Source organism: Pseudomonas sp. LJDD11 (genome assembly GCF_024584215.1).
Classification (GTDB): domain Bacteria; phylum Pseudomonadota; class Gammaproteobacteria; order Pseudomonadales; family Pseudomonadaceae; genus Aquipseudomonas.
Genome location: NZ_JANJFL010000001.1, coordinates 256766 through 370080, shown reverse-complemented (window position 1 = coordinate 370080; position 113315 = coordinate 256766). Strand labels below are relative to the sequence as shown.

General features: G+C 61.4%; 106 protein-coding genes, 2 pseudogenes and 1 riboswitch (2 of these 109 running past the window's edge). Of the genes and pseudogenes, 54 read left to right on the top strand and 54 right to left on the bottom strand.

Annotated features, from left to right (window positions below):
* Positions 1 to 750, top strand: the 3' portion of a protein-coding gene (locus NRB16_RS01710; protein WP_257105306.1) for an OprD family porin. It extends 576 nt beyond the left edge of the window; 750 of the gene's 1326 nt are visible here — the last part of the coding sequence; its start codon lies off the left edge, out of view; it ends in the stop codon at positions 748 to 750.
* 5 nt (positions 751 to 755) lie between these two features.
* Here the strand turns inward: NRB16_RS01710 and NRB16_RS29525 are convergent, their stop codons facing one another.
* Both NRB16_RS29525 and NRB16_RS01700 read right to left on the bottom strand, forming a co-directional pair.
* Positions 756 to 2096 carry a HAMP domain-containing sensor histidine kinase gene (locus NRB16_RS29525; RefSeq protein WP_052483537.1) on the bottom strand — a complete coding sequence of 447 codons (1341 nt, stop codon included), beginning with the start codon at positions 2094 to 2096 and terminating at the stop codon, positions 756 to 758.
* A gap of 1 nt (position 2097) precedes the next feature.
* Positions 2098 to 2787: a response regulator transcription factor gene (locus NRB16_RS01700; protein ID WP_045492457.1), complete on the bottom strand. Its 690-nt coding sequence runs from the start codon at positions 2785 to 2787 to the stop codon at positions 2098 to 2100.
* 402 nt (positions 2788 to 3189) lie between these two features.
* Here NRB16_RS01700 and NRB16_RS01695 point away from each other — a divergent pair, with 402 nt between their 5' ends.
* Positions 3190 to 4515: an OprD family porin gene (locus NRB16_RS01695; RefSeq protein WP_045492459.1), complete on the top strand. Its 1326-nt coding sequence runs from the start codon at positions 3190 to 3192 to the stop codon at positions 4513 to 4515.
* A gap of 190 nt (positions 4516 to 4705) precedes the next feature.
* The gene (locus NRB16_RS01690; protein ID WP_257105305.1) at positions 4706 to 6709 is read left to right on the top strand and encodes a DNA topoisomerase III; all 2004 of its coding nucleotides are present in this window, start codon (positions 4706 to 4708) and stop codon (positions 6707 to 6709) included.
* 26 nt (positions 6710 to 6735) lie between these two features.
* Here NRB16_RS01690 and NRB16_RS01685 read toward each other — a convergent pair whose 3' ends face one another.
* Entirely contained in the window at positions 6736 to 8760 is a 2025-nt protein-coding gene (locus NRB16_RS01685) for a sigma-54-dependent Fis family transcriptional regulator (protein ID WP_045492465.1), read from the bottom strand.
* 194 nt (positions 8761 to 8954) lie between these two features.
* Here NRB16_RS01685 and NRB16_RS01680 point away from each other — a divergent pair, with 194 nt between their 5' ends.
* The 5 genes from NRB16_RS01680 to NRB16_RS01660 all read left to right on the top strand — a co-directional run bounded on the left by NRB16_RS01680 (position 8955) and on the right by NRB16_RS01660 (position 12358).
* Positions 8955 to 9977 carry a Gfo/Idh/MocA family oxidoreductase gene (locus tag NRB16_RS01680; protein WP_045492467.1) on the top strand — a complete coding sequence of 341 codons (1023 nt, stop codon included), beginning with the start codon at positions 8955 to 8957 and terminating at the stop codon, positions 9975 to 9977.
* Entirely contained in the window at positions 9974 to 10759 is a 786-nt protein-coding gene (locus NRB16_RS01675) for a TIM barrel protein (protein ID WP_045492470.1), read from the top strand. Before NRB16_RS01680 ends, NRB16_RS01675 begins: the two co-directional genes overlap by 4 nt.
* 44 nt (positions 10760 to 10803) lie before the next feature.
* Positions 10804 to 11730, top strand: coding sequence for a sugar ABC transporter substrate-binding protein (locus NRB16_RS01670; RefSeq protein ID WP_045492473.1), 927 nt, complete (start codon positions 10804 to 10806; stop codon positions 11728 to 11730).
* Positions 11731 to 11802: 72 nt separating this feature from the next.
* Positions 11803 to 12171, top strand: coding sequence for a hypothetical protein (locus NRB16_RS01665; RefSeq protein WP_045492476.1), 369 nt, complete (start codon positions 11803 to 11805; stop codon positions 12169 to 12171).
* A 1-nt stretch (position 12172) separates the two neighbouring features.
* Positions 12173 to 12358, top strand: coding sequence for a DUF1289 domain-containing protein (locus NRB16_RS01660; RefSeq protein WP_045492479.1), 186 nt, complete (start codon positions 12173 to 12175; stop codon positions 12356 to 12358).
* Between the two features lie 211 nt (positions 12359 to 12569).
* On the opposite strand, the gene yghX is transcribed toward NRB16_RS01660, so the two are convergent.
* From yghX to NRB16_RS01640, 4 genes are all read right to left on the bottom strand, one after another.
* Positions 12570 to 13457, bottom strand: coding sequence for a YghX family hydrolase (gene yghX, locus NRB16_RS01655; RefSeq protein WP_257105304.1), 888 nt, complete (start codon positions 13455 to 13457; stop codon positions 12570 to 12572).
* Between the two features lie 55 nt (positions 13458 to 13512).
* The gene (locus tag NRB16_RS01650; RefSeq protein WP_257105303.1) at positions 13513 to 15897 is read right to left on the bottom strand and encodes a TonB-dependent receptor; all 2385 of its coding nucleotides are present in this window, start codon (positions 15895 to 15897) and stop codon (positions 13513 to 13515) included.
* Positions 15898 to 16006: 109 nt separating this feature from the next.
* The gene (locus tag NRB16_RS01645) at positions 16007 to 16963 is read right to left on the bottom strand and encodes a FecR family protein (RefSeq protein ID WP_257105302.1); all 957 of its coding nucleotides are present in this window, start codon (positions 16961 to 16963) and stop codon (positions 16007 to 16009) included.
* The gene (locus tag NRB16_RS01640; protein WP_045492486.1) at positions 16953 to 17489 is read right to left on the bottom strand and encodes a sigma-70 family RNA polymerase sigma factor; all 537 of its coding nucleotides are present in this window, start codon (positions 17487 to 17489) and stop codon (positions 16953 to 16955) included. Before NRB16_RS01640 ends, NRB16_RS01645 begins: the two co-directional genes overlap by 11 nt.
* 197 nt (positions 17490 to 17686) lie before the next feature.
* Between NRB16_RS01640 and NRB16_RS01635 the strand changes: the two genes are divergently transcribed.
* The 3 genes from NRB16_RS01635 to NRB16_RS01625 all read left to right on the top strand — a co-directional run bounded on the left by NRB16_RS01635 (position 17687) and on the right by NRB16_RS01625 (position 21513).
* Positions 17687 to 19789 carry a TonB-dependent siderophore receptor gene (locus tag NRB16_RS01635; protein WP_257105301.1) on the top strand — a complete coding sequence of 701 codons (2103 nt, stop codon included), beginning with the start codon at positions 17687 to 17689 and terminating at the stop codon, positions 19787 to 19789.
* Positions 19790 to 19813: 24 nt separating this feature from the next.
* A complete protein-coding gene (locus tag NRB16_RS01630) occupies positions 19814 to 20545 on the top strand; it encodes a DUF4198 domain-containing protein (protein ID WP_045492492.1) in 732 nt (243 codons plus the stop codon).
* Between the two features lie 239 nt (positions 20546 to 20784).
* On the top strand, positions 20785 to 21513 hold the full coding sequence (locus tag NRB16_RS01625; protein ID WP_045492495.1) for a DUF4198 domain-containing protein: 729 nt from the start codon (positions 20785 to 20787) through the stop codon (positions 21511 to 21513).
* A 244-nt stretch (positions 21514 to 21757) separates the two neighbouring features.
* Here the strand turns inward: NRB16_RS01625 and NRB16_RS01620 are convergent, their stop codons facing one another.
* Complete coding sequence (locus tag NRB16_RS01620) at positions 21758 to 22198, bottom strand: thiol-disulfide oxidoreductase DCC family protein (protein WP_045492498.1); 441 nt, start codon at positions 22196 to 22198, stop codon at positions 21758 to 21760.
* Between the two features lie 139 nt (positions 22199 to 22337).
* Between NRB16_RS01620 and NRB16_RS01615 the strand changes: the two genes are divergently transcribed.
* From NRB16_RS01615 to NRB16_RS01605, 3 genes are read left to right on the top strand one after another with little or no spacing between them, the layout of a single operon-like run.
* A complete protein-coding gene (locus tag NRB16_RS01615) occupies positions 22338 to 22832 on the top strand; it encodes a MarR family winged helix-turn-helix transcriptional regulator (RefSeq protein WP_257105300.1) in 495 nt (164 codons plus the stop codon).
* Complete coding sequence (locus tag NRB16_RS01610; RefSeq protein ID WP_257105299.1) at positions 22822 to 23568, top strand: class I SAM-dependent methyltransferase; 747 nt, start codon at positions 22822 to 22824, stop codon at positions 23566 to 23568. Before NRB16_RS01615 ends, NRB16_RS01610 begins: the two co-directional genes overlap by 11 nt.
* 51 nt (positions 23569 to 23619) lie before the next feature.
* Positions 23620 to 24426 carry an AraC family transcriptional regulator gene (locus tag NRB16_RS01605; protein ID WP_257105298.1) on the top strand — a complete coding sequence of 269 codons (807 nt, stop codon included), beginning with the start codon at positions 23620 to 23622 and terminating at the stop codon, positions 24424 to 24426.
* On the opposite strand, the gene NRB16_RS01600 is transcribed toward NRB16_RS01605, so the two are convergent.
* The 3 genes from NRB16_RS01600 to NRB16_RS01590 form a co-directional block, all read right to left on the bottom strand.
* Positions 24378 to 25037: a LysE family translocator gene (locus NRB16_RS01600; RefSeq protein WP_144403339.1), complete on the bottom strand. Its 660-nt coding sequence runs from the start codon at positions 25035 to 25037 to the stop codon at positions 24378 to 24380. The genes NRB16_RS01605 and NRB16_RS01600 overlap by 49 nt on opposite strands.
* Before the next feature lie 131 nt (positions 25038 to 25168).
* Complete coding sequence (locus NRB16_RS01595) at positions 25169 to 26026, bottom strand: transporter (protein WP_257105297.1); 858 nt, start codon at positions 26024 to 26026, stop codon at positions 25169 to 25171.
* Positions 26027 to 26307: 281 nt separating this feature from the next.
* Positions 26308 to 27267, bottom strand: coding sequence for an AraC family transcriptional regulator (locus NRB16_RS01590; protein WP_257105296.1), 960 nt, complete (start codon positions 27265 to 27267; stop codon positions 26308 to 26310).
* Between the two features lie 310 nt (positions 27268 to 27577).
* Here NRB16_RS01590 and NRB16_RS01585 point away from each other — a divergent pair, with 310 nt between their 5' ends.
* The 4 genes from NRB16_RS01585 to NRB16_RS01570 all read left to right on the top strand — a co-directional run bounded on the left by NRB16_RS01585 (position 27578) and on the right by NRB16_RS01570 (position 32875).
* Complete coding sequence (locus NRB16_RS01585; protein ID WP_257105295.1) at positions 27578 to 28837, top strand: MFS transporter; 1260 nt, start codon at positions 27578 to 27580, stop codon at positions 28835 to 28837.
* 82 nt (positions 28838 to 28919) lie between these two features.
* Entirely contained in the window at positions 28920 to 30545 is a 1626-nt protein-coding gene (locus tag NRB16_RS01580) for a GMC family oxidoreductase (RefSeq protein WP_257105294.1), read from the top strand.
* 162 nt (positions 30546 to 30707) lie between these two features.
* Complete coding sequence (locus NRB16_RS01575; protein WP_257105293.1) at positions 30708 to 31523, top strand: hypothetical protein; 816 nt, start codon at positions 30708 to 30710, stop codon at positions 31521 to 31523.
* Positions 31524 to 31861: 338 nt separating this feature from the next.
* Positions 31862 to 32875: an alpha/beta hydrolase gene (locus NRB16_RS01570; RefSeq protein ID WP_257105401.1), complete on the top strand. Its 1014-nt coding sequence runs from the start codon at positions 31862 to 31864 to the stop codon at positions 32873 to 32875.
* Positions 32876 to 32927: 52 nt separating this feature from the next.
* Here the strand turns inward: NRB16_RS01570 and NRB16_RS01565 are convergent, their stop codons facing one another.
* Entirely contained in the window at positions 32928 to 33821 is an 894-nt protein-coding gene (locus tag NRB16_RS01565) for a LysR family transcriptional regulator (protein WP_253111665.1), read from the bottom strand.
* Positions 33822 to 33977: 156 nt separating this feature from the next.
* Between NRB16_RS01565 and NRB16_RS01560 the strand changes: the two genes are divergently transcribed.
* Positions 33978 to 35216 (top strand): MFS transporter, encoded by a 1239-nt coding sequence (locus NRB16_RS01560; RefSeq protein ID WP_257105292.1) that lies wholly within the window; start codon positions 33978 to 33980, stop codon positions 35214 to 35216.
* Here NRB16_RS01560 and NRB16_RS01555 read toward each other — a convergent pair.
* Both NRB16_RS01555 and NRB16_RS01550 read right to left on the bottom strand, forming a co-directional pair.
* The gene (locus NRB16_RS01555; RefSeq protein ID WP_257105291.1) at positions 35187 to 35513 is read right to left on the bottom strand and encodes an AzlD domain-containing protein; all 327 of its coding nucleotides are present in this window, start codon (positions 35511 to 35513) and stop codon (positions 35187 to 35189) included. The genes NRB16_RS01560 and NRB16_RS01555 overlap by 30 nt on opposite strands.
* Complete coding sequence (locus NRB16_RS01550) at positions 35510 to 36244, bottom strand: AzlC family ABC transporter permease (RefSeq protein ID WP_257105290.1); 735 nt, start codon at positions 36242 to 36244, stop codon at positions 35510 to 35512. The genes NRB16_RS01555 and NRB16_RS01550 overlap by 4 nt, the downstream gene beginning before the upstream one ends.
* Before the next feature lie 178 nt (positions 36245 to 36422).
* Here NRB16_RS01550 and NRB16_RS01545 point away from each other — a divergent pair, with 178 nt between their 5' ends.
* Positions 36423 to 37376 (top strand): LysR substrate-binding domain-containing protein, encoded by a 954-nt coding sequence (locus tag NRB16_RS01545; RefSeq protein WP_045492539.1) that lies wholly within the window; start codon positions 36423 to 36425, stop codon positions 37374 to 37376.
* A gap of 21 nt (positions 37377 to 37397) precedes the next feature.
* On the opposite strand, the gene NRB16_RS01540 is transcribed toward NRB16_RS01545, so the two are convergent.
* Together NRB16_RS01540 and NRB16_RS01535 are read right to left on the bottom strand one after the other, a co-directional pair.
* Positions 37398 to 38213 (bottom strand): protein phosphatase 2C domain-containing protein, encoded by an 816-nt coding sequence (locus tag NRB16_RS01540; RefSeq protein ID WP_045492542.1) that lies wholly within the window; start codon positions 38211 to 38213, stop codon positions 37398 to 37400.
* 66 nt (positions 38214 to 38279) lie between these two features.
* Positions 38280 to 39104, bottom strand: coding sequence for an oxaloacetate decarboxylase (locus tag NRB16_RS01535; protein WP_045492545.1), 825 nt, complete (start codon positions 39102 to 39104; stop codon positions 38280 to 38282).
* 297 nt (positions 39105 to 39401) lie between these two features.
* On the opposite strand from NRB16_RS01535, the gene NRB16_RS01530 reads away from it, so the two are divergent.
* The 3 genes from NRB16_RS01530 (at position 39402) to NRB16_RS01520 (ending at position 42013) form a co-directional block, all read left to right on the top strand.
* Positions 39402 to 40097, top strand: coding sequence for a hypothetical protein (locus tag NRB16_RS01530; RefSeq protein WP_257105289.1), 696 nt, complete (start codon positions 39402 to 39404; stop codon positions 40095 to 40097).
* Positions 40098 to 40295: 198 nt separating this feature from the next.
* The gene (locus NRB16_RS01525; RefSeq protein WP_045492549.1) at positions 40296 to 40724 is read left to right on the top strand and encodes a DUF2231 domain-containing protein; all 429 of its coding nucleotides are present in this window, start codon (positions 40296 to 40298) and stop codon (positions 40722 to 40724) included.
* On the top strand, positions 40721 to 42013 hold the full coding sequence (locus NRB16_RS01520; protein ID WP_253111651.1) for a sorbosone dehydrogenase family protein: 1293 nt from the start codon (positions 40721 to 40723) through the stop codon (positions 42011 to 42013). Before NRB16_RS01525 ends, NRB16_RS01520 begins: the two co-directional genes overlap by 4 nt.
* Positions 42014 to 42381: 368 nt before the next feature.
* Here NRB16_RS01520 and NRB16_RS01515 read toward each other — a convergent pair whose 3' ends face one another.
* The 6 genes from NRB16_RS01515 to NRB16_RS01490 all read right to left on the bottom strand — a co-directional run bounded on the left by NRB16_RS01515 (position 42382) and on the right by NRB16_RS01490 (position 48688).
* The gene (locus NRB16_RS01515) at positions 42382 to 43131 is read right to left on the bottom strand and encodes a CerR family C-terminal domain-containing protein (RefSeq protein ID WP_253111649.1); all 750 of its coding nucleotides are present in this window, start codon (positions 43129 to 43131) and stop codon (positions 42382 to 42384) included.
* 287 nt (positions 43132 to 43418) lie between these two features.
* Positions 43419 to 45257 (bottom strand): hypothetical protein, encoded by a 1839-nt coding sequence (locus NRB16_RS01510; protein ID WP_257105288.1) that lies wholly within the window; start codon positions 45255 to 45257, stop codon positions 43419 to 43421.
* Between the two features lie 118 nt (positions 45258 to 45375).
* Positions 45376 to 46326 carry a bifunctional Delta(1)-pyrroline-2-carboxylate/Delta(1)-piperideine-2-carboxylate reductase gene (gene lhpI / locus NRB16_RS01505; protein ID WP_257105287.1) on the bottom strand — a complete coding sequence of 317 codons (951 nt, stop codon included), beginning with the start codon at positions 46324 to 46326 and terminating at the stop codon, positions 45376 to 45378.
* 51 nt (positions 46327 to 46377) lie between these two features.
* Positions 46378 to 46938: a pyridoxamine 5'-phosphate oxidase family protein gene (locus tag NRB16_RS01500; RefSeq protein ID WP_052483541.1), complete on the bottom strand. Its 561-nt coding sequence runs from the start codon at positions 46936 to 46938 to the stop codon at positions 46378 to 46380.
* A 46-nt stretch (positions 46939 to 46984) separates the two neighbouring features.
* Positions 46985 to 47689: an SDR family oxidoreductase gene (locus NRB16_RS01495; RefSeq protein WP_045492563.1), complete on the bottom strand. Its 705-nt coding sequence runs from the start codon at positions 47687 to 47689 to the stop codon at positions 46985 to 46987.
* Between the two features lie 99 nt (positions 47690 to 47788).
* Positions 47789 to 48688 (bottom strand): LysR substrate-binding domain-containing protein, encoded by a 900-nt coding sequence (locus tag NRB16_RS01490; protein ID WP_257105286.1) that lies wholly within the window; start codon positions 48686 to 48688, stop codon positions 47789 to 47791.
* Here NRB16_RS01490 and NRB16_RS01485 point away from each other — a divergent pair.
* The 6 genes from NRB16_RS01485 to NRB16_RS01460 all read left to right on the top strand — a co-directional run bounded on the left by NRB16_RS01485 (position 48687) and on the right by NRB16_RS01460 (position 55161).
* The gene (locus NRB16_RS01485; protein WP_257105285.1) at positions 48687 to 49064 is read left to right on the top strand and encodes a hypothetical protein; all 378 of its coding nucleotides are present in this window, start codon (positions 48687 to 48689) and stop codon (positions 49062 to 49064) included. The two genes, NRB16_RS01490 and NRB16_RS01485, sit on opposite strands and share 2 nt — an antisense overlap.
* 70 nt (positions 49065 to 49134) lie before the next feature.
* Complete coding sequence (locus tag NRB16_RS01480; RefSeq protein WP_045492569.1) at positions 49135 to 49752, top strand: glutathione S-transferase family protein; 618 nt, start codon at positions 49135 to 49137, stop codon at positions 49750 to 49752.
* A gap of 32 nt (positions 49753 to 49784) precedes the next feature.
* Entirely contained in the window at positions 49785 to 51836 is a 2052-nt protein-coding gene (locus NRB16_RS01475) for a pyridoxamine 5'-phosphate oxidase family protein (protein ID WP_257105284.1), read from the top strand.
* Positions 51837 to 51864: 28 nt separating this feature from the next.
* The gene (locus NRB16_RS01470; RefSeq protein WP_045492576.1) at positions 51865 to 52329 is read left to right on the top strand and encodes a DUF1348 family protein; all 465 of its coding nucleotides are present in this window, start codon (positions 51865 to 51867) and stop codon (positions 52327 to 52329) included.
* Between the two features lie 37 nt (positions 52330 to 52366).
* Entirely contained in the window at positions 52367 to 53257 is an 891-nt protein-coding gene (locus tag NRB16_RS01465) for a LysR family transcriptional regulator (protein WP_257105283.1), read from the top strand.
* A 602-nt stretch (positions 53258 to 53859) separates the two neighbouring features.
* Positions 53860 to 55161 (top strand): hypothetical protein, encoded by a 1302-nt coding sequence (locus NRB16_RS01460; RefSeq protein ID WP_257105282.1) that lies wholly within the window; start codon positions 53860 to 53862, stop codon positions 55159 to 55161.
* 114 nt (positions 55162 to 55275) lie between these two features.
* Here NRB16_RS01460 and NRB16_RS01455 read toward each other — a convergent pair whose 3' ends face one another.
* The 4 genes from NRB16_RS01455 to folE2 form a co-directional block, all read right to left on the bottom strand.
* The gene (locus NRB16_RS01455; protein WP_253111620.1) at positions 55276 to 56436 is read right to left on the bottom strand and encodes a DUF1624 domain-containing protein; all 1161 of its coding nucleotides are present in this window, start codon (positions 56434 to 56436) and stop codon (positions 55276 to 55278) included.
* A 97-nt stretch (positions 56437 to 56533) separates the two neighbouring features.
* Complete coding sequence (gene dksA, locus NRB16_RS01450) at positions 56534 to 56941, bottom strand: RNA polymerase-binding protein DksA (RefSeq protein WP_045492589.1); 408 nt, start codon at positions 56939 to 56941, stop codon at positions 56534 to 56536.
* 18 nt (positions 56942 to 56959) lie between these two features.
* Complete coding sequence (locus NRB16_RS01445; RefSeq protein ID WP_257105281.1) at positions 56960 to 57520, bottom strand: carbonate dehydratase; 561 nt, start codon at positions 57518 to 57520, stop codon at positions 56960 to 56962.
* 10 nt (positions 57521 to 57530) lie between these two features.
* The gene (gene folE2, locus NRB16_RS01440; RefSeq protein WP_257105280.1) at positions 57531 to 58436 is read right to left on the bottom strand and encodes a GTP cyclohydrolase FolE2; all 906 of its coding nucleotides are present in this window, start codon (positions 58434 to 58436) and stop codon (positions 57531 to 57533) included.
* 224 nt (positions 58437 to 58660) lie between these two features.
* Between folE2 and NRB16_RS01435 the strand changes: the two genes are divergently transcribed.
* Positions 58661 to 59560 carry an AEC family transporter gene (locus tag NRB16_RS01435; protein ID WP_045492595.1) on the top strand — a complete coding sequence of 300 codons (900 nt, stop codon included), beginning with the start codon at positions 58661 to 58663 and terminating at the stop codon, positions 59558 to 59560.
* 213 nt (positions 59561 to 59773) lie between these two features.
* The gene (locus tag NRB16_RS01430) at positions 59774 to 60436 is read left to right on the top strand and encodes a hypothetical protein (protein ID WP_257105279.1); all 663 of its coding nucleotides are present in this window, start codon (positions 59774 to 59776) and stop codon (positions 60434 to 60436) included.
* Here the strand turns inward: NRB16_RS01430 and phnN are convergent.
* The 4 genes and pseudogenes from phnN to NRB16_RS29515 all read right to left on the bottom strand — a co-directional run.
* Positions 60430 to 60993, bottom strand: a complete 564-nt coding sequence (phnN, locus tag NRB16_RS01425) for a phosphonate metabolism protein/1,5-bisphosphokinase (PRPP-forming) PhnN (protein ID WP_253111609.1) — start codon at positions 60991 to 60993, stop codon at positions 60430 to 60432. The genes NRB16_RS01430 and phnN overlap by 7 nt on opposite strands.
* Before the next feature lie 83 nt (positions 60994 to 61076).
* Positions 61077 to 62069 (bottom strand): phosphonate ABC transporter substrate-binding protein, encoded by a 993-nt coding sequence (gene phnD, locus NRB16_RS01420; protein WP_253111607.1) that lies wholly within the window; start codon positions 62067 to 62069, stop codon positions 61077 to 61079.
* 165 nt (positions 62070 to 62234) lie between these two features.
* Positions 62235 to 62960: a methyl-accepting chemotaxis protein gene (locus NRB16_RS29520; RefSeq protein ID WP_373568423.1), complete on the bottom strand. Its 726-nt coding sequence runs from the start codon at positions 62958 to 62960 to the stop codon at positions 62235 to 62237.
* Positions 62961 to 63092: 132 nt separating this feature from the next.
* Positions 63093 to 64124: pseudogene (locus NRB16_RS29515) on the bottom strand (cache domain-containing protein); the annotation flags it as partial.
* A 346-nt stretch (positions 64125 to 64470) separates the two neighbouring features.
* Here NRB16_RS29515 and NRB16_RS01410 point away from each other — a divergent pair.
* The 3 genes from NRB16_RS01410 to NRB16_RS01400 all read left to right on the top strand — a co-directional run bounded on the left by NRB16_RS01410 (position 64471) and on the right by NRB16_RS01400 (position 67733).
* Positions 64471 to 65295, top strand: a complete 825-nt coding sequence (locus tag NRB16_RS01410) for an HDOD domain-containing protein (RefSeq protein WP_253111603.1) — start codon at positions 64471 to 64473, stop codon at positions 65293 to 65295.
* A 173-nt stretch (positions 65296 to 65468) separates the two neighbouring features.
* Entirely contained in the window at positions 65469 to 66401 is a 933-nt protein-coding gene (locus NRB16_RS01405) for an aldo/keto reductase (RefSeq protein ID WP_045492610.1), read from the top strand.
* 3 nt (positions 66402 to 66404) lie between these two features.
* Positions 66405 to 67733: an NTP/NDP exchange transporter gene (locus NRB16_RS01400; protein WP_257105277.1), complete on the top strand. Its 1329-nt coding sequence runs from the start codon at positions 66405 to 66407 to the stop codon at positions 67731 to 67733.
* Here the strand turns inward: NRB16_RS01400 and NRB16_RS01395 are convergent.
* Positions 67684 to 68841, bottom strand: a complete 1158-nt coding sequence (locus tag NRB16_RS01395) for an HPP family protein (RefSeq protein ID WP_084710143.1) — start codon at positions 68839 to 68841, stop codon at positions 67684 to 67686. The genes NRB16_RS01400 and NRB16_RS01395 overlap by 50 nt on opposite strands.
* Before the next feature lie 187 nt (positions 68842 to 69028).
* A complete protein-coding gene (locus tag NRB16_RS01390; protein ID WP_045492617.1) occupies positions 69029 to 70033 on the bottom strand; it encodes an alpha/beta hydrolase in 1005 nt (334 codons plus the stop codon).
* 242 nt (positions 70034 to 70275) lie between these two features.
* On the opposite strand from NRB16_RS01390, the gene NRB16_RS01385 reads away from it, so the two are divergent.
* Positions 70276 to 71184: a LysR substrate-binding domain-containing protein gene (locus tag NRB16_RS01385; RefSeq protein ID WP_045492620.1), complete on the top strand. Its 909-nt coding sequence runs from the start codon at positions 70276 to 70278 to the stop codon at positions 71182 to 71184.
* Positions 71185 to 71289: 105 nt separating this feature from the next.
* Here NRB16_RS01385 and pstB read toward each other — a convergent pair whose 3' ends face one another.
* The 4 genes from pstB to pstS form a co-directional block, all read right to left on the bottom strand.
* Positions 71290 to 72069 (bottom strand): phosphate ABC transporter ATP-binding protein PstB, encoded by a 780-nt coding sequence (pstB, locus tag NRB16_RS01380; protein ID WP_045492623.1) that lies wholly within the window; start codon positions 72067 to 72069, stop codon positions 71290 to 71292.
* Positions 72069 to 72950 carry a phosphate ABC transporter permease PstA gene (gene pstA, locus NRB16_RS01375; protein WP_045492626.1) on the bottom strand — a complete coding sequence of 294 codons (882 nt, stop codon included), beginning with the start codon at positions 72948 to 72950 and terminating at the stop codon, positions 72069 to 72071. Before pstA ends, pstB begins: the two co-directional genes overlap by 1 nt.
* Positions 72947 to 73942 carry a phosphate ABC transporter permease subunit PstC gene (gene pstC / locus NRB16_RS01370; RefSeq protein WP_045492629.1) on the bottom strand — a complete coding sequence of 332 codons (996 nt, stop codon included), beginning with the start codon at positions 73940 to 73942 and terminating at the stop codon, positions 72947 to 72949. The genes pstA and pstC overlap by 4 nt, the downstream gene beginning before the upstream one ends.
* Positions 73943 to 74023: 81 nt before the next feature.
* Complete coding sequence (pstS, locus tag NRB16_RS01365) at positions 74024 to 75040, bottom strand: phosphate ABC transporter substrate-binding protein PstS (RefSeq protein ID WP_045492632.1); 1017 nt, start codon at positions 75038 to 75040, stop codon at positions 74024 to 74026.
* A gap of 453 nt (positions 75041 to 75493) precedes the next feature.
* Between pstS and NRB16_RS01360 the strand changes: the two genes are divergently transcribed.
* Positions 75494 to 75808 carry a hypothetical protein gene (locus tag NRB16_RS01360; protein ID WP_052483543.1) on the top strand — a complete coding sequence of 105 codons (315 nt, stop codon included), beginning with the start codon at positions 75494 to 75496 and terminating at the stop codon, positions 75806 to 75808.
* 102 nt (positions 75809 to 75910) lie between these two features.
* Here the strand turns inward: NRB16_RS01360 and NRB16_RS01355 are convergent, their stop codons facing one another.
* A complete protein-coding gene (locus tag NRB16_RS01355; protein ID WP_257105276.1) occupies positions 75911 to 77629 on the bottom strand; it encodes a VRR-NUC domain-containing protein in 1719 nt (572 codons plus the stop codon).
* A 146-nt stretch (positions 77630 to 77775) separates the two neighbouring features.
* On the opposite strand from NRB16_RS01355, the gene NRB16_RS01350 reads away from it, so the two are divergent.
* A complete protein-coding gene (locus tag NRB16_RS01350; protein WP_257105275.1) occupies positions 77776 to 78285 on the top strand; it encodes a nucleoside 2-deoxyribosyltransferase in 510 nt (169 codons plus the stop codon).
* Here NRB16_RS01350 and NRB16_RS01345 read toward each other — a convergent pair.
* Entirely contained in the window at positions 78278 to 78508 is a 231-nt protein-coding gene (locus NRB16_RS01345) for a hypothetical protein (protein WP_257105274.1), read from the bottom strand. The genes NRB16_RS01350 and NRB16_RS01345 overlap by 8 nt on opposite strands.
* 115 nt (positions 78509 to 78623) lie before the next feature.
* The gene (locus NRB16_RS01340) at positions 78624 to 79526 is read right to left on the bottom strand and encodes a LysR substrate-binding domain-containing protein (RefSeq protein ID WP_045492644.1); all 903 of its coding nucleotides are present in this window, start codon (positions 79524 to 79526) and stop codon (positions 78624 to 78626) included.
* A gap of 120 nt (positions 79527 to 79646) precedes the next feature.
* Here NRB16_RS01340 and NRB16_RS01335 point away from each other — a divergent pair, with 120 nt between their 5' ends.
* Positions 79647 to 80723, top strand: coding sequence for an AbrB family transcriptional regulator (locus NRB16_RS01335; protein WP_257105273.1), 1077 nt, complete (start codon positions 79647 to 79649; stop codon positions 80721 to 80723).
* A gap of 104 nt (positions 80724 to 80827) precedes the next feature.
* Here the strand turns inward: NRB16_RS01335 and NRB16_RS01330 are convergent, their stop codons facing one another.
* The 5 genes and pseudogenes from NRB16_RS01330 to NRB16_RS01315 all read right to left on the bottom strand — a co-directional run bounded on the left by NRB16_RS01330 (position 80828) and on the right by NRB16_RS01315 (position 86579).
* Complete coding sequence (locus NRB16_RS01330) at positions 80828 to 82084, bottom strand: AGE family epimerase/isomerase (RefSeq protein ID WP_257105272.1); 1257 nt, start codon at positions 82082 to 82084, stop codon at positions 80828 to 80830.
* 282 nt (positions 82085 to 82366) lie between these two features.
* Positions 82367 to 83206 (bottom strand): methyl-accepting chemotaxis protein, encoded by an 840-nt coding sequence (locus NRB16_RS29510; protein WP_373568422.1) that lies wholly within the window; start codon positions 83204 to 83206, stop codon positions 82367 to 82369.
* Positions 83207 to 83224: 18 nt separating this feature from the next.
* A pseudogene (locus tag NRB16_RS29505) lies at positions 83225 to 83992 on the bottom strand (MCP four helix bundle domain-containing protein); the annotation flags it as partial.
* Positions 83993 to 84272: 280 nt separating this feature from the next.
* Entirely contained in the window at positions 84273 to 85409 is a 1137-nt protein-coding gene (locus tag NRB16_RS01320) for a glycerate kinase (protein WP_257105270.1), read from the bottom strand.
* A 90-nt stretch (positions 85410 to 85499) separates the two neighbouring features.
* Positions 85500 to 86579 (bottom strand): sugar diacid recognition domain-containing protein, encoded by a 1080-nt coding sequence (locus NRB16_RS01315; RefSeq protein WP_045492659.1) that lies wholly within the window; start codon positions 86577 to 86579, stop codon positions 85500 to 85502.
* A gap of 158 nt (positions 86580 to 86737) precedes the next feature.
* Between NRB16_RS01315 and NRB16_RS01310 the strand changes: the two genes are divergently transcribed.
* Positions 86738 to 87880: a carboxylesterase gene (locus tag NRB16_RS01310; protein ID WP_257105269.1), complete on the top strand. Its 1143-nt coding sequence runs from the start codon at positions 86738 to 86740 to the stop codon at positions 87878 to 87880.
* A 5-nt stretch (positions 87881 to 87885) separates the two neighbouring features.
* On the opposite strand, the gene NRB16_RS01305 is transcribed toward NRB16_RS01310, so the two are convergent.
* Positions 87886 to 88599 carry a FadR/GntR family transcriptional regulator gene (locus NRB16_RS01305; protein ID WP_045492662.1) on the bottom strand — a complete coding sequence of 238 codons (714 nt, stop codon included), beginning with the start codon at positions 88597 to 88599 and terminating at the stop codon, positions 87886 to 87888.
* Positions 88600 to 89034: 435 nt separating this feature from the next.
* On the opposite strand from NRB16_RS01305, the gene NRB16_RS01300 reads away from it, so the two are divergent.
* The 6 genes from NRB16_RS01300 to NRB16_RS01275 all read left to right on the top strand — a co-directional run bounded on the left by NRB16_RS01300 (position 89035) and on the right by NRB16_RS01275 (position 95799).
* On the top strand, positions 89035 to 90381 hold the full coding sequence (locus tag NRB16_RS01300) for an MFS transporter (RefSeq protein WP_045492664.1): 1347 nt from the start codon (positions 89035 to 89037) through the stop codon (positions 90379 to 90381).
* A 47-nt stretch (positions 90382 to 90428) separates the two neighbouring features.
* Complete coding sequence (gudD, locus tag NRB16_RS01295; protein WP_045492666.1) at positions 90429 to 91772, top strand: glucarate dehydratase; 1344 nt, start codon at positions 90429 to 90431, stop codon at positions 91770 to 91772.
* Positions 91773 to 92253: 481 nt separating this feature from the next.
* Positions 92254 to 93234: a DUF1852 domain-containing protein gene (locus NRB16_RS01290; protein WP_257105268.1), complete on the top strand. Its 981-nt coding sequence runs from the start codon at positions 92254 to 92256 to the stop codon at positions 93232 to 93234.
* A gap of 43 nt (positions 93235 to 93277) precedes the next feature.
* Positions 93278 to 94312, top strand: a complete 1035-nt coding sequence (locus NRB16_RS01285; protein ID WP_257105267.1) for a methionine synthase — start codon at positions 93278 to 93280, stop codon at positions 94310 to 94312.
* A 92-nt stretch (positions 94313 to 94404) separates the two neighbouring features.
* Positions 94405 to 95340: a LysR family transcriptional regulator gene (locus NRB16_RS01280; protein WP_257105266.1), complete on the top strand. Its 936-nt coding sequence runs from the start codon at positions 94405 to 94407 to the stop codon at positions 95338 to 95340.
* Positions 95341 to 95469: 129 nt separating this feature from the next.
* Entirely contained in the window at positions 95470 to 95799 is a 330-nt protein-coding gene (locus tag NRB16_RS01275; RefSeq protein ID WP_045492678.1) for a DHCW motif cupin fold protein, read from the top strand.
* A 180-nt stretch (positions 95800 to 95979) separates the two neighbouring features.
* Here NRB16_RS01275 and NRB16_RS01270 read toward each other — a convergent pair whose 3' ends face one another.
* The 3 genes from NRB16_RS01270 to NRB16_RS01260 all read right to left on the bottom strand — a co-directional run bounded on the left by NRB16_RS01270 (position 95980) and on the right by NRB16_RS01260 (position 97728).
* Positions 95980 to 96261 carry a hypothetical protein gene (locus NRB16_RS01270; RefSeq protein WP_257105265.1) on the bottom strand — a complete coding sequence of 94 codons (282 nt, stop codon included), beginning with the start codon at positions 96259 to 96261 and terminating at the stop codon, positions 95980 to 95982.
* 150 nt (positions 96262 to 96411) lie between these two features.
* A complete protein-coding gene (gene tenA, locus NRB16_RS01265; protein WP_045492690.1) occupies positions 96412 to 97077 on the bottom strand; it encodes a thiaminase II in 666 nt (221 codons plus the stop codon).
* 3 nt (positions 97078 to 97080) lie between these two features.
* On the bottom strand, positions 97081 to 97728 hold the full coding sequence (locus tag NRB16_RS01260) for a TenA family protein (protein ID WP_045492693.1): 648 nt from the start codon (positions 97726 to 97728) through the stop codon (positions 97081 to 97083).
* A gap of 91 nt (positions 97729 to 97819) precedes the next feature.
* Positions 97820 to 97930, bottom strand: a riboswitch (TPP riboswitch).
* 228 nt (positions 97931 to 98158) lie between these two features.
* Here NRB16_RS01260 and NRB16_RS01255 point away from each other — a divergent pair.
* Together NRB16_RS01255 and NRB16_RS01250 are read left to right on the top strand one after the other, a co-directional pair.
* Positions 98159 to 99010 carry a DUF1989 domain-containing protein gene (locus tag NRB16_RS01255; RefSeq protein ID WP_045492695.1) on the top strand — a complete coding sequence of 284 codons (852 nt, stop codon included), beginning with the start codon at positions 98159 to 98161 and terminating at the stop codon, positions 99008 to 99010.
* A gap of 263 nt (positions 99011 to 99273) precedes the next feature.
* Positions 99274 to 100020 (top strand): 5-oxoprolinase subunit PxpA, encoded by a 747-nt coding sequence (locus tag NRB16_RS01250; protein ID WP_257105264.1) that lies wholly within the window; start codon positions 99274 to 99276, stop codon positions 100018 to 100020.
* 9 nt (positions 100021 to 100029) lie between these two features.
* Here NRB16_RS01250 and NRB16_RS01245 read toward each other — a convergent pair whose 3' ends face one another.
* The 4 genes from NRB16_RS01245 to NRB16_RS01230 all read right to left on the bottom strand — a co-directional run bounded on the left by NRB16_RS01245 (position 100030) and on the right by NRB16_RS01230 (position 105244).
* The gene (locus NRB16_RS01245) at positions 100030 to 101283 is read right to left on the bottom strand and encodes an OprD family porin (RefSeq protein ID WP_045492701.1); all 1254 of its coding nucleotides are present in this window, start codon (positions 101281 to 101283) and stop codon (positions 100030 to 100032) included.
* Between the two features lie 92 nt (positions 101284 to 101375).
* Positions 101376 to 102680 carry a CitMHS family transporter gene (locus NRB16_RS01240; protein WP_045492706.1) on the bottom strand — a complete coding sequence of 435 codons (1305 nt, stop codon included), beginning with the start codon at positions 102678 to 102680 and terminating at the stop codon, positions 101376 to 101378.
* A gap of 120 nt (positions 102681 to 102800) precedes the next feature.
* Complete coding sequence (locus tag NRB16_RS01235; RefSeq protein WP_253111531.1) at positions 102801 to 104108, bottom strand: dicarboxylate/amino acid:cation symporter; 1308 nt, start codon at positions 104106 to 104108, stop codon at positions 102801 to 102803.
* Positions 104109 to 104167: 59 nt separating this feature from the next.
* Complete coding sequence (locus NRB16_RS01230) at positions 104168 to 105244, bottom strand: 4-oxalomesaconate tautomerase (RefSeq protein ID WP_045492711.1); 1077 nt, start codon at positions 105242 to 105244, stop codon at positions 104168 to 104170.
* Here NRB16_RS01230 and NRB16_RS01225 point away from each other — a divergent pair.
* Positions 105243 to 105428, top strand: coding sequence for a hypothetical protein (locus NRB16_RS01225; protein WP_253111873.1), 186 nt, complete (start codon positions 105243 to 105245; stop codon positions 105426 to 105428). The two genes, NRB16_RS01230 and NRB16_RS01225, sit on opposite strands and share 2 nt — an antisense overlap.
* Positions 105392 to 106282: a LysR family transcriptional regulator gene (locus NRB16_RS01220; RefSeq protein WP_045492714.1), complete on the top strand. Its 891-nt coding sequence runs from the start codon at positions 105392 to 105394 to the stop codon at positions 106280 to 106282. The genes NRB16_RS01225 and NRB16_RS01220 overlap by 37 nt, the downstream gene beginning before the upstream one ends.
* Before the next feature lie 4 nt (positions 106283 to 106286).
* On the opposite strand, the gene NRB16_RS01215 is transcribed toward NRB16_RS01220, so the two are convergent.
* Complete coding sequence (locus NRB16_RS01215; RefSeq protein WP_253141104.1) at positions 106287 to 107198, bottom strand: LysR family transcriptional regulator; 912 nt, start codon at positions 107196 to 107198, stop codon at positions 106287 to 106289.
* Between the two features lie 115 nt (positions 107199 to 107313).
* On the opposite strand from NRB16_RS01215, the gene NRB16_RS01210 reads away from it, so the two are divergent.
* The 5 genes from NRB16_RS01210 (at position 107314) to NRB16_RS01190 (ending at position 111334) form a co-directional block, all read left to right on the top strand.
* Positions 107314 to 108234, top strand: a complete 921-nt coding sequence (locus NRB16_RS01210) for a carbon-nitrogen hydrolase family protein (protein ID WP_257105263.1) — start codon at positions 107314 to 107316, stop codon at positions 108232 to 108234.
* Positions 108235 to 108349: 115 nt separating this feature from the next.
* The gene (locus tag NRB16_RS01205) at positions 108350 to 108931 is read left to right on the top strand and encodes a hypothetical protein (RefSeq protein ID WP_257105262.1); all 582 of its coding nucleotides are present in this window, start codon (positions 108350 to 108352) and stop codon (positions 108929 to 108931) included.
* Positions 108932 to 109214: 283 nt separating this feature from the next.
* Positions 109215 to 109868 carry a DUF1345 domain-containing protein gene (locus tag NRB16_RS01200; protein WP_257105261.1) on the top strand — a complete coding sequence of 218 codons (654 nt, stop codon included), beginning with the start codon at positions 109215 to 109217 and terminating at the stop codon, positions 109866 to 109868.
* Between the two features lie 67 nt (positions 109869 to 109935).
* Positions 109936 to 110301 carry a hypothetical protein gene (locus NRB16_RS01195; protein WP_253111514.1) on the top strand — a complete coding sequence of 122 codons (366 nt, stop codon included), beginning with the start codon at positions 109936 to 109938 and terminating at the stop codon, positions 110299 to 110301.
* A gap of 76 nt (positions 110302 to 110377) precedes the next feature.
* A complete protein-coding gene (locus NRB16_RS01190; protein WP_253111512.1) occupies positions 110378 to 111334 on the top strand; it encodes a D-2-hydroxyacid dehydrogenase family protein in 957 nt (318 codons plus the stop codon).
* 86 nt (positions 111335 to 111420) lie between these two features.
* On the opposite strand, the gene NRB16_RS01185 is transcribed toward NRB16_RS01190, so the two are convergent.
* Positions 111421 to 113315, bottom strand: partial view of a TonB-dependent siderophore receptor gene (locus NRB16_RS01185; protein ID WP_045492732.1) — the 3' portion only. 238 nt of this gene lie beyond the right edge of the window; only the last 1895 of its 2133 coding nucleotides appear in the window; the start codon falls outside the window, past its right edge; its stop codon occupies positions 111421 to 111423.

Sequence of the window (113315 nt, the reverse complement as noted above, 5' to 3'; positions counted from 1 at the left end):
ACCATCCACGCCAATAACGCAGGGGTCAGATCGGGCAGTGCCACATTTGCCGGTGCCACCTGGCAACTCAGCCCGGAGTGGAGCAGCACCTTGTATGGTGCCCGTCTGGATGATGTCTGGAACCAGTACTACTTCAATAACAACTATGTGCTCGGGCTCAGTGGCTCAGATAAGCTGGGGTTCGATGCCAACCTGTATCGCACGCTGGATCAGGGCCACGCCAAGGCTGGAGCCATCAATAACACCGCCTGGTCGATGGCCGGCACTTATTCATTCAATAGTGCCCATGCGCTGACATTGTCTTATCAGAAAATTCACGGCAACACGCCGTTTGATCTGATCGGCACGGGCAATAACCGCTCGGGTGAAGGCGGCAGCTCGATCAACCTGGCCAACGCCGCACAGTTCTCGGACTTCAACGGCCCGAACGAACGCTCGTGGGGGCTCACGTATAAACTGGACATGGCACCGTTGGGTGTACCGGGCCTGAGCTTCACGACCCGGCACATGCGCGGAACTGGCATTGATGGCAGCAAGACCCCGTATAACAGCGCCTACGCTGGCCTGTACGGAGAAAACGGTCGCCATCACGAAACCAACTTCGAAACCCGCTATATCGTCCAGAGTGGCGCAGCAAAAGACCTGTCAGTACGCCTGCGCCAGGCCTTCCATCGCGCCAACCTCGATCAGGGAGAGAAGAACGTCAATGAAGTACGGCTGATTCTCGACTACCCGCTGAACCTGATCTGACCGCCTCAGCGACTCTGCAACACCACGCGCAGCCCCGGCTGCGCGTCTTCCAGCAGCAACTGATAGCCATGGGTTCTGGCCACGGCAGCAACGATGGCCAGCCCCAGCCCGCTGCCACTGGCTCTGGGCTCCTGCCGGCCACGGGCAAAGCGTTGCAAAACAGCCTGATGCTGGTCCGGGGTGATACCCGGACCATTGTCTTCAACCTCTATTCGTGTGCCCTGCTCACTGCGCAGCAGATTCAGACGAATCTGCCCGCCCGCAGGGGTGAACTTCAACGCGTTGTCCAGCACGTTCATCAGGGCTTCGGCCAGCAGCTCGCGATCCGCCAGCAACGGCGGAACCTGCTCGACATTCAACTGCAGCTCAATGCCCGCCTCTTCAGCCACTGGCTGATAGTCTTCAAACAATTGCGCCAGTAACGGTCCCACCATCAGGGTGGTCATGCCTGCGCGGCGCGAACGTGCGTCGATTTCCGCGATACGTTGCAATGCCCGAAACCGGCCAAGCAACACATCGGCGGCGTCCAGGGATTTCTCCAGACGCACTTTAAGCACCTCTGCGGGCGCCTGGTCGTATTCGATCAAGGCGCGATGCAACTGCGCCCGAAGCTTGTTCAGCGGTGTGCGCAAGTCATGTGCCGCGTTGTCTTCGAGGCTCTTGACCTCATCGAGCAAGCGCCCGACCTCACCCACCATCCGGTTGACCAGTGACGAGAGCATGTCCAGCTCATCGCCGCGCCGGCTGATGGGCAGCCGTTGGGTAAAATCGCCCTCGGCGATTCTGCGGCTGGCAGCCTGGACCTTGCGCATCCTGCGCAGTGGGCCCAAGCCCAGCAGTACGGCAAACAGCAGCCCGGCGATCAGGATCAGGCAGGCGCTCCAGCCCAGATAGCGCAACAGGATGTTACGCAGGCTTGCCAGGGTCTTGGCCTCGAAACCGACCACCAGAATCTGGCCATTTGGCAATTGCCGGGCCACGAACTTGGCTCCGTCAGCAAACCCCGAATCGTCCCAGTCATGCGGTTTGCCGTCCAGTACAAGCTCTTGTGGCGGCGTCTGCATCGTGCCATGCACATGTTGCCTCTGTGGGCTGAACAAGCCATAGGTCACGACCCCGCGCAGGTCGCCCTCTTGCAAGCGGGTGATTTCGTCAGGCAGGGACTCGACCGGGAGGTACGACAGTTGGCGCATTTCACCAAGGATGGTCTGGTCGCCCTGGCGCGACATGTAGCTGGCCACCTGCCAATAGATCAGACCATTGAGCAACAAGGCTCCCAGCGACAAGGCGATCGCATAGGTGACGGTCAGCCGGAATGCCGTGGTACGCAACAAGCGGATCCGCACGTCAATTGACTCCGGTGTCGACCAGCACAAACCCCGAGCCGCGCAAGGCGTTTACCACCACCTGACAGCCCACGGCATCCAGCTTGCGGCGTAGCCGGGTGAGGTGCACGTCGATCAGTTTGGTGCCCGGATCGAAGTGGTAGCCCCATACCGTTTCGAAAATCAACGCACGGGTGACCACGGAGCCGGCGTTGCGCATCAGAAACTCCAGCAGCTTGAACTCGATGGGCGACAGGTTAATGCGCTGCTCGCCACATATCAGTTCACGGCTCAGCAGATCGAGACTGAGGTCAGCAACCTGCAACAGGGTTTCGCGCTCCAGTGGATCGATGTGCCGGCGCAGCAGCACATGGATACGGGTCGCCATTTCTTCGGAAACGAACGGTTTGACCAGATAGTCATCACCCCCGGCCCGCAGGCCGCGAATCCGGTCGTCGACATCGGTCAGGGCGCTGATCATCAAGACCGGAGTCTGCACGCCGGCGGCCCGTAACCGGGTAATCACCTGCAGGCCATCGAGCCCCGGCAGCATACGGTCAAGAGTGATCGCGTCAAACCCGCCAGCAAGCGCCAGTTCCAGGCCCCGCAGGCCGTCATCGGCGCACTCGACGACAAAGCCGACACGGCGTAATTCCGAGGCGATTTCCTGAGCGGTGTCGTGGTCGTCTTCAATGCACAAGACCTTTCGCATGAGGCTCCCCTAATCCTATGTGCCGCCATGGTAGCAAGCGGTGACAAACCCGCGCACGACACGCTGGCAATGATTCTGCCCATGGCTTGGCGGCTGCCCAAGGATGAGCAATAGCAGCAAAACGCCATTTGTGCGGCACGCTACAAGCCGGCAAGACCCCGACAAAGTTAAAAAATTGTAACCCGGCCTGTCACTGCTTCGTCTTAAGCCATTGAAATAGCGTGATATAAAAGCTTGGCGCGAGATAATGCATCGCCCACGTAGCGCATGCACCCTCATCTACTATCGCGCCCGCGATCCTTAGCTGGGCAATGCCCACCTGCCGTAAATGCCCGCCACCGATGACTGATCAACATGCCATCAATGGACACGCCGGGCCCTACCAATCAGGGGAATGATTCGATGAATGCAAAACAATGGAGCGCCATCGCACTGGCTGTTTCGGCCGCCGCGAGCCAGCTGGCTCACGCAGAAACAATCGAAGACCAGGCCGAGGCCAAAGGATTCGTCGAAGGCAGCAGCCTCTCGGTACTGGCTCGTAACCAGTACTTCAACCGTGACCGTCAGGATGGCGCCACCGACAACCGCGACTGGACCCAGGGGTTCATCGGCAACTACAGCTCCGGTTTCACCGAGGGCACCATTGGCGTGGGTATCGATGCCTTCGGCCACTTCGCCCTCAAGCTCGATGCCCAGGAAGGAGACAGCGGCACCGGCAACCTGCCACTGGACCGCAACGGCAAGGCTGAAGACAGTTTTGGTAGCGCCGGTGCCGCCGTAAAACTGCGCCTGTCCAAGACCCAGTTGCGCTACGGCAATATGCAACCCACCGCGCCGGTGTTCGCTGTGGGCGGCACCCGCCTGCTGCCACAGACCGCCACCGGGTTCGAACTCAAAAGCAGCGAAATCGAAGGGCTGGATCTGGAAGCCGGCCGTTACACCAGCACCAACAGTAACGTGACCACCAACCAAGACCACGACATCTACGCGTTGTACGCCAATGTCACTGCGCGCAAAGCCACCTTCGCCGGCGCGGTCTACCAGCTCACGCCGAACTGGACCGCCAGCCTGTACGGTGCGCAGTTCGAAGATGTATGGAACCAGTACTACGCCAACACCAACTATGTGCTGGCGTTGTCCGGTGACCAGTCGCTGACCTTCGACGCCAACCTGTACCGCACCCTGGATGAGGGCCAGGCCAAAGCCGGCTCGATCAACAACACCACCGCATCGCTGTCGGCGACCTATGCGTTCCTGAGCGCCCATTCGATCACCCTGAGCGCCCAGAAAGTCCATGGCGACACGCCGTTCGACTATCTGGCCGTCGGCAATAACGGTAACGGCGAAGGTGGCGACTCGATCTTCCTCGCCAACTCGATCCAGTGGTCGGACTTCAACGGCCCGAACGAGAAATCCTTTGGCATTCGCTACAACCTCGACATGGCGACTTACGGCGTGCCCGGCCTGAGCTTCATGGCGCGGCATGTGCGCGGCTATGACGTCGATGGCAGCAAGGTCTCGGCCGACAGCGCTTACGCGGGTTTGTACGGTGACGACGGCAAGCACAACGAAACCGATATCGAAGCCAAGTACGTGGTCCAGACCGGCCCGGCCAAGGATCTGTCGTTTCGTATCCGCCAGGCCTTCCACCGCGCCAACAGCGACCAGGGTGAAGGTGACCTGTCCGAGTTCCGCCTGATCGTTGACTACCCTATCAGCGTTCTCTAAGCGGCAAGTCATAAGCTGCAAGCGGCAAGCTGATTTGAGCCTGACTCACTTGCGGCTTATAGCTTGAAGCTTGCAGCTCCAGTAAGGCCGCTCAGCGGCCTCTACTGTACGTTCATACAGATAAAACTTGATCTGCCCTCGCGCCTGACGCATTCTGTCGAGCTCGACCGATCACAAGACTGCCCCGGCCATGCGCCTGTTTCTCTGCGAAAAGCCCTCTCAAGCCAAGGATATCGCCGCCGTGCTCGGCGCCACCCGACGTGGCGAAGGCTGTCTGGTCGGTCCCAATGCCACAGTCACCTGGTGTATCGGCCATCTGCTGGAAACCGCCCCGCCCGACGCCTACGACGCCCGCTACAAACGCTGGGCTCTGCAAGACCTGCCGATTGTCCCCGGCACCTGGAAAATGCAGGTTAAACCCAAGACAGCCAGCCAGTACAAGGCCGTCAAGCGCTTGCTGGGCGAAGCCCGTGAGCTGGTGATCGCCACCGACGCCGACCGTGAAGGCGAGATGATCGCCCGTGAGCTGGTCGAACACTGTCGTTATCGCGGGCCGATTCAGCGCTTATGGCTGTCGGCACTCGATGATGCCTCAATCCGCAAGGCGCTTGCAGCGCTCAAGCCCGGTGCTGCCACGTTCAGTCTTTACCACTCGGCACTGGGCCGCTCGCGCGCCGACTGGTTGATCGGCATGAACATGAGCCGGCTGTTTACTTTGCTCGGTCGGCAATCGGGCTACCAGGGCGTATTGCCCGTCGGTCGGGTCCAGACCCCTACCCTGCGCCTTGTCGTCGACCGTGACCGCAGCATCGCCAACTTCGTGCCGGTGCCTTATTGGGCGATTGAGGTCGGTCTGCGCCACGCCGGCCAGGATTTTACCGCCCAGTGGCGCGCCCCGGCCGATGCCTGCGACGAGCAGGACCGCTGCCTGAACCAGCCGTTGGCGCAACAGGCCGCGCGAGACATGCAGCAGGCTGGCCAGGCGACCGCCATCAGTGTGCGCACCGAGCGTATCCGCGAGGCGGCCCCGCTGCCGTTCGACCTCGGCACCTTGCAGGAGATCTGCTCAAAAAAACTCGGTCTCGGCGCCCAGGAAACCCTGGACATCGCCCAGTCGCTGTATGAAACCCACAAGCTGATCACCTACCCGCGCAGCGACTGCGGCTACCTGCCCAACAGTCAACATGGCGAGGCCGCCGGGATCATTGCCGCCCTCACGGCTGCCGACCCGTCGCTGCAGGCCTTGCGCGGCCATCTGGACCCGGCACGCCGCTCACGGGCCTGGAATGATGCAAAAGTCAGTGCTCACCACGGCATCATTCCCACCGCTGCCACCCGCGCCTTTGAGCGCCTCAGTGGCAAGCCACGGGCGGTGTACACGCTGATCCGCGCCCGCTACCTGGCGCAGTTCCTGCCCAACCACGAATACGACCGCACCCAGGCCGACTTCGATTGTGCCGGCCATGCGCTGCGCGCGGTCGGCAAGTGCATCATCGAGGCCGGCTGGAAACGCGCCCTGCCCGAAGCCCTGACCCCGGCCAAAGGTCGCGAGGCCGCGCCGCCCCAGGCCTTGCCGGCGCTGCACAAAGGCTGTGTCTGCCCGGTCACCGCCGTGCAGCTCAAGGACCTGTGGACCCAGCCGCCCAAGCCCTACACCGAGGGCGATCTGATCAAGGCGATGAAAAACGTCGCCCGCCTGGTGGAAGACCCGCGGCTCAAACAAAAGCTCAAGGAAACCACCGGCATTGGCACCGAAGCAACCCGCGCCGGAATCATTCAGGGCCTGCTCGACCGCGGTTACCTGAGCAAGAACGGCAAGGCGCTGTCGGCCACGCCACCGGCTTTCAGCCTGATCGACAATGTGCCAAGGGCCATCGCCGACCCCGGCACCACGGCAATCTGGGAGCAGGCTCTCGACATGGTGCAGAACGGCGAAATGAGCCTGGAAGAATTCGTCGCCAAGCAGGCCGCCTGGATGAGCAAGCAGGTCGAGCGTTGCCAGGGCCTGCACCTGAACCTGCAAGGCATGCCCGCGCCGGCTGGCGCCGCGCCGTGGAAGAAATCGCGCAAAGGCAGCGGCAAAGGCACCACCAAACGCAAGAGCAGCAACGTGTCGCGCCCCGCCCAGGCTGAAGGTACAACAGCGGTGCGGCGCAAACCTGCCACCTCGCGCAAACCGCGTAGCCCCCGTTGAACACCCGGGCCTGGCCGGTCGCGAGTTCAGACTCTAAAGCTGTCCACTTCAAGCCCCAGCCGATGCATTTTGTTATACAACCCGCCCCGTGATACCCCCAGTTGCTGCGCTGCCAATCGCATGTTACCGCCCGTAGCCTGTAGCACCTCGATGATCGCTGCGGCCTGCCGGCTCTGTAGGTCCAGCGACCCGGCGCTTCTGGCAGCAGGACGGGCTTCGACGCGACCACCCCCAATGGCAGGGCCTTGCTGCAGTTCGATCGGCAAATCTTCGACCTCGATCTGCGTCGTGGTCGCCAGGTTGGTGGCCCGCTCCAGGGTATTTTCCAGTTCGCGCACATTCCCCGGCCAGCCATAAGCTTCCAGCAGACGCAAGGTATCTGCCGAGAGGTCGCGGACATCCTTGCGCAGTGACCGCGCCACCCTGACCAGAAAATGCCGGGCCAGCAGAGCAATATCATCACGGCGCAGTCGTAACGGCGGCACGCTCAGATTTAGCACGTCGAGCCGGTAGTAAAGGTCTTCCCGGAACGCTCCCTGCGCCACCGCCTGGCTAAGGTTTCGATGCGTGGCAGCGATAATACGCACATCCACACGTTGGGATTTCTTGGCCCCGACCCGCGTCACCTCGCCTTCTTGCAACACCCGCAGCAAGCTGACCTGAGCATCAAAGGCCATGTCGCCGATTTCATCGAGAAAGATCGTGCCGCCGTCGGCCAGCTCGAATTTGCCCGCAGAACCGCCCCGTGTGGCGCCGGTAAAGGCACCTTCGACATGCCCGAACAACTCACTCTGCACCAGTTCACGGGGAATTGCGCCGCAGTTCACTGCCACGAAAGGACCGCCGCTACGGGCACTGGCATTGTGGATAGCCTGGGCGAACAGCTCTTTGCCTGTACCGCTTTCGCCGATAATCAAGGTGGTGGAGTCGCTGCGACTGGCAATCCGTGCAAGGCGCAGGGCGTCCTGTAGCGCCCGCGACCGGCCCTGTATGTTGTCGAAGGTATACTTGGCACGGGCACCAATCACGCGGCGGGTGATCTCACGAATGCGCAGGTTCTCGCGCAACGATAGAATCCAGCCGCCTTGGGCCAACGGGCAGACCGACACCAGGCAGGCCAGGGCGCTGCCATCGGCCAACTGGAAACTGCAATCGAGGTCGCGCAAGCCGTCACCGTCACGCAGCAGCACCTCCTGAGCGGGTTCACTGTGGGCCAACTGGCGCAGCGGCGCGCCGAGCGAGGTTTCATCTGCGTTGAACAATTGCCGCGCATAGCGGTTCAACGTCTTGATCCGGCCTTGTGAATCAAGCACCACCAGCCCCTCGTTGAGCACTTCCAGCACGGCGCGCTGTTCACTGAGCAGTGCTTGCAAGGCCATCTGCCGTGAAACAGCTTCGGCGGCCGCCTGCACCGTGCCCAGGGTGTGTAAATGAAACCAGCCCGGCTCGGCAGTAAGGGTCAAAATAGCCCGGGTGCGGCCTTCACTGTCGCGAATCGGCGCTGCCGCGCAATGCATGCGCCGCGCACGTAGACCACTGGCGAAGTTTTCTTCGGCCAGCACGTATACCAGACGATCTTCACGCAAAGCCAGGCCCGTGCAATTGGTGCCCTGCACCGACTCCAGCAAACGGCTCCCGATCGGTGTGATGTCCAGGCCACAGAAATGCAGGGTGGTGCCATGGGAATCGGTAAGGTTGATATGCCCCCGCGGGTTGTACGCCAACAACCCCTGCATTACCTGAGCCGCGGTGTGAATCAATTCGCGGTGCTCGTGCAAAGTGGCCGCCAACATCTGTGAACTGACAAACCGATAGGCACTGTCATGCGGGTCGATACCGCTTGCCAGACTGCGTTGCCAAGAGGCCCAGATCAGCGCCCTCACCTGCTCAGGAGGCGACGAAATGCCCGCCTGACAGGCTTGCCAGGCCGCTTGCAACGCCGGTATGGGCCCGTCACTCAGATCGCCTGGATTCAAGGCGGTCAGATAATCCAGATCCTGAGGGGCAAGCAGTTGCGCCAAAGGCTCAACCCGGTCAGCAAAATCACGCATCGGCCACCTCTACGAATGTCTATTTTTATGACATGCCATTATAGACATGTCATTAAATTAGACATATTTGCCTTCATAATTCGAAATAAAGCCTTTATTTTCAATAAGTTAAAAATTGGCACAGGCGTTGCTCTCTTGCTGTCACGGACTGTCGTTCGACAACCGGCCCAGAAAAACAACAAGGAGTTTTATCGATGACCTCAAGCAAGACTCTTCGCCTCGGCCTGATTGGTGCTGGCCGCATGGGCAGCTTCCATGGCCTGACAGCAGCCCGGCATATTCCCGGTGCCACCTTGGCAGCCATCGCCGACCCAACCCCCGGCCAGGCAGCCCGGCTGGCCGTTGAATTGGGAGTAGACAGGGTCTATACCGACCCACAGCAACTGATTCTCGACCCGGACATTGATGGTGTACTGATCGCCTCGCCGGCGCGCAGCCACGCCGAACTGGTCGTCAGCGCCGCTCGCGCCGGCAAGGGCATCTTCTGCGAGAAACCGATGGCCATCACTCTCGACGAAGCCGACCGCGCCATCGAGGCAGCCAGGCAAGCCGGCGTGGTCTTGCAGGTGGGCTTCAACCGGCGGTTTTCCAAGAGCTTTCGTCAGGCCCATAAAGAAGTTCTGGCAGGCCACATCGGCACCCCGCAACTGCTGCGCTCACTGACCCGGGATCCGGCGCTGAGCAACCCTGCCGCGTCGCCGCAGTGGGTGATCTTTCTGGAAACCCTGATCCACGATTTCGACACCCTCAACTATCTCAACCCGGGCGCCTGTGCCGTGGAAGTCAATGTCATGGCCGATGCGCTGATCGCCCCGCAGTACAAAGCCAGCGGTCTGCTGGACACCGCGCTGGTGAGCATCCGTTACGACAACGGCGCCCTGGCCAGTGCCGAGGCCAGCTTCCAGGCGGTCTACGGTTACGACGTGCGCGGTGAGGTATTCGGCAGTGCCGGTATGCTGACCATGGGCGACATCAACTGCTCGGACCTGCGCCGTTACACAGCCGAAGGCATCAGTGCCGACAGCATGCGCATGGACACCGACCTGCTGCGCGATGCCTACATTGCCGAACTCAATCACTTTGCCGATTGCCTGCGCAATCGCAGCCAGCCGCTGGCCAGTGGCGAGGATGCCCGCGCCGCACTGGTGATCGCTCGCGCCTGTATCGACTCGGTACTGCAAAGCCGACCGATCCGCATCGAGGAGACCCGCTCATGAGCCGCTGCCCATTCAAACTCGCAGCCAGCGCTGAAATGCTGTTTGTCGACCAACCCTTCATCGAACGCGTGCGACGTATCCATGAGCTGGGCCTGAGTGTAGAGATCTGGAACTGGACGAACAAAGACATTGATGCGCTGATCGCCACCGGTGCCGACTTCACTTCCATGACCGGTTACATCGACGGCAACCTGACCGAAACCGATGGCATTGCCCGTCTGCTTGCCACTGCCCAACAGTCGCTGGCAGTAGCCGAACGTCTGGGCTGTCCGAGTCTCAACCTGCACGGTACCGGCCTGGACGACAAGGGCCTGCCGGTACGCCCGGTGCAGAAGGTCAGCGGGCGCATGTGGCTGAGCGCCTGCAAAACCCTGGAGAAAATCGCCCGCCTGGGTGAGGACGCAGGCAAGGTATTCCTGCTGGAAAACCTCAACACAGCGGTCGATCATCCTGGCACGCCCTTCGCCCGCGCCGAAGATACCCTGGCGCTGATCGAGGCGGTTGACAGTCCGTACCTGAAACTCAACCTCGACCTGTACCACGCCCAGATTGGCGAAGGTAACCTGATTGAACTGGTACAGCGCGCCGGCAGCGCGATTGGCGAGATCCAGGTGGCCGATGTGCCGGGGCGCCAGGAACCGGGCACCGGTGAAATCAACTACCCGGCCATTGCCCGCTCGCTTGATGCCATGGGCTATCGCGGCGTGATCGGCCTGGAAGGCTGGGCCTCGGGCGATCCGCTACTGGCCATCGAGCGCTTGCGCGAAGCGTTCAGCCTGTAAAACCCTGCGCACGTTTTCCGATAACAACAAAAAGGATACTCACCATGCGCTTTACCAAGCTTTTCGCAGTCACTGCCGGCTTGCTGTTCAGCTCCATGGCACTGGCCGAATACCGTATCGGGGTCAGCATCGCCAGGGTGGACGACAACTTCATGACTTACATCCGCAACGGCCTGAATGACGCCGCCCTCAAGGCCGGTGTGCAGATCCAGATCGAAGATGCTCAGGGCGACGTGGTACGCCAGCTTAACCAGGTGCAGAACTTTCTTACCCAGAAGGTCGATGCCGTCATTGTACTGCCGGCCGACACCGCCGGGGTCGCCCGGGTCACCGCGGCGGCGGTGCAGGCCAAGACCCCACTGGTATACGTCAATCGCCGCCCGGACCAGCCGGAGTTACCCAAGGGGGTGGTGGCCGTAGGGTCGCGTGAAGAAGAAGCCGGGCAACTACAAATGGGCTTTCTGGCCGAGAAAATGGGTGGCAAGGGCAATCTGGCGATCATCATGGGTGACCTGGCACAGAATGCCACGCTGGGTCGTACCAACGGCGTGAAACAGGTGCTCAAGGATTACCCGGACATCAAGATCATCGAGCAACAGAGCGCTGAGTGGCAGCGCAGCCGCAGTATGGACCTGACCAGCAACTGGCTGTTGGCCGGAACCAAAATCGACGCCATCGTTGCCAACAACGATGAGATGGCCATCGGCGCAGCAATGGCACTGCAACAGGCGGGCAAGACCAAGGGATCGATACCGGTGGTGGGTATCGACGGGTTGCCCGATGGCCTGATCGCTATCAAGCGTGGCCAACTGGCAGCCTCGGTGTATCAGGATCCGAAAGCCCAGGCGGAAGGGGCAATGCAGGCCGCAGTGAAGCTGATCAAAGGCGAGCCGGTCGAAAGTGAAGTCTGGGTGCCCTTCCAGTTGATCAAGCCGGAACAGGTGGATCACTTCGCCCAACAAGCCAAATAAGGCGCGTCCACCTCTGCAAAAAGGCCGGTCCCGTGACACACTGGTCGGCCTTTTTCCACACTGCCACCTCGTATGTCCATATCCAAGCGCGAACAAGCGCACCTTGAACGCCTGCTGAGCCAGACCCTGACCGAAGCCTGCGAAACCGCCAAGGCCGAACTGCTCGGTTTCCAGTGGCTGACCCATGTGGTCGACTACGCCAACTTTCCGGACAGCCTGCAAGTCATCTGGGTGTTCGACAGCGAAGCCAACCGCCAGGCCGCATTGGCCGCCGGGCAGATGCAACGCATGAATGACTTTACCGCCATGGCCCTGAGTGAAGCCGGTGTGAGGCTGCAACAGATTGAACGGCATGTGTCCTGTGACAGCGAACAAGCCTGCCAGCACAGCCACGCCGGTGACTGGCAAAAACGCCTGGCGCGTCGTTCGAGACGCGCCTGAAATGGCCAAGGAAATCGACAACCCTTGCACGTCCCAATGCCAGCTCAGTGGCGAGCTGTGCGTCAGTTGCGGCCGGACCCGGCAAGACATCCGTAACTGGAAACGCATGAAACGCCCGGAAAAAATGGCCGCCGTACTGCGTGCCAGCCAGCAACTCAAAAACCTGCAAAAACGCAGCCGTAACTGATCCCCGGATAAGAGTGGTACCGATCAGTTAAGCGATTTCGGATCTGGCTCGGTCCCGATGGGAGGGAGTTCTACTCGCGACGAGGCCCGTGAAATCGGCACATTGGCTTAGAATGTACCGCCGTCTTCGCCTGCAGAGCTGCCTCCCACCGGGCCGAGTGGGCCTTAACCCGTATTGGCCCGCGATAGCACGGCGGTCCCGCCGCGCGCCTTCAAGCAAGATAACGCTTGAACCACTCCAGCGTCCGTTCCCAGGCCAGCCTGGCCGCTGCTTCGTCGTAGCGCGGCGTGGAGTCGTTGTGGAAACCGTGGTTGGCACCTTTGTAGATGTAAGTCTGGTAGGTGGTGCCGGCCGCTTGCAACGCTTGCTCATAGGCCGGCCAGCCCTCGTTGATGCGGGTGTCCAGTTCGCCGTAATGAATCATCACTGGTGCCTTGATCCGCGGCACATCTTCGGCCTTGGGCTGGCGACCGTAGAACGACACTGCCGCGCCCAGCTCCGGATAAGCCACGGCTGCCGCATTGGCGACCCCACCGCCATAACAGAACCCCGTGATGCCGACCTTGCCGGTCGTGGCGTCATGGGCCATCAACCATTCCAGGGCGGCAAAGAAATCGTTGAGCAGTTTTTCCGGGTTGACCTGCTGTTGCAGCTCGCGGCCCTTGTCGTCGTTGCCCGGATAACCGCCCACAGAGCTCAGGCCATCAGGGGCCAGGGAGATGAAGCCGGCCTTGGCGACGCGCCGCGCCACGTCTTCGATATACGGGTTCAGGCCGCGGTTTTCATGGACCACCACCACGCCCGGCAGTTTGCCGCTGGCCTTGGCCGGACGTACCAGATAACCACGTACCTGACCGTGGCCATTGGGCGACGGGTAGCTCACGTATTCGGCCACGATGTCCGGGTCAGTGAACGGCACCTGCTCGGCCAGCGCATAGTCAGGACTGAGCGCTGCCAGTACGCCGACGGCGGTCAGGCCGCCGGCAGTGAACTTCGCCGCCCGGTCGAGAAACTCGCGGCGGTTGATCTGGCCGTGGGCGTAGTAGTCGTAGAGCTCCAGCAGTTGCGGGGCGAAGTCTTTGGCGGTCAGTCTTTGCATCGGTGTACATCCTGTAGGTCGGTGAGCGCCATTCAAGCATAGTCCGGCCAGCCTCTCAGTAACTCAAGCTCAGGCTGGCCAGCACATGGGCCGGCTCGCCATAGTAATTGCCATCGGTTCCGGCCACCGTTTCGATGTATTTGCGATCGGTCAGGTTACGACCGTTGAGCGACAGCCGTACGTGCTCATTGAGGTCATAGAACAGGCCGGCGTCGAAACGCGCATAGCCGCCCACATCATAGCTATTGTCCAGATCACCCTCGCGCTGGCCGGCGAAGATCACTCCGCCAGCAAAACCCAGGCCGCGCAGACGGCCCTCTTGCAACTGGTAACTGGACCACAGCGAACCGCTGAGCGTCGGCACCCCGGTCAGGCGGTTGCCCTCATTGATCAGCGTGTCCTGGGTGACTTCGGCGTTCAGGGCGCTGAGGTTGCCAATAATCTGCCAGCCCGGCAGCGGGTTGCCGGTGACGTCCAGCTCGACACCGCGCACGCGCTGCTCGCCGGTCTGCACGGCGTATTCGCTGTCACTCGGGTCGCTGGCGGCAACGTTCTCGCGGACGATTTCAAAAGCGGCCAGGGTCGCGCTGAGCTGCTCGGGAATGATGTCGAATTTGGCGCCGACCTCATATTGCACGCCTTGTTCGGGGTCGAGCACCCGCCCGGTGCGGGTCTTGGCGGTCTGTGGAGAGAATGAAGTGCTGTAGCTGGCATACAGGGCCAACCAGTGCTCAGGTTGCCAGACCACCCCGACACGCGGTGACAGTTGCTCCGGCTCAACGTCGGTGCGGGTAATGAGGTCGTCGGCATCCAGCGCCTTACTGGTCTGCCGGGTGTCATCGTAGCGGGCACCGAGCAGCAGCTTCCATTGCTCGTTGAACTCGATCTGGTCTTGCAGGTAGAGGCTGTAGGACTGCAGGTCGTAGCGCACTCGCTCCTGGAAGGCAAAGCGCCCCGGCGTAGCGCCGTAGACCGGGCTGAACACATCCAGTGATGCCAGCGAAGCCCGATAACTGGACGTGTCGCGCTGACCATCGATGTACTCGAACCCGGCCAGCGCCGTGTGTTGCACGGCGCCGGTGGCGAAACGCGCAATGGCCTCGAACTGCATGTCCAGGGTGCGAATGCGTTCTTCACCATCCGTGGCGCGCCGGTTGAGCGTCCGGCCGTCACTGGCCAGGCCGCGCAGGTCGACCACATAGCGATCCTTGTGCGAGTCATCCCAGCGGGTCATCTGGCGCAAGCTCAGCCAGTCATTGAGGTCATGCTCGGCGCGGTACCAGAGCGAGAATTTGTCGGCCTTGTCCCGTGCCCACGGCTCGTGCAGATAGCGGTCGGCCGGCAGATTGATTTTGCCATTGATGGGAATCGCGCCGCGGTCAAACGGTGAGCTCTGGTCGATGTATTCCAGCCCCGTGTCGACCCGAGTGCTGTCGCTGGGCTGCCAACGCAGCGCCGGGGCGATGTAACTGTGTTTGCTGTCGCGCAAGGTATCGCGAAAGCCGCGGTCGGTCTGGGTCGCGACAGTCAACCGGCCGGCCAGGGTCTCGGCCGGGTCCAGTGCGCCGCTGGCGCTGGCTTGCAGACGATAGAAATCACCACTGCCGGCCTGGAGCTTGGCGCTGGCCTGCGCAGTGAAGGACGGCTTGCGGGTCACCAGATTGATCAGCCCGCCGGGGTTGCCGCGCCCGTACAGCACCGAGGCCGGCCCCTTGAGAACTTCGACCCGCTCGACATTGGCCAGGTCGCTGAGCGCTTCCGGGCGCGAGGCCAACGGATTGAGCGGCATGCCGTCAACCGCATAACCGGTGGCATGAAAACCGCGAATCACGAAGCTCTCCGACGAGCCGCCATGGCTGTTGCCGCGCTGCACACTGCTGACGTTGGCCAGCACATCGCCCAGGCGGTCAAGCTGTTGATCCTCGATGACCTGGCGTGGCACCACCTGCACTGACTGAGGAATATCGCGCAGCGCGGTATCGGTCTTGCTCGCCGTGGCGGTGCGCGTGGCGCGGTAGCCCTGCACCGGTCCTGCGGCGGTCTCGACCTGCGCGCTGCCATGAATGGTCGAAGGGGCCAGGTTCAGCGCCCCCTGCTCAGCCGGCTGGCGGAACAACAGCAGCGTACGCTCCGGGGTCAGGCTCCAGCCCAGCCCGCTATCTTGCAGCAGCTGGCGCAGCGCATCCTGTTCACTCATCACGCCCTTGAGCGCCGGGGCCCGCAGATCACGCGCCAACTCGGCATCGAAGCTGACCTGAATGCCACTTTGTGCCCCGAAGGCGCCCAACGCGCCAGCCAGTGACTGGGCCGGCTGGTCATAACGCTGGCGCTGCTCGGCAACCACCTGGGCGGCCGTGCCCAGTAGCGCACAGCCCAACAACCAGCCCAGCGGCCAGCGGGATGAGGCGGGGCGAAACAGATGAACACGAGGCACGGGCATGGCAAAAATCCTTGATTACGTCTGGTTAGCATCCGAGATAAATTCTCAAATTCACCAGAAAGACGCCGTGCCCGGTATTTTTTTCCAGATTTCTGTTTTTGCGCTCAGATCACAACACCCGCAGCCACGGCGTAACGGTCTGCAGCGGCACGTTCAGCGAACGCGCCAGGGCCTGCAACGCCCGGTCCGGGTCGCGCAGATCGAACACCCCGCTGATGCGTCGACTGGCCAGTGCGGAATCGGCGACCACGATCCAGCCGGGCACATAGCGCTGCATGCGACCAACGACCTCTGCAACGCTCAGGTCTTCGACATACAGCATGTGTTGGCGCCAGGCCGCGACCCGGGCCGGGTCGAGTGTCGAGCGCTGCACCTTGCCGCTCGCCCAATCGACTTGTAGCCGCTCACCCGGCAGCAAGCGCTCACTGAGTTGCAGCGCAGACTGTTTACGGGCGTTTTCGACCTGCACCTGACCATGCTGCAAAGCGACCTCGCCGCGCTGGCCCTGCAGGTTCAGGTCAAACGCCGTGCCGAGCACCCGCACCGACATCTCTCCTGCGCTGGCAACAAAGGGCCGGGCAGGATCAGGCGCCACCTCGAAGTACGCCTGGCCCTTGAGCAGGGTGACCTGACGAGGCGACTCGGCCGACAGGCTGATGGCGCTGTCGGGAGCCAGCAGCACGCGGCTGCCGTCGCTCAAACGCACCTCACGGGTGACCGCAGTGGCGGTGCGGTAGTCAGCGCGCCAGGACAGGCTGGCCTGCGGCGCCACCGCAATGATCAAGGCCAGCACGGCACCGGCCAGCGCCGCCTGGGGCCAGCGCCGTCGGCGCCGGGACCCAGTGACAGGCCGTCTGGCAGTACGCAACGAGGGGTGAGCGACCGCCCGGGCCGGCACATCGCCCAACGCGCCCAGCATCGCCTGCATCTGTTGCCAGGCCTGCCGATGGCGTTCGTCAGCGGCCAGCCAGGCCTCGAACTCGGCATGCGCCTGCGGCTCTTCAGCCAGGCGGATCTGCCAGTCGGCAGACTGCTCCAGCGGATCGGTTTGCTGCTCAACGCTCATGTTTGCCTCCGTGCAGCGCCTGATCGTCACACTCCTGTACAAACGCGCGGGTCAGGCGCACCAGCGCATCGCGCAGCAGACGATGGGCACTGGTCACCGACACCCCAAGCTGCTCGGCAATCTGCGCCAGGGTGTAGCCGCCAAAGCGGTGCATCTCCAGGGCGCGCCGATTGGCGACCGGCATGCTGTCGAGCACGCTGGCAAGGCGTTCGAGGGCCATGCCGTGCTGCCAGGTGTCGGCCGGGTCGCTCAACACCGCCGGCAGCAGCCAGTCAGGCGGCGAAGCGTGCCGCGCCTGCTCGCGGGCGCGGCTGCGGATCAGGTCCAGAGCCAGATTACGTACCACCCGGTAAGCATAGGCTGCGGGTTGTTCGATGGGTTCGCCCTGCCCGGCAATCAGCCGCACATAAGCTTCCTGCACGATGTCTTCGGCCTGCATGCGGTCACCGGTAATGCCATTGGCATAGTTGACCAGCTCACGACGCAAGGCGAGCAGTGCATCGAGATCCTTTGCCGAATCTGCCATTGATCCGCTCCATTTACCCAGCCACCACGGCGCCATAGGAACGCTGTCGAAAAGTGCGCCAGCTTAATGGCAAACGATAAGCATTGCCAATTGCAATAATGGGCAGGTTCGAAATAGGCGGATCACTGCAAAAACAAATAGCAATAATTCCTGACGGAGATGTTATATTGTATCCATAACGATCAGGAACCCTCGCAATGTCCTCCCGCACACTCGCCTCTTTTGCCGGCTTCGCCTTTGGCGTGCTCGGCGCGCCGCTGTACGCCGCAGACCCCATTGAACTCGATAGCGTGACGGTCACCGCCGATCACGAATACGAAACCGCGACCAGTGCGGTGAAAGGCTATCGCGCCACGCGCTCAGCCACGGCGACCAAGACTGACACGGCGATCAAGGACATCCCGCAGTCGATCAGCGTGGTGCCGGCCAGCGTGCTCAAGGATTTGGGCACCACCCAGGTGGAGCGTGCGCTGGATTACGCCGGCGGTGTGTCGAAGCAGAACAACTTCGGCGGCCTGACCCTCTACGAGTACAGCATCCGCGGCTTTACCACCTCGGAGTTCTACAAGGATGGCTTCAGCGCCAACCGCGGCTACCCCGCCACCCCGGACGCCGCCAACATCGAGCGGATCGAAGTGCTCAAGGGGCCTGCGGCCAGCCTGTATGGCCGTGGCGATCCGGGCGGCACCGTGAACATGGTCACCAAGCAGCCGCAACAGCAAGCCTTCACCACCCTGCAGGCCAGCGCCGGCAGTTGGGATCGCTACCGCACCGCGCTGGACGTCAACACCCCGCTTGATGCCGACGGCAAACTGCTGAGCCGGGTCAACCTGGCGGTGGAAGACAATCACAGCTTCCGCGACCACGTCGAGAGCCATCGGGTGTTCGTCGCCCCGTCGCTGCGCTGGGAGCTTGACCCTGACACCACGCTGCTGGTGCAGACCGAGTTCGTGCGCCACGACTCGATCTTCGACCGTGGCATTGTTGCGCCCAACAACCGCTGGAGCGGTGTATCGCGTTCGACCTTTCTGGGTGAACCGAACGACAAGATCGATAACGACAACAACATGATCCAGGCCGCGCTGGACCATAAGCTCAACGACAGTTGGTCGGTGCGCCTGGCCAGCCATTACAAGCAGGGTGAACTGTCGGGTTTCGCCAGTGAATCGCGGGCGCTGAACGCCGATGGCCGGACGGTCAACCGCCGTTACCGCGAGCGCGACATGAACTGGCACGACAGCATTACCCAACTGGAACTGCGCGGTTTCTTCGACACCGGTTCCCTGCAGCATGAAGTGCTGATCGGCACCGAATACGAGAATTACCGCAAGAACGAACGGGTCACCGCCATCGCCGGCAGCGCTTACGCGATCGACATCTACAACCCGGTCTACGGCCAGGCCAAACCGACGGGCGCGCGTTCCGGCACCGACTTTTTCGAGCACGTAGAAAGCCGCGCGCTGAACCTGCAAGACCAGATCATCTTCACCGACAAATTGCGCGGCATGATCGGCGCGCGCTACGAGCACTTCGACCAGCAGATCGACAACTACGCCGGCAACGCCACCCAGCAGCAACGCCATGACGCCTTCACTCAGCGCGCCGGCCTGCTCTACCAGCTGACCCCGCAAGTCGGTCTGTTCGCCAACGCATCGACCTCGTTCAAGCCCAACAACGGGCTGGATGCGGCGGGCAAGAGCTTCGATCCGGAAGAAGGGGTCGGTTATGAGGCCGGGATCAAGGCTGAACTGTTCGACCAACGCCTGAGCACCACCCTGGCAGCGTTCCATATCGAGAAGGAAAACGTTCTGGCGCTGGACCCTGGCAGCGACACCAGCCGCGCCATTGGCAAGGCGCGCAGCCAGGGCCTGGACCTGCAATTGAGCGGCCAGCTCACCGACGCGATCCGGGTCATCGGCGCCTTCGCGTACGTGGATGCCGAGGTCACCAAAGGCGACCGCAGCATCCCGGCCGGCAGCCGCATTCTCGGGGTGGCCAAGCGCAGTGGCAGCCTGTTGGGGGTGTATGAGTTCCAGGAAGGCCTGCTGCGCGGTTCAGATGTCGGCGCGGCCTTCAGCTACGTGGGCGACCGCTCCGGTGAAGCGGGCACTTCGTTCGAGCTGCCGGCTTACCACACCGTTGACCTGCTGGCCCACTACAAGGCCACCGACAACGTCACTGTGGGCCTGAACCTGAACAACATCTTTGACGAAAAATATTACGAGCGCTCCTACAGCAACTACTGGATTGCCCCCGGCGAACCTCGTAATTTCACCGTCAGCCTCACCCTTAACCTCTGATCAACAACAAAAAAAGGATTCATCATGCGCGTGACTCACTCTCTGCTGGCCTTGAGCGTCATCAGTGCGGCGCTGTTTGCCGGGCAGGCTGGTGCCCATGGTCTGTGGACCGAACAACGCCGCGGCAATATCGAAGTGGTCTACGGCCATGGCGCTGAAGACAACGCCTTCAAGGCGCAAAAAGTCGCCGGGGCCTGGGCGTACGACCTGGCCGGCAAGCAGATTCCGGTGACCGTCGAACGGCTGGACGACCACGCCCGCCTCAAGCCGCTCAAGCCTGCGGCGGTGATGACCGTGGCGCTGGACAACGGCATGTGGACGCGCAACAAGGACAAGAAATGGATCAACGAAGGCCGTAGCAAAGTGCCCGGCGGCACCGACTCGATTCACACCTTCAAGTACAGCCTGGCGATCTATGAGCATGACGCCAAACTGCCGAATCTGGACAAGCTGAAGATGGTCATCGTGCCGCAGGCCGACCCGCTGGAAGTTGGTCCGGGCAAGCCACTGCCGGTGCAGGTGCTGATCGACGGCAAGCCGGCCGCCGGTATCAAGCTGTTTGGTGACTACCGCAGCGAACCGGACACAGTCAGCGCTGAAACCGATGCTGAAGGCCGCGCCAACGTGATCATCCGCAATGAAGGCCTGAACATCATCGCCGCTGAAGCGACCTTGCCGGTCAAGGGCGACGCGGATATCGAAGCACGCGGGCTGTTCACCTCCCTGACCTTCGTGGGTAAAGAGCACCACGACTGATTGACCCGCGTTATCTGCCCGGCGAACCTGCCGGGCAGCTTCTGCCTGTTGCTATCCCCTCCCCTGTGACAAGCGCTGCGCAGAGCCCTGACAGCCTTGAATCACCCTGTTACAAACAAGTAACAAGATGTTGTTGTGCCTTGCTGCGATCACTGAGATAACGGGAATCATTTTCAGTTACACCATTCCACGAATGGCTCCACTGCCCGCTTTCTCAACCTGATCGACAAGGATCGACCATGCGCCTCAAACCCTCCCTGCTCGCCCTGAGCCTGATCGGCAGCACTCTGTTCACAGCCCAGGCCAGCGCCCACGGTCTGTGGACCGAGCAACGCCGTGGCAATATCGAAGTGGTCTTTGGCGAAGGCGCTGAAGACACCGCTTACAAGCCGGCACAAGTGACCGCTGGCTGGGCCTGGGACAAGACCGGCAAACCGGTTGCCGTGACCATCGAGCCGCAGGCTGACCACGCCCGCCTCAAGCCGGCTGGCGAAGCAGCCGCAGTGGCAGCTGAACTGGACCTGGGGGTGTACACCAAGGGCAAGGATGGCAAGTGGGTCAACCAGCCACTGTCCAAAGTCCCCGGCGGCAGCGACGCCGTGCAGGCCCGCAAGTACAGCCTGGCGATCAACGACCACGTGAAACTGCCGGCGCTGGACGCCCTGAAACTGGTCATCGTGCCCCAGGCCGACCCACTGGAAATCGGCGTTGGCAAACCACTGCCGGTCAAAGTGCTGCTTGACGGTAAACCCGCCGCCGGCATCAAACTGATCCCGGACTACCGCAGCGCGCCGGATGAAACCAGCGGCGAAACCGACGCCCAGGGCAACGCTCAGGTGGTGGTGCGCAACGCCGGCCTCAACGTGATAGCGGCCCAGACCAGCGTTGAAGTCAAAGGCAACGCCGACTACAGCAAACGCGCGCTGTTCACCTCGCTGACTTTTGTGGGTGAAGAGCACCACGATTGATGCCCAGGGCGCATTGATTGCGCCTGCGCGGGATCCTTGCAGGAGCGACCTTGGTCTGGGCGGCACTCCGACGAAGGTGGCGTGAAACCGACCGCTAATGTGCTGATTTCACCGGCCCTTTCGCGAGCAAGCTCGCTCCCACAGGGCAGCAACAAGGCAGTGAAGCATACCGCCTTAACTGATCGGCATCCGTCCTGCGGGGCCACTGTCTTCGCGAGCAACCGGAGCACCGGGGGCTGACGTGCTACAAAAACCGCTTTTGATGATCAGCCGTCGGCAACAGGCACTGGTCGTACTTGCCAAACCAGCGATAACGGTTGCGCGCTATCCAGGCGTAACCGGTGTCACGCAGCCGCACCGGCAGCCACCTGAACACCCCAAGCAGCGGCCAGCCACCCGGCAACTGCCGTAGAACCTCGAAAAACGCATCAGAGCGCAGCCAACAGTGCCGGTCGCGAATCACCGCCATGGTTTCAAAACGATCCAGCGGTAAACCGGCCCAGGCCAACAGCGCCTGCCCTTCGGGCGATTGTACGGTGGCCAGCCGCACACGCTGGTGCTGATCGTGGCGGATCAGAAACCTCGCCCAACCGTTGCACAGCTTGCACACCCCATCGAACAGCACGACGGTTTCTCCTGGCGCCAAGAGTGGCGCCGGTTCAGGACGCAGCAGAGCGTTGGGCATCGACAGATCCTTCACAAGATGATGCAGCGCCTCACCTTACTCCACGCGCCGCTTGCCAGGCCAGCACAGGTTCTGAAACAGCGCTTGCCAATTACATTAGCGCTAATGTAGTTTTCACGCATTGCCCAAGGAGGCCCGCATGTCCGAGAAAAAACAACCCGGCCTGGGTGAACTGCTGCGCTATGTCAACGAATTGGTAGAGCACGGCGCGCAACACCACTACCAGCAGATGGGCCTGGACTACCGGGCGCGCTTCACGCCGGTGCTGCGTGCCATTCAGGCCGGCGCCAGCACCGTGACGCAGATCACCGCCCACAGTCACCTGACCCAGGGCGCGATCAGCCAGACGGTGGGTCAGATGGAGAGCGAGGGCCTGATTGCTCGCCAGCGTCAGGCAGATGCACGTATGAGCCGCATCGAGCTGACCGCCCACGGCCAGCAGTTGATCGCCCGCCTTGAGCAGCACTGGGCAACCACTTTTCAGGTGATCGAAAACCTCGAACAGGAGATCGGCTATCCGCTGTGTCAGGCACTGCAACACGCCGCTCGGGCGCTGGAGCAGAAAGGCTTTGCCCAGCGGCTGACAGAGCTGAAACTCAACCACTGCGCAGGAAAAACACTCAATGAGCAATAACTGGTTCGATCAGGGCGCGGCTGATTACTCGCGTTATCGGCCTCACTACCCTGCTGCACTGAGCGAATACCTGGCCAGCCTCGCGCCGAACCGGACCCTGGCGGTGGACGTCGGTTGCGGCAATGGCCAGCTCACTCAGCAACTGGCCGGGCATTTTTCGCAGGTCGCAGGGTTCGACCCCAGCGCCGAGCAGATCGCCCACACCGTGGCGCACAGCAATATCACTTACCAATGCGCCCCGGCCGAAAGCATTCCGCTGCCCGACCACAGTGCCAGCCTGATCACTGCCGCCCAGGCCGCGCACTGGTTCGACCTGCCGGTGTTCTACAACGAGGTACGGCGGATTGCCGAGCGGGATGCGGTGCTGGCACTGATCAGCTATGGCGTGCTGGGTCTTGAAGGCGAATTGGGCAAGCGCTTTGCGCAGTTCTACTGGCAAGAGATCGGCCCGTACTGGCCGGCCGAGCGCAAGCTGGTCGACGAGGGTTACCAGACCCTGGCGTTTCCCTTCGAGCCGGTCACTGCACCTGCCTTGAGCATCAAACTGGACTGGGACTTGCCCGCGTTTCTGGGCTATGTCTCGACCTGGTCGGCGGTGCGCAAGGCGCAACAGGACGCTCAACAGGACCTACTGCTGCGCTTTGCCCAAGACCTGGCGGCCATGTGGGGCGATGCAACCGACACCAGAACCATCAGTTGGCCGATCAATATGCGGGTGGGCAAGGTGTTGTCATAGAATCCGCACCTGCCAGATACTGGCTGCACGCACGTTTGAGACAGCCTGCCCATGCCTGTGACACTGGAACATCTGACCCGCATCGCGCACATCGAGTGCTCGAAGGTAACAGCGCAGAACACCGGCTACCCGAAACATACCCATGAAGAGTATGTCATCAGCGCCAACCTGCGCGGTCACGAACGGATCTGGTTCAACGGTCGCCAGCAGCAGGTCAGTCCGGGTCAGGTCACGTTGTACAACCCCATGACCATTCAGGCGTCGGAGTTTACCGCCGAGGGGGTGCAGTTCATCAGCCTGCACCTTGACGCACAGACGCTGCACTCGGCACTCAGCGAAACCGCCAGCACGCATGCCCTGCCGATTCTGCACGAAGGCGCGCTGAGCGATACCGCACTGTTCGGTGCCATCACCGGGCTTTATCAGTGCCTCGACACGCTTGATGTTGAAGAAGCGTTGCTGAGCCTGGTCAGCGAGCTGGCGCGGCTCACGACGTCGGCCGCCAGGCCTGCGGAGCCGGCGCGCGTCGGGCAGTTGATCCGCTTCATGCAGGCCAACCTCAATGAACCGCTCGAACTCGAAGACCTCTGCGCCGAAGCCAACGTGTCAAAGTTTCATCTGGTGCGCAGCTTCAAGGCCGCCGCGCAGTTGCCGCCCATGCAGTATTTCCAGCAGTTGCGCCTGATCGAAGCCCGCAAGCGTCTACGCCATGGCGAGCCGCCGGCACGGGTTGCCGCAGAGCTGGGCTTTTTCGATCAGGCCCATCTAAGCAACGCCTTCCGTAAAGTGATGGGCGCATCGCCGCTGGGCTACAGCTCGATGCTTGCTGGCGGTGAAGCCGGGAAAAACTCCAGGTAGCCGGTGAGCACGACGTAAACGGCAAAGTAAGCAAAGATCAGCGCCGAGCCGATGTAGGTGTACTTCATCAGCCGCGGCCCCAGCAGCCGCCCACCCTGTGCCGCCAGCAGGCACAACGCGCAGGCCCAGAACACCCCGGCAGTGAAGAACCCGCCGAGGAACAGGCCGGCGCCGGTCATGTCGGCGCCTTGCCGGGCGATGATTGCGCCGCCCACTGCAGCGAACCACAGGATTGCGCTGGGCGACGACATCGCCAGGATGATGCCGCGAGAAAACAGCGCCAGGTTGCTCCGGCCCCACTGATCACCCGCCGCCTGCAGGTTGTCTGCACGCACGTTCAGGGCGCTGCGCAGCATCTTCACACACAGGTAACCGAGCACCAGCGAACCACCGAGCCACAGCACCCAGCGCACCCACTCGATCTGCAACAGGACAGCCATCCCGGCCATGGCCAACACCGCGTAGAGCAGATCACCGACACAGGTGCCGATGCCCAGCCATACGCCCTGGGAAAAACCGCGCTGCATCGCCAGATTGATCATCGCCATATTGGCCAGGCCAATCTCCAGGCACAGCGAAAGGCTGAGCAAAAAACCGTTACCAAATTCCATCATCGTTTCCTTGAACAACTGCCAGACAGGCGCCCGCCGTGAACGTGCAGGATCAGCGCAGCGCCATCAAAACAGCCTGCCCAGGACAATTCTTGGAAAAAATTGCTCAGTGAAGCACCCAGGCGCTTATATCAGTAGAAATAGGCCAGGCGAAACTGCAACGAATGGTCGATCTTTACCCCTTCACGAATCGAAGTATCCCGCTGCACTTGCCCCAACACCTGTAACTGATTACTGAGCATGGTCGCCACGGTAAAACCTACAGTGCCGTTATCGTGACGGCTTGCCAGTGTGCGCCCGTCCAGTGTTTCCCTGGCGCCCCAGTTATGCCGGTAAGACAGCGCCGCGTAGGTTTGCGGGGTGAAGTTGTAGCGCAAGTGGTTGTGCAGTTGCAGCAACGGGTCTTTCTTTGCGTCAGTGGAACGCTGATTGTCATAGAACTCGGTCTCGGCGATCACGTCCCAGGTGATGCGGTCGGTCAGGCCCTTGATATAGCCGACCTGCAAATCCAGTGCCCAGCGGTTATTGCTCAAGGCAAAGCCTTGGTCTTTGTCTGCACCGGTGGGGGCCGTGACAAACACCGACCAGCCCAGATGTTCATTACGCGCCTGATCAGCGATGGTCCATACCGTACCGCCGAAAGTGATGTCACCGATGCCGGTGTTCTTGCTGTCGATCAGACCTACCTCCTGACGCCCGAACGGGATCACGATCTGCGGATCCCAAGTGTAGCCAGTGCCAAAAAAATCCGTGAAGTGGATCAGGCGCAACACACCCACGGTCATTTTCAGCCCCAGGTCATCGGCAACTTTTTCGCCACCGGAATACTGCGCCTCCCCCCGCGGATTCTGTTGATAGAGCACGACGGCGTTAGTGCCCTTCGATAACGCGGTGTAATCACCGGGGTCGGGACGCACATCCGCCTGGGCGAACTGAGCCGCCATCAGCAAGCCAAAACTTGCACACGAGCAAGAGCCAATGTTTCTCATGACCAACCTCATTTATTGTTATGGTTAGTTGTCATCGCGCACACATACCCCGGCACGTTTACATGTACCTAGAGGCCATGAAGTTGCTTGATCAGTTATTTAAAATTTGACCGCCGTGACAGTGCGCTCAGGGAAACTGGCCATCACCCTGATAACAAGATGACGGTTATCCCCTGCTACACACCGGCTTACCGTGATATTAAACAACCCATCAGAAGTGCCTGTTTGATCCGCGCGGCCACGATTGTTGGCATTTTCTGCCAATCCGGTGGCCAGCTACATCAACCCCGGCGTACCTCACTGGGCGTCACGCCATAACGCGCCTTGAAAGAGCGGGCAAAGTGCGCCTGGCTGGAGAACCCGTTGCAATAGGCAATTTCAGCCACACCCAAACGCGCGCCCATAGGCGAAGCGAGCATTTGCCGGGCACGCGCCAGGCGCTTTTCCAGCAAGTAACGGCCCGGCGCCCCGCCTTCCTGGGCGAACAACCGCGCCAGGTGGCGACTGGAGACCCCGGTGGCCGCCGCGACCTGCTCGCAACTGAGCGCCGGGTCATCAAGGTGCTGCTGAATATACTGTTTGGCAGCCAGCAGGTAGGCCGCGCTCAGCGCGCTGGCCCGGTGCTCGCCGGCGTGGTCGCTGATGATGCTGGCCAGCAGGTCGTAAGTCTCAGTCTGGAAGCGAGCGGCCTGTTCATGACGGGGGGCATCGAAAAAGCCATCGACACGCTCACCCAATGAGCGAACCAGCAAGCGTTGCACCGGACTTTCGGCGCCCACTCTGACCGCGCCCTGCAAATCACGCAGGCAGTGTTCGGCAAAGTCACTGGCCGGCATATCGAAGATAAACAAACGCATCGGCCCGGAAAAACCAAACAGGTAAGGTTTGTCATTTCGATAAAGCAACAGGTCACCGGGCTGTAACAGCAGACAATTGTCGCCCTGGTAAAAGAACGACTGACTGTGCTGCACCAACGCGACAAAGATGGACTCGCTGGGCGTCGACCGAATCATCGGCAGGCTGCGTTCGACCACATGTTCATTGCCGTCGATGCGCGCCAGCCGTAATCGATCAAGACACAGGTTGTCTTGGGTGGCCGTCAATCCTTTCTGGGCAAAGGACGAACACTTCAGGCCAACCAGAATCGACGCATTGTAGTCATCCCAAAAAGCCAGGCGTTGCTCGACCGGTATATCGAGGGTGCTGGCTCGCCGTGTTTCAAGCACTGTCGTGGCAGGCATTTTATTGTTCTCTGTATGGCAGGGCATCGAAGCCGCAAACACATGATTAACATGTGAACATTCAAGCGTCAACGGTCGCACTTTTACCCTTTCCAGCCTTTGGGAAATCGATGTCAGGAAACCACAAACATCCTGACCGTTCAGATCAAACCCCGATTTCGGGCCGCAGATAGAGTTTGTCTGGCCCTGACAAGACCGGGAAAAACCATGCTCACCACCTTGCGACAGCGCGCTGCCCGGCCACCCTGAGCACGCCCTTGAGCTAGACGATTTTCTGCCTCTGTGACTGGCCCCTGGCCTGGAGAACGACATGGCGTATAAAAATAATACCGCCCGCTATGAAAACACTTTGCTGTGCATCCTGTTCCTGACTTTCGGCTTCGTCTTTTTCGATCGTCTGGCGCTGTCTTTTCTGTTTCCGTTCATGCAGCAGGAGCTGCAACTGAACAACAGCCACTTGGGCATGCTGTCTTCGGTACTGGCGCTGGCCTGGGCGATTTCCGGGCTGGTGGTCGGTGCCTGGTCCGACCGCCACGGCAAGCGCAAGCCGGTGCTGATCGTGGCGGTTATTCTGTTTTCACTGTGTTCGGCAGTGTCCGGGCTGGTCGGAGGTTTCCTCAGCCTGCTGCTGTTTCGCGCCATCATGGGGCTGGCCGAAGGGCCGATCCTGCCGTTGTCGCAATCGCTGATGGTCGAGGCGTCATCGCCGCATCGGCGCGGCCTGAACATGGGCCTGCTGCAAGGCTCGGCCGCCGGCCTGCTGGGCGCAGTGGCCGGCCCGCCAGTGCTGGTGGCCCTGGCCGAGGCATTCGGCTGGCGTCACGCGTTCATCGTTTCGCTGCTGCCTGGGCTGCTGATCGCCTGGCTGATCTGGCGCTACGTAAAACCTGACGAACCACGCCCGGCGGCGCAGCCCACCAACAGCGAAACCGGCAAAGTCAGCATTTTTGCCCTGTTGAAGATCCGCAACATCATGCTCTGCACGTTGATCAGTTGCACCTTCGTCACTTGGTTTGTAGTGCTGATCTCTTTCACGCCGACCTTTCTGGTCAGCATCCGTGGCTTCAGTGCCAGCACCATGGGCACCCTGATGAGTTGCCTGGGCGTCGCCTGGGTGATCTGGGGCTTCGGCGTGGCGGCGATCTCCGACCGGCTCGGCCGTCGTCCGACCCTGGTGATTTTTTCGCTGCTGGCGGCAGCCTGCCCGATTGCGCTGCTGTATGCGCCCGATGCCATCAGCCTCGGTGCATTGCTGGTGCTGACCTACACAGGACTTGGCTGCTTCACCCTGTTCATGGCCACCATTCCGGCAGAGACCGTGGCCCGCGGCAACATCGCCACCGCGCTGGGCCTGATCATGGGCCTTGGCGAACTGATTGGCGGCTTCGTGGCACCGACCATCGCCGGCTTTGCCGCTGACCGCTTCGGCCTGTCAATCATCATGTGGATCTCCTGCGGCGGCGCGCTGCTGGCCGGTTTGCTGTCGCTGTTTCTGCAAGAAACCGCACCGGCCGTGCTGGCCCGCAAAAACCTTGCGGGCGCTCTGCCCGCCAAGACAGGCCAGGCCTGATACCCGACCCAGACCAGAAAAAACGTGGAGCCCGCGCGCGTGCGCGGGCTCCACCAGCACTTGGCATTATGAGGTACACCCTATGACCACCCTCACTCAACGCAGCTTCGACTACATCGTGATCGGCGCAGGTTCCGCCGGCTGCGTGCTGGCCAACCGACTGTCAGCCGACCCATCGGTTTCAGTCTGCCTGGTGGAAGCCGGCCCCAGCGACCGCACCCCGCTGCCGGCCGGCTACATCCGCACACCCGCCGGGATCATCCGCCTGATCGCCAACCCGAAGTGGAACTGGATGCACCGCTTCGCGCCGCAGAACGGCGTCACCAACCCCGAAATCCCCTGCCCGCGCGGCAAGGTCTGGGGTGGCTCCAGCGCAATCAACGGGATGATCTACATCCGTGGTGACCGCAATGACTATGACCGCTGGGCCGCTGCGGGCAACCGTGGCTGGAGCTACGATGAGTTGCTGGCGTACTTTCGCCGCAGCGAACACTTCGAGCCGGGCGAGTCGCAATGGCATGGCCGTGGTGGCGAACTCAACGTCGCCGAGCAGCGCAGCCCAAGCCCGGTCAATCAGGTGTTCTATGAGGCCGCCGCCGAGCTGGGCTGGCCTTACAACGCCGACTTCAACGGCGAGCAACAGGAAGGCATCGGCCCGTTCCATGTCACCCAGATCAACGGCGAACGCTGCAGCGCCTCCAGAGCGTTTCTGCATCCGATCCTGCAACGCCGCAACCTGACCATTCTCAGCAGCACCCTGACCCATCGGGTACTGCTGGAGGGCAAACGGGCGACCGGCGTCGAAGTCAGCCACGACGGTGAGGTGATAAAACTGCTGGCCAACCGTGAAGTGATTCTCAGCGCCGGCGCGATCAACTCACCCCAGTTGTTGCTGCTGTCCGGTATCGGCCCGGCTGCCGAACTGGCCCGTCACGGCATTGCGCAACAGCACGAACTGCCCGGTGTCGGGGAAAACCTGCAGGACCATCAGGACGTGGTGCTGATGTACCGCTCAGATGCCGAGCTAGGCTACGGGCTCAGCAGCAAAGGCATCGGCAGGCTCGCGCTGTCGCCATTGCAGTACCTGTTTGGCCGCCGTGGGCCGATGACTTCGAACACCGTAGAGTCCGGTGGTTTTCTGCGCCTGGACCCACAAGCCGCCACACCGGAAATCGGCGTGATCGTCGCCCCGGCGCTGAAAAACCAGCCGCAGCGCGTCATCCCGGTCGGTCACGGTATCAGCCTGCATGTGGCAGTGATGCACCCGCGCAGCCGCGGGCGGATCGGCCTGAACTCACCAGACCCGCATGACAAACCGCTGATCGAAGCCAACTTCCTCAGCGACCCGGCAGACCTCGACACGCTGGTTCAGGGCGTGCAGTTGATCCGCAAACTGGTCGCCACCGAGAGTTTTGCCCGACACCTCAAGGGCGAACTGGTGCCCGGCCCGCAGGTCACCAGCCGCAGCCAGATCGAAACCTGGATTCGCGCCAACCTGGGCACGGTGTTCCACCCGGTCGGCACCTGCAAGATGGGCCACGACGACCTGGCGGTGGTCGACGATCAACTGCGCGTACACGGGCTTGAGGGCCTGCGGGTGGCCGATGCCTCGATCATGCCGACGCTGATCACCGGCAACACCAATGCCCCGGCGATCATGATCGGCGAGAAAGCGGCCGATCTGTTGTTGGGCAAGTCGATTGCTTGAGGCGATTTGGGCGGCGGGCACGTGTGTTCTGTTCAGCGCCGGCTTGCCTGCTGCCTGCACCTGGGGCGCTGGCGAGGCATATGCCGGACGCTATTGCAGGATAACGCTCAAGCCAGCCAACTCGTCGCCGATACTGTGCGCAACCTTGCAACTGTGACCAATATGCCCAAACGAACACGCCTGCTGCTGGTATTGCTCGGCCTCAGCGCAATGCTGTACATCGCCGTGCAAGTCGACTGGTCTGTGCCAGGCCGCTACTACCGCAATTACCAGCATGTCCAGGCGATGCTGGCCCGCAAAGATCAGCTCGACAGTGCAGTGGCCAGGTTGCGTGCGCGCTACGGCGAAAGCGCAAACATGAGTTTCGCTGTCAGCTTCGACTTGCAGGGCACCTTCACCCAGGTTGTCCAGGTCACTCGTGAATGCGGAGAACTGGACGACCACAGCTTCCTCGACGACGCCAGGCAGTTGTTCAAGGAAGCTGGACTCGGCAGGATCGACCGCCTCGAATACCGCTATGGCTGTGATCAGCCACTGAGCTTTGGCATGACCGTCCAAGCCTTCAATCAGAGCTTCATCAGCGCACTCAAAGAGCACAGTTGGTGCCGCGAGATCACGCCGTCGCAGGCCTTGAGCCAGGCCAGGCTGGACCAGCCGTCTCAGCTGTGGACAGACAAGAATGCAGCGATACAGGCGCAACTGGACTCAGACGGCGACGGTTCGATAACCCGTGGGCGCTGGTACAGTGCCTTGGCACCGCTCAACGATGGCCAAGCGCAATATCGGATGATGCTGTGCGCCACCCGGGCTGTGATTCGGGTCCTGGAACCTGGGCTGGATGAAGCGCAGGTCTTTAAACTGAACAGCGAAGTGCATAGCGAAGGCCCAGACAGTCAGGCAGTCGAGGTGGGCCGCTATAGATTCTCCGGCGCTACCCGACCAATGGGGTTCAACGTCAGCCGGGTGCGCAAGGATTAGCCGCCGCGTGAGCGGCATTGGCGACACCAGCGATCGCCATGCAAGACGCTAGCGCTGCGCCACGAACTACTGAGTTTTTTTCACAAAGACATGAAAACGCCCCCTACTAATCAGCAGACTCGCGGACAGTCAACATAGCGGTCACCGGGAACAGCAGCCACCACCGGTAGCGGTTCTGGCTGGCCTGACCTTTGACTCCTGCTTGATAAGGTGCACTGACTGTGAGTAGTTCTTTAACGATTACCCAAGCCAACTCCAATCCCCTGCCTGTTGCCGGCAAACCCCGCGCGCGGCTGGCGGCCATCGGTATTTTTCTCGCCTCACTCGGCCTGCTTTCCCTGCCAGCCGGTTCCGCTCTTGCCGCGCAGGCACTGAAGGCCCCGGCGATCCCCGCAGGCGCTGATAACTTTTATAACAGCGCCAGCGTCACCGTGCAGAAAGTGACGTTCAAGAACCAGTACAACATGCAGGTCACCGGCAATCTGGTGACACCGAAAAACCTTGATCGCAAGCCCAAGGCACCCGCCATCATCGTCGGCCATCCCATGGGCGCGGTGAAAGAGCAAAGCGCCATGCTCTACGCGCAGAAACTGGCTGAGCAAGGCTTCGTAACCCTGGCCATTGATCTGCCGTTCTGGGGCGAAAGCGAGGGCCAGCCGCGCAATCTGGTGGCTCCCGAGCTGTACACCGAAGCGTTCAGCGCAGCGGTCGATTACCTGGGCACAAGTGACCTCGTTGACCGTGACCGTATCGGTGTATTAGGCATTTGTGGCAGTGGCAGTTTCTCGATCAGCGCGGCCAAACTCGACCCGCGCCTGAAAGCCGTTGCCACCGTCAGCATGTACGACATGGGTGCCGTTACCCGCCATGGCCTGCAGCACTCCGTGACCCTGGACCAGCGCAAGGCGTTGCTCGCCAAAGCGGCCGAACAGCGCTACACCGAGTACACCACCGGCAAGGGCATTTTCCTTGATTACCTGCCCGCGCAGGCGGATGCCGAGACCGACCCGATAACCCGCGAGTTCTGGGAGTTCTACCGCACGCCACGCGGGGCGGCCACCCCGCAAGGCATGACGCTGGAGCAAACCCAGAACCGCATGCTGAGCAGCGAAATCCGTTTCATGAATTTCTACCCGTTTAACGATATAGAAACGATTTCACCACGCCCGATGCTGTTCATCACAGGTGATCAGGCACACTCCAGGGAGTTCAGCGAAGACGCCTTCCAGCGCGCTGCCGAACCCAAGGAGCTTTACTACGTCAAGGGTGCCGGGCACGTCGATTTGTATGACCGTGCCGACCTGATTCCCTGGGAAAAACTGACCGGCTTTTATCAGCGCAATCTCAAGTGACCGCCTCGGTGCTCCGCTCGGGGCACCGTTGTACAGGGCTCGCCAGTGACGATCAGGGTGTGTAGCGCAACGCTTGCACCAGAGCCGCGAACGCTGGCGAGGCCTGCCTTCGATTCGGGTAATACAGGTGGAACCCCTGAAATGTCGGGCACCACTGCGGCAGCACTTCGATGAGTCGGCCATCGGCAAGGTAAGGCGCGACCAGCTCTTGCGGGACATAGCCGATGCCGATTCCATCCAGAGCTGCATTGAGTACGTGAACAATGCTGTTGAACACCAGCGGTCCTTCGCCCTTGACTGTGAAGGGCTTGCCGTCTCGCTCGAACTCCCAGGCGTAGATCGATCCGGACGGCCGGTGACGAATATTGATGCAGGTGTGCTTCATCAAGTCGTAGGGCGTGGCCGGCGCGGGGTTACGTTCGAAGTAAGCCGGCGTGGCGACCAGCGACAGTCGCCAGTCTGGCCCGATGCGCACCGCAATCATGTCCTTGCTGATGGACTCCCCGAGGCGAATGCCAGCATCAAAACGTTCTTCCACCACATTGGTGAAGCCATAGTCGACGAACAATTCCAGTACGATGTCCGGGTATTGCTCAGTGAACCGCTTGAGCTTCGACCTCACGCACAACTCAATCGAATCGTCCGTACAGGTGATACGGATGGTCCCGCGCGGCGTCTCGCGCAAATCGTTCAACGCCTCAACCTCGGCAGCGATCTGCTCGAACAACGGTGCGACGGAACGCATCAACCTGTCACCGGCTTCGGTCGTCGAGACATTGCGCGTCGTACGCGACAACAGCCGCACGCCCAGCCGCTCTTCAAGCCCCCGCAACGTGTGGCTGAGCGCCGAAGGCGTGACACCCAGTTTGACCGCTGCTTTGGTAAAGCTCTGATCGCGGGCAACGGCCACGAAGGCTTGTAGATCGTTGATTTTGTGCCGGCTCATTCTTGAATTTTTCTCAGTAACTCATAAAAACCATACCTACTAATCATGCCAATGCCGATACGTCAACATGGCCTTGAACGATCAGCCGTGGCCTCAGCCGGCGGCTGAATACTTTTCGGCAAGCCATTTCGTGAATAACGGTTACGAGTGACGTCAATGAAAAACCCAAGCATCGAGCCGGTCCACGAGGACCTGTCCGCCCCACAGGCACCGGCACACTGGAGCGGCGTATGGGCCATGACCCTGTGCGTCTTTGCGCTGATCGCCTCAGAGTTCATGCCCGTGAGCCTGCTGACGCCCATCGCGACCGAACTGGGCGTCAGCGAGGGCCTGGCCGGTTATGGCATCGCCATTTCCGGCACCTTTGCGGTGCTGACCAGCCTGTCCATCTCATGGATCGCTGGCGCCATGAACCGCAAGACGCTGTTGCTGCTGCTGACCGCACTGATGTGTGTGTCAGGACTGGTGGTGGCGCTGGCCAGCAACTACATCATGTACATGGTCGGGCGCGCCCTGATCGGCGTGGTGATTGGCGGCTTCTGGTCGATGTCGGCAGCTGTCGCCATGCGTCTGGTGCCTGCCGAAAACGTGCCCCGTGCCTTGGCGATCTTCAACAGCGGCAATGCCCTGGCGACCATCGTCGCCGCCCCTCTGGGCAGCTATCTGGGCGGTATCATCGGTTGGCGCGGTGCGTTTTTCTGCCTTGTTCCGGTCGGGCTGATCGCCCTGATCTGGCAATGGATCAGCCTGCCAGCGATGCAGGCTGCGCCTCGGGCGAGAGGATCGGCCAATGTATTCACGCTGCTGGGCAATCCACTGGTGGCGCTGGGCATGCTCGCGGTGGGCCTGTTCTTTATGGGCCAGTTCGAACTGTTCACCTACATTCGTCCGTTCCTGGAAACCGTGCCCCGCGTTGATGTACCCACCTTGTCGACGATGTTGCTGGCACTGGGTATCGCCGGCTTCATAGGCACCCTGCTCATCGGTTCATTCATCAAACAAGGCCTGTATCGAACCCTGATCGTCATCCCTTTGCTGATGGCTGGACTGGGCATTGGCCTGGTGGCATTCGGGAATTCGGTTGCGATGGTCTTCGTGCTGCTCGCCTTATGGGGCCTGGTCGCCACCGCCGCGCCGGTGGGCTGGTGGTCATGGCTGGCTCAATCGGTACCGTTTGATGCCGAAGCAGGCGGCGGGCTGATGGTGGCGGTGATCCAGCTCTCTATTGCTCTGGGTTCCACGCTGGGGGGTGTGCTGTTCGATACCCAAGGCTATCAAACCACCTTCGTTGCCGCAGCCATTGTGCTGATTGCTTCGGCTGCCCTGACGTTGGCCACCGCCCGCATCAACGCCTCCCGAAATCCGCTACGCGACCAGATACCTGATTGCCCATAACACCGCCATCCCGACCGCCAGGGTCAGCACCGTACTGCGGGTCTTCCAGGCCACCAGCGCAGCGATGACGGCGGCCGGGATTTGCGGGTTGCTGATATCGATGCTGCTCTGGCCTGGCGGGTAGACCACCGCTGGCAACGCCAGCGCGGCCATGACACTGGCGGGCACGTACAGCAGTGCCCGCGTGAACAGCGCCGGAACCTGCCAGCGGCCTTGCAGCTCGATGAAACACAGGCGGATGGCAAAGGTGCCGATACCGACGCCAGCAAACATCAACCACATGGTCAGCTCGCTCATTGAGCCTCCTCGGTCGCAGGCGCTGCGCTCTTGCCCGACGCATTGGTCAACCGCTCGATCCACAGCCCGGCCACGATGCCGCCCAACGAGGCGACGATCAGCCCCAGGTTATACGGCAACCTCACCAGCCACACCGCCAGCAGGCCACCAACCACCGCCGCGCCCAGGCTCGGTTTGCTGCGAATGCCGGGCACCAGCAGGGCCAGGAATGACAACGGGATGGCAAAACCCAGCGACCAGTTTTCCGGAATGCTCGCGCCGACATACACCCCTGCTACCACCGAGAGCATCCAGGCCAGCCACATGGCGACTGCGGTGCCAGCGTAGAACGGAAACAGATAGGGCCCCAGTTCACCGGAAAAAGCCTTCAGGCTGCACAGCGCAAAAGACTGGTCAGACAGCAGGTAAGCCGACGGCCAGGACCAGCGCCGCGGCAAATGCTGCAGGTGCGGTGCAAAGGTGGCGCCATACATGATGAAGCGCAGGTTAATGATCCACGCGGTGACCACGATGGCGATCGGCACCACCCCGGTGTGCATCAGTTGCAGCACTGCCATCTGTGCGGAACCGGAATAGAACATCGCGGCCATGCCCAGAGTGGTCGCCGGTGACAATCCCATATTGATCGCGGTCACGCCCGTCACCAGGCCAAAGGGAATCACCCCCGGCGTCAGTGGTAGCAGTACGCGCACCCCGTGCATGAAGGCATGTCTGGCCGAGGGGTAAGGCATCGGGTTTTCCTTTTTATGTGGGCACAGTCACCCGCACCGGGTTATCGCGGCAGTTATAAGGCTGAACGTGAAATAGGCTGCAGGGCACCCTGTGCTGGGCGTGGTGCGTTAGAGTGTAGGGCCCGGCGGCTGGCCGGCGGAATCGACTTTTTATGCAGATAAACAGGTAGTTTTTGTTATGCGCGAAGGCTCTCAGACTGATCTGGCATTGCTGAAAATGCCCTCGTTCAAGGCCATGCGTTCGTTTGTCGCCGCCGCCCGGTATCGCAGTTTTACCCGCGCCGCCGATGCCCTGTGTGTGACCCAGGCGGCGATCAGTCGGCAGATTCGTGACCTGGAACTGCACCTGGGCACTGACTTGTTCGTACGCAGCGGCCGGGATCTGCGCCTGACCCCTGCCGGCACGTTGCTGTTTGATTCGGCGCAGCTCTCGCTGCTCAATATCTTCCACACCACCGAGCGGATTCGTCGCCAGACCAGTGATAAAGACACCCTGACGCTGTGTTGCACCCATGCATTTTCATCGATGTTTCTGGCACACCGGCTCACGGATTTCCTCGCCAGCAATAACGACGTCGGCCTGAACGTCATCACCACCGAACGCTTCCAGGATATCGAGCCTGGGATCGAACCCGATGTTTTCGTCACCCAGGCGCTGGATGAGCGGCCGGGCTATCTGCGCGTGCCGCTGTTTCATGTCGTCGTTTACCCGGTCTGCAGCCCGGCCTACCTTGAAGCTCAACCGCAATTACCGACCTTGCAAGGCATGCGTGACAGTGCGTTGCTGGACCTTGACCCTTATGGCCGTTCACAGCTGACCGAGCAGTTCGACTGGAACGCCTGGTTTGCCTGGTTCGCGCAGGACCTGGCGGGTGCTGCGACGCCTCGGCCAGCGGCGTTCAGCAGCAATGACTACAACCTGCTGATCCAGATGGCTCTGAACGGCCAGGGGATTGCGCTGGGCTGGGATCACCTGGTCAAACCGCTGATTGCACAGGGCCGCCTGGTCCGTCCGGTGAGCGAGCAAGTGGTGTTGCGCGATGAAGTCCACTATCTGGTGATCAACGAAAACAAAGCCCAGGTGCCGGCCTGTCAGCGGCTGACTGAGTGGTTGCTCGAACAATTCAAATGAGCGCGGTCATCCTCACCGGTTTCAGCCCACTCGTAACCATAGCCCGGTAGCGTCATCGCTGGCCTTGAAACGCGGATAGCGCAGGCAAGCCGCGTCTTGGCGTTCAATGTCGCGCAGTTGCCGGGCCAGAGGCGCCAGCCCGTGCTGCAGAACCTGAGCGACGAAGCCGGCAGGGTCATAAGCCTGGTAGGTATCGAACAATGCCGCGAAGCCGTCGCTGAGCAGCAGCAGGTCGTCGCCCTGCGCCACCGGCACCCGTACATATTCAGTGTTGATCCGGGCATGCCCGGCATCGATACCCAGCACCGCCTTGGGCCGTTCGCGGGCCGCACGGCGGTCGGCCAGGACTTCGGGACTGCGCACCGCTGCGGCTCCGGTGCCCGGCCCCAGTGCTGCGGCCTCGGCGCGCTCGCGCTCGCGGTCGGGTTGCGGGGTCAGAAAGGCGATACCCGCGGCGCTGCGGTGCAGCACGATGCAGTCGGCCATGAAGCCACACACCAGCGAGTCGCCCTCGATGGCCACGGCGGCAAACGCTGCACGCGGCAGTTCCCAGCCGGCCAGCGGCTCGCGCCGCCGCTCACCTTCATAGGCGCCCGCCACGGTGTCGAACACCTGGGCGCAGATGTCGGTTAACGAGCCATTCGCCGCTGCGAACGCCCGATGCGCAGTACCCGCCAGCCAGGCGGCCCCGCCGCGCGCGCCCAGCAACCCGGCAGGACCAAGGTCGGTGGCACCGTCGATGACCCAGGCATGGCGCTCGGCGCTGCCGGCGCGGTCATCATTGGCGACGTTCAGCCTGCCAGCCAGGCTGATGGATTCGATCAGGTCCAGATGCATCGGGATGGGTCTCCGGAAAAACAAGGCGCGAGTCTAGACCACGCGATGGCCGGGATGTTCGAGGCGCTAGCCCTTCATCAAGTCATTCATGGCCTTGAACGCGATCGCGTCGCGGGCGAAGTTGAAGGTGCCTTGCTCTCTGACTTCTTGGGCCGCACGCAGCAGGCCGCCCAGCGCGGCTCTGGCAAAGGAGCTGCCCAGACTGATGCGGCGTACCCCCACCTCGGCCAACTGCGCCACGCTGTAGGCGGCGCCAGACAGGCCCATCACGACATTGACCGGTTTATTGACTGACTCGCAGAGGGTTTTGATCGATTGCAGATCAGGCAGGCACGGTGCATACAGCACATCGGCGCCGGCCTTTTCGAAGGCCTGTAGCCGGCGAATGGTGTCGTCCAGGTTCTGGATGCCGAAGCTGTAGTTCTCGGCGCGGGCCACCAGGGTGAACGGGAATGCCAATGCCCTGGCGGCTTCGGCGGCGGCGCTGATGCGCTCTACCGCGTGGTTGAAGTCGTACACGGTTTGGCCCTTGCGCCCTGCGCCGTCTTCGATCGAGCCGCCCACCAGTCCGGCCTCGGCCGCCAGGCCGATGGTGCGCGCGACCGCGTCGGGCGAGTCAGCGAAGCCGTTTTCAAGGTCGGCGCTGACCGGCAGTTCAGTGGCCTGCACAATGGCCTTGGCGTTTTCCAGAATCTGCTCGCGCGACAACAAGCCCTCGGTATCGCGCACGCCCAGGCTGAAGGCAAGACCGGCGCTGCTGGTCGCCAGCGCCTCAAAGCCCAGCGAGGCCAGCAACCGTGCGCTGCCGGCGTCCCAGGGGTTGGCCAGAATCAGCGGCTCATTACGCTCGTGCAACCCCTTGAACACCTGGGCTTTGGTTGATTGACACATGTTTGCCTCCTCCATTGATGAGCCGTCCCAGGGCGCAGGATAGCGCAGTGCCCAGCCGCGCTGGCTGACACTACGGCACTGATCGCCTTGGCGGTGGTCGAAACCGGGTTATTTGTTCCTGATCTGCCAACAGATCGGCCAGGCACCCCGGAGAATTTCGTGTCCAAACAGTCCAAAACACTCCTGTCCTTGTTGCTCGCCGTCAGCGTTCTGAGTGGCTGCGCACACTCTTCTAACGCGCCAAACGCCAGCGCGTTGCCAAGCAGCGATAAACATGCGCTTGTCGGAATCTGGGCCATGCAGCCGTTGAACAACGGCATCGCCAACGTCACCGAATTCCGGGCTGACGGCAAAGCGCTGCTGTATCCGTTCAACTGCAGTGACAGGCAGGCGCAGCAGCCCGAGGTGTCCACTTACACGGTGGCGGACAACGGCCAGTCGATTCATATCGCATCTGCGCAAGAAAGCTTTGACCTTAAAGTTCTGGCCTTCGCCCCCAAGGCCATGCAGCTCGCCATGCAGGTTGCCGATCAGCAGTTGACGTTCGATTACGTCAAGGTCGACAAGGTCGCGCCACTGTGCGCGCTGCCGTCCGGGGCCGCCGCCGAACAGGCGCGTCAGTCGCCCTACCAGGCCAGCGACTTTGTCGCCGCGCCGCAGTTGCCGGCGCACCCACGCATGGAGCGCTACCTGGGCACGTGGGCAATCGGCGATGTCGTGGAGCTGGAGATCCGCCGTGACCCGCAAGGCAAGGCTTATCTGTATCACGCCAGCAACACCAACTGGCACTACCTGTACAACGATGTGCGCTGGATCGGCGATGCCCTGCATTTTCAGAGCTACAGCTACTCGGACAAACCCGAGCTGTTCAGCCACCCCAGCCACAAGTCACCGACCCAGGTGATTCTGCAGCCAACGCCTGACGGCAAGCTGCGTTACCTGTTGACGATCGAAGGGCGGGTGTTCGAAGAGACGCTGACCCGGACCAAGTGAGCAACCGATGAGCCGGCCGGCCATGCTGGCGGGCATGGCCGGCCACACGATCCACAGCCGGCAGCTGGCTAAACTGGCTGTTACCGAATGTGTAATAGCGCCCATTGGGCTGAACTAAAGCAGCGCCCCGACGATCCATTCCCATGCCCGACGCTATCGAGCCCCGCCCTGGAATGTGAACGATAAGGAGCGCCACCCGTGACCGTACCCGACCATCCCCCGTACCACGCAACCCCCGGCCCGCTTCACGGCATCCTGCTGGGCGGCAGCGTTGCGCTGTTTCTCGGCGCCTTGCTCAACGATATCGCCTATTACAACACCACGCAGATCCAGTGGAGCAATTTCGCCGCCTGGCTGATTGCCGGTGGCTTGCTGTTCGCAGGTCTTGCCGGCCTGTTTGCCATTACCAACCTGCTACGCGCCCCGCACAAGGGCGGCCGACCGCTGGCTTACCTGCTGGTGCTGCTGGCCACCTGGCTGCTGGGCCTGCTCAATGCCTTCGAACACGCCAAGGATGCCTGGGCGGTCATGCCGACCGGGCTGGTACTGTCCGTGATTGTCACCCTGCTGGCCGTGGTATCGGCCTGGATTGCCTTCAGTAACCTGCGCACGGAGGTAGCACGATGAAACCGATGCCTGTCCTGACTATTCTCGGCATGACCGTGCTGCTCAGTGCCTGTGGCGGCGAAGCTGACAGCACCCAGGCCCGCGGCCCGGACCCGAAGCTGCCGGAGCCGCAGCGCGGCCTGCTGCCGAGCATGAAAATCGCCGAGCCAGCCGAATGGGGCAGCGAGAAGCCCACGGTGCCGGAAGGCTTCAGCATCACCGCGATTGCCACGGACCTGAAGATTCCGCGCCAGACGCTGGTACTGCCCAACGGCGATATCCTGATCGCCGAGGGCCGTGGCGGCAACGCCGCCAAACTCAAGCCCAAAGACGTGATCGCCGGCTACATCAAGGCCCAGGGCAATACCAAGGTCAAAGGCGGCAACCGGTTGACCCTGCTGCGCGATGCCGACGGTGACGGCCAGTTTGAGGTGCAGACGGTGTTTGCCGACAACCTCAACGCGCCCTACGGCCTGGCCTTTGCCGATGGCAAGCTGTACGTCGCCAACCAGGACGCGCTGGTGCGTTTCGACTATCAGGATGGCCAGACCAAAGCCAGCGGGGCGCCGGTCAAGCTCACTGACCTGCCCTCGGCGATCAACCATCACTGGACCAAAGCGATGACCATCAGCCCTGACGGGCGCTATCTGTACGTGGGCATCGGCTCGAACAGCAACGTGACCGAGCGCGGCATGGAAGTGGAGATCGACCGCGCCATGGTCTGGCAGATCGATGCTGAAACCGGCGCGCACAAACCCTACGCCACCGGCCTGCGCAACCCCACAGCCCTGGCCGTCCAGCCAGGCACCGGTAAACTCTGGACGGTGGTCAATGAGCGCGACGAACTTGGCCCGGACCTGGTTCCCGACTACCTGACCTCGGTACAGCAAGGCGGTTTCTACGGCTGGCCATGGAGCTACTGGGGCCAGAACGTCGACACCCGCGCCCAGCCACAGAACCCGGAAAAAGTCGCTGCGGCGATCAAACCCGACTACAGCCTGGGCTCACACGTCGCCGCGCTGGGCCTGGATTTTTCCATTGCAGCGATGGGCGAACGCTTTGCCAACGGCGTGTTCGTGGGCGAGCACGGCAGTTGGAACCGCGACAACCCGGTGGGCTACAAAGTGATCTTCGTGCCATTCAAGGACGGTCGTCCGGCCGGTGAACCGATAGACTTTGCCACCGGTTTCCGGGGTAACGACGGCAAAACCCGCGGCCGCCCGGTAGGTGTAACGGTAGACCCGCGCGGCGCACTGATCATTGCCGATGACCTGGCCAATACCGTGTGGCGGGTGACGCGTAATCAGTAGGGCCGACCGGGCTGCGATCCACTTTAGCCGCAATACTGTCCACTTAGACCGGTGGGAGCAGCCGGCCGGCGCTCCGGTTGCTGTGGTCCGGCATCCCGGCGAAGGCAGCGGTACATTCGCAGCAGATGCTGTGACTTTACTGGCCTCTTCGCGAGCAGAGCTCGCTCCCACCGGGGGCATACAGTACCTAAGTGACCAGTATTGGCTTTAGCCGCAATACTGTTCAGATAAGCACTGCATGCCTTTGTGGGAGCGACCTTGGTCTGAGCGGCACTCCGACGAAGAGGCTGGTAAAGCCACAGCAACTGCTGCGAACGCGCTGCCGTCTTCGCGAGCAAGCTCGCTCCTACAACTGACACGCCTCGGGCCTACGGACACAATGGCACCTCTTGCATGGATCGGCTGGCACCCAGCCTGCCCGCTTCGCGCTCCGAAACCCAGGATCGCAAGGTCAGGCGCATCTGCCCGAGCAATATTTCCCGCACCCGCTGCATGCGCTCAGAATCGACGCTGTCCCACTCCATGATGCCCAGCATCTGGCGACGCAGGGTACGCATGGCCATGCTCTGACTGTTGAGCGCAAACGCGCGCATCCGGGTGCGCTCGTCGTCAACCGGCAAGCCGGTCAGACGCCCCACCAAACCAGTGGTGACGGCGTTCAGAGGCGCGTACAGCTTTTTGTGCATGATTGCATCGGTGTCGAACATGCCCAAGCCGACCACCTCTCTGGCCATGAACAGATACCAGGCTTCAGCTTGCGGGCTGTCCTGGACAAAGCCGATAAAGCCGCCCAACAGTTGCAGATAAGCCTCGATCAACTGCCCGTCACTGCTGGCACGATTGTGCAGTACAGCTTCGGCATGCTGCACCGCCCCTGCAAGCTGCTCGCGAATCTTCGTGATGATGTCCTCGATACAGGCGTGATACAGCCCTTCCTTGTTGTCGAAGTAATACTTCAGGGCCGGCGCATTGAGCCCGGCCTCACTGGCGATATCGCGGGTGGAGGCGCCTTCGAAGCCACGTTCGCCAAACAGCCGCAAGCCGGTTTCGATCAATCGGGCGCGAGTGTCCGTACCGCGTTGATAGCCGCCTCCAGCAGTGCTTTTGTGTCGGGGCATGAGCAATCCTTGTCTGAAAACCTCTTGGAAACATATCGACTGATATGAATGTGCTTGCCGATCATCCTGTCGACCGACCCAGCGCTTGGACTGCCTCGATTGCGCAAAGGTCCATCTGCGGCAAGCCCGGTCGACCGATCCGGCCGCAGAGCCCGATACTATGCGCGAATCATTACACCTCAGGCATGCTACAGGTCACTTCGACCTGCAGCAGTCGGCAAGTCTGACCGGCCTTCAACGGCTGCTGGCATTGCAGCGCGGGTTCCTTTTAGCAAGCCGGGCATGAATCAGTGCAGCTGCGCTTCAACCGCACTGACGTTCTTTCTCTGCAGCAAAATCCTCATCATGCGCCGCGCCCAGTGGGTTCCGGCGGCACGCCAGCGCAGCAACGAAAGCCCCAGCGCCAGCAGGTAGATCTGCGGCAACAGGTACAGGGCGTTGGTCACGGCGTGCAGAGTACCCTGGCGGTTGAACGCGAACTTCAGCCAGCGCCAGTCCGGCCACATTTCGGCCGTCGGATACAAGGCCATGAATACTGCCAGCCACAGCATGCCAGGCACGCCCAGCGTCAGAATGCGCGCCCAGCGCCCCGCCGCCCAGGCCCATAACCGCGGGAACAACAGCGGCAGGCTAAAGCGGTTGAACACGATTGCAGCGCCGAACCACAGCAGCATCCCCACGCCCAATCCCTGATTGGCGGCCTGCAACAGTTGCATGTAGACCCGCTTGCCGACTGTTTGCGGCTCACCGAGCAGCGCCAGGATCCCCAGCTTGCCGGTGCCGGGCTCCGGCAGGCCAGTGAGATAGAAGCTCATCACCAGATACACAACAAACAGCACCGCCGTCAGCGGCAGCGACAGGCCCAGCACGGCAGCAGGCCGCAAGCGGTGGCGGGTGGCGACGATGTGCCGGAAGGTCTCGGCACGCTTGTGCAGAAACTCCAGCCCATCCTCCGGATCAATGATGCCTTGCAGCACCGGGGTGGTCTGGTCGATAGGCCGCTGTTGCTCGTTCTCGGCAATCAACTGGCGGGCGATCTTCGAACTGGAGGCCCGGTGGATGGCCTGGATGTCCGTCGTGTCCTGCATCGAGGCCAGCAGTTTCTTGAAATTGCCATTGAGCACGCCGTCGAGGTACAGCGGGATCGGCGGCAGCCCCACAAAGCGGCAGGTCCCGGTGCTGCCCTCATGGGACACCTCGGCCTCGGCGGCCGGTACGTGACCGGTCGCGGTGTATAGCCGTGGGTCCGGGTGATCCGCCTGGGCCTGGTCGACGACAAACACTGCCGCGTTGTTGGGGCCATTGACCGACTCGCCAATCACCGGCTCCAGCCAGTCGGCGCTGAGGTTGCGCCAAGCGTAATGGACCTGCAGATCGACATGCACCTCCAGGCGGTACTCGTGAATCAGTTCACCGGCCCCCTCGCACGGCGCGCAGCGCACCTGGCCCTGGTCGCACGCCGTGCAGCGCACCACGCCACGGGCATTGCAGTCCGGGCATGGCGTGGTGCGCTGGCCGTGGCATTTGTGGCAGCGATCGGCAGGCAGCAGCCCGCCCTGACAACTGCAACGGTGATTGCCGTACTGGCCGGTCCCGCCACAGTAACCACAGCGACGCCGCTCGGGCTCATGGCCGGTGCCGGAGCAATAGTGGCAATGCAGATGACAGCCGCCCCGGCAACGAGCGCAACGCACTTCGGCATGCCCGGCGCAGGCGCTGCAGTGCACCACGCCGTGGCCGTTGCAGTCAGTGCACTGCTCACGGGTGCAGAAACGCTCGGCATCGACCGTCAACAGGACTTGGCCTGGCCTGCGGTAGTGGTCGACGTCGTTGCTCAGATGCTGGTAGATCAGCGGCCGGAAATGGCCCGGGTTAGCCAGCAACCGTTCACGCCGGGCCTGCAGCACCTGGTCCAGATAATCACGGTTGCAGTGTTCGCCCGTCAGTTGCCGAACCCGCCGCGAGGCCACTTGGCAACTGAGGGTCGAGGTGACGGTGTAGGTGACATCGGCCCTGTGTGGCCGGACCGCTGCGACCGTGAAAGGGGCCGCTGGCGCGACCCCGAAAGCATCCTGCGCCCTGGCGCGCAGCGCTGCGGCAATGGCATTGTCCGTGATGACCTGCATATTCATCCTTGATCCCGGTTGACGGCCGCACACCTTCGGTACGCAATCCGGACGCTTTGTCACTTGGGCGTAGAAAAAATTCCCCGCAAGAGTGCCGACTGCTTCACATAACTGCCGGTCAGCCAGGCTTGCGCTCGCTCTGTTCAGCGTTCAGTGCCGCCAGCGCGACCCGGCCTGCGGCCAGATCCCAGGCACCGGTTCCGACACTCTTGAACACCGCCGGGCGGGTAACGGCTTGCGGGCTGCGCAACGCCGCAGCCAATGAAATGACGGCTGACCAGTCGACCCCCGCGCGCAGCAAATCACCTGCCTCGACATGCGCCCCTGCCGGCTCATCAACATAGATCGCACTGCCATCGAGCGTGAGCTTGCCGATTTCGGCCATTTCCGGCTTGAACGCCCCTACGCCAATGACCAACCGGCCAGCGCGGGCCACCTGGTTGTAGATCGGCTCCAGGCTGGTGGTCAGCGTAATCACGACCTGCACCTGGTCCGGTACATCGGCCGGGCAAGGCTCAAGGTTGGCGCCCTCACTGCAGAAGGCCAGGACCTGTCGGGCGTCACGCCCTTTAACCCGGATTCGCGCATCGGGATATACGGCATTGAGGGCTTGAACGTGATAGCGCGCCTGCACACCGGTGCCGTACAGCAGAATATCGGTGGGCGGATCAGGCAACAGGGTACGGATCGCCAACAGGCTGACTGCCGCCGTGCGCCGCCCGGTGACCTCCGGGCCGTCGAGCAGGCAGCGGATACGCCCGGTCGCGGCGTCACACACACTCACCGTGCCATGAATCGACGGCAGTTGCTGCTGCGCGTTATTGGGGTGCACATTAACCAGTTTGTGAATACCGATATCGGCCGCCGTGGCCGGCATGCTCAGCATCACCCCGCTGCCCATCGGCACCACCAGACGTTCGGGGCTGAGAATCTGACCGGCCTCCAGCTGCTGCGCAGCCTGCGCGATGGCCTGGACCAATGCCGGGAAGGCCAGCAGTTGCGCCGTGCGCTCGCGGTCACAAACGATGACCGCGTTGCCATCGTCAGTTGCAGTTGCCGGGTTGCTCATCGAAATCCTCGTCGTCTGTGCCAATGGGGTGCCGATTACCGAAACCGGCCTTCAGGGTGCCAGCCACTCCTTGCGCCAGCCCCGCGCCAGCCGGCTGAACCGGGCGCGCTGATGGTAGCTGCCGGAAAGATCCAGCCACTCTACCCGGTCCACACTCACCGTCACGATACAGAAATGCTCGTCGCTGTCAGACTCTGGCTCTTCGCTCCAGGCTTCGGCGGGATCGTCCAGCACCGTGCCCGGCGGGCAAAAACGATTGAACAACTGTTTGCTCTGCGGCTTGAGGGTGTTCCAGATTTCGCGTTTGCGTTGCGGGTCAAACTGCACGCTGGCCCGGCCTTCCAGACGCAATTGCACATTGCGCTGGCCGTCGAAGGCCGATAACGCCACGAACGGATTGCGTAACAGCTCCTGGAATTTGTTCGAGCGGCGATCAATCCAGAACACCAGGGTTGCATTTTGACCGTCGGCTTCACGCAAGATGATGCTGCGCGAGCGGGGGCAGCCATCCACCCCCAGGGTCGCCAGTTGCAACAGCCGAAACGGCTGAGCACCCGCCTCCATGGGGGTGCTCAGTTCGCCCCAGATGCGATGTAGCAGGTCATAGAGCATCCATGGCCTCCACTGCGGGGGGTGGGCAGCCGCCACCCCGAGAAATTCAAATGCTGCGCATCAGCCCGCCATCCACCCGCAGGCTTTGTGCGGTGATATAGGCTGCACCCTCACTGGCCAGAAATGCAACGGTTGCGGCCACTTCTTCGCTTTTGCCGTAGCGTTGAAGGGGGACAGCGTCACGGCGTTCGTCGGTTTGCGGCAGGCTGTCGATCCAGCCCGGCAACACGTTGTTGATGCGAATATTGTCTTTGGCGTAAGTGTCGGCAAACAGCTTGGTGAACGCCGCAAGCCCTGCGCGCGCCACCGCCGATGTCGGGAACATCAACGCCGGCTCATCGACCCAGGCCGTGGAGATATTGATGATCGCGCCGTTGTGCTGTTGCTGCATGATCGGCGTCACCAGGCGAATGGCCCGCACGGCGTTGAGCAGATACACATCGACCCCCTTGTGCCAGTCCTCGTCGCTGATTTCCAGCAGCGGCGCGCGTGGGCCGTGGCCAGCGCTGTTAACCAGCACATCGATACGCCCCCACTGCTGCATCACCCGATCCACCAGGCGCTGCATGTCGGCGCTGGACTGGTTGCTGCCGGTCACGCCAACCCCGCCCAGCTCTTGCGCCAGCGCCTCGCCCTTGCCGGACGACGAGAGAATGCCGACCTTGAAACCATCGGCCGCCAGACGTCTGGCCGATGCCGCTCCCATACCGCTGCCGCCGGCCATTATGATTGCCACTTTCTGTTCAGTCATGCTGTCGCTCTCCGGATACTCATCAAACTCTGAGCGTCAGCCTAGCACCGCGCCTTGCCGGCAGAGAGTCAGCAGAACACGCACAAGCCGATAGTTTATCTACTGCCTTATCGCCCTGGCCTGCTCGCGCAACCAGGCCAGTACGGTCAGCAAGGTAGCGGGCTCACGCGCATGGCGCGGCCAGACCAGATAGAAACCGGTGTCCATCGGCAGGCTCTGTTCGAGCACCTGCACCAGCCGCCCGGCCTCCAGATCATCCTGAATGAACGCCCGGGTCACCAATGCCAGGCCCTGCCCGGCCAGCGCAGCATCCACTGCCAGCGAAGTGCTATTGAAGCGCAGGTTCTTCGCCGCGCCTTGCAGCGGCTGGGCAAACACATGGGCAATAAACTGCGGCCACAGGTTATGGCCGTCGTGCAGCCACAGGTAACGCTGCAACTGCGCCAGGTCTGCCGGCTGGCCCAGTTTGTCGAGCAACGCCGGGCTGCCGACCACGATAATGCTCTGTGCCACCAGCAATTCGGTATTGAGCCCTGGCCCGAACGGTGGGCGTCCGTAACGCACCGCCACATCGACGCCATCAGTGTGAAAGCGCGACAACCGCTCGGTGGCCAGCACCCGCAGGTCGATATCCGGATACGCTTCGGTAAACAACGCAATGCGCGGGATCAGCCAGCGCGAAGCAAAGCTCGGTGGCACGCTGACGGTGAGGTGGGCGGTGTCCGGGCGCAGCGCGTGCGTGGCTTCGACAATCAGTTCCAGGGCGCGGCGAATACTGGCGCCATAGCGCAGTCCGCCATCGGTCAACGCCAGGCCACGCGGCAACCGGTCGAACAGTTTCACACCCAGGCTGGTTTCCAGACCACGAATCTGCTGCGCCACCGCCGCCTGGGTTACCCCCAGCTCATCGGCAGCCAGACGAAAATTCAAGTGCCGCGCCGCCACTTCGAAGGCACGCAGGGCATTGAGCGACGGTAGCGAGGGCAAAGCATCCGACATGGTAGAAAAACGTTCTGCAGGGCGACTGCTGACACGCTACCACAACAGCCCGCCAGCGGAGTCTCTGGCCTTTGATTACATCGGCATAGCCAAAGGCTTACACGCGCTGGCGAATAATTGCTATTTGCCTGCCAGCGTGATGAGCCTATATTTGGATCCAACCACTGGCGAACAGGATGCTCGCCAGGATCAGGGAGGATCGACCGTGAAAGGATACTGCCGACAAGGAGTTGGAATGGTCTGGGACAAAAAACCCGCTTCGGCGGGTTTTTTATTGCCCGCAGAAAAGTGCCTGAAACAATCTGGCACTCCACCGCCATCGTTAATTATTCCACCTGACGCAATAAAGAACTGCCCACAACGCCTATTCCGCTAAAAACCCCGGTATTCCACACTGACCACACGGCTCGGGACTCTCCCCGCCCCGCTCACTCAGGAACCGGACCATGAAAATCTATCACCACCCGCTGTCAGGCCATGCGCACCGCGCCGTATTGTTCGCCGCGCTGCTGGGCGTGCCCCACGAACTGGTCGAGGTCGATATCAAGGCTGGCGGCCTGCAGCATCCCGACTTCCTCGCCTTGAACCCGTTCGGCCAGATCCCGGTGCTGGTGGATGGCGAACGGGTGATTGCCGACTCCAATGCCATTCTGGTTTATCTCGCCAAGAAGGCCGGGCGCAGCGACTGGCTGCCGGAAGATGCGCTGGGCGCGGCGCGGGTGCAGCGCTGGCTGTCGGTGGCCGCCGGCGAGCTGGCCTACGGACCCTGTGCAGCGCGGCTGATCACGGTGTTTGGCGCCGCCTTCAATACCGAAGAGGTCATCAACCGCGCCCATGTGTTGCTCAAGCGCCTGGAACAGCATCTGGCGACCCGCGACTGGCTGGCCGCCGAGCATCCGACCATTGCTGACGTTGCGATCTACAGTTATCTGGCCGGCGCACCGGAAGGCAACGTCGACCTGTCGGGCTACCCCGCCGTTGGTCGTCTGTTGCAGCGTATCGAAGCGTTGCCGGGCTTCGTGCCATTCACGCAAAGCCCGATCGGGCTGCGCGCCAACGTTTGACCCTGCCTGCTGCGCCTATCGGAGACGCGATCATGACCACCACACCCACCTTGCCGACCTGGCACGCGGGCGAAAAACTCATCCAGCAGCAGCTGGGTGTCGCTGAACGCATGGAAGAAGTGGGACGTCGTGTGGTGCGCGACTTCATGCCGGACCAGCATCGCGCCTTCTATGCGCAGTTGCCCTTCGTGGTGCTGGGCAGCGTGGATGCTCAGGGCAATGCCTGGGCCACGATGCTGGAAGGTCAGCCGGGCTTCATGGGCTCGCCGTCCGCCAGCACACTGAACATCGCCGCACAACCCGCCGCCGCCGACCCGGCCGGCCAGGGCATGACCGACGGCGCAGCGGTGGGCCTGCTGGGCATTGAGCTGCACACGCGGCGGCGCAACCGGCTCAATGGCGTGCTCGGCACCACTGCTGCGGGCTTTCAGCTGACGGTCGGCCAGAGCTTTGGTAACTGCCCGCGCTACATCCAGCTGCGCGATTTCAGCTTTGACCGTGATCCGGCAGCCGCCGATAGCGCTCAGGCCCAGCGGCTGACCGAACTGAACGTGGCGGCGCGCGCATTGATCGAGAATGCCGATACTTTTTTTGTCGCCTCCTACGCCGACCAGGACGGTCAACGCCAGGTCGATGTCTCGCACCGGGGTGGCAAGCCAGGCTTCGTGCACCTGGACGCTGACGGCACACTGACCATCCCGGACTTCAACGGCAACCTGTTTTTCTCCACCCTCGGCAACCTGTTGCTCAACCGCCAGGCCGGGCTGTTGTTCGTCGACTTTGCCAGCGGTGATGTGTTGCAAATGACCGGCGAGGCCGAGGTGATCTTCGACTCACCCCGGATTGCGGCGTTTCAGGGCGCCGAGCGGTTATGGACCTTTCGCCCCCGGCAGATCGTGCGCAGGGCCGCGGGCCTGGCGCTGCGCTGGAGGTTGCAGGATGACGCCTGGGCTGAGAGTTCGTTGCTGACCGGCGATTGGCAACAGACCGAACAACGCCTGCGCGCCGCCGAATACGCGACCCGCTGGCGAGCGCTGCGGGTGACGCGGGTGACTGACGAGAGCGCGTCGATCCGCTCGTTCGAGTTGCAACCGCTGGACGGTGGCGGGCTGTTGCCGCACCTGGCCGGCCAGTACCTGCCGATCCGGGTGCAGATACCGGGCACTGACGCACCGTTGATCCGCACCTATACCCTGTCGGTCGCGCCGTCGGACGGCCATTATCGGATCAGCGTCAAGCGCGATGGCCGGGTGTCGGGCTACCTGCATGATCATCTGCGCGAGGGCGACACCCTTGAAGCCCGCGCACCGGCTGGCGACTTCACGCTTGATCCAGCCAGCGAACAACCGCTGGTGCTGCTGGCCGCCGGGGTCGGTATCACGCCGATGCTGGCCATGCTCCGCCACCTGGTCTATGACGGGCTGCGTCGCCAGCGATTGCGCCCGGTCACGCTGCTCTATGCGGCGCGCAGCAAACACGATCGCGCCTTTGACCGCGAGCTGGCCGAATTGACCCACGCCGCGAAAGGCTCGGTAAAGCTGATCCGGGTGCTGAGCGATACCGGTGCTGCCCAAGCCGGCATCGACTATGAAGCCCATGGACGCATCGACATGGCGCTGCTCAGCCAGGTGTTGCCGTTCGGCGATTACCAGTTCTACCTGTGCGGCCCTGCCGGCTTTAGCCAGGCGCTGTATGACGGGCTGCGCGGCTATGGCATCGAGGATGAGCGCATCCATGCCGAAGCGTTCGGCCCCGGCTCGCTGCAGCGCAGCACACAGCAGTCTGCCAACGTCCCTGCCCGGCTGCCGCCTGCAACCACGCCGGTCAAGGTGATGTTCATGAACTCACAAAAAGAAGCGCGCTGGCAGCCCGACTCCGGGACCTTGCTGGAGTTGGCCGAGGCACGTGGCCTGGCACCCGAGTTCAGTTGCCGTGAGGGGCATTGCGGGACCTGCCGCACCCGTGTGCTCAAGGGCGATGTCACGTACCTCAAGGAGCCTCAAGCAACACTCAAGGACGATGAAGTACTGATCTGCTGTGCGGTTCCGGCAGATCAACACACCCCCATCCAGCTTGCGCTATGACCTGTTCCATCCCATCAGGAGTTCAACCATGTCCCGTCCACCGCTGCCACCGTTCAACGAACAGACCGCCATCGAGAAAGTCCGCCTGGCCGAAGATGGCTGGAACAGCCGCGACGCCGCCAAGGTCGCGCAGGCCTATACCCTCGACACCCGCTGGCGCAACCGCGTCGAGTTCGTCAGCAACCGCAGCGACGCCGAAGCCTTTCTGACCCGCAAGTGGAATCGCGAGCTGGAGTACCGGCTGATCAAGGAACTCTGGGCCTTCAGCGGCAACCGCATCGCGGTGCGCTATGCCTATGAGTACCGCGACGACAGCGGCCAATGGTTCCGCGCCTACGGCAACGAAAACTGGGAATTTGCCGAAGACGGTCTGATGCGCGAGCGCCATGCGAGCATCAACGAACAACCGATCAGCGAAGCCGAACGCAAATTCCGCTGGCCACTGGGACGCCGCCCGGACGATCATCAAGGTTTGAGCAGCTTTGGTTTCTGAGCCTGCTCGCCCCCCTGAGCTGCGATAAGGAAGACCGATGGACCGTTGGCAAGCGATGCGCGTTTTTGTCAAAGTGGCGGAAACTCAAAGCTTCGCCGAGGCCGCCCGCCTGGTGCACATGAGTGCACCGGCGGTGACCCGCAGTGTTGCGGCGCTGGAAGAACTGATTGGCGCCCGGTTGTTCGTGCGCACCACCCGCTCGGTGAAAACCACCGAAGCGGGCCAGCGCTACCTGGACGATTGCCGCAGGATTCTCAGCGAGATTGCCGAAGCCGAGGCATCGGCCGCCGGGCACTACGCCGAACCTTCCGGCACCCTGGCGATCACTGCACCGGTGATGTTCGGCCAGATGCACGTGTTGCCCATCGTGACCGCCTACCTCGATACCTATCCCGGTATGCGCGCCAGAACCTTCTTCATCGACCGCCCGGTCAACATCGTCGATGAGGGCATGGACGTGGCGATCCGCATCGGCCACTTGCCCGATTCAGGCTTCACCGCGATCCAGGTCGGCACCATGCGCCGGGTCATCTGCGCATCGCCCGCTTATCTGCAGCGCCACGGCACCCCGCTGACGCCTGCCGATCTGAAGGAGCACCGAATCGTCGTCTCCGACAGTGCCTGGTCGTCACCGGAATGGCGCTTCGCATCCGCACAGCGTCTGCTAGTCACGCCCGCCTTGCAATGCAACACCAACGAAGCAGCGATTGCCACGGCCAGGGCCGGCTGGGGCCTGACCAAGATCCTGCACTACCAGATCGGCCCGGCGCTGCGCGAAGGCAGCCTGGAGATCGTGCTGAGCGACTTCGAAGAACCGCCAGTGCCGGTCTATGTCCTTTACGCACAAGGCCGCCACGCACCGGCCAAGGTGCGGGCGTTCGTGGACATGGCGGTGGCGCAGTTGCGAGGTCATCCACTGTTCAACTGACTCTGCCAGGATCGCAAGACCGTGGCTGACAAACGGATAGCCAAAGGCTTACACGCGGCAGAGAACAATTGCCATTTGCTCCGCCCGACGACAAGCCTATATTTGGATCCAACCACTGGTGAACAGGGAGCTCACCAGGATCAAGGACGATCGACCGTGAAAGGATACTGCCGACAGGGAGTTGGAATGGTCTGGGACAAAAAACCCGCTTCGGCGGGTTTTTTATTGCCTGCATGATGGCGCGCAAGGCCATCCAAAAGGATCATCGGGCGCTGCGAGCAATAGGCTCGTCCGTCCGAATTGAAGTTGCCGGCCAGCCGATGTCCTCTAATGAGAGCCAGCAAGAAACGTGCTCATGTCCTGCGTCCCTTGTGCGATGTTCAGTCACGGCCTGCTAACTCTTCAGCAACTCAGACAGTGTTTTTAAATCACTGCATGTTTATCGATGTACGAAATTTCATACACATCGCTCAAAAAGCCCCTACATCACAGCGCGTCTCGCCCCCCTTTGCAGCGGCGTCGCTACTCAAAAAAATCGAACGTGCAGCACACCGCTGCCCAATGGAGGAAAACCACATACTTTCTATCCGGGAGGGTACGTCATGAACTACAGTGCATTCGCAGCGACCTCTCTGCCGTCTTTTGTGATTACCCGTGCGTTCCCTTTGCTCGGTATTTCCACACTTTTCTCGCTGATTGCTTATACCGCCCCCGACGCGCTGGCGATCGTTTCTTACACGATTGCATTTTTTTCTATTATTGCTGCGACGATACCGGTGCTGCTATCCACAGTCAGCAACACCGTAGCAAGGATCAAAATAGACGCTGAAAAAATGGATGAGTTTTTCTCAGGCGGTTTTACCCTTTCGCTGGCGTTGGGCTTCATCGCTTGTTTGCTGTGCACCATTGCCTTGGCGATCGTTCTTCAGCTGCCGAGCGCCGAGATTCTAGGCAGTGCAACCCTGGTAAATCTATCGATCATTTATATTCCGGCCGCCACGCTTCTGCCAATCAACATCTTCTTACAGTCATTTTCCGAGGCGACCGGCAAAGCTCAACAATCGGCCAAATTGAAAACCCTGATCACGATAACCGGCATCATTTATCTGACCGCATCATTTTCTTGCTGCCCGCCAGAGCATTTTAAATACTACGCACTCGCTTACTTTCCGGTTATAGAAACGCTGTCACTCATCAGCTTTTTGAGCATCAACAAGGGCTATCGTCGCTTTTCAGTAAGCAACGCAGCCTGTGTGGCCTCTCCATTACTAAAAAAAGGGGCGGCCATTGCCGGAGGAATGATCGGGCAAAAAATATATTTCTTTCTAGTCGTGGAGCGGCTTGCAGCTACAAACTTAAGCCTCAACAAAGAGCTATCCGTCACGATGAGCATCATCACTCTGCTGACCATCCCGTCTCTGGCATTCAGTCAGGTGCATAGCATTTACACAAGCTCAGAGCTTTCAAAGAAAAAAAGCAACTACCGTCACGGACTGATCTGGACCGCCGCGCTTAGCACGACAATCACAGTCATAATCATTTTTACCGGCGAAAAAATCTTCAGCCTCTACAGTAACAACTCCGTCATCTATGATAAAAGCCTTGCATGGAGCCTCATAACCTTCACGAGCTGCAGCGCTTTCCTGGCACTTGCAACAGGACACTTAAGAGCATTGAACCGCACCACCGCTCCACAATTAATAATCAACGCTCTTATGCTGGGAATGTTCATACCCATCGTCTACGCCATTAACTGGGATGATGAAAAAATAACATTACTTCTTCACCTACAGGCCTCAACGCTGGCACTGGCTTTTTTCATCCTGCACAGCCGAATCATTTCATTACAGAAGGCTAAACCTGTCATTGCTCCAGTTCGCCCCCCTCAACGGACAGTCCCGTGATGCTCCCAACCATCCAGGCAAGAAGGCATTGACTGGCGTGTTTTCATTAATTGCCCTGACGCCTCTCCCGCCCGAATCCACGGGGCGAGAAAGACGCAAGGTGATAGTGCAATGTCAGAGGTACTTCAACCAGGCAATATCCCGGCGTCGCGCCTTGAGCGTCGCGAACCAGCGCACCGCCGGGAACAGCGCCACGGCCAGCAGCACTGAGGCCAGCCACACCGCGCCCATGCCGTCGAAACCGAAGTACTTGCCCTGATTGGTGCCCCATAGTGCCACGGCCATCAGGTAGAGGACTTTCAGCACGTACAGGTGCAGCAGGTAGAAGAACATGGGTGCCGCGCCAAAGATCACCAACGGCTTGAGCCAGGCGCGCTGCTGCCAGCGTTCGAAGGCGATCAGGATCAGCAGACCGATGCCCAGGGTCAGGCTGATGAACAATAGCGACGGCGGGTATTTGGTGATGTTGAAGAAGCTCATCAGCGTCTGCACGCCGGTTTCGCCAACGCTCCAGGGTTTCTCGCCATAACCGTTGAGCAGACGCAGCAGGACAAACAACGTCAGCAGGCCCAGGCCTGAGAACAGCAGCTTGCTACGCCGGCTGGCGGCGTCTGCCTGGCTGGCAAACCACGGGCCGGCGGCGTAGCCCAGCGCGATAACGCCAATCCACGGCAACACCGGATACGAGGTCCGCAGGCGCAGGTCTTGGGCGACTTCGATCCAGCCACGGTCATGCAGGATTGCCCACGGTACATGCAGGGCCGACTCGATACCGAAGTGCAGGCCGTCGAGCAGGTTGTGACCCGCGACGATCAGCACCCCGAGGCCGATCAGCGCGGCACGCGGCAGGTAGACCAGCGCTGACAGGGCAATCATGCTCAGGCCGATGGCCCAGATCACCTGCAGGTAGATGACCGAAAACGGGAACTGGAAGGTCCAGGCGAAGTTGACCAGGGTGAACTCCAGCACCACCAGAAACAGACCGCGCTTGAACAGAAACGCCGACACATCACCGCGCCCGCTGTATTTTTCACCAAACAGAAACGCCGACAAGCCGGTCAGAAACACAAACAACGGCGCACACAGGTGCGCCAGAGTACGGCTGAAGAACAGCTCCGGAGCGGTGTTGGCGACGTCCATCGGGTCGCCGACCTGGCGATGCAGAAAGAAGGTTTCGCGCACGTGGTCCAGAAGCATGAAGAGAATGATCAACCCGCGCAGGGCGTCGATCGAGCGCAGTCTTGAAGCTGGCTTGGGGGCAACAACGGTGGTCATGAAGCGGTGATGTCCGTGGTAAGGGGTGGTGTGTGATGCCGTGTGGTTTACCCAGGAGCAGCCGGGCGGCGTGAAGTTCTCGCGGCTCAAGCCGCAGCTACAAATGATCGCGCTGATGCCGCTCGCGCAGCTCCTGGCGCTCTTTGGCCTCAATGCACAAACTGGCCGTGGGACGCAGCAGCAGGCGTTTCAGACCGATCGGTTCGCCGGTCTCGGCGCACCAGCCGAACTCGCCACGCACAAGCCGCTCCAGTGCCTCGTCTATCTTGTCGAGCAGTTTCTTCTCGCGTTCCAGCACCCGCAGTTGCCACTGGCGCTGCTCTTCGGCGGCGCCAATGTCGGCCAGGTCGCTGGCGGGTTGGTATTCTCGCAGGTCGATGAACTCGCTGGAAATCCGTGTTTGCAGTTCAGTGCGCTGGCTCATCAGCAGCTCACGAAAGAACGCCTGTTGAGTGCCATCCATGTAGCGCTCGGCCGGCTGGGCCAGCAGTTCCTGTTCAGTCATGGCAATGCCCCTGAGTCATCAGAATTCGTTTTGCAGCGCCTTGTAGCCGCGCACCAGGTCGATATTGGTCCGCGCGACGTCCTCCGAGAACTCCGAGGCCGAGACACTGACCGGCGGAAATTGACGGAGGTCGGTGGCCGGGCCGATCCGCGTGGTGGACGGCACGTAGAAGCTGGCCGGCAGGTCGCGGCCATCGACCACCGAGTTGTGGCGCACCACACTGCCGTCGCCGACCTTGCAGTTAAACAGCACGCTGTTGAAGCCAATGAACACCCGGTCGCCGACTTCACAGGGGCCGTGAACAATCGAGCGATGGGCGATGGAGCTGTATTGGCCGATGGTCACCGCCGCCCCGGACTTGGAGTGGATCACCACGCCGTCCTGAATATTGGAATTGGCACCGATGACGATCGGCTCCATATCGCCACTGGCATCCACCTCGTCGGCGCGGATGACCGCGTAAGGGCCGACGAACACGTTGTCCTGGATGATGACCTTGCCGCAGATGATCGCGGTCTTGTCGATGTAGGCTGACTCGGCAATGACCGGCAGGTGGCCGGACGGGTTCTTGCGGATCACGCGGTTATCCTCAGGTCAGGTAGTTGGAGGTCTGGGCCACCGCATCGTGGGGATGCAGGCTTTCCAGGTGGCGCACGCTGACGCTGGAGGCGGCAAAGCGCCCTTCCAGGGCCTGCTGGATCTTGCGCGCGGCGTCTTCGACGTACATCAGGTTCTGCCCGTTGAGGCGCGCAAAGGCCTGCTCGTCGGCCCGTTTGACCGCGGTCTGCACCGGGGTACCGAGGGCACGCTCGGTGGTGTCGATCAGTTCCATCAGGCGCAGGCCGTCAGCCTGCTCGGGAATACGCACCTGCACCCGCGCCACACTGCGCTGGCTGTGCGGGGTGGCGTGGGAGCCGTTCTCGCGCAGCCATACCGCCACCTCGCCCGGGTCCAGCGCGGCCTGGCCGGCAAAGCGGGTGCGAAACGCCTCTTCGAGCAACTGCCGCGACAGCGCAGCCGAGCACGGGCAGGTCGATGAATAGCTCACCTCTACGGTCACGTCCAATTGCAGACGGCCTTTGCTCCAGACCGCTTCGAGCGTGGCCGGATAGGACTTCCAGCCGCTCAGACCCGCTGTCACCAGCGCCGGGCGACGGCACAGCAGGCTGAAGGCCAGACGCAACCGGGCGCGGCTGGAGCGACAGTCGGCATGACTCTCGACCATCGCTTCGAGCAGCGCGTACACGCTTTGCACCGTCAGGGTCTGATGCTCGGCGAAGCCATCGAGCAAGCGATACAAGCGCGACATGTGAATGCCTTTGACGCTCGGATCGGCAAGCTCGACCTGCACGTCGGCACTGGCATGCAGTGGGTACTTCTGGCCGGGTTCATCCAGGCGCAGGGGCAGTTCGATGCCCTGCATGCCGACCCAGTCCAGAGGCATCAGAGCGGCGGAGATTTCAGTGAGGGCTACGTCGGGAAGGGAGCTGGTCATGATGGCGTACGTCTCGTTCAGGCCAGAGTTTACTCGGGCATCGGCCTGGGCCTGGCAAATTTGAAACAATATAACATCAAATTTAACAACCAAGTCACGCACTATCTTTTTCGCCTTTTCCTGCTCTCGTTCGCAAACGACCGGGTTAGACAGGTGCGCTGCGAATCACAGCCCGGCATACTGCCCGCCCTCAGTGCCTGAAACTCATCAGAAGGAACCGTGCCGTGGCCGTTATCCAGGCGATCCTGCCCATTTTCCTGTTGATCGTACTCGGCTACGGGCTGGGCCTGCGCAAGGTGATCGCCGGTGAAAATGCCAAGGCGCTGAGTACCCTGGCGTTCAAGCTGTTCATGCCCATGGTGCTGTTTACCGGGATGATCAAGGCACCGCTGCACGAGGGGCTGGACCTCAGCGTGCTGGCTGGGTATTTCGTACCGGCGCTGCTGATCTTCATCCTGATCAATCTGCTGAGCCACCGCTGGAGCCAGCGCCCCACGCCATTCGGCCTGACCGCGAGCTTTTCCAACAACATCCTGATCGGCATTCCGTTGGTAGGCTCGCTGTTCGGCCCGCCGGGGCTGTTGCTGCTGTTCACGGTAATCTCGATCCACAGCCTGTTGCTGTTCAGCTTCCACAGCCTCTACGAAACCGTTACCGGCTCGGCGGCGTTCAACGCACGCTCGCTAATTGCCAGCCTGGCCAACCCGATCATCATCGGCCTGTTGGCCGGCATGGCGGTCAATCTGTCGGGTTTGCATCTGCCGCTGTGGGCCGATCAGTTGAGCAACTGGCTGGCCCAGGCCGCCCTGCCCTGCTCGTTGCTGGTGCTGGGCGCCAACCTGTCCGGCTACCGCCTGACCCCGACCCGTGAGGCGCTGAGCATCACCTTCGCCAAACTGGTGCTGATGCCGCTGCTGGTGCTGTTGGCCTGCGTAGTGCTGGGTATCACGGGCATGCCGCGTGCGGTGCTGGTACTGATGGCCGCAGGACCCAGCGGGGTGAATGTGCTGGCCTTCGCCACGACCCAGCAAGACCGCCAGAAGACCAGCTCGGCGATTGCCCTGACCACACTGCTGTCGGTGGTGACCTTACCGCTGTGGATGGGGCTGGCGCACGCGCTGTAAGGAGCCGTTGCCCGGCCTTTGTATCGCATTCCCCATGCAGTGCGTTACTCCGAAGAGCGTGGCGGTATGCCCAAAGCCCCATCAACTGATGAACTGGCAGTTCTGATAGCGGTGTTAGCGTCAGCCACTGACGATAATCACTCAGGGCATCGCGACCTGTGCCAATGACCTGCATGCCTCATGACGACTCACCTGATCTCAAGGACCGATATCATGACCCTGTTTCGCACGATCTCTGCCAGCCTCCTGCTTTCAGCAGCGACCACCCTGGCCGCTGTTTCTGCATTCGCAGGAGAGGCTGCGCCAGCCCTTAAAAAGCCAACCGCAAACGAATGTATTCATGAGTTGAAAAAATGGCCGTCAAAAAAAACCGGCGAAAAGATCAATATCTCTGGCAACTACCCTGAGTACGAGCTCACTCAGATCCCAAGCCTTGAAGCCTCCCGGAACTTCACGACCTGCATTGATTTAGCGATCGGCCCGCCGCTCACCGAGTCGGAAGCCAGACGGCTCGAACATCCATATACCAATGATGGCAACGGCTTTCTGCGCATTACCAACCCGTCGGGGCACACCCTATACCAAGACTTCGTCCGAACATCATTCCAGGGCGTGAAGTTCTTCTACACCGACAACTATCAGCGCAAATATTTATTTGATCTTGATAATGCAATCGCCTACGAAATGAAGCGCATAGCCCTGGACGGAAGCATCGAAAGTCTGGGCCGCTGGAACGGCAATTACATCGAAGACCCGCGCATTCGTGGCTGCCGGAACTCATATGGAGACCCTTGCGGCACCCAGTATCAACTGTCCATAGGCGAAGGCAACGTCCCCTTCTATCAGCCAAAGCAAGATGTCGAGATAGGTCAATAAGGCGTAGCGCCTCCAATGTATGCCAAAAGCTGCCCCACGCTGCCCTGCAACGCCCCGGAGTTATCCAGCAGTCGTACATCCGGCGCTTCGGCCAACAGTTCACTGGCAAAGCGCGCATTGCGCTGCAAGCGCGCTTCGATTTCGGCCAGCGGCTCGCGGCCTCGGGCCAGCAGGCGCTGGCGCAGGATGTCAGGATCGACGGTAAGCAGGATCGCCAACAGATCGGGGTAGCGTTGCCGGGTGGCGTGCAGGTGGCCGCGTGAGCCATTGACCAGTACATCGTTGCCGGCCGCCAGCCACTGGTCTATTTCGATGGGGATGCCGTAATGCAGCCCATTGGCTTGCCAATCCAGGGCAAACGCGCCTTGGGCCTTGAGGTGCTGGAACTGCTCGACACTGACTGCCTCGGCGGCCTCGCCCACCGCTTCGGCAGAACGGGTGATGACCCGGCGTACTACCTTACAGCCGCGTGCTGCCAGGCTATCGCGGGCGGCATCGAGCAAACTGTCCTTGCCGGAGCCGGACGGCCCGATGAGATAGATCAACCTGCCCGGCATGCCCTGTCCTCTTGTACGATGATTCGAACGCGGCGAATGATAATCGCTGCGCAGCAGAATCCATAGTGCCCTGCTACTGAAGGTCACGGCCCGCTTTGCTTGCCAGGCACACTGATACGATCCTGCAAACGGGCCAGCTCAGCGTCGATGGCGCGCAATCGGGCTTTTTTCTGGTCAACGCTCAGCGTGCTGGCCGCCACTTCAGTGCGCTGCTTGAACAACAGCAACTGGCGGATCGGTAGCAACTGATCGTTGTCCGAGGCAATGAACGAGGTTTGCTGCAGCCCTTTGAGCACCGCTTTTTCATGCTCGTTAGCGCCATAGCTCAGCAGGAAGCTGCGAATTTTTGCTCGGCTCTGCTGGCTCAGCGACGTGCGCCACAGGACCGGGTCGGAAGGGATCAACCGGGATTTCCAGATGATCTTCAGCTGGCTCAATTGCTCGGGATGGGTCAGTTGCAGGCGGTCCCAGTTTTCGCTGTTGAAGCTTGCGGCATCAAGTTTACCGTTGGCAACATCCAGCGCATTGGCTTCGTGGCTCTGATTGACGGTGCGCTTGAACGCCTTGGCCGGGTCAACCTGCTGGCGAGCGAAAACGTAGTAACCGGGCACCAGATAACCTGAAGTCGAATTCAGGTCGCCGTTACCAAAGGTCAGTTGCGGTGCAAGGCGCAGCAAGTCGCCGACGTTATTGACCGGGCTGTCTTTACGCGCGATCAGCAGACCGTAATAACCAGGCATACCGTGTTCCATGGCGGTCTGGGCGAAAACCTCGGCACCGGAATGATCCACCGCCTCCACCGCAGCCATGTTCCCCAGCCAGGCAACATCGATGCGCTGCGCCCGCATGCCTTCGATCAAGTGGGCGTAGTCACTGGCAAACACCGCCTCCACCGGCAAGCCCGTCTGGCGCGTCATGTCGTCGAGCAACGGCTGCCAGATGGCGTGCAGGTTTTCTCTGGACTCGGTGGACAGCAGGCCGAAGCGGATGGCTTGCTCCTGGCCGTGAGCGCTGGTCAGCAGACACAATGCCAGGCTAACGACAGACACCAGCAGACGCACTAGGCGGTGCAACATGCAGAGGCTCCCAAAATGACCAGCAGACTTGATGCCGAGCAGCCTGGCGGATGACAGGCTGCGGCCGCGCGGTGCAACGCAGTGTACCGCACCGCGCTTGTATCACAATTTGTTGCCAATTCAATGACATGCGCCTGCGATCAGCAATCGTTCAGGCGCTGCGGTTCAGATGCGGAACGAGCCTACCAACTGCTGCAAACGACGGGTCTGCTGCTCCAGCGAGTTGCAGGCCTGCAAGGTCAGCTTGAGGTTATCAACGCCTTGCTGGTTGAGGCTGTTGATCTGGCTGATGTCCATGTTGATCGACTCGACCACCGCCGTCTGTTGTTCTGTGGCGGCGGCCACCGACTGGTTCATCTCATTGATCTCGTCGATTCGCTGAGTCACGCTGCCCAGACGTTCACCGGCGCGGTTGGTGATGTCGACACTGGACTCGCTGTGACGCTGGCTCGCCAGCATGGTCGTTACCGCGTCCCGGGCACCGGTCTGCAGTTCTTCGATCATGCCCTGCACTTGCTGCGCCGAGTCCTGGGTGCGGTGCGCCAGGTTGCGCACTTCATCGGCGACCACAGCAAAACCACGCCCGGCTTCACCGGCCCGCGCCGCTTCGATGGCGGCGTTGAGCGCCAGCAGGTTGGTCTGCTGGGAAATACCGGTGATCACTTCGAGAATCTGACCGATATTGGCGGTCTTGCCGTTAAGCGACTCGATGCGCGCGCAGGACTCGCTGATCTTGGCTGATAGCTCGTTCATCGCGCCAATCGATTGCTGCACCACCTGACGGCCGTCACCGGCCAGTTGGCTGGCGTCGCCAGACTTCTGCGAGGTCTGCGCCGCATTGCGGGCGATTTCCTGGGCGGCAGCCCCCAGTTCATTGATTGCCGCCGCCACGCTTTCGGTACGGTGCGCCTGCTCGTCGGAACTGCCAATCGATGAGTTGGAAGCCTGGACCACCTGATTGACCACATCGCCCAGTTGCGCGGCGGTCGACGCCACTTCCCGGATCGAGGTGTGGATCCGCTCGACGAACTGGTTGAACGAACGCGCCAGCTCGCCGAATTCATCCTGGGAGGTGATATTCAGGCGCTTGGTCAGGTCGCCCTCGCCCGCCGCAATGTCACGCATCGCACTGCCCATCTGGTGCAACGGCTGCATCAGCACGCGGATCAGCAGCCCCAGAATCAAGATCACCGCCAGCACCACCACCAGCATCGCAGTGATGGCTGAGCTGCGGAATTCGCCGAGCATCGCATAGGCCGCGTCACGCTCCAGCACCAAGGCCACATACCAGCGGCTCGATGTCGGCCCTTCGACCGGGGTAAAAGCAATGATCTCGGCCTTGTCGGCCGACTCGATTTCGCTGACACCTGCCGCGACCTTCGGGGTGTTGTCCGGGTAGACCTCGCTGAGCGGTTTGAGCACCCGATTGGCGTCCGGGTGAATCAGGATCTTGCCGTCGGCGCTGACAATAAACGCATAACCATGACCGCCAAAGTTCAGCGAATTGATGGTCTTGCTGATGCTCTCCAGGCTGATGTCGGCCGCTGCAACACCGATCATTTGCCCTTGCTGGCTGACCGGGGTCGCAACGGTGACTACCAGTTTTCCGCTGGAGCTGGCGATGTAGGGTTCGGTCACGATGGTCTTGCCCGCGCCTTGCGCCGCCTTGTACCAACCCCGCGCACGTGGGTCATAGTCGGCCGGGCGGTTACCGGCGGGGATGGAGAACATCACGCCATCAGCGCCACCGAAGTAGCTCAACAGGAAGTTCTCGGTGTAGGCCGGCAGGTTGATTGCCCGGCGCAACTGCGCTTGTTCCTTGCCGTCAGCAGCGATCTGCTGGCCCATCGACTGCACCAGTTGGCCACGCCCCTCCAGCCAGGTCTGGATATTCTGGGTGGTCAATGTCCCCAACTGCTGCAATTCGCCCAGCACGTTGGTCTTCAATGTCTGCCGTTGCCGGTAGTCATTGACCACGATAAATACGGTAAACGCCACGCCCACGGTCAGTGCCGCCGCCAGCAGGATCTTCTTGCTGAAACCCAGACTTCTCATCATGTTGACTCTTTCCACAGGGCTGCATCAGGGAGGCAGGCACTTTTTTAAACAGGGGTGTTACCCGGCCAATCCTGCGGCACACAAGGTATAGGTATAACCGGTATAGAGCCCATAACGGCCTCTTGATATCACAGCAACGGCTGTATTTCATGACAAAACGTCCATCGGTCATGAAAAAGCCGCATGGCCTGCCAGCGCGTATGTTGCCTACCGGATGTTATCGGCATTGAAGCTGGGTTCTGCACCCGCTTGTGGATTGTTTCTCAACCTGACGCACGACCCGTGCAAGCCTGGAAATACTGACTATCGTTGCAATCATCCCGACGTGATGAGGATGCGCCCCATGGAGATTGAAAAACTGTTTGCCGACCTGCAGAGCCTGCCCAGCATCCCCAAGGTTGCCCAGGATCTGTTGCTGCAATTCGACAATCCTTCGTCCAACCTGGAAAGTGTTTCACGCAATATCGAAAAAGACCCGGTGATCTCCGCGAAGATCCTGCGGCTGGCCAACTCGGCACGGTTTCGCGGGTCGCGAGAATCGTCGAGCATCGAAGATGCTGCCATGCGCCTGGGCTTCAATACCCTGCGTACACTGGTGCTGGCTTCAGCGGTAACCGGCGCGTTCAAGGCAGTGCCCAACTTCGATCTCAAAGGTTTCTGGCTGACCAGCTTTCAGGTCGCGGGCGTGGCCCGGCTGCTGGCCAAGCAAAGCGGCGCCGACGCCGAAATAGCCTTCACGTGCGGGGTGATGCACAACATCGGCGAGCTGCTGATCCAGACCGGCGCTCCGGCGGTGGCTGAACGTCTGAACAGCGCTGCAAGATCCGGATCGTCCGGCCGGGTGGCCAACGAGACCCTGCAACTGGGCTTCGGCTATCCGGAGGTGGGCGCAGAGTTGGCCAAGCGCTGGAACCTGCCCAAGGTGATTCAACAAGCCATCGCTTTTCAGGCCCGGCCCATGCAGGCACCCGACAACGCCCCGCTGCCACGGATCATCGCCCAGTCCATCGTGATTTCCGATGCCCTGAACGAACATGGCGGCCCGACCCCGCAAGCCCGCGAAGCGATCAGCGGCCCACTGTTCGAAGGCGTCGATCTGGACCGGTTGTTCGACAGCCTGCCGGCTGTGCTGGAGGCAGACAAGGCATTCGAGCAGTTGTTGAGCTGAGGCGCCGCTGAAGGAGCAGCCGGGCGGCGATCCGCAAAAGGGTTCCCGGCTAAAGCCGGTCGTAGAGCTATCAGATTCAGGCCCCTGCGGTCGGAACATGGCCATCAATCGATGCACCAACGTATAGACTGTGACGAATGTAGTGAGCAGTTCTCATTCGCAGGAGGCTATGGATGGCGACTCGCAGAGCCGTATTGGGTGGCATGGCGGTATTAGGGGCGGGTTTTCTGGTCAGCGGTGCCGGGCGCTTTGCGACGCCGCTCAATCCACCGTTGAGCGGTGCCCCGCCGCAGACCCGCGCTGTCCCGTCCAGCGCCGAGCCGTTGCCGGTGATCGGCATGGGCACCTCGGGCAGTTTCGATGTCGGCACCAGCCAGGCTGAACGCGATCCGCTGCGTGAAGTGCTGAAGACCTTTTTCTCCGGCGGCTCGACCCTGATCGACACGGCGCCCGGCTATGGCCGCGCCGAAACAGTGCTGGGTGACCTGCTTGCCGAGCTGGGCCTGCGTGACAAGGCGTTTCTGGCCACCAAACTGGCCGCGCACGGCCGCCAGGCAGGGCTGGCGCAGTTTCAGCGCTCTCTGGACGCGCTGCGCACCGACAAGGTTGAGCTACTTCAGGTGCACACGCTGCAGGACTGGCAGACCCAACTGGCGCTGATCAATGACCTCAAGGCCGAGGGCAAGACCCGCTACAGCGGAGTGACCCACTATCTGGAACACGGCCATGCAGAACTGGCAGCCGTGCTGCGCCAGAGCCGTCCGGATTTTGTTCAGGTCAATTATTCAGTGTCGACTCGCGGCGCGGAAAAAACCGTATTTCCGGTCGCCCGCGAGCTGGGCGTCGCGGTGCTGGTCAATCGGGCCTTTGATGACGGCAAGTTGTTCGCTCGCGTGCAGAACAAACCGCTGCCAGGCTGGGCCGCCGATGTGGGCATCATGTCCTGGGCCCAGGCGTTTCTGCGCTTTGCCCTGAGCGACCCGGCAGTCACTGCGGTGATTCCCGCCACTGGCCGACCGACTCGCCAGCGCGACAATTTGCTCGCCGGGTTTGGCGAGCCACTCAATGCTGCGCAGCGCCAGTCGCTCATCGACCTGATCGGCTGACCGATGCCCATTGCACTCGCTGCCCGTCTGCGCCGGTTATTCAATATCAGACCCGGTGAAGAACGAGTCGTCAGCCTGGGCCTGGCCATGTTCATGCTGCTGTTCACCGGCTATTTCATGTTGCGCCCAGTGCGCGAAGTGATGGGGCTGGCCGGCGGGGTCGATAACCTGCAATGGCTGTTTACCGCCACCTTCATCGCCACCCTGGCCGCCTTGCCGCTGTTCGGCCTGCTGGCTTCACGACTGAACCGCAGGTCGCTGCTCAGTACGGTATTCGGTTTTTTCGTGCTCAACCTGTTGGTCTTTGCCCTGCTCATCCAACGCGATCCAGATAACGTCTGGACCGGGCGAACGTTCTATGTGTGGCTGTCGGTGTTCAACCTGCTGAGCATCTCGCTGGCCTGGAGCGTGCTGGCCGATGTGTTCAGCAGCGCGCAGGCCAGGCGGGTATTTGCCCTGATGGCCGGTGGCGCCAGTTTCGGCGGCCTGCTCGGGCCGCTGCTGGGCACTGTGCTGGTGGCGCCGCTGGGGCATGCCGGGTTATTGCTGCTGGCCGCCCTGCTCCTGGCTGGTAGCCTGCTGGCGGCCTTGAGCCTGCTGCGCTGGCGTGAGCGTGAGCCGTTGAACGAACAGCGCGCTGAGCAACGCGACAAACCGCTGGGCGGCAATCCGTTTGCCGGTGCCACGGCGGTGCTGCGCTCGCCGTTTCTGCTCGGCATTGCCCTGTTCGTGATCCTGCTGGCCAGCGCCAGCACCTTTCTGTACTTCGAGCAGGCGCGTATCGTTGCCAGCCATTTTCCTGACCGCACTACCCAGACCCAGGTGTTCGGCCTGCTCGACACGCTGGTGCAAAGCCTGGCGATCTTTACCCAGCTGTTTGTCACCGGGCGAATCGCCCAGAAGCTGGGGGTGACCGTCCTGCTGGTGGCGGTACCACTGCTGATCGCTGGCGGGTTCGTGCTGTTGGCGCTGTCGCCGGTGTTTGCGGTGTTCGCAGTGGTGATGGTGGTGCGCCGCGCCGGCGAGTACGCGCTGGTCCGGCCGGGCCGGGAAATGCTCTACACCGTGGTGTCTGCCGAGCAGAAGTACAAGGCCAAGAACTTCATCGACACCGTGGTCTACCGCGGCGGCGACGCGCTCAGTGGCTGGCTCAAGCGCGGCCTGGACCTGCTCGGTGAACATCCGGCGCTGGCGATGTACATCGGCGCCGGGCTGGCATTGCTCTGGGCATGGGTCGGGTTGCGCCTGGGTCAGGCCCAGCGTCAGCGCGAAGGCAGCAGCATCAGCTACGCACCGCGCGATACAAAGCCCGAATCAGATCCGACTGGGTGATGATGCCCACCAGGCGCTGCTTGTCGTCGATGATCGGAATGTGCCGGTGACCGTTGTCGGAGAACACCGGCACCAGATCCAGCAGCAGCCGGTCGCTGCTCGACACCCGCACGGTGCGGGTCATGATCTGCCCCACGGTACGGACCTCATCGTGCTTTTTCGGCCGCACCAGGGTGCGCAGGCGCCAGGCGATGCCATCGTGCACGTCCAGGTCGATCTGGCCCATGAAATCGGCAACCGTGACAATGCCCAGCAAATGCTGCTGACGGTCGATGACCGGCAAGGCCTTGATACGTCGTTCCCGCATCAACGCCCAGGCTTCGCGCAGCGAGGTTTCCTGGCCGACGCTCAGCGGGTTCTGGGTCATGACATCGCGGCACCGCAGATCACCGACCGAGCGCTGAAAGTTCAGCGCTTCGACCTGCTCAAGGAGCACTTCCAGATCGTCGCGGCTGACGTCGAGGATCTGGTTGTAGCGGTCCAGCACCGCATCCAGATCAGCGCGATGCAAATGGGTCGGCGCCGCCTTGGCCGGCAGCGGCAGATGCGGCCAACTGCGCCCGGTGAGGTTGTTGTAGACCAGCCCGGCCAGCACCATCAGCAACGAGTCGATCAGCACCGGGCTGAAAGCGAACTCGAAGCGGTCGCACCCCATCAGCACCATCAGCAAGGCCGAGGCGCCACCGGGCGGGTGCAGGCAGCGCATCAACAACATCACGGCGATTGCCAGCCCCACAGCCAGCGCCGCGGCCAGGCTGGCATCGGGAATCCACTTGCAGCAGGCAATGCCGACCAGCGCCGACAGGGTATTGCCGCCCACCACCGACCAAGGCTGCGCCAACGGGCTGGCGGGCACGGCAAACACCAGCACCGCACTGGCGCCCAACGGGGCGACCAGCGCCAGAGCCAGCAGGCCGTGTTCATGGGCGGCGTTGCCGTTGAGCCAGAACGCGGCACACACAGCAGCCAGCAGGATACCCAGCGCCGCACCGGTGCTGGCGCGCAGTCGTTCAAGGGCATCAATGGCATGGGGTGCAGGCCAGAATGCACGCAAAAAAGCGCTCAGACGGGCGCGCAAACGGGGCTCGGAGGGTGTGGTTTCGGACATTGGGCTCGGCAGTCTGCAAAGTCGGAAAACAGCCGCCAGTGGACCTGACGGTCAGAATTTGAGCATCCGATGGTAACGCGGATTGCCTATGAGGGCGAATGGCAAGGGGAAATTCAATTCAAGTTGTGTAGCCCGCGCATTCGCTGGCAACCGGAGCGCCGGTTGCCGACGAATGCAGCACAGGCAGTTATTTCAACTGCAGCCCGGTCAGCAGGGCCTTGTGAAAGCGCTCTGGCTCTTCCATCTGCGGGGCATGGCCCAGGCCCTTGAATTCGACCAGTTCGGCATCGGGAATCAGTTTGGCCACATCCTTGCCCAGTTGCTCATACTTGCCAATCTTCGCCTTGACCTCAGGCGGCGCGATATCGCTACCGATGGCGGTGGTGTCGCGGTCGCCAATCATCAGCACGGTCGGCACCTTGAGGTTGGCAAACTCGTGGTACACCGGCTGGGTGTAGATCATGTCGTAGATCAGTGCCGAGTTCCACGCCACGGCCTGCTTGCCAGGGCCGTTGAACAGCCCGGCGAGCATGTCTACCCATTTGTCGTACTCCGGCTTCCAGCGCCCGTCGTAGTAGGTTTTCTGCTCGTACTGGCGAATGCCTTCGGCACTGACTTTCAATTCCCGCTCATACCACTGGTCTACGCTGCGGTACGGCACGCCGACGGCCTTCCAGTCTTCCAGGCCGATGGGGTTGACCATCACCAGTTTGTCGGTCTGCTCTGGATACATCAGGGCAAAGCGGGTGGCGAGCATGCCGCCGGTGGAGTGACCGACCAGCGCCACCTTGTCGATGCCCAGCTGATCGAGCAAGGCGCGGGTATTGAGCGCCAGTTGCTGAAAGCTGTACTGATAATGGCCAGGCTTGCTGGAGGTGCAGAAACCGATCTGGTCCGGGGCGATGACCCGATAACCGGCCTCGCTCAGGGTTTTGATGGTCGCCTCCCAGGTCGCGCCGCAGAAATTCTTGCCATGCATCAGCACTGCCGTGCGGCCATTGGCTTTGGCGCTCGGCGCGACGTCCATGTAGCCCATTTCCAGTTTCTGGTTCTGCGACTCAAAGGCAAACTGCTTGAGCGGGTACGGGTAGCTGAAGCCTTCCAGACGTTCGCCGTAGCTTGGGGTGGCGGCCTGCACCACGCCGGGCAAGATGATGGCGGCCGCCAGGGCGGCGATCTTTGCAACCTGCATCGGACAACTCCTTTTTCTGGGCCTGGCGTTTGAGCGAAACCCGCACGCCAGACAGGTAGGTGAACCCGGCAATGTACCGGAGCAGGTCTGCACTGCGGCGGCAAAATGCCCTGCCATGCCGAAAAGTCCATTACAAAAGATTAATGCCCGATGCGGGCAGCCGCTGGACGCCGGGGCGGGTGGCTTCTTAGACTTGGCGGCGACTGACCGGCGTGTTGGGTCCGGCTGAAGGAATCCTCTCGATGAATCGTAACGAGCTGCGCAAGGCGGATATCAACCTGATGGTGGTATTCGAAACCCTGATGCAGGAACGCAATGTGACCCGTGCCGCCGAAAAGCTGTTTCTCGGCCAGCCGACGATCAGTGCCGCGCTCAACCGGCTGCGCAATCTGTTGGGCGACCCGCTGTTTGTCAGGGTCGGCCACCGTATGGAACCCACCGCCCGTGCCCACGAGATCCTCCGCCACCTGACCCCGGCACTGGACGCGATGTCCATGGCCTTGAGCCTGACCCGTGAGTTCGAGCCGGCGCAAAGCACCATGACCTTTCGTATCGGCCTGTCGGACGATGTGGAGTTCGGTCTGCTGCCTGCCCTGCTCCGCGCCCTGCGCCAGGAAGCGCCAAACGTCGTGCTGGTGGTCAAGCACGCTGACTACTGGAATATCTCCGAGCTGTTGATGTCCGGCGAAATCACCGTAGGCGTCTGCCTGACCCGCGATCTGCCGGCCAATGCCAAACGCAAGCGCCTGCGCAACTGCCAGCCAAGGGTGGTGCGCGCCGACTATTCGACCACGCCGATGAGCCTGGACGAGTACTGTTCACGGCCACACGTGGTGGTCTCGCATGTAGCCAGTGTCAGCAGCTTCGCCGATGAGTGGCTGGAAGCCATCGGCCGCAAGCGCCGGGTGGTGATGTCGGTACCACGTTTTACCAGCCTGCCCGCACTGCTGGCCGGCACTGACCTGATTGCCAACCTGTCGGACTTTACCGCCACGGCGATGAGTGAACTGGGCTTGCTGCGGGATGAGGCGCTGCCCTTCGAGACACCAGGGCTGGACCTGTCGATGAGCTGGCTGAGCGTGATGGACAACGACCCGGCCGAACGCTGGCTGCGCGAGCGGATCGAGGCGTTTATGGGGGAGCGGGGATAAAAGCTTCGCGTAGAAATGCTTCGCGGCTGAAGCCGCTCCTACGGGGTCAACCCGTGTAGGAGCGGCTTCAGCCGCGAATGGGTACAGCGCTAATGACGCGATGAATCAGCCGAAGCGACCGGTGATGTAGTCTTCAGTCTGACTCTTGCTCGGCTTGGTGAACATGGTGTCGGTGTCGCCATGCTCGATCAGTTCACCCAGGAACATGAACGCGGTGTAGTCCGAGCAACGTGCTGCCTGTTGCATGTTGTGAGTCACGATGATCACGGTGAACTGCTCTTTGAGTTCGGTGATCAACTGCTCGATACGACCGGTAGAGATCGGGTCCAGCGCCGAGGTCGGTTCGTCCAGCAAGAGCACCTGCGGACGCAGGGCGATGGTCCGGGCGATGCACAGGCGCTGCTGCTGACCGCCGGACAAACCGGTGGCGCTCTGCTTGAGCTTGTCCTTGACCTCATCCCACAGCGCGGCGCCGCGCAGTGCCTGTTCCACCCGCTCTTCCATCTCGCGACGCGAGAGTTTCTCGTGGTGGCGGATGGCGTAGGCGATGTTGTCAAAGATCGACATCGGGAACGGCACCGGCTTCTGGAACACCATGCCGACGTGGCTTCGCAGGCGGTTCATCGAGTAGCCAGGGTCGAGGATGTTCTCACCGTTGAGCAAGACTTCGCCACGCGCTTCCTGCTTGGGGTACATCGAGTAGATACGGTTGAACACGCGCAACAGGGTCGACTTGCCGCAGCCGGACGGGCCGATGATCGAGGTGATGCGCTTCTCGGGGATCACCATGTCGATGGACTTGAGCGACTTGTGATCGTTGTAGAAGAATTCCAGGCCACGTACCTGAATCTTGGTTTTTTCGTTCGCAAGAGAAAGAGTGTTCATCAGGACGCCTTATTGCGCAGAAGAATTAAGCGAGAAGCGAGGCTCAGCAGCAGCACGAACAGGGTCATGATCAATGCGCCAGCCCAGGCCAGGGAGTGCCAGTCGTCGTACGGGCTCATCGCGTACTGGAAGACCACCACCGGAACGCTGGCGATCGGTTTGAGCAGGTCGCTGCTCCAGAACTGGTTACCGAACGCGGTGAACAGCAGCGGCGCGGTTTCACCGGTGATCCGCGCCAGCGCCAGCAGCACACCGGTGACCACACCGGCCTTGGCGGCACGCAGCACGATCTGCAGGGTCAGCTTCCATTGCGGCACACCCAACGCCAGCGCGGCTTCACGCATGGTGGTCGGTTGCAGTTGCATCATTTCGTCGGTGGTCCGTACCACCACCGGGATCACCAGCAGCGCCAGGGCAATAGCACCGGCGATGGCCGAGAAACCGACGGTGTGGCCGCTGAATTTGTTGAGCGGCAGGATCACCACGGTGTAGACGAACAGGCCCAGAACGATCGACGGCGCCGACAACAGAATGTCGTTGATAAAGCGCACCGCGTTGCCCAGTTTGGAGTAACGGGCGAACTCGGCCAGCCAGACACCGGCCATCAGACCGATCGGAGTACCAATGACCAGGCCGATCAGCGACATCAGGATGCTGCCGTAGAAGGCGTTGGCCAGACCGCCTTCGACACCCGGCGGCGGGGTCATGCTGGTGAACAGTTGCAGGTTCAGAGCACTGACACCTTCAACGATGGTGGTAATCAGGATCCATACCAGCCACAGCAGGCCGAAGCCGGTCGCGGCGCAGCTGAGCACCATGGCGATGTTGTTCTTGAGCGCGCGAACCCGGTACAGGTTCTCGTTGGCTTTCTTGTCGCTCATAGGCCCTCCTTGCGCGACAGGCGAGACAGCATCAAGCGGGCCAGAGCCAGCACGATAAAGGTCACAACGAAGAGCAAAAAGCCCAGCGCGATCAGCGCCGAACGGTGCAGGTCGGTGTAGGACTCGTTGAATTCGTTGGCGATGACCGAAGCAATCGAGCTGCTTGGCATCATCAGCGATGGGGAGAACTGGATCGCGTTACCCAGTACAAAGGTTACCGCCATGGTTTCACCCAATGCGCGGCCCAGACCGAGGAACACGCCGCCGACCACCGCCGAACGGGTGTAAGGCAGGACGATGTCCCAGACCACTTCCCAGGTGGTTCCGCCCAACGCATAAGCCGACTCCTTGAGGGTGGTCGGTACGGTGCGGAACACTTCCTGCATTACCGAAGTAATGAATGGAATGATCATGATCGCCAGGACGATACCGGCGGTCAGCATGCCGATACCCAGTGGCGGCCCCTGGAACAGCACCCCTACCAGTGGCAGCGAGCCCAGTACGTCGTTGATCCAGGGAGAAATATGTGCGGCCATGAATGGGCCGAAAACGAACAGGCCCCACATGCCGTAGATGATCGAAGGAATACCGGCCAGCAGCTCGATGGCCGAGGCGATTGGCATGCGCAACCATGGCGGTGCAACTTCGGTCAGGAAGATGGCGATACCGAAACTTACCGGTACAGCGATCAACAAGGCCAGAAACGAGGTCACCAGGGTGCCGTAGATCGGTACCAGGGCGCCAAACTTGCCTTCGTTGACGTTCCATTCAGTGCTGGTCAGGAAACCGAAACCAAAGGTTTCGAAAGCCAGCTTTCCACCCCATAGAGTAGATGCCGCGATACAGCCCAGCAGTATCAGTACCAGCATCCCCGAAGCCTGCAGGGTACGCCGGAACCATACGTCATGGCGATGATCGCGCTGGGCGCGCTTTTCGCTGTCGGACTCGGCAGCGGTAAGCTCGGCGGACAGGTATTGGGTGTTTTCAGTCATTTCGATCCACTCGCAAGGGAAAGCCCCCGTCACCAGCTTGCATGGCTGATGACAGGGGTGAGCTACAAACTTGAAGCGCTGTTACTTGAACTCGGCTTTCCAGTAGTTCTCTACACGCTCAACCAGCGACTTCGGCAGAGCGACGTATTCCAGCTCTTCGGCTTGCTTCTGGCCGTTTTCCAGGGACCATTTGAAGAAGTCAAAAGCAGCTTTGCTCTTCTCTTCGTTCTTGGCCTGCTTGTACATGATGATCCAGGTGGTGGCAGTGATCGGCCATGCCGCTTCGCCCGGTGCGTTGGTCATGATCAGACCAAAGTCCTTGGCGCTCGCCCAGTCAGCGGTGTCAGCAGCGGCAGCGAAAGCCTTGGCGTCTGGCGTGATGAACTTGCCAGCGGCGTTTTTCAGCTGGGTGTAGGCCAGCTTGTTGGTGGTGGCGTAGGAGTGCTCTACGTAACCGATCGAACCTTTGATCTGCTTGACGTAAGCAGAAACACCTTCGTTACCCTTGCCGCCCACGCCCACTGGCCATTGAACGGTAGAGCCGAACTTCAGCTTCTCGTTGAATTCCGGGCTGACTTTGCTCAGGTAGTTGGTGAAGTTGTAAGTGGTGCCCGAGCCGTCGGAGCGACGAACAACGGTGATGGCGGTGTCTGGCAGGGTCAGGCCAGGGTTCAGCGCGACCAGCGCCGGGTCGTTCCACTTCTTGATTTCACCCAGGAAGATCTTGGCCAGCGACGGGCCGTCGAGCTTGAGCTTGCCGCTCTCAACGCCTTCAACGTTGACGATTGGCACGATACCGCCGATCACGCTAGGGAACTGGCCCAGGCCGGCAGCAGCCAGGTCTTCAGCCGACATAGGGGCATCGGAAGCACCGAAGTCAACGGTCGCGGCCTTGATCTGAGCGATACCGCCGCCCGAACCGATCGACTGATAGTTGATGCGGTTCTCGGAGTTCTTGCTGTAGTCCTGGGACCACTTGGAAATCACCGGAAAAACGAAACTCGAACCTGCGCCCGTTACGTCGACCGCGTGAGCCATGCCACTCAGGCAAAGCGAAGCGAGCAGGACAGACAAGCGTGTTTTAGTCAGCAGTGTCACGGGAATACCTCGATCCAGGAGAAAGTTTGGTGGTTACCAAGAAGGCCCGATGCGGATTTAAAACCTGAAATGTTTCTGTTTAATGACAAACAGTCGACATCGCGTGCCGCGCCCCGCTTTTTACTGCTTTCAAAGGCTGAAAAAAACTGCTGAAAAGCACGTATCACCCCGTGTTTACGGGAGGTTCATGAGCAGCAGTCAATTTAGTGGCAAACCGCCAACACTCAGCGATGGCCGATAGCCATCTCTGTAGCAGAACTGTCAAAAACCTGTTTTTCGAGCATTTTCAGGGCGGCAGCGGAGAGAGAAAAAGCAACGCTACACGCCGCCATTTATGGGGTGGTATTAATGCAGGTGCGGAGATTGGTCTACCGTTTGTCGGCTGGCATGGCACCTGGACACGACTGCCCATGCCCAACACATGTACGCCCTACCCCTACAGGAGTTAACACCATGACCATGCGCACGAACCGCCTGACTGCTCTGGCCCTTGCCGGCTTGTTGACTGCTTTTACCGGAGCCGCCATGGCCGGTTCCACCGGCCCGACCAACCCGGTCAATCCGAACGCCACCAAGCTGCCAGGCACTGATGCGGCACCGACCACTGACCGCAACAGTTCCAATACGCAAGGTGCCAAGACCACCCCACGTGAGTCCGGCACCGATGTGCAACACGGTTCGGATCACGGCAAAACCAGCCATGACAACCATGGCACCAGCACTCCGAAAGCCACCACGACGCCGTCCGGCAAACCTGTCGTGGAGTGACCTCTGGCCGGGCGAAGCACTGGCTTCGCCCGCCGCGTTGAAATACTGCGCACCTGGTACACAGGTCGCTTGCCAAGCCTGCGTGACAGCCCTGCGTGATAGCTACGACAAACAGGGCGTTTGCAGCGCCCCTCCCATCACCGGGATGGCGTCTGCCGCTTGTTGCACGTGTTCATCGGCATCGAGTGCCCATTGCACGTAACACACCTGCACCGGCATATCGTGGCCGGCACAGAACTCAAGCCAGCGCAGCTGGTTGTCCTGCAAGCGGTCGCCGGGGCCTTTGACCTCGATCATTCGGTAGCGGCGCTGGTCCGGATAAAACTGGATCAGGTCCGGCATGCCGGCACGATTGGCCTTGATATCTTGCAGCAAGCGCTGGAACCACTGGCGCAAATGCTCGGCGGGCAGGCACAGCAAGGCCAGCTCCAGCAGCTCCGGGGTCAGTACGTTCCAGAACACGAAGGGTGACTGCAGGCCAAACTTGCTGCGGTAGTGGTCACGAATGACGTCTTGCCAGGCATCGGAATCAAGCGCCGCCAGGCAGGCATCGAATAACGGCATGCGACGCGCATGAAAATCCAGGCTGTGCAGGTCGCTGGGGCCAGTATGGAAAGGATGAAAGAATGCGCCCGGCAGCGGCGCGAAGATCGCCGGCCAGCACAGCAGGCCAAACAATGAATTGATCAGGGTGTTCTCGACGTAATGCACCGAGGCGCCCTCCTCGGCCAGATGCCTGCCGGCCAGGTGCTCTACACTCAAACCGGGTTCCGGCGGCAGGTTCAAGTCGATACGCACAGGCTCACGCGCCTTGGTCCGGCGCTCGACGGTCAGCCCGAGCTTGCGTTGCAGGCGCGGCAGCACACGTTGCAGATGCTGGACCTCGGCGTCACTTTCCGGCGCGCTGCGGGCCAGTTCGAGCAGCACCATGGCCTGACTGTACTCAGCGCTGCGCTCCAGCACCCGGATACGCCGCGAACGCGCACCGGGATAGTCACACCCGGCATATACCGCCAATGCCAGCGGCCAGTCTTGCAGGCGCTCGGCCTGCTGACCGATATGAAACAGCAGCTTGTTGCGGCGCATGCGCAACCACGCATTGTCAGTGTCGATGGCCAGCGCGCGCTCAGCCAGATCAGCAAGCACCTCGCCCTGCTCCAGCGCTTCACGGCAGGCATGCAATTGCAGGCACACGTCGATATCGGCGCGGCAGACAATGCCGCGCGAGTCCTGAGAAAAATCCACCGTCTCGTAGCGATACACGCCCAGGTCGGCGAGTACGAACTCCGACCATTGCTGGTGCAGGTTGCCGAAGTACAGCAGCCGCAGGCGATCGCAGACCGGCATGATGGTCAGGCTCAAAACCTGGTCATCAAGCTGCGGATACCAGCAGGCCAGTGGTTGTGCCTGCGAATGAACCGGCAGCAGTTGCTCGAGCCACTGGCTCTTGCGCTGCGCGCCCTTGATGGCGTGGGCCTTGAAGCAATCCGCCAGTTCATCCTTGCGCAACAGGCCGAACACCTGCTGTAGATCCAGCGCAGGCTCAGCATCGATCCAGCCGAGCTCCAGTAACGGCTGCACGGCCAGAAGCGTGTCACCCAGCTCGACATAATCGAGTTTGCTGGCGCGAAACAACACCCCTTTGCGCATCACCATGCGCACCAACAGCCCCTGAGCACTGACCGGCAGGTGGGCAAAGGCTTCGATGAAATGGCGCTCCTGCTGATCAAGCAGGTCGTCATAGCGCAGTGCGATCCAACCCAGCACCTGCTGGAAGTTGACCAGGTAATACAGCGGATTATCGAGGGGCGAACTGTTCACAAGCGGTATCAGGCAACGATGGAAATGGCACCAAGGATACTGGCTATTTATACACAATACAGCCCGCTACCACTCGGCCCGATCAGTGGCAAGACGCCCGTCAGCCTGTCATCCTTGAACGACACCCACCGTTGAGGAACGCCATCATGCCTGCACCGCTGATCTATCTGGCCGGCTTCGATGTGTTCCGGCGCAACCCGATTGAACACGGCCGCTACCTCAAGGATCTGTGCGCCGCCCACGGCATGCAGGGCTTGTACCCGTTCGACAACCAGGTCGAACCGGGGCTGGCGCCTCAGCAAACCGCCCAGCTGATCTATCAGCAGAACATCGGCATGCTGCAACGCTGCACCGCGGTGCTGGCCAACCTCAATGCCTTTCGCGGCCTGGAGCCGGACTCCGGAACCGTATTCGAGATCGGCATGGCGGTCGCGCTGGGCAAACCGGTGTGGGCGTACTGCAAGCCGCTGGTGCCCTTGCGCGAACAGGTTGCCCACGATCAACAAGGCTATGACCCACAAGACCTGCTGGTCGAAGACTTCGGCCTGCCGCGTAACCTGATGCTGGCCTGCAGCTGGGTCGGCGTCAGCACCAGTGTCGAACTGGGTGCTGAAGCGCTGGCCCGCTATCTGAGCCGGACCGGCAGCTTCAGTTGACTGAGGAGGAGCCGATATCGCCCGTGTCCAGCTTGTCAGCGTCAGCAAAATCGTCCAGGCCGAGCAAGTCTGGGTCGAGGTAGATTTCAGCGTCCGGGTCTTCGTCGGCGTCGGCATCGTTCAATGGCGAGCGGTCACCGCCGAAGTGCAGCTCAAGGCGAATCAGGGCCGGATGGGGAAATGGGCAGTCCATGGCGGGGCTGGCGTGGTACATCGTGTTCATGCTCCTGTGTGTAACGTCTCAAGCAATTGTTATATCAGCAAAATCAGGAGCGCGCGCGCGGCGCGGCGGCAAAATTTCGGGTAAATCTGTTCGATGCTCAGGATTCAGGTCCTGATCACGCCCAGCTGAGAAAATCCCGGCCATGGTCGCGCAACAGCGCCAGCATGTCCTGCGCCGCCGGCGTCTGATAAGCGCCACGCCGCACGGTCACCCCGACGGTACGCTTCATGGTCGCTTCGCTGATCGGCACCACCCGCAAGTGCTGCATGTTGTGGCCATATTCGACACTCTCCCGGGCAATGAAGCTGAGCAGGTGGCTCTGGGCAATCAGGCCGGGCAACAGTGAGATGGAATTGGCCTCGATCTGTACCACCGGCAGCGGCAGGTTGTGGGCGGCGAACGTGGCGTCCAGCCATTTGCGCGACGACACGCCAATCGGCGGCAGGACCCAGCGGTAGTCACACAGGTCACGCATCTGCAAGGCACTGTCGAACACCGGATGCTGCGGGCTGGCAATCACCACCAGTTCGTCGTCGAACACCGGAAAACTGATGAGCTGTTCGCTGTCGGGAATCAGCGAGCAGATGATCATGTCCAGTTGCCCTTCGTTAAGCGCCTCGCGCTGCAGGTCGTCCTGGCCGATCACCAGCTTGAAGGTCAGGTCCGGGGCGCGCTGTAACAGCGCCTGGGTCAGCTTGGGCAACAGGTGTTCGGCCATGGTCGCCGCGCAACCTACGCGGATAGTGCCAACCAGGCCGCTGGCAAAATCGCGTACTTCCCGTTGCGTCTGGGCGATGCTCAGTTGCAACTCCTTGCCCCGCGCCTTGAGCAGCTCACCGACCGGGGTGAGCTTGATGCGTCGCCCATCACGCTGGAACAACCGGGTACCGAAGGACTCTTCGAGACGCTGGATGCTTTTGGTCAGTGCCGGCTGGCTGCGGTTGAGCTTCTCCGCCGCCCTGCCCAGATGCCCCAGCTCGGCAATGGTTTCGAAATACGTCAGGTCGCGCAGGTCCATAATCGATCAACAATAGTTATAGATTCATGATTATTAGAAAATAGACTTGATGATTTCAAGCCCGGATAATTGCCGCATCTGATCCGCAATGGATCGCGTCATCTGCCTGGGAGAATCCTCTTGCCCCGCGCCGCCGCACTCGCTCTACCTGCCCTTCCCGCCCCAGCCCAATGGGTCGCCCTTATTCTTGCCGCCGGCCTGGCCGGTCAACTGTTAAGCGCCGCTCATGTGCCGGCCGCGTTGTTTCTCGGCCCGATGCTGGTTGCCATCGGCTTTGGCGTTGCCGGCGCCAGCATTCGCCTGCCCAAAGTGCTGTTCCAGCTCGGCCAGGGCACCGTCGGGGTGATGATCGCCCACGCCATGAGCCTCAGCGTGTTGCTGATGGTCTTGCAGGACTGGCACATCATGTTGCTGGGCACGCTGCTGACCGTGTCGCTGAGCGCCGTGGTGGGCCTGGTACTGGTGCGCTATGCCGGGATCCCGAGTCACACCGCCGCGTGGGGGACCTCACCCGGTGCGGCCTCGGTGATGGTTGCCATGTCGGAAGACCACGGGGCTGACCCGCGAGTCGTGGCGACCATGCAGTACGTGCGGGTGGTGCTGGTGGTGATGGTCGGTGCTCTGGTCAGCCACTGGCTGGGCGCTTCGGTGGGCGGTGCGCAACTGCAGGCCAGCGCCAGCCAGGCTCAAGGCCTGAATCTCACCGACATCGCGTTGAGCCTGGCGGTCATCGGTGCGGGGGTCTGGCTGGGCTCACGGCTGCCGGCCGGGGTATTGCTGGTGCCGCTGCTGCTGGGGACCGCGTTGCAATTGTCCGGGGTGTTACAGATCGCCCTGCCCGGCTGGCTGGTTGCCTTCGGCTATGGCGCGATCGGCTGCTATGTCGGGCTGCGCTTTGACCGGCCAACGGTGCTGTATGTCTGGCGCCATCTGCCGATGATGTTGCTGGCTTCGCTGCTGCTGATTGCCCTTTGCGCGCTGTCGGCGTGGCTGATCGCCGTATGGCTGGACAAGGATTATCTGTCGGTGTACCTGGCGACCAGCCCCGGCGGGCTGGATGCCATGGCGATCATCGCCATCGATACCCATGCCGATGTGGGGTTCGTGCTGGCGATGCAGACACTGCGGTTGTTCGGCGTGATTCTGACCGGCAGTTTTCTGGCCAGACAGGTGATTCGCTGGAGTGGCCGGCCGTAGCAGCTGCTTCAGCAGCGAAGGCTTCCCGGCTAAAGCGGATCGCCGCCCGGCCGGTCCTACGGGGTCCGTGTTCGCTGCGTGACAGCGAGGCGGCGGGCGATCTCCTACACCGCTCCCTTCCCTGCCAGCCCACTGGCCAGGCTCGGCGCCAGGGGCAATAGCGGCAGCAACACCGCCTGATAAGCGTGATACAGATCCGGTTTGCCCTCCCAGATGATCGCTGCCGGCCGGTTGCGCTCATCCAGTTCGTGATACCAGCTGCCGTGTTCATAATCGATGAAACGGGTTTCGTTGAACTCCCAGAACTGCCGATACCACTGCTCGAATACTTCCTCGCCAGTGTGTTGCAACAGCGCGGCGGCGGCGGCGACCGCTTCACAGTGAGTCCAGTGCAGACGCTGGCGGATCACCGGGCGACGTTGTTCATCCAGGGTGTAAACGATGCCTGGTGCGCCATCGACCTGCCAGCCATGCCGGCAGGCACTGTCGAACAATTCACGGGCATGTTTGGCCAGCCAGCCGGGGGCGTTGCAGCGTTCACGCAGCAATGCCGCCTCAAGGTGCAGCAACAGCCGCGCCCACTCGAAGCCGTGGCCCGGCGTGGTGCCATAGGGGCGAAACGGGTCGGCCGGGTTGTCGCGGTTGTAGTCCGGCAACGGCTGCCAGGTGCGGCTGAAATGCTCGATGACCTGAAAGTCATTGGCGCCAGCGTGCTGATGGATCAACCGCTCGACAATACGCAGCGCACGATCGAGCCATTGCGCATTGCCCGTTACGTCGGCCAGGGCCAGAAACGCTTCAGTGCCGTGCATGTTGCTGTTGGCACCGCGATAGTGCTCTTCGTGCTGCCAGTCACGAGAGAAGGATTCACGCAGCGCGCCCTCGTCTTCGCTCCAGAAGCGCTCAACGATCACCGCCTGCACCTCGTCGAACAATGCCTGGGCGGCAGGCCGGCCGGCGACAACCGCCGAGCTGCTCGCCAGCGCCACAAAGGCATGCAGGTAAGCCTGTTTGTCTGAGTTGCCGCCCTCGTCCAGCGGCGCATCGAACCAGCCGCCGTGCAATTCATCGCGCAGCGGCCCCAGCAACGCGGCCAGGCCGTGGTCGATGAGGTCGGCAAATCCGGGAATACCCTGGATATGCGCCAGCGAAAAACAATGGACTAACCGGGCAGTATTGAGGGTCTGGGCACGGGCGCCGACCATCAGCCGGCCATAGTCGTCCAGATCACCGAAACCGTTTTCGAGCCGGGCCGCTCTGGCAAAGCCCAGCAGGCGCCTGCCTTCCTGGCCGAGCCACTGCTGATGGGTGGGGGTGTGCAGCCAACTGCTGAAGGTGTGCGCGGTGCGATGCTTGTCCATGACGCTGTGGCCCTCCTCAACCTGAGGGGCACCTCTAAAAACTACCCGCTGGCTGGACGCCTGCGGCGCTACGCGCGCCATCGCTGCGTTAAAACCAGGCTCAGGATGCTCATTTACAGCCGTAAAGTCGAGCGCGACTCCGACCGTTCCTCGCCTGTTTTTGCCTTGCGCTGACCGCCTCGCCTACGTTTTTAGAGGCACCCTGACGATGGTCAGGTTGGGGATGGATCACCTGACCGACCGGGGCCATCATGCGCGCCCTGGCCGGTCACGATCAAGCCGTCAGACTTTGAACCGCGCGACCACCTGACTGAGATCACCGGCCAGGCGCGACAGCTCGTTGCTCGACGCGCTGATCTGGTTGGCGCCCTGGGTCGATTGCATCGACAGGTCACGAATGTTGACGATGTTGCGGTCGACTTCGCGCGCCACTTGCGCCTGTTCTTCCGCAGCGCTGGCGATCACCAGGTTACGTTCGGAGATCTGATTGATCGATTGGGTAATCTCGCTCAGCGAGTCACCGGCGCCCTTGGCCATTTCCAGCGTGGTGCCGGCTCGCTCGCGACTGGTGAGCATCGACTCCAGCGCCTGGGCTGAACCATTGCGCATGGCGTTGACCATGGCGTCGATTTCCAGCGTCGACTGCTGGGTGCGATGGGCCAGTGCCCGCACTTCATCGGCAACCACCGCAAAACCACGGCCGGACTCACCGGCCCGCGCAGCTTCGATGGCCGCGTTGAGCGCCAACAGGTTGGTCTGCTCGGCGATCGAACGAATCACGTCCAGTACCTTGCCGATGTCCTGGGACTGATCAGCCAGGTTCTGCACCAGAGTCGAGGTGCTTTGCACGTTATCGGTCAGGGTCTGGATCGACTGCACGGTGTCCAGCACCCGTTGCTGACCGGCCTTGGCCGACGCGCTGGAATGGTTGGACGCATCGGAGGTGGACACCGCATTGCGCGCCACCTCTTCCACCGCCGAGGTCATCTCGTTGACCGCCGTGGCGGCCTGGTCGATCTCGGCGTTCTGCTGATGCAGGCCGCGGTAGCTGTCTTCGGTCACCGAGTTCAGTTCGGTGGCCGCTGAAGCCAGTTGGGTGGCGGAGCTGTTGATATGCTGCATCGCCGAACGCAGGTTGTTCTGCATCTGCTGCAAGGCACGCTGCAGACGAGTAACCTCATCTTCGCCGTCGACCAGAATGTCATGGGTCAGGTCGCCGTCGGCCACATGTTCGGCGGCGCGCACCGCGCTTTCCAGCGGCCGGACGATGCCACGGGTCAGCCACAAGGCCAGGGCGATGGTGGCCAGTGCAGCGATCACCACGAAAAGGATGACGATATTGCGCGACCTGTAGTACTGCGCTTCGGCAGCCTGGCCTTCGGCTTCAATCTTTTTGGTGTAGTAATCGCCAAGGTCGGCCAGTTGCTTGCCGGAACCATCAACGATGGTCTTCATGTCCACCTGCAGCAGCTTGTTCAGGCCAGCCAGGTCTTTCTGCGCGGCCAATACAAAGGAGCGGTCAAGCCCTTCGCGGTACTGGTTCTGGGTGGTGCGAAACTGGTCGGCGAGCACCTTTTCTTCAGGGGTGTCGACGAACTTGTTGAGTATCTCGAGCTTGCCGTCCAGATCTTTCAGGCGGGTGTCCATCTGGCCCTTGTAGGTACTGACATTGGCAGGGTCCTGGTCCAGGGCCATGCGCAGGGAGATCGTGCGGATGCGCAGCATGATTTCACGGATGTCAGAGACCGCGCGCATGCTCGGCACCCAATTGGTTTCAACAGCAACTTCGCTTTCACGGATGGTCTGCATCTGCGCCAGGGCAAACCAGCCAAGCAGAGCCACAAGCAGAGAAATCAAGGTAAAACCCAGTCCCGCACGGCGGGCGATGGTCAGATTGCGTAGATTCATGGCTACGGCTCTTTGTTATGGAATGGCAGGTCATTGGCGGTTGTCGGACAACCCCATCTCGCTATCGGCCTGCCGAACCGCATCTTGAGCGCCTTCTGCCATCATTTGTTACATGTGTGCCCTCCGCTGGACGCAATACCGTTATCAGACCGCAGGGCGCGGCCGGCCGGCGATCCGCTGTAGGAGCGGCTTTAGCCGCGAAGGCTTCCCGGCTGAAGCGGATCGCCGCCCGGCCGGTCCTACGGGGCTCCGTGTTAGAGGCCAGGCGGCGGGCGATCTCCTACCGGCTGGCCAGGTTCCACAACAGTGCCAGGTCACGTGCCCGATCATGCAGCAGGCCGGGCGCATTGCGGCAGGCTTCGTCCAGGCTCATGGGGCCGCTGGCCAAGGCGAATGCGGCATGAATGCCATGCGCGTACAACTGCTCGTAGCCTTCACCGAGGGTGCCGGCCAGGACGATTACCGATACGTTGTGGCGCGCCGCGAAGCGCGCCACGCCCAGCGGTGTCTTGCCGCGCAGGGTCTGGGCATCGAACCGCCCTTCTCCGGTGATCACCAGGTCAGCGCCTTGCAGCGCCTGCTCCAGACCGGTCAGTTCCGCAACCACCTCGACCCCTGGGCGAAAGCTGGCCTGCAAGAACGCCTTGGCCGCAAACCCCATACCGCCCGCCGCACCACTGCCGGGGCTGTCGCGCAGGTCACGACCGAGCACCCGCGCACAGTGATCGGCGTAATGCCCCAGCGCAGCATCAAGTGCCAGCACCTGTTCGGCATCAGCGCCTTTTTGCGGGCCAAAGGTGTGCGACGCACCGTGCGGGCCGCACAGCGGGTTGTCGACATCAGCGGCAATCTCGAAACGCACCTCGGCCAGCCGTGGGTCCAGGCCGCTCAAGTCGATGCCGGCCAACTGCGCCAGCGCCAGACCGCCTGGCGGCAGCGGTTGCCCGGCCTCATCGACAAATGCCACCCCCAGCGCCGCCAGCATGCCGCTGCCGCCATCGTTGGTCGCGCTACCGCCAATGGCCAGAATCACCCGTTGCGCACCGGCATCCAGCGCCTGGGCGATCAACTGTCCGGTGCCGTAGGTGCTGGTAATGCGCGCATCACGCTGTGTCAGGCTCAGCAATTGCAGACCGCTGGCGGTGGCCATCTCGATGATCGCCGTGCGGCTTTCGGCCAGCCAGCCCCAGTGCGCCACCACCGGCTCACCGAGCGGGCCGCTTACCCGCGCGCTCATCAATTGCCCGTTGCACGCCTGCAGCACCGATTCAATGGTGCCCTCGCCACCATCGGCCATCGGGCAGATACACAACCGGGCCTGCGGCCAGACCTCGCTCAGGCCAGCAGCGATGGACTGGGCGACGGCCTGGGCGCTGAGGCTGTCTTTGAACGAGTCGGGGGCAATGACGATTTTCATGAGGCAACTCCTGTTCTTGTGCACGCATCTTGGCATCCGGGCCGCGGCTTTACCCCGGTCCGGCGCACAACGCTGCGCGCGCCCGACCAGTCATTTGCACAACACCTGCACCTGACGGCCCAGATACAGGCGCAACAGGTCGTGGGTGCGATACGGGTCACAACCGGTCAGTTCGGCAATTTTGTCCAGCCGATAACGCAGGCTGTTGCGATGAATGCCCAGCGCTTCGGCACACACCTGGCTTTCTCCGCTGTGCTCGAACCAGCGATCCAGGGTGTCGAGCAACGCCGGTTGTTCGTGCAAGGGCGCGACCGTCTCTGCAATGCCCTGCGCCAGCCAGTCCTGCCGATGACGCCAGAACAGCAACGGCAGGCGCAGACTCTGCAACGGTAACAGCCGCTGGGTCGGACGAATCTGGCTGGCATAATCGAGCGACTCGTGCAGCGCGGCGCAGGCCTGGCGCAAGTCGGCCAGGTCCGGCGACAACTCGGCATAGGCCAGGCGCTGGATCGGCCAATCCTGCTCCAGCCAGTGGCCAAACCCAGGATCACGCTCTGCCGGATGGCAGCAGTACAACAAGGTTGGCTCGCGCAGGCAGCACCAGCTGTGTGGGTAGCGGGCATGGAGCCGGGCGATCAACGGGTGGTGCAGCTCCAGCGGCTCACTCAGTTGCAGCAGCAGCGCCTGACGCGGCAGTTGCGGCTGCAGGCCCAACTGGCGGGCTTCGTCCACCAGGCTGTCAGGGCAGTCGCCCCATAACAGCCGGGCCAGCAATTGCTCGCTGCGTTGTTGACGCCATTGCCGGTCGCTCTGCTGGCGGCGCTGCTCCATCAGCATTTCGGCGGTCATTTTCACCAACTCGCCGTAGACCCGGACCCGCTCCGGGTCACCCGTGATGCCCAATACCCCGACCAATTGATGGTCGAGCATCAGCGGTAGATTAACGCCCGGCTTCACCCCACCCAGGCGGCTGGCCGCGTCGCTGTCGATTTCCACCGTCTGGCGGCTGGCCAGAACTTGTTGCGCGCCTTCATGGCGGGTACTGATGCGCTCGGGGTCACCACTGCCAATGATGATGCCCAGATAATCCATGACATTGACGTTATGCGGCAAAATCGCCATGGCCCGGTCGACAATGTCTTGGGCCAGGGCGCGATCAAGGGCGAACATGGCAGACTCCAGAATGGCACCTACCAGAACGGCACCAAGGGGGGTAGATACATTTTGTTGAATTTATTTCTGCCAATGAGTGTGCCTGAAACTGGAGCCCTGCGCGAAGGGCGTGGCACAGTCGCGGTTGCACACCGCCCTGTTGAAGGTTGCCTGCCTTGATCCACTCTCACCTGCCCATTGTGCTTTGCGCCCTGGCGCTGCAGGCTTGCGCCTCCCGGCCCGACGAGCCGCCGGCGACCGGCTTCGACAGCTACCGCCAGCAGACCCTGCAACTGATCGAAAACCACCGGGTGTTCCAGACCGCCGACCGCACCGCCGAGCTGAACTGGAACGCTCCGCAACAGTGGCGCCCGAACGGCACACCCAAAGGCGGTGTGCTGCTGGTTCATGGCCTGGGCGATTCACCCTGGTCGTTCCACGACATTGGCCGCACCCTGGCCGATCAGGGCTACATCGTGCGCACGGTGCTGCTGCCCGGCCACGGCACCCGCCCGCAAGACATGCTGGACGTCACCCTGGCGCAATGGCAGCAGGTGGTCCGCGAGCAGGCCGCGCAATTGTCGCGGGAGGTGCCCAAGGTGTACCTGGGCGGCTTCTCCACCGGCGCCAACCTGGTCCTGGACTACGCCTACCAACACGACGACATCGCAGGGCTGTTGCTGTTTTCTCCGGCGTTTCGCTCTGACAGCGCCTATGTGTGGGTGACGCCGTGGATCAGTTGGGTACGGCCGTGGCTGGCAGAACCCGACGACGGGGTACGACCGATGCAGACCCCGGTGCGTTACCTGAATGTGCCCACCAATGGCTTTGCCCAGTTCCATTACAGCAGCGTGCTGGCTCGCCAGCGTCTGGAGCAAAAGCCGTACGGCAAGCCGGTGTTCATGGTCATCACCGAACACGACTCAGTGCTCGACACCCGGTATGTGCTCGACAGTTTCAACCAGCGCTTCACCCATCCGGGCAGTCGCCTGGTGTGGTACGGGACAAGCCCGCAAGCCGCGCCGCAAAACCCACGGGTACTGGCGCGCAACGACTATTTGCCGGAACTGCACATCAGCCAGTTTTCTCACATGGGCCTGCTGTTTTCCCCCGACAACCCGCTCTACGGCCCGCAGGGCAGCCAGCGCATCTGCTGGAATGGTCAGCCACTGCCGGACATGGCCCGCTGTATGGCGGGCGAGCCGGTGTGGTATTCGGACTGGGGCTATCAAGAACCGGGCAAGGTCCACGCACGTTTGACGTTCAACCCGTACTACCAGTGGCAGTCGCAGGTGATGCTCGATGTGCTCGGCCAATAGGCTCGCTACTCCAGCGGCACCAGCCGCTCACGACTGTTGCTCAGGTGGGTCCACATCGCTGCGCGGGCGGCATCCGGATCCTTGCGGCGAATCGCACTGAGCAACGCTTCGTGCTCCAGGTTGGCCAGATAACCGTGAGGCACCAGCTTGTTGCCGGCACGCTCACTGCTGGCAATCCGGGTGCGCGGGATGATCGCACTGCCCAGATGCTGCATGATTTCGATGAAGTAAGGGTTGCCGGTGGCCTCGGCAATCAGCATATGAAAGCGCTTGTCGGCCTCGACGCAACTGTCGTCCTTGGCCAGTAGGTCCTGATAATCATCCAGCGCCTGGCGCATCGCCGCCAGTTGCTCATCGGTACGGCGCAATGCCGCCAGCGCCACGGCCTGGGTCTCAAGGCCAATGCGCAGCTCGATGATGTCACGCACCCGTGAGGCGGTTTCGACCTTCAGGCGCAGACCGGTCTGGTCTTCACGCTCCAGCACAAAAGTGCCCTTGCCCTGATGGGTAACCACCAGGCCTGAGGCCTGCAGCTTGGAAATCGCCTCGCGGACCACGGTGCGACTGACCCCGTGTTCGCGGACGATTTCGTTCTCCGATGGCAGCTTGTGCCCCGGCGGAATCTTGCCGAGCAGGATGCGCTGGCTCAACTCGGTGACCAGATCGGTGGCCAGACTGTGTTGCCGGCGCTTGGGCGCGGTCGCGTGGTTTTCTTGCATTAAGCCATCCAGACACGGGTTGTACTTTTTCCGGCGTAAGCGACCGGGCGAACACGTCGATTACTTCAGTTTTGCACGCAGTAATCGGGCGGATGATACCACCGGGCCGTGGTCGGTGGTCGCCAACACGCCAAACTGAACTTGTTCAACTTGTTAGACAAGTTACCGGCAACGTGTTTTTCCGACATTCCACAGCCTGAATTTTTTGTTATCCGGCGAAATTTTTATCAGCGCCTAAAACCCGCAAAAATACTGATAAAAACCAATAATTCACATACAAAAACCAGAAAAACACCTAAAACCCACTCATCACGATCAACAGATTCCGTTCACGACAGTGCTTGCGCGGCAAATTGCAGCTTGTATGATGACCGACAAAGCAGGCGACGACTTGCTCCAAACCCGCATAAAAATAACGAGTGGGAGAAAACTCAAGTGAGTACATCCAATCCCGGTGTGACCAGTGGCCTGGATCCGGTTCTGCAATCGGCCATATCCAAAGTCAAACGCCACGTGCTGCCGCTTTTCGTGATCATGTTCATCGTCAATTACATTGACCGGGTGAACATTGGCTTCGTGCGTTCGCACATGGAAACCGACCTGGGCATCGGCGCTGCCGCCTACGGTTTTGGTGCTGGCTTGTTCTTCATCGGCTACGCGCTGTTCGAAGTACCCTCTAACATGCTTCTGCAAAAAGTCGGCGCCCGTGTGTGGCTGACCCGCATCATGCTCACCTGGGGCATCATTGCCGCGTGCATGGCCTTCATCCAGAACGAAACCCACTTCTACATCCTGCGTTTCTTGCTGGGCGTGGCCGAGGCCGGCTTTTTCCCCGGCGTGATTTATTACTTCACCCGCTGGCTGCCGGGCGCCGAACGTGGCAAGGCGATTGCCATTTTCCTTAGCGGTTCGGCCATTGCATCACTGATTTCCGGCCCGCTGGCCGGCCTGCTGTTGCAGATCAACGGCCTTGGCATGAAAGGCTGGCAGTGGATGTATTTCATCGAGGGCATGTTCTCGGTGGTGCTGTGCTTCTTCGTCTGGTTCTGGCTGGACTCCAAACCACACGACGCCAAATGGCTGAGCCGTGAAGAACAGGATGCACTGGTGGGTGCCATTGACGCCGAGCAGAAAGCCCGCGAAGCCGCCACGCCCATCAAGCCGTCGCTGGGCCAGTTGCTCAAAGACAGCCAGATCGTGCTGTTCTGCCTGATCTACTTCCTGATCCAGCTGACCATCTACGCCGCGACCTTCTGGCTGCCGAGCATCATCAAGAAGATGGGCAGCCTCACCGACTTCGAGGTCGGGATGTTCAACTCGCTGCCATGGCTGCTGTCGATCGTCGGCATGTACGTCTTCGCCACCCTGGCCGGTAAATGGAAACGCCAGCAGGCCTGGGTGGCGGCCGCACTGCTGATCGCGGCAGCCGGCATGTTCATGTCCACCACCGGCGGGCCGATCTTCGCCTTCGTCGCCATCTGTTTTGCAGCGCTGGGCTTCAAGTCGGCATCGTCGCTGTTCTGGCCAATCCCGCAGGCGTATCTGGATGCCCGTATCGCCGCTGCGGTGATCGCGCTGATCAACTCGGTGGGCAACCTGGGCGGTTTCGTGGCACCGACCACCTTCGGCATTCTGGAACAGCAAACCGGCTCGATCCAGGGCGGGCTGTACGCCCTGACCTTCACCTCGATCCTGGCTGCCGTCATCGTATTCGCCGCCCGCAGCACACCCAAGCCCGGCGCCACGCCAGTGGCTGAAATCAAGCCCTCGGCCAGTCACTGACTGGCCTGCGCCACCCCGCACACCGACAAGAAACAGAGGACCCGACCATGACTCAGCAGACCTCCGGCAAAACCCCAGTCATCACCAGCCTGCAAGTGGTGCCCGTGGCCGGCCATGACGACATGCTGCTCAACCTGAGCGGTGCCCATGGCCCGTACTTCACCCGCAACATCCTGATTCTCAAGGACAGCGCCGGCAACACCGGCGTGGGTGAAGTGCCCGGTGGTGAAGCCATTCGCCAGACCCTGGAAGATGCCCGCAGCCTGCTGGTGGGCAATGGCATCGGCACCTATCAGAAGATGCTCAACGACGTGCGCAAGGCCTTCGCCGAACGCGACGCGGGCGGCCGCGGCCTGCAGACCTTCGACCTGCGCATCACCATCCATGCCGTGACGGCACTGGAAGCCGCGCTGCTCGACCTGCTCGGCCAGCACCTGGAAGTGCCGGTCGCCGCCCTGTTGGGTGAAGGCCAGCAACGCGATGCGGTGGAAATGCTCGGTTATCTGTTCTATGTCGGTGATCAGGATCAGACCAACCTGCCCTACCGCCGTGAGCAAGACGCCGACAACGAGTGGTTTCGCGTGCGTCACGAAAAGGCCCTGACCCCTGAAGCGGTGGTGCGCCTGGCCGAAGCCGCCCACGCCCGCTATGGCTTCAAGGACTTCAAGCTCAAGGGCGGCGTGTTGCGCGGCGACGAGGAAATCGAAGCCGTTACCGCGCTGGCCGAACGCTTTCCTGATGCGCGCATCACCCTGGACCCGAACGGCGCCTGGTCACTCAAAGAAGCCATCCGCCTGTGCCGCGACCAGCACCATGTACTGGCCTACGCCGAAGACCCATGCGGCGCGGAAAACGGCTACTCCGGCCGCGAAGTGATGGCCGAGTTCCGCCGTGCCACGGGCCTGCGCACCGCCACCAACATGATCGCCACTGACTGGCGCCAGATGGGCCACACCATCCAGTTGCAATCGGTGGACATCCCGCTGGCCGACCCGCATTTCTGGACCATGCAAGGCTCGGTACGGGTCGCGCAGATGTGCCACGAATGGGGCCTGACCTGGGGCTCGCATTCCAACAACCACTTCGACATCTCGCTGGCCATGTTCACCCATGTCGGCGCGGCGGCCCCTGGTGAAATCACCGCGTTGGACACTCACTGGATCTGGCAGGACGGCCAGCGCCTGACCAAAGAGCCGTTCAAGATCGAAGGCGGCAAGGTCGCGGTACCGAACAAACCGGGCCTGGGCGTCGAGCTGGACATGGACCAACTGCAAAAAGCCCATGAGCTGTACAAAAACATGGGCCTGGGCGCCCGCGACGACGCGGCCGCCATGCAGTTCCTGATTCCGGGCTGGACGTTCAACAACAAACAGCCTTGTCTGGTGCGTTGATCGACATCGTTATCCTGTAAAACCCCTGGCCACACCGCTGGCAACCGGCGCACAACCCCCTTGTGCGCCGTTTTTTATTGCTCGGCAGGCCGGGCTCTTAAATCCAATACTGTTCGGTTAGGCGCTGTATACCTCTGTGGGAGCTACCCTGGTATGGGCGGCACTCCGACGAAGAGGCCTTTAAAGTTACAGCAACGGCTGCGAATGCACCGCCGTCTTCGCGAGCAAGCTCGCTCCCACCCTGGCTCCCACCCTCGCTCCCACCGGGGGCATAAAACACCTGATTGAACCGCCGTCTCCTTAAATCCCATCATGAAGATGGCTAAAGATTTTGTGAAATCCATTCACTGTCTTCCCCCGACCGACCGCCCTAGAATAATTATCGATTATTTATTCTTCTATCGCCCCTGCAAAACGGCTAGTCCCTGAACATCAGGAACCGGATTCAGGTTTGCGTCAGGCATCAGGACACCCGATCAAAATGAGTAACGCGCTGACATTTGCCATTAAAAGCACATGTTTCGACGAGCATTATCAACCGTCGGACAACACCCGCATCACCACTAACTTTGCCAACCTGGCGAGAGGCAACAGCCGCCGGGAGAACTTGCGCAACACCCTGCAGATGATCGACAACCGTTTCAATGCGCTGGCGCACCGGGATAATCCTGCCGGCGATCGTTATGCTGTGGGGCTTGAGATCATTTCCGTTGAATTGAACCTCGGCATTGAAGTCAGCCCACCTCTGCCGCTGATTGAAGTACTGAAAACGACCATCGTAGATCGGCATACTGGCGAGCGCATTGCAGGCATTACCGGCAATAACTTCTCCTCTTATGTTCGGGACTATGACTTCAGTGTCGTGCTACCGGAGCACAACAAACATCATCCCACCGCCAGCACACCCGATAACTTCGGCAGGTTGCACGGACAGTTATTCAAGTGTTTCATCAACTCGGACGCTTATAAGGAAAACTTCAACAAACCACCGGTCATCTGCCTGAGTGTATCAAGCAGCAGAACCTATCACCGAACTGAACACCAGCACCCGGTACTGGGTATTGAATATCAGCAAGATGCCTATTCGCTGACGGATGAATACTTCAACAAAATGGGCTTGCAGGTGCGCTATTTCATGCCACCGAACAGCGCCGCGCCGTTGGCGTTCTATTTCACCGGTGACTTGCTGGGCGACTACACCGATCTGGAACTGATCAGCACCATCAGCACCATGGATACCTTCCAGAAAATCTACCGGCCTGAAATCTACAACGCCAACTCGGCCGCCGGTCAACACTACCAGCCAAGCCTCAAGCATCAGGATTACTCGCTGACCCGCATCGTGTATGACCGCGAAGAACGCAGCCGGCTGGCGATCGAGCAAGGACGGTTTGCCGAGGAGCACTTCATCAGGCCCTACCAGGCCGTGCTTGAGAAGTGGTGCTCTCAATACACGCTTTGACTCGCCCCCCTCCCTGCCGTTGAATAAAACAAGGTCATCCATCATGAAAAAGCTGCTCCCAACCTCAACCGCCGGCAGCCTGCCCAAACCCTCCTGGCTGGCCCAGCCCGAGACACTTTGGTCGCCCTGGAAACTACAGGGTGATGAACTGAGCGAGGCCAAACAGGATGCCTTGCGCTTGTCGCTGCATGAGCAACAACAGGCCGGTATCGATATCGTCAGCGATGGCGAGCAAACCCGCCAACACTTCGTCACCACCTTTATCGAGCACCTCAGCGGTGTCGATTTCGAGAAGCGCGAGACGGTCAGAATCCGTGACCGTTATGACGCCAGCGTCCCCACGGTGATCGGTGCAGTGGAGCGGCAAAAGCCGGTGTTTGTCGAAGACGCCAGGTTCCTGCGCCAGCAAACCCGCCAGCCGATCAAATGGGCGCTGCCAGGCCCGATGACCATGATCGATACGCTTTATGACAACCACTATAAAAGCCGGGAAAAGCTGGCCTGGGAATTCGCCAAAATTCTCAACCAGGAAGCCCGGGAACTGGAAGCGGCGGGGGTGGATATCATCCAGTTCGATGAGCCCGCCTTTAATGTGTTCTTTGACGAAGTTAATGACTGGGGCGTGGCCACTCTGGAGCGGGCCATTGAGGGCCTCAAGTGTGAAACAGCGGTGCATATCTGCTATGGCTACGGCATCAAAGCCAATACCGACTGGAAAAAGACCCTGGGCTCGGAATGGCGCCAATACGAAGAGGCTTTCCCCAAGCTGCAAAAGTCCACTATCGATATCGTCTCGCTTGAATGCCACAACTCCAGGGTTCCCACGGATCTGATTGAACTGATTCGTGGCAAGAAGGTGATGGTCGGTGCCATCGATGTGGCCAACCATGCGATCGAACCCCCCGAAGCAGTCGCCGACACCCTGCGCAAGGCCCTGCAGTTTGTGGACCCCGACAAACTCTACCCGTGCACCAACTGCGGCATGGCTCCGCTGCCCCGCCAGGTTGCCCGAGGCAAGCTGCAAGCGTTGAGTGCCGGCGCAGAGCTTGTTCGAAAAGAACTGTCCGGCCTGTACTGAACTGCATCCGGACACGATGTCGGGTTGCAGCCTTTATGAAAGACGAAGCAGCGATCACGGCTTAACTCACTGCTCCCATTGTAGTTCTGCTCATGATCGATTTGAGACACCTGCGTACCCTTGATGCGCTGCGCGAAACCAACAGCATGCACAAAGCCGCCGAGCGCCTGCACCTGACCCAGTCAGCCCTGTCGCATCAGTTCAGGGAGATGCAAGAGCGCATTGGCGTGCCGCTGTTCGTGCGCAAGTCCAGGCCGGTGCGCTTCACCAGCGCCGGCCTTAAGCTGCTGCAACTGGCGGACCAGGTTCTGCCGTTGATCCGCACCACCGAGCGCGACCTGGCACGGCTGGCCGGAGGCACGGCCGGGCGGCTGCACATCGCGATTGAGTGCCACAGTTGTTACCAATGGCTGATGCCCTGCGTGGATGAGTTCCGCAGTGTCTGGCCGGAGGTTGAACTGGACCTGGCCTCGGGGTTTTCGTTTGCGCCGTTGCCGGCGCTGGAACGCGGCGATCTCGACCTGGTGGTGACCTCCGACCCGATAACCCTGCCCGGGATTACCTACGTGCCGCTGTTCGGCTACGAAGCCCTGCTGGCCATCGACAAGCACCATACCCTGCGCGAAAAGACCCATCTGGAACCTGACGACATCGCCAGCCAGACCCTGATTACCTACCCGGTCGAACGCCACCGTCTGGATATCTTTACCCGCTTCCTTGATCCGGCCGACGTCGAGCCCGCCCAAGTACGAACCTCAGAGCTGACCGTGATGATGATGCAGCTGGTTGCCAGCGGACGCGGTGTTTGCTGCCTGCCGAACTGGGCGGTACACGAGTACACCTCACGCGGTTATGTGATCGCCAAACGGCTGGGCAAGAAGGGCTTGCAGGCCAGTCTGTTTGCAGCCGTGCGCAGCGACATGCTCGAAGTGCCTTACGTGCGCGATTTTTTGCTCACCGCCAAAGATATTTCGTTTGCGACGCTGGAGGGGGTCAATGCGGTGCCGGAAGCTCGCAGTGCCCCCTGATCGAAACCCGTCTGACCATTGTGTGGCAATGACCCAAGCGCTGTATGACGAAAACCAGAGTGATCTGTATCTATCAGCAAAGCGACCTGATCGTTACTGTGCAGCTCCCCCTGCATGAATGAGGTTGTCATGGAACTGAGTGCTATCGATTTTGGCACCACCGACTGGTCACGCATCGAAGCTACCGCACACCCGGGAGAAACCGGCACGGCGTACTGGCGCACCTGCCAGTTCGGCAGCGTCCGGGTCCGGATGGTCGAATACACAGCCAATTACCTGGCCGACCACTGGTGCAGCAAAGGGCATATCCTGCTGTGCCTTGAAGGTCAGTTGGAAACCGAACTGGAGGATGGCCGCACCTTCACCCTGTTGCCGGGCATGAGCTATCAGGTCGGCGACAATGCAGAAGCACACCGCTCTTCCACCACTGCCGGTGCCCGACTCTTCATCGTCGACTGAGCCAACGGGGGTTCAGACGGGTATTTCTAGCGATCCCTGAACCCGCCTCGCTGGTTGCAGAAGCTCTGGGCATAGATGATCAACATTGACGCCATGCACGGCAGCGCCGCATTGGGCTTTGGCATCAAGATGCAGACGCCTGGCCTTTAACGGGCGGCATAACCATTCAACACAGAAAACTCACACCGACGTCAAACGCGCCAGTTGCTCGGCTGTCGGAAAGCCCAACGTGCGGTAGCGCTCGGGATAGCCCTGTTCCAGCGCCAGCCATTCACTCAACTGCGCTTCGACATCATGCCAGGCGACGACTTTGGCGTTGGGTTCACCGTCCGCGACCGGCTCGACCAGTGCAACCCGATCAGTCTTGGGCAACAGGCTGGGTACGCCTTGGGTCCAACTGCACAGGGAGATGGTCTGGCCATCATCGGGCAGTTCGAAGATCTGGTAAGAGGCGACAAACACATCGTTGTGGGTCTATTGGCAGCGCTCTGCCAGGGTTGCCGGTCCGTTGCAGGGCTGGCCGGTTCAGCGGGCATGTCGACTTCCTGGATCATCGTCTATCTATAAAAAGACGAGTGAAACGCCCGCTCGCCGCCTACCGCCTGTCGATTTTCAGTGTTTCAGTACCTCCAGCCCCATCTGCCAGAAGTCCGCTTCCAGCCGCGAGGCGGTGGCAAAGATGCCGGTCAATTGAGCAAAACGCTGCTCGGTCATGCTCCGCGCCGCCAATTGATCGAGGTGACGGCGGGCATCAGCCGCGACCTGCTGATAACCCTGGCTGGCGTATTCACCGATCCAGTCGACATACGGATGCTCGCCCAACGCGTCGACACCCTGAGGCGCCAGGGCGCGGCCGATTTCTGCGTAGCCAATCACGCATGGCGCCAGGGCGACGTGCAGTTCCAGCAAGTCACCGGCGGCGCCGCAGTCGAGTACGTAACGGGTATAGGCCACGGTCGCCTGATGCTCGGGGGCGGCGTCCATAACCTGGCGGCTGATGCCCCAGCGGTCGCACAGGCGCACGTGCAGCTCGGTCTCGTTGAGAATCGCCGCCAGCCCGGCCTGGGCCGCACGAATGTCGTCGATGCTGCGGCTTTTATAAGCGGCCAGCGCCCAGGCGCGGGCGAACTGGATCAGGAACAGGTAATCCTGAATCAGGTACTGGCGAAAGGCAGCCTGGGGCAAGGTGCCGGCGCCCAGTTGCTGGACGAAGGCGTGTTCCACGTAGCTGCGCCATTCGGTGCAAGCCGCGGTTTTCAGGCGGGCGAAGATATCCATGGTTCAAGCCTCGGTGGCGTAAGCAGCGTCGAAGAATTCACGCTCCAGGCGCACCGCGCGCAGGAAGAAATCCCGGGTGACGGTTTGCTCGGCGGGACCGACGCGGTCCAGTTCGCTGCGCAGGAATGCGACGAAATCGCGGAAAAACGGGTTGTCGTGCAGGGTGATCCACTCAGCATGCACAAAGCGCGGCGGCAACGGTTGTTGTGCCCTGCTCGCCCAGTCCAGATACGACCACTCGGCGACGTTGAGCACCGCCAGCGCCGCCGCATAAGAACGGGTCGCCGCCGCTTCGCGCATGATTGCCTTGAAGCCCGCCGTGGCCGGCGCATCAGGCGGGTCCTGGCGCTGCGGTTCGGTGATGCCGAGGGCTTCGAAGCAGCGCAGGAAGTAGGTGTTTTCCTCACCCGAAATCATCCCGGCAAAACGCCCCAGCCGCAGGCGCGACTCGAAGTTGTCAGCCGTGGCAATGGCGGCACCGAGCAGGGTCAGGAAGCTGTCGAGAAAGCGATGGTCCTGGATCAGGTAACGACCCATGACCTGATCGTCGAGGGTGCCGCTGCACAGTTGCTGGACAAAGCGATGCTGCACAGTGGCAGACCAGTCAGGTTCGCTCTGTTGGCGCAGGGTTTCGGTAAAGCGCTCGCTCATGGTGCTGGGCTCTCTGTGAAGATGGAAACACTGAGGCCGGCGTAAAGGCAGGAGTTGATGGGCGGCTGGCAGACTCGTGAAAAGCCCGCGCTCCGGCGCATCGGACCATCCCTTCGCCGGCATGATCCGGATCAGGTTCGAAGGGTCATCGCACTGCATCAACGATTTCTCAGCCCGTGCCCGGGCTCCCCTTGGTGGTGAGCATCTATACAGGAGATGAGACTGGTTGTCATCCAGCTGGGCAAATGGCGTGGTTCATCTGCACTTGCGCGTACCGCAACGTAGCAGTTGGTAACGTCGCACCGCTCTATGGAACCGATCTGCCTGCCAGCACTTGGTGAACCGGGGCTCTCTCGAAACATGGCATGGTTATCGCTTTTCGAATAAAGACATTATTGTTGAACAATCAAGCCGTCCGCCGAGGTCCAGCATGTACAAGGATTACCCCGCCGCCTACCAGGTCAGCAAAGGCTCCGCGTTGCAGGTCGACAAGCCGTTTTATGAGCGCATTCGTGACAGCACAGGCAGCCGCACGCTGATCGAACAGTTCGAGGTGCCGATCCGCACCGGTCGCGCCTGGAAGGTGCCGGCCGGTCATGTGTTTCGCATCACCACCCCGGTCGGCCCGCAGGTCGGCGACTTCAACGTATGGAATGCCAACGACCCGCGCGAGCGGATGTGGGCGGCGCGTACCCGTCAGTTGCAGGGTGCCCATGTGAGCACCCATGACCGGCTGTGGTCGAACCTGCCGTTTCTGCGGCCGCTGGTGACCATCACCGACGACAGCCTGGCCGGTTACGGTATCGACGAACACGGCGGGCGCCTGCACGATCTGCTCGGCACCCGCTGCGACCCTTATGTGAACCGCATGCTGACCGGCGAAGACTTTCATCACCATTGCCACTCCAACCTGACCCGCGCTGTGCTGCCCCACGGCCTGACCGAATTCGACGTGCATGACGTGCTGAACATCTTCCAGTGCACCGGGCTGAACCATGACGACATGTACTTCATGAAAGCCTGCCCGGCGCAAAAAGGCGATTATCTGGAGTTGTTTGCCGAGATCGACCTGCTGTGCGCGCTGTCGACCTGTCCGGGTGGTGACCTGTCGCTACCGATGTGGGGCCCGGATGCCCAGGACCCGCTGAGCGTGTGCCGCCCGCTGGGGGTGGAGATCTATCGCCTGGACGCGGACTTGCTGGCAGGCTGGGAATCGCCAAAGCGCGCTGCCTATAACGGTAACCACGGCTTGCTGATTCCCAAGGCCGAGTGGGAAAAATAGCCTGTGGTCTGTCGCAACCCCGCAGGAGCAATGCCTATCGGTTAAGGGCGGTCATTGTGGGAGGCGCCGGCCGGCCCCTCCCACACGTCAGCATAAGGCAGGAAAAATCAAGTTATCCTCCTTAACTGATCGGCATTACCCCGTAGGAGCTGCTTCAGCAGCGAACAGCATTACAGTGTCCGCTTTCCCGACTGAAGCGGATCATCTCCCTGCCGGTCTACAGCAATGCCAGCACCCCATGCCTTCACCCAGGAACCCGCACCATGAACACTCCACTTTTAAACTGCGACATCGGCGAAAGCTTCGGCGCCTGGACCATGGGCCGTGACGCCGAGGCCATGCCGTGGATCGATTGCGCGAATATCGCTTGCGGTTTTCATGCCTCTGATCCTTCGACCATGCGCAAGACCGTGGCCCTGGCGCTGAGCCATGGGGTGACCATCGGCGCGCACCCGGCCTACCCTGACCTGGTCGGTTTCGGCCGCCGCTCGATGAGTTGCTCACCGCAGGAAATCGAAGACCTGTTGCTGTACCAGATCGGTGCGCTGGAAGGCATTTGCCGCGCTCAGGGTGGCCGGGTGCAGTACGTCAAACCCCACGGCGCGCTGTACAACGACATGATGCGTTCCGAGCCGCAATTGCGCGCGGTGTTCAAGGCGTTGGCCGGTTACGGTGGGGATCTGCGGCTGATGCTGATGGCCTCGCGCAACAACGACACGGCGTTGAACCTGAGCGCTGAGTACGGCGTGCCGCTGTGGTTTGAGGCGTTTGCCGACCGTGCCTATGATGCCGACGGGCACTTGGTGTCACGCAATCTGCCCGGTGCCGTCCATCACGAGGCAGAGAAAGTCATCGCTCAGGCCCTGACCCTGGCCCGTGGCGAGGCGCTGACCGCCAGTGACGGCAGCGCCTTGCAATTGCGGGTCGATACTCTGTGTGTGCATGGCGACAACGACAGCTCGATCAATGCCGTGCGGCGGATTCGCGAGGCCTTGCAGGCGCTGTCCTGACGCAACGGCTTACCAGAGCGCGATGTCGTAGGTCAGGTAGAGCCGATTGCTGTCGCGGCCACGAGAAAAGTCGGCGCGGTACACATAGTTGCGCAGCTTCACACCCAGGCCTTTGAAGCTGCCGTCGGGCACGGTGTAGGCCAGCTCGATATCGCGCTCCCACTCGGCCTGCCCGGCACTGCCGGACTTACCGTTATCACCGCTCAGGTAGCGGGTCATGAAGTTCAAGCCTTTGATGCCGGCAGCGCTGAAGTCGTAGGCATAGCTGAGCATCCAGGTTTTCTCATCCTCCTGGATGAACTTGCCGATGCCGACGTTACTGAACGAGTAGACGGTCGCGCCATTGACGAACGGCAGGCCGGCATCGCCGCTCAGTTTCTGATAGCCGGCCCCCACGGTGTGCCCGGAATGGCTGTAAGCCAACTGCCCGCTGTACAGGCGGTTATCGATCCGGCCCTTCCAGGCATGCCCGCTGTCACGGCTGTCGAACACCCGCAGATCAGTGTTCAGTGAGCCACCGGCCAGCGGCAACTGGTGCTGTACGCCGAAGAAATGCTGCTGGTAGAAATTCTCCAGCTCACCATGGAAGTAACTCAGCCGCCAGGCCTTGTCAGGGCTGTACTCGGCGCCCATGTAGCGAAACGCATCGGACTCAGCGCCGCTGTAGCCATCGGGTGTCAGCCCGTCACTGTTGGAGGAGTCGCGCAGTTTCTGGCGGTCGAGGTAGCCGGCGGTCAGCGTCAGGTTGTCGATATCACTGCTGACCACCTGCGCGCCTTGGTAGGTCTGTGGCAACAGCCGCGCATCGTTGTAGACCAGCACCGGGTTTTTAGGCAGCAAGGTGCCGTACTTGAGGGTGGTTTTCGCCAGCCGCGCCTTGGCCGTGGCGCCGAAGCTGGAAAACTCGTCGGCCGCGCGGCCATCGTCATGCACCGGCAGCAGGCCGGTGCCGCTGCGCCCGCGTCCGGAATCGAGCTTCATGCCCAGCAGGCCGATGGCATCCAGGCCGAAACCGACAGGGCCTTGGGTGAAACCGGATTGGTAATCGAGCAAAAAGCCCTGCGCCCATTCGGTTCGTTCGCTTTTGGCGGTGGCCGCAGCGCGGGCACTGAGGCCCTGTTCATCCCGAAAGTTTTCGTTGAAGTAGACGTTGCGCAGTTGCAACTTGAGTTTGCTGTCATCGACAAAGCCGGCGGCACCGGCCTGTGGCAAACCGGCAAACAGCAGGCCGCAAGCGGCCGCACGACTGATGAATCGGGTCATGATCAAAGTTCTCTTTTGTTGTTTTGGATGATCGAAAGCAAGCAGCCGGGCGCAGCGCAGTGCGCCCGGTTGGCCGGCTGGCTAGCCGGCGCTCAGACGAATAACGAGATCGCGCCGGTGAGCAACGCCAGCACGGTAATCACCAGCGAGGTGAGCACTGCCCACTTGACCGTGGCTTTCTGAAAGTCGCCGATATCGCGGTCGACCATGCCCACCAGCAGCAGGGTCGAAGCCACCAGCGGGCTCATCAGATGCACCGGCTGGCCCAGCACCGAAGCGCGGGCGATTTCCAGCGGCGAGATGCCATAGGCAGCTGCAGCGTTGGCCAGGATCGGCACCACGCCGAAGTAGTAGGCATCGTTGGACAGCACGAAGGTCAGCGGCATGCTGGTCAGCGCCACCACCAGCGGGAACCAGTGGCCCCAGGACGGCGGGATCCAGCTCACCAGGGTCTGGGCCATGGCATCGACCATCTTGGTGCCGGAGAAGATGCCGGCGAAGATACCGGCGGCGAACACCAGCAGCACCACGGTCATGGCATTGCCGGAGTGGGCCAGGATGCGCTCTTTTTGCTGGTCCAGTTTCGGGTAGTTGATCATCAATGCCGCGACAAAACCGACCATGAACAGGATCGCGGCATGCACCACGCCCATCACCAGGGCGACCATGACTGCAATCACCAGCACCAGATTGACGTAGGCCAGGCGCGGACGCTTGTGCGGGGTGTGTTCCAGGATGGCTTCGATGTAGCAGTTACCACCGCCGGACTCCAGGCGGATATTACCGATGCGTTTGCGTTCGGCGCGGCCCAGCAGGAATGCAGTGAACACCACCCACATGGCACCGCCGATCATGGTCGGCAACATCGGGATGAAGTACTCGGTGGCATCCAGACCCAGCGCCGCAATGGCACGGGTCGCCGGCCCGCCCCAAGGGCTCATGCCGCTCATGATGCTCAGCGACAGCATCGAGATGGTGGCAAGAATCATCGGGTTCATGCCGATGCGCTTGTACAACGGCAGCATGGCTGCGCAGGTAATCATGTAGGTGGTGGTGCCATCGCCGTCCAGCGCGACCAGCAGCGACAGCAAGGCGGTGCCGATGGCGATTTTCTGCGGGTCGCCATTGACGCGCTTGAGAATCTTGCGGATCAGCGGGTCGAACAATCCAGCATCGATCATCAGACCGAAAAACAGAATGGCGAACAACAGCAAGGCGGCCGAAGGGGCAACCATTTTCAGGCCGTCGAGCATCATCTTGCCGGTGGTCGGGGCAAAGCCACCGATGACGGCAAAGACAATGGGTACCAGGGTCAGGGCGACGATGGGCGAAAGCCGTTTACTCATGATCAGGTAGGTAAAAACCACGACCATGGCCAAGCCAAGTAATGCGAGCATGTTGTGTTCTCTTTTTTTTATCTCGGGGCGCCCAATACGAAGCCGCACGCCCTCCCTGCCCGCCTGGCGCTATCATGCGCCAGGGGGGGTGCTACGTTAAAGTCACTGGAAAACTGACGATCAGTTACGGTGTGGCGGGGTGTCTTTGGCCCATTGCACGGCAGGCTCTGGAGCCGGCGCCGGTGTGCCATTCAAGGCTCGCTGCAGGGTCTGCCGGTCACAGGCGCCTTCAGACAGGGAAATCACCACCGTGGCCACCGCGTTACTGGCCAGGCTGGTCAAGGCCCGCGCCTCGGACATGAAACGGTCGATGCCGATCAGCAGTGCCAGGCCCGCCAGCGGAATGTCATGGATGACGGTCAGGGTCGAGGCCAGGGCGACAAAGCCGCTGCCTGTCACACCGGCCGCGCCTTTGGACGACAGCAGCATGATCGCCAGCATGGTCAGTGTCTGGCCGACAGTCAGGTCGATATTGCAGGCCTGGGCAATGAACACCGCCGCCAGTGACAGGTAGATGGCCGTGCCGTCGAGGTTGAACGAGTAACCGGTGGGCAGCACCAGCCCTACCACGCCCTTCTTGCAGCCCAGCGCCTGGAGTTTTTCCAGCATGCGCGGCAGCACCGGCTCCGTGGACGAGGTGCCCAATACCACCAGAAACTCTTCGCGGAAGTAGCGCAGCAGTTTCCACAGGCTGAAACCATGCAGGCGGCACAGGCTGCCGAGCACCACCAGCACAAAGAAGGCGCAGGCGATGTACAGGGTCATGATCAGTTTGGCCAGTGACCCCAGCGAGGTGATGCCGTACTGGCCAACCGTAAAGGCCAGCGCGCCGAAGGCACCGACCGGGGCGAAGCGCATCAGGTAACCGAAGATCTTGAACACCATCTGCGACGCTGACTCCAGCACATCCAGCACCGGGCGGCCTTTATCACCCAGCGCCGACAGGGCAAAGCCACTGAGCACGGCGATGAACAGCACCGGCAGTACCTCTCCCTTGCTGAACGCGCCAATGAACGTGTCCGGGATGATGTGCATGAAAAAGTCGACAACGCTGAGTTTGGCCGCCGAAGCCGTGTACTGGCTGAGGCCTTCAGTGCTCAAGGTCGAAGGGTCGATGTTCATGCCGACACCCGGCTTGAACAGGTAAACCGCTACCAGACCGATGACCAGGCTGATCACGGTCAGGACCAGAAACAGCAGCAAGGTCTTGCTCATCAGCCGGCCGAGCGAGCGCTTGTCGGTCATTCCGGCGATGCCGGTGACGATGGTGCAGAACACCACCGGCGCGATCATCATCTTGATCAGCTTGATGAAGGCATCACCCAACGGCTTGAGGGCCACGGCCTGTTGCGCCCAGAGGTGGCCGACCAGTACGCCGAGGATGACGGCGCAGATGATCTGGAAGTACAGCGATTTGATGAGTCTCATGAGGCATCACCCATTGTTGAAATTGTGCGGATGCGCTTGGGCTAAACAGGCTGGCAGGATCAACCGGCCAGTCGTTGGGCGTTTGCAACGTAAACGAAACCGGAAAACAGCCGGCGTGCGGTGCGCACCACCGAAGCCTGCAACGTACCGTCAGGACCACTGCGGCTCAGCGCCACGTCGATAGCCCCGCTTGGGTGCTCCAGACGAACCTCGGTCAGTTGCAGCACCGATTCACCCAGCAACCTGGCCGCTACGCTGTCAGGGCTGACGCAGGCAGTCGCCAGGCCGATGGAACCGGTGATGGCCAGCGCACGATGGCAGTTGTGCGGCATGAAGTAGCGCACCTGCAGGGTACCGCCGTGTTGCGGGCGGGAGATCAGCACCGGCTTGGGAATCACCTTGTCGCTGACATCGCCCAGCCCCATCGCCAGCCCAGCCTGGCGACGCAGGCTTTCCAGGCGTTGCAGCAGCTCGCTGTCAGCATCCAGTTGCGCAGGCGTTTCGGCGCCGGTCTTGCCCAGGCTGGCCGCCTCGACCAGCATCATTGGCATGGCCATGTCGATGCAGGTCACCTCAATGCCGTCAAACACATCGCGCACCTGGCCGGTAGGAAACAGCTGGCCAGTCTTGCTGCCCACCGCATCGAGAAAGGTCACATGGATGGGCGCGGCGCTGCCGGGCACGCCGTCGATGGTCGCATCGCCCTCGTAGTTGACGACGCCGTCGGGCGTATCCACCAGCGAAGTGACCAGGGTGTCGGTGTTGAGGTTGCGAATACGCACCAGGGTTTTGCCCTGCTGCGCCTTGACAAGCCCCTGCTCGATGGCGAACGGGCCGACGGCGCAGAGCATGTTGCCGCAGTTGGGCGCGGTGTCGACCCGGCGCTGGGCGACCATCACCTGGACAAACAGGTAGTCGACGTCGGCGTCAGGGTGCAGCGACGGGCTGACGATCGCCACCTTGCTGGTCTGCGGGCTGCCGCCGCCGATGCCGTCGATTTCCAGCTCGTGGCCGGAACCCATCAGGTTGATCAACATTTCGTCGCGCTCTTCGACCTTCGCGGGCAGGTCCCAGGCATGAAAGACCGGTCCTTTGGAGGTACCGCCGCGCATGAGCACACAGGGAATTCGTTGCATGACTACTGACTCTTGTGGATCAATCGGTGTTATTGATGTTCTGGAAACAAGAGTGACAGGCCGGGAAAAATCAATCCAATGCAAAGATCGTAGCTATTATTGCGTCAGCGTTATCAATAAAAATAACTCGCCCAGCGGAGCATCGCCGTGGAATATGAGCTTCAAGACATTAGATCTTTCGTGAAAATCGCCGAACTTGGCAGTTTCCATGAGGCTGCCGACGCCTTGCACGTCTCGCAGCCGGCCTTGACCCGGCGCATCAAGAAACTTGAGGAAGGCTTGGGCACGCCGTTGCTCGAACGCACCACCCGACGCGTGAGCCTGACCACCGTGGGTCGTGATTTCCTGCCCAAGGCGCGGCGCTTGCTTGATGATCTGGAGGACTCGATCCTGAGCATCCGCGAGTTGGCTGAACGGCAGACCGGCCAGGTGACGCTGGCCTGTATTCCGACGGCGGCGTTTTACTTTTTGCCTTCGGTCATCCGCCTGTACAACGAGCAATACCCGAAGATTCGCATCCGCCTGCTCGACCTGAGCGCCAACGACGGCCTGGAAGCGGTGCTGCGTGGCGAGGCGGATTTCGGCATCAACATGATGAGCGGCCAGCACCCGGATATCGACTTCACCGCGCTGGTCAACGAGCCATTCGTGTTGGCCTGCCGCCGTGACCACGAACTGGCCCAGCGCCGCTCAGTGAGGTGGTCGGAGCTGAGCGATTACCGGCTGATTGGCGTCGGACGGCTCAGCGGCAACCGGATGATTCTCGACCATGCCCTGGCCGGGTTGAGCTGGCGGCCCAAGTGGTTTTACGAAGTGCAGCATTTATCGACGTCGCTTGGGCTTGTAGAAGCAGGCCTGGGCGTCTCGGTGATGCCCAGCCTGGCGATGCCGGCGGCCGATCACCCGACCCTGGTCAGCGTGCCGCTCGAAGAGCCGGTGGTGAACCGCTCGCTGGGGCTGGTCTACCGGCGTGGTGCGTCACTGTCGCCAGCGGCCGAGAAGTTCGTCGCCATGCTGCTGGAGAAATGGCCGCAGTAAGGTATCAATCCGGCGGCGCAAAACAATCGGTGATGGCTTGCCGGACCCGCTGCACCGCCAGGTCTGGCTGGGTCACGCTGCGCCAGCCCAGTTCGATCGGGTAACGCGGCAGCGCCAGCGGGCATGGCAACGCCAGCAGCCCGGTCATGTCGGCAATGCTTTGGGCGGCGTGGGCGGGAATGGTCGCCACCGCCTGCGTGCCGCGCAGCAGCCACGCCAGCGCCGCAAAATGAGTGGTCGAAACCCGCACCCGGCGCTGCAGGTTGTCAGCCGCCAGCGCTTCGTCGACGATGCCGATAAAGCCGCCGGACGACACCAGAATGTGCTCGCGCCGGACGAACTCATCCAGGCTCAGCCCATCGTTTTTAAGGCTGGCCCCGTCCACCAGGCAGCTATAGCCGCCCTCGCCGAGAATCTGCCGGCCCAGCAACCGGGCATTGAAACCGCCCGCAGTGATCGCCAGATCGATGCGCCGCTCAAGCAGGTCACTGGCGACGATCTGGCTATGGGTCTGACGAAAGATCAGCCGCAGTCCCGCTGCACGCTGCGCCACGGCGGCGATCAAGCGCTGGCCGTAAGCGATCTCGAAATCATCCGACAAACCCAGCGTCACGCTGCGGCCCTGCAAGTCACTGGCCTTCGGATCAAGCAGGGTCAGGCTTTGCCGACACTTGGCGAGTGCTTCGCCAATCAGCGCACGCAATTGATTGGCGCGCAAGGTCGGCGCCAGACCGCGCCCGGTGCGCACGAACAACGGATCGCCGTAGACGTCACGCAGACGCCGCAAGGCCGCGCTCACCGCCGATTGAGTCACGCCCAGGCGTAGCGCAGCGCGACTGGCGCTGCTTTCCTCGAACAGCGCTTCGAAAACTTTCAGCAGGTTCAGGTCAATCTGCTCGATATTCATCTGGTTCATATCACATAGAAATGAACCGCTATTTATTCATAGTTCGGCTTGCAATGAAAATGGCCGCATGCCCTGGCAGGACCGGCTTGAGCCGGCAAAACCAACCACCAACGGAACCCACGCCATGCCCAGATCCATCATCGCGGCGCTGCAAATCGGCTCGTTGCCTGACGGCAAAGCCGCCACCCTGGAACAAATCCTGTCCTATGAAACCGCCATCAGCGAATCCGGCGCCAGCCTGGTGGTGATGCCCGAAGCGCTGCTGGGTGGTTATCCCAAAGGAGAACGGTTCGGCACCCAGCTCGGCTACCGCCTGCCGGAGGGCCGTGAAGCTTTTGCCCGTTACCATGCCAACGCCATCGACGTGCCCGGCACCGAAACCGAAGCCCTGGCGGCCCTGTCAGCACGCACCGGTGCCGATCTGGTGATTGGTGTGATCGAGCGCAGCGGCCACAGCCTGTACTGCACTGCCCTGTTCTTCACCCCACAAGCCGGGCTGGCCGGCAAGCACCGCAAGCTGATGCCCACCGGCACCGAGCGGCTGATCTGGGCACAAGGCGACGGCTCGACGCTGCCGGTCATCGAGGGCCGTGCCGGGCGGCTGGGCACTGCAATTTGCTGGGAGAACTACATGCCGTTGCTGCGCACCGCGATGTACGCCAAGGGCGTGGACATCTGGTGTGCGCCAACCGTGGACGAGCGAGATATGTGGCAAGCAACCATGCGCCATGTGGCCTGTGAAGGCCGCTGCTTTGTGGTCAGCGCCTGCCAGGTCCAAGACTCACCGGCACAACTGGGCACCCAGGTGGAAAACTGGCCGCAGGACCGGCCGTTGATCAATGGCGGCAGCGTGATCGTCAGCCCGCTGGGCGAAGTGCTGGCCGGACCGTTACTGGGCGAGCGCGGCCTGCTGAGCGCCGAAATCGACACCGCCGAACTGGCCCGGGCGCGTTATGACTTTGACGTGACCGGGCATTACTCGCGCCCGGACGTGTTTGAACTGACGGTCGATGAACGTGAAAAGGCCGGGGTGCGGTTTGTCTGAAGTCCGGTGACGCCAGGCTTGGCTGAGGGCGGGCCACTGGTCAGGAAGTGTGAACAGACGCACGTTTCGGGTTTCAAGTCCTTCACAGGCACCGGCAATGTGAAGGAGATATGCCATGGCCACTCCCGGCCCAACCCGTAGCGCCAACACGATCCGGTTCTTCGAGTTGCTGCTCGGTCAGTTTCGTGGGGTCGAGGGCGAGTTGCCTTCAGCCATTCTCTACTTGCTCAACGCCACCGGCGAACCCGAACCAGACCGCAAGGCAATCCTCAGCCGGATTGCCAACGACAAGGTCGAGAACGCCGGGGTGCTGGCGGCGATGCTGGTGCATATCGCCAAAGGGCGTAAGGGACGCTTTTCAAGAAACCCGCCATTTGATGAATTGAATGCGCTGCTGACCCGCCAGCCCATCAAGACCAACAGCGGCAGCCTGGCCAGCGCCTACACCGACAAGGTGCGCGCGATAGAAGCCGACCAGCACTACCAGGAGCCCTACTGCGAAGCACCCGTCGCGTATCTGCGCCAATATGTCGGGCTCGAAGATCGCCAGATTGCCATGTACACGCAGTTGCTCGCACTGACCTCGACCCGATCATTCACTGATGCGCTGGTGTTAGCCCAGCGCAGGCAACGGGAACACCGCGACACCCTGGCAGGCCTGTTGCAAAAGGCTCTGGATGCGCAGGGGGTCCCGTAGGCGCGGCCGGCCGGCGCTCCGGTTGCTGTGGTCCGGCATCCCGGCGAAGGCTGCGGCACATTCGCAGCAGATGCTGTGACTTTAGCGGCCTCTTCACGAGCAAGCTCGTTGCCACAGAGATTTGCGGCGCCCATATGAGCAGTATTGGCTTTAGCCGGGAAGGCGAATCTTCGCCGCTAAAGCGGCTCCTACGAGGTGCCGTGTTTGTCAGCACAGCGCGGCGCCCAGCCATGCTCACCGAGCTGCTATCGTTGTGCCAACCCTGCCCTTGCTGAGCACCGCTATGCCCCATGTCGTTCATACCCACCCGCGTCTGGCCGTGAGCGCTGCGCTGGGTTTGCTGGCCGGTATCGGCTCGGTGTTTATCGCCCCGCAACTAAGCATCATCCAGCAAGGGCTGGTGGGCTGGAATCTTGCCGTATGGGTGTTCCTGGCACTGATCCTTAGCCACACGCTGCGCAGCAGCGCTGATGATGTGAAGAAGGTCGCGATGATGGAGGACGAAAATGCTGGGGTGGTATTACTGGTGGTGTGCATCGGCGCGCTGGCCAGCCTCGCGGCGCTCATTGTCGAACTGGCCAACGGCAAAGCGGCGCCGGGCACCGGCGAGGTGCTGCGGCACAGTTTTACCGCCCTGACGATTGTCGGCTCCTGGTTGTTGACCGGGGTGATCTTCAGCCTGCACTACGCCAGGCTGTTCTACACCACTGGCGGCAAGCAACCGGCATTGAATTTTCCTGACGGTGAAAGGCATCCCGACTATTGGGACTTCCTGTACTTCTCCTTCACCCTGAACGTGGCGGTGCAAACTTCAGACGTGGGCGTGATGACCCGTGCAATGCGCAAGGTCGTGCTTGCTCACTGCTTGCTGGGGTTCGTGTTTAATACGGCGATTCTGGGCTTGACCATCAATCTGGCGGCGGGGCTGTTTGGCTGACAAATCTTTGTCGGCTCGTCAGTACCGGTTTAAAGTCTGCGTCTCTCGGCCTACGTCACGGACGCACATGAAATACCTGATCTTGCTGCTGCTCGCCGCCGGCGGCTACTACGCCTATTCGAGCTACACAAAAAGTGCCCGGCAGGACATTCCGGTAGCCAGCTATCAGGCGCTATTGAGGAAGGCCGAGAAGACACCGGTGACCCAGCAAGAGGTTCGCTGGGGCGCCAAGTGGATGGCTGCCTATGTGTGCAAAGACCCGGACTTCCAGGCTTCCGGCGGGTCGAGTATCAGTAACTGCCACAGAAAGCTGGAGATCTATCGGGACATCTGTGAGTCACGCATCTTCGACGATGCGCCCGCCATCTTCGAACACATATCGCAAGTAAAGACCATCACCAAACGTTACCTGGCCTGCACCGGCAGCATGTAGGCCGCTCGCAGGCTGTCCGACCGGACCATTACGGCGTAAGGTGCGGACACATCCACAGACATGGAGACCCCCGACGATGGCGCTGCTCAACATTGCCGTACTGGACGACTGGCAGAACGTGGCCAGCGATGTAGTGGACTGGTCGGTGCTCGGCAGCATTGCCAGGGTCAGCTTCCTGCACGACTACCCCGCCGATACCGCGACCCTGGCCGAGCGCTTGCAGGGCTTCGAGGTGATCTGCGTGATGCGCGAGCGCACCCTGTTCGATCAGGCGCTGCTAAGCCGCTTGCCAAACCTCAAGCTGTTGGTCACCGGCGGTATGCGCAACGCCGCATTGGACGTCAAAGCCGCCCGTGAGCTAGGCATCGAGGTGTGTGGCACCGACAGCTACAAGCATGCCGCCCCGGAACTGACCTGGGCGCTGGTCATGGGCCTTACCCGCAATCTGGTGCAAGAGGCAAATTCGTTGCGTGGCGGGGGCTGGCAGGTGGGGATTGGCGGCGACCTGTACGGCAAGACCCTGGGTCTGCTGGGCCTGGGCAGCATCGGCCAGAAAGTGGCCCGCTATGGGCAGGCGTTCGGCATGCGGGTGATTGCCTGGAGCCAGAACCTGACACCCGAGGCCGCGGCCGAGGTCGGCGTCAGCTGGGTCAGCAAGCAGGCGCTGTTCGAGCAGGCTGACGTGCTGTCGGTGCATCTGGTGCTCAGTGAGCGCAGTCGGGGGCTGGTGGATGCCCAGGCACTGGGCTGGATGAAACGCCAGGCGTATCTGATCAACACTGCGCGCGGGCCGATCATCGATGAGCCAGCGCTGATCGAGGCACTGCGCCAGCGGCGCATTGCCGGGGCGGCGCTGGATGTCTTCGATCAGGAACCACTGGCCCAAGAGCACCCGTTTCGCAATCTGGACAACGTCCTGGCCACGCCGCACATTGGCTACGTGACCGGCAACAACTACCAGACTTTCTACGGCCAGATGATCGAAGACATTCAGGCCTGGCATGCCGGCCAGCCGATCAGGGTATTTGCCTGATAGAGAGGCGATATCCCCGTCGGCTTAAGTCATGCACATGTGGGAGCTCGCTCGCGAAGAAGCTGGCAAGCCCCCTTGGCGAAAGGTTACAACTTGTACGAGAAGCCCACCTGCACGGTGCGCGGTGCGCCCGGATAGGCGTAGATGTTGCCGAACGCGCCCTCTTCATATTCCTTGTCGAACAGGTTCTTCACGTCCAGGTTCAGGCGCAGGTTGTCGTTGACCTTGTAGTAGCTCAGCAGGTCGTAGACGGTGTAGCTGGCCATGCTGAAGTTCGGCACGTTGGCGGTCTGGCCGGCACGCTCGTCAACATAACGGGCGCCGCCACCCAGGCCCAGACCGCGCAATGCGCCGTCCTGGAACTCATACATGCTCAGCAGACTGGCGCTCTGCTTGGGGATGTTGAGCAGGCGAGTGCCGTTACGCAGGGTGTTGTCCTTGGTCACTTCGGCGTCGGTGTAGGCGTAGCTGCCCATCACTTTCCAGGCCGGGGTGATGTTGCCCACCACGTTGAGGTCGAAACCACGGCTGCGCACTTCGCCGGCCGCGATGCTGAAGGTCGAGTCGACCGGGTCAGTGGTCAGCACGTTCTTCTTGTCGATCTGGTAAATCGCCGCTTCCACACTCAGCTGCTTGTCCAGCGTCTGCCATTTGGCGCCCAGCTCGTAAGCCTTGCCTTCTTCAGGATCGAACCCGCCGCCCAGCCGCGCAGCACCGGAGTTGGGCTTGAACGAACGCGAGGCGCTGGCGTACAGGGCCAGGTCTTCGGTCAGGTCGAAAGTCAGCCCCAGCCGCGGCGTCACCGCATTGTCGCTGTTGGTCCAGCTGCGGGTGCCGGCCAGGTAGGTGTCGTAGTCATGCTCGAAGCGTTCGAAGCGCGCGCCCACCAGCAACTTCAGGCGCTCGGTGAGGGTCACCTGATCCTGCAGGAACGCCGCCCAGGTCTTGAGGTTTTCCTTGTCATGGGTGGTGGTGCGGGTCAGCGCCGGACGGGCCTGGCCATACACCGGGTTGTAGATGTCGATGGCGTAGCTGCCCGCAGCACCGCTGGAGCGCATGATGATCGACTTGTAGTCGTAATCTTCATACTCGACGCCGGCCAGCAGCAGGTGCTCAAGGCTGCCGGTGTTGAAGCGGCCGGTGACGTTCAGTTGCACGTCGATATCGGTCCAGTCCAGTTTGCGCCAGTTGAAGTTGCGGCTCAGGGTGCGAGCATCGGCACCCAGGCTGTTGGCTTCGACACCGTTGCCCTTCATGGTGCCGTCCAGCGACTGCACGCCGCCGCCCAGGGTCCAGTTGTCGTTCAAATCATGCTCGAACCGCAACTGGGCCATGTTGGTGTCAGTGTGCAGCTTGCCGATGTCCTTCTCGCCCCAGAAGGTGTCTGGCGAGGCGGTGCGGGTTTGCGCCGGGTAACGGGTCAGGCCGCGATCCAGCGGTGCATTGTTGCGCATGAACTCACCTTCGAAGGTGATGCGCGTGGCATCGTTGAGCTGCCAGCTGAGCACCGGCGCCACCGAATAGCGCTCGGTCTCGACGTGGTCGCGGAAGGTTTCGCCGCCCTCGCCCAGAACATTCAGGCGATAGGCCAGACGGCCCTCTTCGTCGAGTGGGCCGGTGGCATCGAGGGTGCCACGGTACATGCCCTGATCGTTGATCTGGCTGCCCAGTGTCACCGAGCGGTCGCTGGACGGCTGTTTGGTCACCACGTTGAAGGTGCCGCCCGGGTCGCCGCGGCCGTACAGGGTGGTCGACGGGCCGCGCAGCACTTCAAGACGCTCGATGGTGTTGGCATCGGGCATGCTCGGGTAGCCGCGGTTGATCGGGAAACCGTTGCGGTAGAACTCACCGGTGGTGAAGCCGCGCACAGTAAACGTCGTCAGGCCCTGACCGCCGAAGTTGTTGGCCCGGCCAACGCCGCCCGCGTAGTCGAGTGCCTCTTGCAAGCGGGTAGCGCCCAGATCTTCTACCGCTTCGCGGG

Excerpts from the sequence above, each read along its gene's own strand:
- NRB16_RS01700 (WP_045492457.1), bottom strand. The coding sequence starts at position 2,787 with ATGCGAAAGGTCTTGTGCATTGAAGACGACCACGACACCGCTCAGGAA.
- NRB16_RS01695 (WP_045492459.1), top strand. The coding sequence starts at position 3,190 with ATGAATGCAAAACAATGGAGCGCCATCGCACTGGCTGTTTCGGCCGCC.
- NRB16_RS01690 (WP_257105305.1), top strand. The coding sequence starts at position 4,706 with ATGCGCCTGTTTCTCTGCGAAAAGCCCTCTCAAGCCAAGGATATCGCC.
- NRB16_RS01685 (WP_045492465.1), bottom strand. The coding sequence starts at position 8,760 with ATGCGTGATTTTGCTGACCGGGTTGAGCCTTTGGCGCAACTGCTTGCC.
- NRB16_RS01680 (WP_045492467.1), top strand. The coding sequence starts at position 8,955 with ATGACCTCAAGCAAGACTCTTCGCCTCGGCCTGATTGGTGCTGGCCGC.
- NRB16_RS01675 (WP_045492470.1), top strand. The coding sequence starts at position 9,974 with ATGAGCCGCTGCCCATTCAAACTCGCAGCCAGCGCTGAAATGCTGTTT.
- NRB16_RS01670 (WP_045492473.1), top strand. The coding sequence starts at position 10,804 with ATGCGCTTTACCAAGCTTTTCGCAGTCACTGCCGGCTTGCTGTTCAGC.
- NRB16_RS01665 (WP_045492476.1), top strand. The coding sequence starts at position 11,803 with ATGTCCATATCCAAGCGCGAACAAGCGCACCTTGAACGCCTGCTGAGC.
- NRB16_RS01660 (WP_045492479.1), top strand. The coding sequence starts at position 12,173 with ATGGCCAAGGAAATCGACAACCCTTGCACGTCCCAATGCCAGCTCAGT.
- yghX (WP_257105304.1), bottom strand. The coding sequence starts at position 13,457 with ATGCAAAGACTGACCGCCAAAGACTTCGCCCCGCAACTGCTGGAGCTC.
- NRB16_RS01650 (WP_257105303.1), bottom strand. The coding sequence starts at position 15,897 with ATGCCCGTGCCTCGTGTTCATCTGTTTCGCCCCGCCTCATCCCGCTGG.
- NRB16_RS01645 (WP_257105302.1), bottom strand. The coding sequence starts at position 16,963 with ATGAGCGTTGAGCAGCAAACCGATCCGCTGGAGCAGTCTGCCGACTGG.
- NRB16_RS01640 (WP_045492486.1), bottom strand. The coding sequence starts at position 17,489 with ATGGCAGATTCGGCAAAGGATCTCGATGCACTGCTCGCCTTGCGTCGT.
- NRB16_RS01635 (WP_257105301.1), top strand. The coding sequence starts at position 17,687 with ATGTCCTCCCGCACACTCGCCTCTTTTGCCGGCTTCGCCTTTGGCGTG.
- NRB16_RS01630 (WP_045492492.1), top strand. The coding sequence starts at position 19,814 with ATGCGCGTGACTCACTCTCTGCTGGCCTTGAGCGTCATCAGTGCGGCG.
- NRB16_RS01625 (WP_045492495.1), top strand. The coding sequence starts at position 20,785 with ATGCGCCTCAAACCCTCCCTGCTCGCCCTGAGCCTGATCGGCAGCACT.
- NRB16_RS01620 (WP_045492498.1), bottom strand. The coding sequence starts at position 22,198 with ATGCCCAACGCTCTGCTGCGTCCTGAACCGGCGCCACTCTTGGCGCCA.
- NRB16_RS01615 (WP_257105300.1), top strand. The coding sequence starts at position 22,338 with ATGTCCGAGAAAAAACAACCCGGCCTGGGTGAACTGCTGCGCTATGTC.
- NRB16_RS01610 (WP_257105299.1), top strand. The coding sequence starts at position 22,822 with ATGAGCAATAACTGGTTCGATCAGGGCGCGGCTGATTACTCGCGTTAT.
- NRB16_RS01605 (WP_257105298.1), top strand. The coding sequence starts at position 23,620 with ATGCCTGTGACACTGGAACATCTGACCCGCATCGCGCACATCGAGTGC.
- NRB16_RS01600 (WP_144403339.1), bottom strand. The coding sequence starts at position 25,037 with ATGGAATTTGGTAACGGTTTTTTGCTCAGCCTTTCGCTGTGCCTGGAG.
- NRB16_RS01595 (WP_257105297.1), bottom strand. The coding sequence starts at position 26,026 with ATGAGAAACATTGGCTCTTGCTCGTGTGCAAGTTTTGGCTTGCTGATG.
- NRB16_RS01590 (WP_257105296.1), bottom strand. The coding sequence starts at position 27,267 with ATGCCTGCCACGACAGTGCTTGAAACACGGCGAGCCAGCACCCTCGAT.
- NRB16_RS01585 (WP_257105295.1), top strand. The coding sequence starts at position 27,578 with ATGGCGTATAAAAATAATACCGCCCGCTATGAAAACACTTTGCTGTGC.
- NRB16_RS01580 (WP_257105294.1), top strand. The coding sequence starts at position 28,920 with ATGACCACCCTCACTCAACGCAGCTTCGACTACATCGTGATCGGCGCA.
- NRB16_RS01575 (WP_257105293.1), top strand. The coding sequence starts at position 30,708 with ATGCCCAAACGAACACGCCTGCTGCTGGTATTGCTCGGCCTCAGCGCA.
- NRB16_RS01565 (WP_253111665.1), bottom strand. The coding sequence starts at position 33,821 with ATGAGCCGGCACAAAATCAACGATCTACAAGCCTTCGTGGCCGTTGCC.
- NRB16_RS01560 (WP_257105292.1), top strand. The coding sequence starts at position 33,978 with ATGAAAAACCCAAGCATCGAGCCGGTCCACGAGGACCTGTCCGCCCCA.
- NRB16_RS01555 (WP_257105291.1), bottom strand. The coding sequence starts at position 35,513 with ATGAGCGAGCTGACCATGTGGTTGATGTTTGCTGGCGTCGGTATCGGC.
- NRB16_RS01550 (WP_257105290.1), bottom strand. The coding sequence starts at position 36,244 with ATGCCTTACCCCTCGGCCAGACATGCCTTCATGCACGGGGTGCGCGTA.
- NRB16_RS01545 (WP_045492539.1), top strand. The coding sequence starts at position 36,423 with ATGCGCGAAGGCTCTCAGACTGATCTGGCATTGCTGAAAATGCCCTCG.
- NRB16_RS01540 (WP_045492542.1), bottom strand. The coding sequence starts at position 38,213 with ATGCATCTGGACCTGATCGAATCCATCAGCCTGGCTGGCAGGCTGAAC.
- NRB16_RS01535 (WP_045492545.1), bottom strand. The coding sequence starts at position 39,104 with ATGTGTCAATCAACCAAAGCCCAGGTGTTCAAGGGGTTGCACGAGCGT.
- NRB16_RS01530 (WP_257105289.1), top strand. The coding sequence starts at position 39,402 with ATGCAGCCGTTGAACAACGGCATCGCCAACGTCACCGAATTCCGGGCT.
- NRB16_RS01520 (WP_253111651.1), top strand. The coding sequence starts at position 40,721 with ATGAAACCGATGCCTGTCCTGACTATTCTCGGCATGACCGTGCTGCTC.
- NRB16_RS01515 (WP_253111649.1), bottom strand. The coding sequence starts at position 43,131 with ATGCCCCGACACAAAAGCACTGCTGGAGGCGGCTATCAACGCGGTACG.
- NRB16_RS01510 (WP_257105288.1), bottom strand. The coding sequence starts at position 45,257 with ATGCAGGTCATCACGGACAATGCCATTGCCGCAGCGCTGCGCGCCAGG.
- lhpI (WP_257105287.1), bottom strand. The coding sequence starts at position 46,326 with ATGAGCAACCCGGCAACTGCAACTGACGATGGCAACGCGGTCATCGTT.
- NRB16_RS01500 (WP_052483541.1), bottom strand. The coding sequence starts at position 46,938 with ATGCTCTATGACCTGCTACATCGCATCTGGGGCGAACTGAGCACCCCC.
- NRB16_RS01495 (WP_045492563.1), bottom strand. The coding sequence starts at position 47,689 with ATGACTGAACAGAAAGTGGCAATCATAATGGCCGGCGGCAGCGGTATG.
- NRB16_RS01485 (WP_257105285.1), top strand. The coding sequence starts at position 48,687 with ATGGTAGAAAAACGTTCTGCAGGGCGACTGCTGACACGCTACCACAAC.
- NRB16_RS01490 (WP_257105286.1), bottom strand. The coding sequence starts at position 48,688 with ATGTCGGATGCTTTGCCCTCGCTACCGTCGCTCAATGCCCTGCGTGCC.
- NRB16_RS01480 (WP_045492569.1), top strand. The coding sequence starts at position 49,135 with ATGAAAATCTATCACCACCCGCTGTCAGGCCATGCGCACCGCGCCGTA.
- NRB16_RS01475 (WP_257105284.1), top strand. The coding sequence starts at position 49,785 with ATGACCACCACACCCACCTTGCCGACCTGGCACGCGGGCGAAAAACTC.
- NRB16_RS01470 (WP_045492576.1), top strand. The coding sequence starts at position 51,865 with ATGTCCCGTCCACCGCTGCCACCGTTCAACGAACAGACCGCCATCGAG.
- NRB16_RS01465 (WP_257105283.1), top strand. The coding sequence starts at position 52,367 with ATGGACCGTTGGCAAGCGATGCGCGTTTTTGTCAAAGTGGCGGAAACT.
- NRB16_RS01460 (WP_257105282.1), top strand. The coding sequence starts at position 53,860 with ATGAACTACAGTGCATTCGCAGCGACCTCTCTGCCGTCTTTTGTGATT.
- NRB16_RS01455 (WP_253111620.1), bottom strand. The coding sequence starts at position 56,436 with ATGACCACCGTTGTTGCCCCCAAGCCAGCTTCAAGACTGCGCTCGATC.
- dksA (WP_045492589.1), bottom strand. The coding sequence starts at position 56,941 with ATGACTGAACAGGAACTGCTGGCCCAGCCGGCCGAGCGCTACATGGAT.
- folE2 (WP_257105280.1), bottom strand. The coding sequence starts at position 58,436 with ATGACCAGCTCCCTTCCCGACGTAGCCCTCACTGAAATCTCCGCCGCT.
- NRB16_RS01430 (WP_257105279.1), top strand. The coding sequence starts at position 59,774 with ATGACCCTGTTTCGCACGATCTCTGCCAGCCTCCTGCTTTCAGCAGCG.
- phnN (WP_253111609.1), bottom strand. The coding sequence starts at position 60,993 with ATGCCGGGCAGGTTGATCTATCTCATCGGGCCGTCCGGCTCCGGCAAG.
- phnD (WP_253111607.1), bottom strand. The coding sequence starts at position 62,069 with ATGTTGCACCGCCTAGTGCGTCTGCTGGTGTCTGTCGTTAGCCTGGCA.
- NRB16_RS01410 (WP_253111603.1), top strand. The coding sequence starts at position 64,471 with ATGGAGATTGAAAAACTGTTTGCCGACCTGCAGAGCCTGCCCAGCATC.
- NRB16_RS01405 (WP_045492610.1), top strand. The coding sequence starts at position 65,469 with ATGGCGACTCGCAGAGCCGTATTGGGTGGCATGGCGGTATTAGGGGCG.
- NRB16_RS01400 (WP_257105277.1), top strand. The coding sequence starts at position 66,405 with ATGCCCATTGCACTCGCTGCCCGTCTGCGCCGGTTATTCAATATCAGA.
- NRB16_RS01395 (WP_084710143.1), bottom strand. The coding sequence starts at position 68,841 with ATGTCCGAAACCACACCCTCCGAGCCCCGTTTGCGCGCCCGTCTGAGC.
- NRB16_RS01390 (WP_045492617.1), bottom strand. The coding sequence starts at position 70,033 with ATGCAGGTTGCAAAGATCGCCGCCCTGGCGGCCGCCATCATCTTGCCC.
- NRB16_RS01385 (WP_045492620.1), top strand. The coding sequence starts at position 70,276 with ATGAATCGTAACGAGCTGCGCAAGGCGGATATCAACCTGATGGTGGTA.
- pstB (WP_045492623.1), bottom strand. The coding sequence starts at position 72,069 with ATGAACACTCTTTCTCTTGCGAACGAAAAAACCAAGATTCAGGTACGT.
- pstA (WP_045492626.1), bottom strand. The coding sequence starts at position 72,950 with ATGAGCGACAAGAAAGCCAACGAGAACCTGTACCGGGTTCGCGCGCTC.
- pstC (WP_045492629.1), bottom strand. The coding sequence starts at position 73,942 with ATGACTGAAAACACCCAATACCTGTCCGCCGAGCTTACCGCTGCCGAG.
- NRB16_RS01360 (WP_052483543.1), top strand. The coding sequence starts at position 75,494 with ATGACCATGCGCACGAACCGCCTGACTGCTCTGGCCCTTGCCGGCTTG.
- NRB16_RS01350 (WP_257105275.1), top strand. The coding sequence starts at position 77,776 with ATGCCTGCACCGCTGATCTATCTGGCCGGCTTCGATGTGTTCCGGCGC.
- NRB16_RS01345 (WP_257105274.1), bottom strand. The coding sequence starts at position 78,508 with ATGAACACGATGTACCACGCCAGCCCCGCCATGGACTGCCCATTTCCC.
- NRB16_RS01340 (WP_045492644.1), bottom strand. The coding sequence starts at position 79,526 with ATGGACCTGCGCGACCTGACGTATTTCGAAACCATTGCCGAGCTGGGG.
- NRB16_RS01330 (WP_257105272.1), bottom strand. The coding sequence starts at position 82,084 with ATGGACAAGCATCGCACCGCGCACACCTTCAGCAGTTGGCTGCACACC.
- NRB16_RS29510 (WP_373568422.1), bottom strand. The coding sequence starts at position 83,206 with ATGCAGCATATCAACAGCTCCGCCACCCAACTGGCTTCAGCGGCCACC.
- NRB16_RS01320 (WP_257105270.1), bottom strand. The coding sequence starts at position 85,409 with ATGAAAATCGTCATTGCCCCCGACTCGTTCAAAGACAGCCTCAGCGCC.
- NRB16_RS01315 (WP_045492659.1), bottom strand. The coding sequence starts at position 86,579 with ATGTTCGCCCTTGATCGCGCCCTGGCCCAAGACATTGTCGACCGGGCC.
- NRB16_RS01305 (WP_045492662.1), bottom strand. The coding sequence starts at position 88,599 with ATGCAAGAAAACCACGCGACCGCGCCCAAGCGCCGGCAACACAGTCTG.
- gudD (WP_045492666.1), top strand. The coding sequence starts at position 90,429 with ATGACTCAGCAGACCTCCGGCAAAACCCCAGTCATCACCAGCCTGCAA.
- NRB16_RS01290 (WP_257105268.1), top strand. The coding sequence starts at position 92,254 with ATGAGTAACGCGCTGACATTTGCCATTAAAAGCACATGTTTCGACGAG.
- NRB16_RS01285 (WP_257105267.1), top strand. The coding sequence starts at position 93,278 with ATGAAAAAGCTGCTCCCAACCTCAACCGCCGGCAGCCTGCCCAAACCC.
- NRB16_RS01280 (WP_257105266.1), top strand. The coding sequence starts at position 94,405 with ATGATCGATTTGAGACACCTGCGTACCCTTGATGCGCTGCGCGAAACC.
- NRB16_RS01275 (WP_045492678.1), top strand. The coding sequence starts at position 95,470 with ATGGAACTGAGTGCTATCGATTTTGGCACCACCGACTGGTCACGCATC.
- tenA (WP_045492690.1), bottom strand. The coding sequence starts at position 97,077 with ATGGATATCTTCGCCCGCCTGAAAACCGCGGCTTGCACCGAATGGCGC.
- NRB16_RS01260 (WP_045492693.1), bottom strand. The coding sequence starts at position 97,728 with ATGAGCGAGCGCTTTACCGAAACCCTGCGCCAACAGAGCGAACCTGAC.
- NRB16_RS01255 (WP_045492695.1), top strand. The coding sequence starts at position 98,159 with ATGTACAAGGATTACCCCGCCGCCTACCAGGTCAGCAAAGGCTCCGCG.
- NRB16_RS01250 (WP_257105264.1), top strand. The coding sequence starts at position 99,274 with ATGAACACTCCACTTTTAAACTGCGACATCGGCGAAAGCTTCGGCGCC.
- NRB16_RS01245 (WP_045492701.1), bottom strand. The coding sequence starts at position 101,283 with ATGACCCGATTCATCAGTCGTGCGGCCGCTTGCGGCCTGCTGTTTGCC.
- NRB16_RS01240 (WP_045492706.1), bottom strand. The coding sequence starts at position 102,680 with ATGCTCGCATTACTTGGCTTGGCCATGGTCGTGGTTTTTACCTACCTG.
- NRB16_RS01235 (WP_253111531.1), bottom strand. The coding sequence starts at position 104,108 with ATGAGACTCATCAAATCGCTGTACTTCCAGATCATCTGCGCCGTCATC.
- NRB16_RS01225 (WP_253111873.1), top strand. The coding sequence starts at position 105,243 with ATGACTACTGACTCTTGTGGATCAATCGGTGTTATTGATGTTCTGGAA.
- NRB16_RS01230 (WP_045492711.1), bottom strand. The coding sequence starts at position 105,244 with ATGCAACGAATTCCCTGTGTGCTCATGCGCGGCGGTACCTCCAAAGGA.
- NRB16_RS01215 (WP_253141104.1), bottom strand. The coding sequence starts at position 107,198 with ATGAACCAGATGAATATCGAGCAGATTGACCTGAACCTGCTGAAAGTT.
- NRB16_RS01210 (WP_257105263.1), top strand. The coding sequence starts at position 107,314 with ATGCCCAGATCCATCATCGCGGCGCTGCAAATCGGCTCGTTGCCTGAC.
- NRB16_RS01205 (WP_257105262.1), top strand. The coding sequence starts at position 108,350 with ATGGCCACTCCCGGCCCAACCCGTAGCGCCAACACGATCCGGTTCTTC.
- NRB16_RS01200 (WP_257105261.1), top strand. The coding sequence starts at position 109,215 with ATGCCCCATGTCGTTCATACCCACCCGCGTCTGGCCGTGAGCGCTGCG.
- NRB16_RS01195 (WP_253111514.1), top strand. The coding sequence starts at position 109,936 with ATGAAATACCTGATCTTGCTGCTGCTCGCCGCCGGCGGCTACTACGCC.
- NRB16_RS01190 (WP_253111512.1), top strand. The coding sequence starts at position 110,378 with ATGGCGCTGCTCAACATTGCCGTACTGGACGACTGGCAGAACGTGGCC.